Annotated in this window: 106 protein-coding genes and 3 pseudogenes (1 of these 109 running past the window's edge); 50 read left to right on the forward strand and 59 right to left on the reverse strand. The window is 65.4% G+C overall.

The annotated features are described in order from the left end of the window. The 5 genes from C6A82_RS08795 to C6A82_RS08815 all read right to left on the reverse strand — a co-directional run. Nucleotides 1-65, reverse strand: the 5' end (the start) of a protein-coding gene (locus tag C6A82_RS08795; RefSeq protein ID WP_105346163.1) for an SDR family oxidoreductase. It extends 787 nt beyond the left edge of the window; 65 of the gene's 852 nt are visible here — the first part of the coding sequence; the start codon lies at nt 63-65; its stop codon lies beyond the left edge, outside the window. Beyond that, nucleotides 65-1600, reverse strand: a complete 1536-nt coding sequence (locus C6A82_RS08800; RefSeq protein ID WP_105346165.1) for an NAD(P)/FAD-dependent oxidoreductase — start codon at nt 1598-1600, stop codon at nt 65-67. The genes C6A82_RS08795 and C6A82_RS08800 overlap by 1 nt, the downstream gene beginning before the upstream one ends. Nucleotides 1601-1704: 104 nt before the next feature. Continuing rightward, on the reverse strand, nt 1705-2985 hold the full coding sequence (locus C6A82_RS08805) for a cytochrome P450 (RefSeq protein ID WP_105346166.1): 1281 nt from the start codon (nt 2983-2985) through the stop codon (nt 1705-1707). Further along, nucleotides 2978-3829, reverse strand: coding sequence for a carboxymuconolactone decarboxylase family protein (locus tag C6A82_RS08810; RefSeq protein ID WP_105346168.1), 852 nt, complete (start codon nt 3827-3829; stop codon nt 2978-2980). Before C6A82_RS08810 ends, C6A82_RS08805 begins: the two co-directional genes overlap by 8 nt. A gap of 37 nt (nt 3830-3866) precedes the next feature. Continuing rightward, nucleotides 3867-4634: an SDR family oxidoreductase gene (locus C6A82_RS08815; RefSeq protein ID WP_199193814.1), complete on the reverse strand. Its 768-nt coding sequence runs from the start codon at nt 4632-4634 to the stop codon at nt 3867-3869. Between the two features lie 104 nt (nt 4635-4738). Between C6A82_RS08815 and C6A82_RS08820 the strand changes: the two genes are divergently transcribed. The 4 genes from C6A82_RS08820 (at nt 4739) to C6A82_RS08835 (ending at nt 9184) form a co-directional block, all read left to right on the forward strand. After that, nucleotides 4739-6193, forward strand: coding sequence for an aldehyde dehydrogenase (locus tag C6A82_RS08820; RefSeq protein ID WP_105346174.1), 1455 nt, complete (start codon nt 4739-4741; stop codon nt 6191-6193). Then, the gene (locus C6A82_RS08825) at nt 6190-6993 is read left to right on the forward strand and encodes an SDR family oxidoreductase (protein WP_105346171.1); all 804 of its coding nucleotides are present in this window, start codon (nt 6190-6192) and stop codon (nt 6991-6993) included. Before C6A82_RS08820 ends, C6A82_RS08825 begins: the two co-directional genes overlap by 4 nt. A 22-nt stretch (nt 6994-7015) precedes the next feature. Next, on the forward strand, nt 7016-7678 hold the full coding sequence (locus C6A82_RS08830; protein ID WP_311101751.1) for a TetR/AcrR family transcriptional regulator: 663 nt from the start codon (nt 7016-7018) through the stop codon (nt 7676-7678). An 84-nt stretch (nt 7679-7762) separates the two neighbouring features. Then, nucleotides 7763-9184 (forward strand): DUF2252 domain-containing protein, encoded by a 1422-nt coding sequence (locus C6A82_RS08835; RefSeq protein ID WP_105346058.1) that lies wholly within the window; start codon nt 7763-7765, stop codon nt 9182-9184. A gap of 34 nt (nt 9185-9218) precedes the next feature. Here C6A82_RS08835 and C6A82_RS08840 read toward each other — a convergent pair whose 3' ends face one another. Further along, nucleotides 9219-9506, reverse strand: a complete 288-nt coding sequence (locus tag C6A82_RS08840) for a hypothetical protein (protein ID WP_233216979.1) — start codon at nt 9504-9506, stop codon at nt 9219-9221. Nucleotides 9507-9554: 48 nt separating this feature from the next. Between C6A82_RS08840 and C6A82_RS08845 the strand changes: the two genes are divergently transcribed. Beyond that, nucleotides 9555-11717: a SpoIIE family protein phosphatase gene (locus C6A82_RS08845; protein WP_233216978.1), complete on the forward strand. Its 2163-nt coding sequence runs from the start codon at nt 9555-9557 to the stop codon at nt 11715-11717. A 35-nt stretch (nt 11718-11752) separates the two neighbouring features. Here C6A82_RS08845 and C6A82_RS08850 read toward each other — a convergent pair whose 3' ends face one another. After that, nucleotides 11753-12145, reverse strand: coding sequence for a DUF6319 family protein (locus tag C6A82_RS08850; RefSeq protein ID WP_105346063.1), 393 nt, complete (start codon nt 12143-12145; stop codon nt 11753-11755). Nucleotides 12146-12353: 208 nt separating this feature from the next. Then, nucleotides 12354-15206: an RND family transporter gene (locus tag C6A82_RS08855; protein WP_105346054.1), complete on the reverse strand. Its 2853-nt coding sequence runs from the start codon at nt 15204-15206 to the stop codon at nt 12354-12356. Between the two features lie 229 nt (nt 15207-15435). Between C6A82_RS08855 and C6A82_RS08860 the strand changes: the two genes are divergently transcribed. The 5 genes from C6A82_RS08860 to C6A82_RS08880 are packed head-to-tail and all read left to right on the forward strand — an operon-like array spanning nt 15436 to nt 19581. Further along, nucleotides 15436-16566, forward strand: coding sequence for a ferredoxin reductase (locus C6A82_RS08860; RefSeq protein WP_105346053.1), 1131 nt, complete (start codon nt 15436-15438; stop codon nt 16564-16566). 12 nt (nt 16567-16578) lie between these two features. Then, entirely contained in the window at nt 16579-17817 is a 1239-nt protein-coding gene (locus C6A82_RS08865) for a fatty acid desaturase (protein ID WP_105346051.1), read from the forward strand. Nucleotides 17818-17856: 39 nt separating this feature from the next. Next, entirely contained in the window at nt 17857-18234 is a 378-nt protein-coding gene (locus C6A82_RS08870) for a hypothetical protein (RefSeq protein WP_105346049.1), read from the forward strand. Continuing rightward, a complete protein-coding gene (locus tag C6A82_RS08875) occupies nt 18234-18758 on the forward strand; it encodes a hemerythrin domain-containing protein (protein WP_105346047.1) in 525 nt (174 codons plus the stop codon). The genes C6A82_RS08870 and C6A82_RS08875 overlap by 1 nt, the downstream gene beginning before the upstream one ends. 25 nt (nt 18759-18783) lie before the next feature. Further along, nucleotides 18784-19581: a crotonase/enoyl-CoA hydratase family protein gene (locus tag C6A82_RS08880; RefSeq protein WP_105346045.1), complete on the forward strand. Its 798-nt coding sequence runs from the start codon at nt 18784-18786 to the stop codon at nt 19579-19581. A gap of 63 nt (nt 19582-19644) precedes the next feature. Here the strand turns inward: C6A82_RS08880 and C6A82_RS08885 are convergent, their stop codons facing one another. From C6A82_RS08885 to C6A82_RS08895, 3 genes are read right to left on the reverse strand one after another with little or no spacing between them, the layout of a single operon-like run. Further along, a complete protein-coding gene (locus C6A82_RS08885) occupies nt 19645-20799 on the reverse strand; it encodes an FAD-binding oxidoreductase (RefSeq protein WP_105346043.1) in 1155 nt (384 codons plus the stop codon). Between the two features lie 51 nt (nt 20800-20850). Next, nucleotides 20851-21858 carry a glycoside hydrolase family 6 protein gene (locus C6A82_RS08890; RefSeq protein WP_199193810.1) on the reverse strand — a complete coding sequence of 336 codons (1008 nt, stop codon included), beginning with the start codon at nt 21856-21858 and terminating at the stop codon, nt 20851-20853. A 47-nt stretch (nt 21859-21905) separates the two neighbouring features. Beyond that, a complete protein-coding gene (locus C6A82_RS08895) occupies nt 21906-22157 on the reverse strand; it encodes a hypothetical protein (protein ID WP_105346039.1) in 252 nt (83 codons plus the stop codon). A 266-nt stretch (nt 22158-22423) separates the two neighbouring features. On the opposite strand from C6A82_RS08895, the gene C6A82_RS08900 reads away from it, so the two are divergent. Together C6A82_RS08900 and C6A82_RS08905 are read left to right on the forward strand one after the other, a co-directional pair. Then, nucleotides 22424-22588, forward strand: coding sequence for a hypothetical protein (locus C6A82_RS08900; RefSeq protein WP_199193809.1), 165 nt, complete (start codon nt 22424-22426; stop codon nt 22586-22588). Nucleotides 22589-22614: 26 nt separating this feature from the next. Further along, complete coding sequence (locus C6A82_RS08905) at nt 22615-22848, forward strand: hypothetical protein (protein WP_199193808.1); 234 nt, start codon at nt 22615-22617, stop codon at nt 22846-22848. Here C6A82_RS08905 and C6A82_RS08910 read toward each other — a convergent pair. Continuing rightward, complete coding sequence (locus C6A82_RS08910; protein ID WP_105346038.1) at nt 22839-23522, reverse strand: response regulator; 684 nt, start codon at nt 23520-23522, stop codon at nt 22839-22841. The genes C6A82_RS08905 and C6A82_RS08910 overlap by 10 nt on opposite strands. After that, nucleotides 23504-25192 (reverse strand): sensor histidine kinase, encoded by a 1689-nt coding sequence (locus C6A82_RS08915; RefSeq protein ID WP_233216977.1) that lies wholly within the window; start codon nt 25190-25192, stop codon nt 23504-23506. Before C6A82_RS08915 ends, C6A82_RS08910 begins: the two co-directional genes overlap by 19 nt. A 131-nt stretch (nt 25193-25323) precedes the next feature. Here C6A82_RS08915 and C6A82_RS08920 point away from each other — a divergent pair, with 131 nt between their 5' ends. Next, on the forward strand, nt 25324-26688 hold the full coding sequence (locus C6A82_RS08920; protein WP_105346036.1) for an APC family permease: 1365 nt from the start codon (nt 25324-25326) through the stop codon (nt 26686-26688). A 244-nt stretch (nt 26689-26932) separates the two neighbouring features. Continuing rightward, entirely contained in the window at nt 26933-27400 is a 468-nt protein-coding gene (locus C6A82_RS08925) for a hypothetical protein (protein WP_142405978.1), read from the forward strand. 261 nt (nt 27401-27661) lie between these two features. Here the strand turns inward: C6A82_RS08925 and C6A82_RS08930 are convergent, their stop codons facing one another. From C6A82_RS08930 to C6A82_RS08945, 4 genes are all read right to left on the reverse strand, one after another. Then, a complete protein-coding gene (locus C6A82_RS08930; protein ID WP_105346033.1) occupies nt 27662-29062 on the reverse strand; it encodes an MFS transporter in 1401 nt (466 codons plus the stop codon). Beyond that, entirely contained in the window at nt 29059-29895 is an 837-nt protein-coding gene (locus C6A82_RS08935) for a hypothetical protein (RefSeq protein ID WP_142405977.1), read from the reverse strand. The genes C6A82_RS08930 and C6A82_RS08935 overlap by 4 nt, the downstream gene beginning before the upstream one ends. A 180-nt stretch (nt 29896-30075) precedes the next feature. Further along, nucleotides 30076-30984, reverse strand: coding sequence for an integrase core domain-containing protein (locus C6A82_RS08940; RefSeq protein ID WP_311101752.1), 909 nt, complete (start codon nt 30982-30984; stop codon nt 30076-30078). A 38-nt stretch (nt 30985-31022) separates the two neighbouring features. After that, on the reverse strand, nt 31023-31436 hold the full coding sequence (locus C6A82_RS08945; RefSeq protein WP_311101753.1) for a helix-turn-helix domain-containing protein: 414 nt from the start codon (nt 31434-31436) through the stop codon (nt 31023-31025). A 92-nt stretch (nt 31437-31528) separates the two neighbouring features. On the opposite strand from C6A82_RS08945, the pseudogene C6A82_RS08955 reads away from it, so the two are divergent. Further along, a pseudogene (locus C6A82_RS08955) lies at nt 31529-32883 on the forward strand (HNH endonuclease signature motif containing protein). Between the two features lie 14 nt (nt 32884-32897). On the opposite strand, the gene C6A82_RS08960 reads toward C6A82_RS08955, so the two are convergent. The 13 genes from C6A82_RS08960 to C6A82_RS09020 all read right to left on the reverse strand — a co-directional run bounded on the left by C6A82_RS08960 (nt 32898) and on the right by C6A82_RS09020 (nt 46587). Further along, a complete protein-coding gene (locus C6A82_RS08960) occupies nt 32898-34109 on the reverse strand; it encodes an NAD(P)/FAD-dependent oxidoreductase (RefSeq protein WP_233216758.1) in 1212 nt (403 codons plus the stop codon). A 4-nt stretch (nt 34110-34113) separates the two neighbouring features. Continuing rightward, nucleotides 34114-34848: an SDR family oxidoreductase gene (locus C6A82_RS08965; protein ID WP_105342290.1), complete on the reverse strand. Its 735-nt coding sequence runs from the start codon at nt 34846-34848 to the stop codon at nt 34114-34116. Next, complete coding sequence (locus C6A82_RS08970) at nt 34845-35786, reverse strand: ketoacyl-ACP synthase III (RefSeq protein WP_105342288.1); 942 nt, start codon at nt 35784-35786, stop codon at nt 34845-34847. The genes C6A82_RS08965 and C6A82_RS08970 overlap by 4 nt, the downstream gene beginning before the upstream one ends. Continuing rightward, the gene (locus tag C6A82_RS08975; protein WP_105342286.1) at nt 35783-36031 is read right to left on the reverse strand and encodes an acyl carrier protein; all 249 of its coding nucleotides are present in this window, start codon (nt 36029-36031) and stop codon (nt 35783-35785) included. Before C6A82_RS08975 ends, C6A82_RS08970 begins: the two co-directional genes overlap by 4 nt. A 16-nt stretch (nt 36032-36047) precedes the next feature. Further along, nucleotides 36048-36293 carry a biotin/lipoyl-containing protein gene (locus tag C6A82_RS08980; RefSeq protein WP_199193612.1) on the reverse strand — a complete coding sequence of 82 codons (246 nt, stop codon included), beginning with the start codon at nt 36291-36293 and terminating at the stop codon, nt 36048-36050. Continuing rightward, complete coding sequence (locus tag C6A82_RS08985; protein WP_233216757.1) at nt 36290-37270, reverse strand: alpha-ketoacid dehydrogenase subunit beta; 981 nt, start codon at nt 37268-37270, stop codon at nt 36290-36292. The genes C6A82_RS08980 and C6A82_RS08985 overlap by 4 nt, the downstream gene beginning before the upstream one ends. Then, complete coding sequence (locus tag C6A82_RS08990) at nt 37267-38196, reverse strand: thiamine pyrophosphate-dependent dehydrogenase E1 component subunit alpha (protein WP_199193611.1); 930 nt, start codon at nt 38194-38196, stop codon at nt 37267-37269. Before C6A82_RS08990 ends, C6A82_RS08985 begins: the two co-directional genes overlap by 4 nt. Before the next feature lie 57 nt (nt 38197-38253). Then, nucleotides 38254-39150: a DMT family transporter gene (locus tag C6A82_RS08995; protein ID WP_311101754.1), complete on the reverse strand. Its 897-nt coding sequence runs from the start codon at nt 39148-39150 to the stop codon at nt 38254-38256. Between the two features lie 86 nt (nt 39151-39236). After that, the gene (locus C6A82_RS09000) at nt 39237-40373 is read right to left on the reverse strand and encodes an acyl-CoA dehydrogenase family protein (protein WP_105343468.1); all 1137 of its coding nucleotides are present in this window, start codon (nt 40371-40373) and stop codon (nt 39237-39239) included. Further along, the gene (locus tag C6A82_RS09005) at nt 40374-41606 is read right to left on the reverse strand and encodes an acyl-CoA dehydrogenase family protein (protein WP_105343470.1); all 1233 of its coding nucleotides are present in this window, start codon (nt 41604-41606) and stop codon (nt 40374-40376) included. Nucleotides 41607-41841: 235 nt separating this feature from the next. Then, nucleotides 41842-43641 carry an EAL domain-containing protein gene (locus C6A82_RS09010; protein ID WP_304597978.1) on the reverse strand — a complete coding sequence of 600 codons (1800 nt, stop codon included), beginning with the start codon at nt 43639-43641 and terminating at the stop codon, nt 41842-41844. A gap of 37 nt (nt 43642-43678) precedes the next feature. Beyond that, the gene (locus tag C6A82_RS09015) at nt 43679-45841 is read right to left on the reverse strand and encodes an Rv1355c family protein (RefSeq protein ID WP_105343473.1); all 2163 of its coding nucleotides are present in this window, start codon (nt 45839-45841) and stop codon (nt 43679-43681) included. Then, a complete protein-coding gene (locus tag C6A82_RS09020) occupies nt 45838-46587 on the reverse strand; it encodes a hypothetical protein (protein WP_105343474.1) in 750 nt (249 codons plus the stop codon). The genes C6A82_RS09015 and C6A82_RS09020 overlap by 4 nt, the downstream gene beginning before the upstream one ends. A 482-nt stretch (nt 46588-47069) precedes the next feature. Here C6A82_RS09020 and purU point away from each other — a divergent pair, with 482 nt between their 5' ends. Then, a complete protein-coding gene (gene purU / locus C6A82_RS09025) occupies nt 47070-47933 on the forward strand; it encodes a formyltetrahydrofolate deformylase (protein WP_105343476.1) in 864 nt (287 codons plus the stop codon). Here the strand turns inward: purU and C6A82_RS09030 are convergent. Next, nucleotides 47930-48756 (reverse strand): annotated as a pseudogene (locus C6A82_RS09030) (mycofactocin-coupled SDR family oxidoreductase). The gene purU and the pseudogene C6A82_RS09030 overlap by 4 nt on opposite strands. Continuing rightward, nucleotides 48753-49928: an acyl-CoA dehydrogenase family protein gene (locus tag C6A82_RS09035; RefSeq protein WP_105343478.1), complete on the reverse strand. Its 1176-nt coding sequence runs from the start codon at nt 49926-49928 to the stop codon at nt 48753-48755. The pseudogene C6A82_RS09030 and the gene C6A82_RS09035 overlap by 4 nt, the downstream one beginning before the upstream one ends. 45 nt (nt 49929-49973) lie before the next feature. On the opposite strand from C6A82_RS09035, the gene fabG reads away from it, so the two are divergent. From fabG to C6A82_RS09055, 4 genes are read left to right on the forward strand one after another with little or no spacing between them, the layout of a single operon-like run. Next, entirely contained in the window at nt 49974-50723 is a 750-nt protein-coding gene (gene fabG / locus C6A82_RS09040) for a 3-oxoacyl-ACP reductase FabG (protein ID WP_311101755.1), read from the forward strand. After that, nucleotides 50723-51943, forward strand: coding sequence for an acetyl-CoA C-acetyltransferase (locus tag C6A82_RS09045; protein ID WP_199193632.1), 1221 nt, complete (start codon nt 50723-50725; stop codon nt 51941-51943). Before fabG ends, C6A82_RS09045 begins: the two co-directional genes overlap by 1 nt. Next, the gene (locus tag C6A82_RS09050; protein ID WP_105342711.1) at nt 51940-53133 is read left to right on the forward strand and encodes an acyl-CoA dehydrogenase family protein; all 1194 of its coding nucleotides are present in this window, start codon (nt 51940-51942) and stop codon (nt 53131-53133) included. Before C6A82_RS09045 ends, C6A82_RS09050 begins: the two co-directional genes overlap by 4 nt. A gap of 2 nt (nt 53134-53135) precedes the next feature. Continuing rightward, complete coding sequence (locus C6A82_RS09055; protein ID WP_105342709.1) at nt 53136-53804, forward strand: GntR family transcriptional regulator; 669 nt, start codon at nt 53136-53138, stop codon at nt 53802-53804. Nucleotides 53805-53884: 80 nt separating this feature from the next. Here the strand turns inward: C6A82_RS09055 and C6A82_RS09060 are convergent, their stop codons facing one another. Genes C6A82_RS09060 through C6A82_RS09085 form a run of 6 tightly spaced genes read right to left on the reverse strand, consistent with a single transcriptional unit; the run spans nt 53885 to nt 60795 of the window. Then, on the reverse strand, nt 53885-55417 hold the full coding sequence (locus C6A82_RS09060; protein ID WP_105342708.1) for a class I adenylate-forming enzyme family protein: 1533 nt from the start codon (nt 55415-55417) through the stop codon (nt 53885-53887). Continuing rightward, on the reverse strand, nt 55410-56891 hold the full coding sequence (locus C6A82_RS09065; RefSeq protein ID WP_105342706.1) for a class I adenylate-forming enzyme family protein: 1482 nt from the start codon (nt 56889-56891) through the stop codon (nt 55410-55412). The genes C6A82_RS09060 and C6A82_RS09065 overlap by 8 nt, the downstream gene beginning before the upstream one ends. Beyond that, the gene (locus tag C6A82_RS09070) at nt 56881-58323 is read right to left on the reverse strand and encodes a class I adenylate-forming enzyme family protein (RefSeq protein ID WP_105342704.1); all 1443 of its coding nucleotides are present in this window, start codon (nt 58321-58323) and stop codon (nt 56881-56883) included. The genes C6A82_RS09065 and C6A82_RS09070 overlap by 11 nt, the downstream gene beginning before the upstream one ends. Next, on the reverse strand, nt 58323-59111 hold the full coding sequence (locus tag C6A82_RS09075) for an enoyl-CoA hydratase/isomerase family protein (protein WP_105342702.1): 789 nt from the start codon (nt 59109-59111) through the stop codon (nt 58323-58325). The genes C6A82_RS09070 and C6A82_RS09075 overlap by 1 nt, the downstream gene beginning before the upstream one ends. Then, entirely contained in the window at nt 59108-59920 is an 813-nt protein-coding gene (locus C6A82_RS09080) for an enoyl-CoA hydratase-related protein (protein WP_311101756.1), read from the reverse strand. Before C6A82_RS09080 ends, C6A82_RS09075 begins: the two co-directional genes overlap by 4 nt. Before the next feature lie 29 nt (nt 59921-59949). Next, complete coding sequence (locus tag C6A82_RS09085; protein WP_199193669.1) at nt 59950-60795, reverse strand: enoyl-CoA hydratase-related protein; 846 nt, start codon at nt 60793-60795, stop codon at nt 59950-59952. Between the two features lie 53 nt (nt 60796-60848). On the opposite strand from C6A82_RS09085, the gene C6A82_RS09090 reads away from it, so the two are divergent. The 4 genes from C6A82_RS09090 to C6A82_RS09105 all read left to right on the forward strand — a co-directional run bounded on the left by C6A82_RS09090 (nt 60849) and on the right by C6A82_RS09105 (nt 64377). Continuing rightward, nucleotides 60849-61496 (forward strand): PaaI family thioesterase, encoded by a 648-nt coding sequence (locus tag C6A82_RS09090; RefSeq protein ID WP_105343526.1) that lies wholly within the window; start codon nt 60849-60851, stop codon nt 61494-61496. Nucleotides 61497-61500: 4 nt separating this feature from the next. Continuing rightward, nucleotides 61501-62250, forward strand: coding sequence for a FadR/GntR family transcriptional regulator (locus C6A82_RS09095; RefSeq protein ID WP_105343527.1), 750 nt, complete (start codon nt 61501-61503; stop codon nt 62248-62250). Beyond that, nucleotides 62250-63122, forward strand: coding sequence for an enoyl-CoA hydratase/isomerase family protein (locus C6A82_RS09100; protein ID WP_105343529.1), 873 nt, complete (start codon nt 62250-62252; stop codon nt 63120-63122). Before C6A82_RS09095 ends, C6A82_RS09100 begins: the two co-directional genes overlap by 1 nt. A 79-nt stretch (nt 63123-63201) precedes the next feature. Further along, nucleotides 63202-64377 (forward strand): thiolase family protein, encoded by a 1176-nt coding sequence (locus tag C6A82_RS09105; RefSeq protein ID WP_105343531.1) that lies wholly within the window; start codon nt 63202-63204, stop codon nt 64375-64377. 48 nt (nt 64378-64425) lie between these two features. Here C6A82_RS09105 and C6A82_RS09110 read toward each other — a convergent pair whose 3' ends face one another. After that, entirely contained in the window at nt 64426-65136 is a 711-nt protein-coding gene (locus tag C6A82_RS09110; RefSeq protein ID WP_105343533.1) for a TetR/AcrR family transcriptional regulator, read from the reverse strand. 134 nt (nt 65137-65270) lie between these two features. Here C6A82_RS09110 and C6A82_RS09115 point away from each other — a divergent pair, with 134 nt between their 5' ends. The 9 genes from C6A82_RS09115 to C6A82_RS09155 are packed head-to-tail and all read left to right on the forward strand — an operon-like array spanning nt 65271 to nt 74898. Continuing rightward, on the forward strand, nt 65271-66068 hold the full coding sequence (locus tag C6A82_RS09115) for an SDR family NAD(P)-dependent oxidoreductase (RefSeq protein ID WP_105343534.1): 798 nt from the start codon (nt 65271-65273) through the stop codon (nt 66066-66068). Between the two features lie 9 nt (nt 66069-66077). Then, complete coding sequence (locus C6A82_RS09120; protein ID WP_105343536.1) at nt 66078-67085, forward strand: dihydrodipicolinate synthase family protein; 1008 nt, start codon at nt 66078-66080, stop codon at nt 67083-67085. Nucleotides 67086-67136: 51 nt separating this feature from the next. Next, nucleotides 67137-67961 (forward strand): enoyl-CoA hydratase, encoded by an 825-nt coding sequence (locus tag C6A82_RS09125; protein WP_396836786.1) that lies wholly within the window; start codon nt 67137-67139, stop codon nt 67959-67961. After that, complete coding sequence (locus C6A82_RS09130; RefSeq protein ID WP_105343540.1) at nt 67958-69160, forward strand: amidohydrolase family protein; 1203 nt, start codon at nt 67958-67960, stop codon at nt 69158-69160. The genes C6A82_RS09125 and C6A82_RS09130 overlap by 4 nt, the downstream gene beginning before the upstream one ends. A 26-nt stretch (nt 69161-69186) precedes the next feature. Beyond that, on the forward strand, nt 69187-70806 hold the full coding sequence (locus C6A82_RS09135) for an acyl-CoA synthetase (protein ID WP_105343541.1): 1620 nt from the start codon (nt 69187-69189) through the stop codon (nt 70804-70806). Continuing rightward, nucleotides 70803-71627, forward strand: a complete 825-nt coding sequence (locus C6A82_RS09140) for an amidohydrolase family protein (RefSeq protein WP_311101757.1) — start codon at nt 70803-70805, stop codon at nt 71625-71627. Before C6A82_RS09135 ends, C6A82_RS09140 begins: the two co-directional genes overlap by 4 nt. 11 nt (nt 71628-71638) lie before the next feature. After that, complete coding sequence (locus tag C6A82_RS09145) at nt 71639-72688, forward strand: acyl-CoA dehydrogenase family protein (protein WP_105343712.1); 1050 nt, start codon at nt 71639-71641, stop codon at nt 72686-72688. Further along, nucleotides 72689-73885 (forward strand): acyl-CoA dehydrogenase family protein, encoded by a 1197-nt coding sequence (locus C6A82_RS09150; RefSeq protein WP_105343710.1) that lies wholly within the window; start codon nt 72689-72691, stop codon nt 73883-73885. A gap of 35 nt (nt 73886-73920) precedes the next feature. After that, nucleotides 73921-74898, forward strand: coding sequence for an NAD-dependent epimerase/dehydratase family protein (locus C6A82_RS09155; protein ID WP_105343718.1), 978 nt, complete (start codon nt 73921-73923; stop codon nt 74896-74898). On the opposite strand, the gene C6A82_RS09160 is transcribed toward C6A82_RS09155, so the two are convergent. Next, on the reverse strand, nt 74895-76040 hold the full coding sequence (locus C6A82_RS09160) for a thiolase family protein (RefSeq protein WP_105343708.1): 1146 nt from the start codon (nt 76038-76040) through the stop codon (nt 74895-74897). The two genes, C6A82_RS09155 and C6A82_RS09160, sit on opposite strands and share 4 nt — an antisense overlap. A 46-nt stretch (nt 76041-76086) precedes the next feature. Here C6A82_RS09160 and C6A82_RS09165 point away from each other — a divergent pair, with 46 nt between their 5' ends. Beyond that, a complete protein-coding gene (locus C6A82_RS09165) occupies nt 76087-78264 on the forward strand; it encodes a molybdopterin-dependent oxidoreductase (protein WP_105343706.1) in 2178 nt (725 codons plus the stop codon). A 112-nt stretch (nt 78265-78376) separates the two neighbouring features. Beyond that, the gene (locus C6A82_RS09170) at nt 78377-79231 is read left to right on the forward strand and encodes a hypothetical protein (RefSeq protein WP_105343716.1); all 855 of its coding nucleotides are present in this window, start codon (nt 78377-78379) and stop codon (nt 79229-79231) included. Between the two features lie 93 nt (nt 79232-79324). Here the strand turns inward: C6A82_RS09170 and C6A82_RS09175 are convergent, their stop codons facing one another. The 5 genes from C6A82_RS09175 to C6A82_RS09195 all read right to left on the reverse strand — a co-directional run bounded on the left by C6A82_RS09175 (nt 79325) and on the right by C6A82_RS09195 (nt 85240). Further along, nucleotides 79325-80551, reverse strand: a complete 1227-nt coding sequence (locus tag C6A82_RS09175) for a CaiB/BaiF CoA-transferase family protein (RefSeq protein ID WP_105343704.1) — start codon at nt 80549-80551, stop codon at nt 79325-79327. Beyond that, nucleotides 80548-81753 carry a cytochrome P450 gene (locus C6A82_RS09180; protein WP_105343702.1) on the reverse strand — a complete coding sequence of 402 codons (1206 nt, stop codon included), beginning with the start codon at nt 81751-81753 and terminating at the stop codon, nt 80548-80550. The genes C6A82_RS09175 and C6A82_RS09180 overlap by 4 nt, the downstream gene beginning before the upstream one ends. Nucleotides 81754-81835: 82 nt before the next feature. Next, nucleotides 81836-83494, reverse strand: a complete 1659-nt coding sequence (locus tag C6A82_RS09185; protein WP_311101758.1) for an acyl-CoA synthetase — start codon at nt 83492-83494, stop codon at nt 81836-81838. Nucleotides 83495-83606: 112 nt separating this feature from the next. Further along, on the reverse strand, nt 83607-84221 hold the full coding sequence (locus C6A82_RS09190) for a cysteine hydrolase (protein WP_105345548.1): 615 nt from the start codon (nt 84219-84221) through the stop codon (nt 83607-83609). Continuing rightward, complete coding sequence (locus C6A82_RS09195) at nt 84218-85240, reverse strand: aromatic ring-hydroxylating dioxygenase subunit alpha (protein ID WP_105345546.1); 1023 nt, start codon at nt 85238-85240, stop codon at nt 84218-84220. Before C6A82_RS09195 ends, C6A82_RS09190 begins: the two co-directional genes overlap by 4 nt. A gap of 96 nt (nt 85241-85336) precedes the next feature. On the opposite strand from C6A82_RS09195, the gene C6A82_RS09200 reads away from it, so the two are divergent. Together C6A82_RS09200 and C6A82_RS09205 are read left to right on the forward strand one after the other, a co-directional pair. Beyond that, nucleotides 85337-86953, forward strand: a complete 1617-nt coding sequence (locus C6A82_RS09200; RefSeq protein ID WP_105345551.1) for an NAD(P)/FAD-dependent oxidoreductase — start codon at nt 85337-85339, stop codon at nt 86951-86953. Between the two features lie 3 nt (nt 86954-86956). After that, complete coding sequence (locus tag C6A82_RS09205) at nt 86957-88075, forward strand: alpha/beta fold hydrolase (RefSeq protein ID WP_105345544.1); 1119 nt, start codon at nt 86957-86959, stop codon at nt 88073-88075. Here C6A82_RS09205 and C6A82_RS09210 read toward each other — a convergent pair. Further along, nucleotides 88050-89069 (reverse strand): D-glycerate dehydrogenase, encoded by a 1020-nt coding sequence (locus C6A82_RS09210; RefSeq protein ID WP_105345543.1) that lies wholly within the window; start codon nt 89067-89069, stop codon nt 88050-88052. The two genes, C6A82_RS09205 and C6A82_RS09210, sit on opposite strands and share 26 nt — an antisense overlap. Nucleotides 89070-89096: 27 nt before the next feature. Next, nucleotides 89097-89720: a TetR/AcrR family transcriptional regulator gene (locus tag C6A82_RS09215; RefSeq protein WP_105345541.1), complete on the reverse strand. Its 624-nt coding sequence runs from the start codon at nt 89718-89720 to the stop codon at nt 89097-89099. Nucleotides 89721-89757: 37 nt separating this feature from the next. Between C6A82_RS09215 and C6A82_RS09220 the strand changes: the two genes are divergently transcribed. The 3 genes from C6A82_RS09220 to C6A82_RS09230 are packed head-to-tail and all read left to right on the forward strand — an operon-like array spanning nt 89758 to nt 92206. Then, the gene (locus tag C6A82_RS09220) at nt 89758-90804 is read left to right on the forward strand and encodes a phosphotransferase (RefSeq protein WP_105345539.1); all 1047 of its coding nucleotides are present in this window, start codon (nt 89758-89760) and stop codon (nt 90802-90804) included. After that, nucleotides 90801-91175, forward strand: a complete 375-nt coding sequence (locus C6A82_RS09225) for a nuclear transport factor 2 family protein (RefSeq protein WP_105345537.1) — start codon at nt 90801-90803, stop codon at nt 91173-91175. The genes C6A82_RS09220 and C6A82_RS09225 overlap by 4 nt, the downstream gene beginning before the upstream one ends. Next, entirely contained in the window at nt 91172-92206 is a 1035-nt protein-coding gene (locus tag C6A82_RS09230) for a TIGR03857 family LLM class F420-dependent oxidoreductase (RefSeq protein WP_105345550.1), read from the forward strand. The genes C6A82_RS09225 and C6A82_RS09230 overlap by 4 nt, the downstream gene beginning before the upstream one ends. Before the next feature lie 55 nt (nt 92207-92261). On the opposite strand, the gene C6A82_RS09235 is transcribed toward C6A82_RS09230, so the two are convergent. After that, nucleotides 92262-93758, reverse strand: a complete 1497-nt coding sequence (locus C6A82_RS09235; RefSeq protein WP_105345536.1) for an acyl-CoA carboxylase subunit beta — start codon at nt 93756-93758, stop codon at nt 92262-92264. Between the two features lie 86 nt (nt 93759-93844). Between C6A82_RS09235 and C6A82_RS09240 the strand changes: the two genes are divergently transcribed. Both C6A82_RS09240 and C6A82_RS09245 read left to right on the forward strand, forming a co-directional pair. Continuing rightward, complete coding sequence (locus C6A82_RS09240) at nt 93845-94873, forward strand: LLM class F420-dependent oxidoreductase (RefSeq protein WP_105345534.1); 1029 nt, start codon at nt 93845-93847, stop codon at nt 94871-94873. Nucleotides 94874-94884: 11 nt separating this feature from the next. Then, the gene (locus C6A82_RS09245; protein WP_199193786.1) at nt 94885-96105 is read left to right on the forward strand and encodes a cytochrome P450; all 1221 of its coding nucleotides are present in this window, start codon (nt 94885-94887) and stop codon (nt 96103-96105) included. 52 nt (nt 96106-96157) lie between these two features. On the opposite strand, the gene C6A82_RS09250 is transcribed toward C6A82_RS09245, so the two are convergent. The 6 genes from C6A82_RS09250 to C6A82_RS09275 all read right to left on the reverse strand — a co-directional run bounded on the left by C6A82_RS09250 (nt 96158) and on the right by C6A82_RS09275 (nt 102837). Continuing rightward, nucleotides 96158-96517, reverse strand: a complete 360-nt coding sequence (locus tag C6A82_RS09250; RefSeq protein WP_396836787.1) for a hypothetical protein — start codon at nt 96515-96517, stop codon at nt 96158-96160. 238 nt (nt 96518-96755) lie between these two features. Continuing rightward, nucleotides 96756-96893: a YbdD/YjiX family protein gene (locus C6A82_RS09255; RefSeq protein ID WP_233216939.1), complete on the reverse strand. Its 138-nt coding sequence runs from the start codon at nt 96891-96893 to the stop codon at nt 96756-96758. After that, on the reverse strand, nt 96893-99184 hold the full coding sequence (locus tag C6A82_RS09260; protein ID WP_105345530.1) for a carbon starvation CstA family protein: 2292 nt from the start codon (nt 99182-99184) through the stop codon (nt 96893-96895). Before C6A82_RS09260 ends, C6A82_RS09255 begins: the two co-directional genes overlap by 1 nt. Nucleotides 99185-99285: 101 nt before the next feature. Next, nucleotides 99286-100857, reverse strand: coding sequence for an ATP-dependent DNA ligase (locus C6A82_RS09265; RefSeq protein ID WP_105345528.1), 1572 nt, complete (start codon nt 100855-100857; stop codon nt 99286-99288). A gap of 21 nt (nt 100858-100878) precedes the next feature. Then, a complete protein-coding gene (locus tag C6A82_RS09270) occupies nt 100879-101250 on the reverse strand; it encodes a GatB/YqeY domain-containing protein (protein ID WP_105345526.1) in 372 nt (123 codons plus the stop codon). Nucleotides 101251-101301: 51 nt separating this feature from the next. Further along, nucleotides 101302-102837: a molybdopterin-dependent oxidoreductase gene (locus tag C6A82_RS09275; RefSeq protein WP_105345525.1), complete on the reverse strand. Its 1536-nt coding sequence runs from the start codon at nt 102835-102837 to the stop codon at nt 101302-101304. Between the two features lie 99 nt (nt 102838-102936). On the opposite strand from C6A82_RS09275, the gene C6A82_RS09280 reads away from it, so the two are divergent. The 4 genes and pseudogenes from C6A82_RS09280 to C6A82_RS09295 all read left to right on the forward strand — a co-directional run bounded on the left by C6A82_RS09280 (nt 102937) and on the right by C6A82_RS09295 (nt 106068). After that, entirely contained in the window at nt 102937-103704 is a 768-nt protein-coding gene (locus C6A82_RS09280) for an SDR family NAD(P)-dependent oxidoreductase (protein WP_311101759.1), read from the forward strand. A 70-nt stretch (nt 103705-103774) separates the two neighbouring features. Then, nucleotides 103775-104004 (forward strand): annotated as a pseudogene (locus C6A82_RS09285) (thiamine pyrophosphate-binding protein); the annotation flags it as partial. A gap of 159 nt (nt 104005-104163) precedes the next feature. After that, the gene (locus tag C6A82_RS09290; protein ID WP_105345722.1) at nt 104164-104988 is read left to right on the forward strand and encodes a class I SAM-dependent methyltransferase; all 825 of its coding nucleotides are present in this window, start codon (nt 104164-104166) and stop codon (nt 104986-104988) included. A 12-nt stretch (nt 104989-105000) separates the two neighbouring features. Continuing rightward, nucleotides 105001-106068 (forward strand): phosphotransferase family protein, encoded by a 1068-nt coding sequence (locus C6A82_RS09295; RefSeq protein WP_105345724.1) that lies wholly within the window; start codon nt 105001-105003, stop codon nt 106066-106068. A 188-nt stretch (nt 106069-106256) separates the two neighbouring features. On the opposite strand, the gene C6A82_RS09300 is transcribed toward C6A82_RS09295, so the two are convergent. After that, nucleotides 106257-107027, reverse strand: a complete 771-nt coding sequence (locus C6A82_RS09300; RefSeq protein WP_311101760.1) for a PAS and ANTAR domain-containing protein — start codon at nt 107025-107027, stop codon at nt 106257-106259. 170 nt (nt 107028-107197) lie between these two features. On the opposite strand from C6A82_RS09300, the gene C6A82_RS09305 reads away from it, so the two are divergent. Then, nucleotides 107198-107701 (forward strand): homocitrate synthase, encoded by a 504-nt coding sequence (locus C6A82_RS09305; protein WP_105345726.1) that lies wholly within the window; start codon nt 107198-107200, stop codon nt 107699-107701. A 21-nt stretch (nt 107702-107722) separates the two neighbouring features. On the opposite strand, the gene C6A82_RS09310 is transcribed toward C6A82_RS09305, so the two are convergent. Further along, on the reverse strand, nt 107723-109207 hold the full coding sequence (locus tag C6A82_RS09310; RefSeq protein WP_105345728.1) for a cytochrome P450: 1485 nt from the start codon (nt 109205-109207) through the stop codon (nt 107723-107725). Nucleotides 109208-109326: 119 nt separating this feature from the next. Here C6A82_RS09310 and C6A82_RS09315 point away from each other — a divergent pair, with 119 nt between their 5' ends. Together C6A82_RS09315 and C6A82_RS09320 are read left to right on the forward strand one after the other, a co-directional pair. Then, a complete protein-coding gene (locus C6A82_RS09315) occupies nt 109327-109962 on the forward strand; it encodes a TetR/AcrR family transcriptional regulator (protein WP_105345753.1) in 636 nt (211 codons plus the stop codon). A gap of 18 nt (nt 109963-109980) precedes the next feature. After that, on the forward strand, nt 109981-110835 hold the full coding sequence (locus tag C6A82_RS09320; RefSeq protein WP_105345729.1) for an SDR family oxidoreductase: 855 nt from the start codon (nt 109981-109983) through the stop codon (nt 110833-110835). A 6-nt stretch (nt 110836-110841) separates the two neighbouring features. On the opposite strand, the gene C6A82_RS09325 is transcribed toward C6A82_RS09320, so the two are convergent. From C6A82_RS09325 to C6A82_RS09335, 3 genes are read right to left on the reverse strand one after another with little or no spacing between them, the layout of a single operon-like run. Continuing rightward, nucleotides 110842-112029: an AAA family ATPase gene (locus C6A82_RS09325; protein ID WP_105345731.1), complete on the reverse strand. Its 1188-nt coding sequence runs from the start codon at nt 112027-112029 to the stop codon at nt 110842-110844. 27 nt (nt 112030-112056) lie between these two features. Then, on the reverse strand, nt 112057-113124 hold the full coding sequence (locus C6A82_RS09330) for a DNA polymerase IV (protein WP_233216953.1): 1068 nt from the start codon (nt 113122-113124) through the stop codon (nt 112057-112059). After that, entirely contained in the window at nt 113121-113702 is a 582-nt protein-coding gene (locus tag C6A82_RS09335; RefSeq protein ID WP_105345735.1) for a TetR/AcrR family transcriptional regulator, read from the reverse strand. Before C6A82_RS09335 ends, C6A82_RS09330 begins: the two co-directional genes overlap by 4 nt. Before the next feature lie 120 nt (nt 113703-113822). Between C6A82_RS09335 and C6A82_RS09340 the strand changes: the two genes are divergently transcribed. Continuing rightward, nucleotides 113823-114365: an NADPH-dependent FMN reductase gene (locus tag C6A82_RS09340; protein WP_105345737.1), complete on the forward strand. Its 543-nt coding sequence runs from the start codon at nt 113823-113825 to the stop codon at nt 114363-114365. Nucleotides 114366-114845 lie beyond the last annotated feature (480 nt).

Below are 114845 nucleotides of genomic sequence, written 5' to 3' on the forward strand. Positions count from 1 at the left end.
AGTTCTCGGCCGATGCCCGAACCGGCCCCCGTGACGACTGCGACCCTGCCGTCGAACGAACTCATCAGCCGTTGCCCTTGCGACTCACCGAATTTCGTACTGACGCGGTCTCGTACGCGTCGATGTCGAAGCGCTTGGTCTGCCGGCGGAAGCGGAATGTGAAGTCGGGCCACAGGGTGGTGTTGTTGCCGTGGGCATCCAGATACCAGCTGGCACAGCCCCCGGTCATCCACACGGATCCACTGAGTTTGCGTTGCAGTTGGTCGTTGTACGCGTCCTGCGCGTCTCGTCGCACGTCGACGCGTTGGAGGCCGTGACGTTTCATCGTGGTGAGGGCGTCGACGACGTAATTGATCTGGGATTCGATCATGTACACCATCGAGGTGTGACCAAGGCCGACATTCGGTCCGACGAGCACAAACATGTTCGGAAACCCCGCGATGGTCGTGCCTTTGAAAGCCTGCATGCCCTTGTCTGCGAACGTTTGGCTGAGGCTTCGTCCGTCCTTGCCGCATACGACATCGAACATCGGGGAGTCGGTGACGTGGAAACCCGTCGCGACGATGATGGCGTCCACCTCGCGTGCGGTGCCGTCTTCAGTGATGACTCGACGCCCATCGACCTCGCGAATGCCGTCAGTGACCAGTTCAACATGCTCGCGGTCCAGAGTGGGATACCAATCGTTGGCGATGAGCATCCGCTTGCACCCGATGCGGAAATTCGGTGTCACCTTGCGCCGTAACTCTGGGTCCTTGATCTCGGTGCGAATCTTGGCGCGCGAAATCAGCTCGAATGGCTTCATCATGCGTGGGTTCTTGGCCAGGCCGACGACCTGACTCTCACGCGCAGCGTAGATGCCTGCGCGGGCCAGCCGCAGCGTCGCAGGGATGTTGCGAAACGCCCACCGCTCGACGCGGCTGAATGCGCGATCGAAGCGCGGCAGCAGCCAGGGGGCGGTGCGCTGGTACACGTCGATGTGCGCCACGGTGTCCGCGATGGCTGGAACCAGCTGAATCGCAGACGCGCCCGTGCCGATGACGGCGACGCGCTTGCCGGCGAGGTCTGCGCCGTGGTTCCACTGGGCCGAGTGGAACAGTTCGCCATCGAAATCGTCGATGCCGGGGATGCCCGGAAGCGACGGCTCAGCCAAAGCCCCGAAAGCACCGATCAAGACGTCGGCGGTCATCGGCCCGTGCGAGGTCGAAAGCTCCCACCGGTTGTGCTGCTGTTGCCAGGCCGCTCTCGTCACTTCGCAACCGAACACGTGACGATCCAGGACGCCCGAGCGGCGCGCGACGCCGCGGATGTATGCCTCGATCTCGGGTTGGGTTGAAAACGATCGGGTCCAGTCGGGGTTGAGCGCGAAGGAGTACGAGTAGAGATGCGACGGCACATCGCAGGCCGCGCCAGGGTATGTGTTATCGCGCCACGTGCCGCCGACATCTTGACCGCGTTCCAATACGATGAAGTCGTGGTGGCCGGCCTCGTCGAGCTTGATGGCGGCACCCACACCGGAGAATCCACTCCCGACGATCGCGACTCGAACGTGGTCGGGTAATCGCTCCGCAGCTGCAGAATCGAGCTTCGAAGAGCGAGTCATCAATTCCCCCGTGGCCGTGTCCTCCCGCCGGGAGGGCGCTTCAGTCCAGTAGGTTACCGCTGTAGTCGGCGGAACCAGAACACGGTACGCCGGATGGGCGCCACTCAGCGAGTGGGAGTGAACTCGATGTGCAGCTCAGTGAGTCCGCGCAGCAGGAAGGTCGGCTCGTAGCGGTAACGGCGTTGACCGGATGGTCCGTGCTCGGCTTCGCTGATCTGAATATCTGCCATTCGGTCGAGCATGCGGTTGATCGTCACGCGGCCCTCGACCCGGGCCAGCGGGGCTCCCGCACAGGTGTGGATACCGCGCCCGAAGGCGATGTGCTCGCGGACGTTTTTGCGATCGAGTCGAAACTCGTTCGGGTCGTCGAACTTTCGCAGATCACGGTTCGCTGCGCCCAGGCACAGCATGATGACGGTTCCGGCCTTCAGCGGCACGCCACCGAGCGTGGTGGACTTGCGGACGAGTCGGAAGTCGACCTTGGTGGGGCTTTCCAGTCGCAGTGCCTCTTCGATGAATGGCCCGATCAGGGTGCGGTCCTCGCGCAGCTGGTCCTGCAGCTCGGGCCGGTCGCCGAGGACCTGAACCGCGGAGCTGAGCAATTTGGTGACGGTCTCCTGGCCCGCCCCGAAGAGGAACGTCGCCGGCCGGACGACCTCCAGTAGCGGTGGAACCGAGCCGTCGGGATAGGTCGCCGTGGCCAGACCGGTCAGTACGTCTTCGCGCGGTGTGATGCGGCGGTCGGCAATGTAGCCGCTGAACAGGTCGTCGAGATACTGCAGCGGGTTACTGCCGACAGGTTGGTGGTGAAGCGAGCCGGGGCGGCCACCCGGCGCACCGCCTGCCCCGAGGTTGCGACGGACCTTAGGGCGATCTTCATGCGGGACACCAAGCAGGTCCGCAATGGCCAGTGTCGCAAACGGTTTGGCGTACTCGCTGAGGAACTCGCATCGCCCGTTGGCAATGAACTCGTCGAACTGGCTGTCCGCAAGGCCCCATATGTAATCCTCGTTCTCCGACAAGCGGCGTGGTGTCAACAGGCGGCTCAGCAGCGATCGAGCCTTTTCGTGCTCCGGGGGATCCATGACGACCATGTGCTCGAAGATGGGGAACTCATGGCGGTGTCGGTCGATGAGTTCACTGATGTCGTCACCCTCGGGTGTGAAGGGCAGGGGTGGAAACGGTCCGCCGATGGCATTGACCGCGGAGAACACTTCGAAGTCTTTGAACGCCGCCTGGACCTCCTGGTAGCCGGTCACCGCGACGACTCCGTAGTGGGGTTCGGGCACTACCGGTCCCTCGCTGCGCAAGTACTCCCAGTAGGCGTAGGGATCCTGGGCGATATCGGAGTTGGTGAAGTAGTCCAGGTCCGCCAGGTCAGACATTCCTTGTGTGCCTTCCATTGGGCATCGAATCATTGCGAACTGGTGGGCCCGAAGGACTTGCGCCAACCTCTTCGGCTACGCGAACGAGCAGGTCGTCGAGGCGGCGCGCGAGGTTCCAACCCAGGTAGACGGCGAAGTGAACGACGAGTTCCTCGAGTTCTTGGCGAGTCATGTCCCCGAGCGCGAGGGCGGCCCGCAGGTGCTCTGTGACCTCTTCGTCGACCGTGGCCGACGCCGCGCTGCAGATGGTCACGATGCGCCGGTCGCGACGGGTGAGATGTGCTTGCCTGCTCCAGATCTCGCCGTACAGGTAGTCGAGTCGGGCGCAACCCTGATACGCGGTCGACGCTTCTGTCGCCGTGGCGCCGTGGATCTGCTCGTACGTCGCGGCGCCGCGTTGCCGGCGGGAAGTGGCCTCCGTCGGCTCCGCCCAGAGCTCGAAGTCGTGAGGTTCGAGTTCCTCGCCGCGCTCCTCGGCGATCTTGAACTTGGCCGCCATGCCGTACATCTGCATCACCGCCGCCTTGGGCCAGCCGGCCTGCGTGGCGAAGTGCAGGACGAATTCGTCGAAGTCGGAGTAGGCGATGTCCCCGCTATTGAGAGCGGCGTAGACGTGGGTTTCGATCGGGGTGACCGAGCCGGCGGCGCCGACACAAGTGAGAGTGATCAACCGCCGGTCTCTGGGCGTGAGAATGCCGCGGCGCCACATCTCACCGAAGACGTATCCGATCACCCCGGATTCGATGTACGCGCCGCTGGGATCTGGGCTGGCCGTTGTCATGATGTGCTCGTACTCGGCCCTTGCGGCCGCTTGCCGTTGTGCGCGAGTCATCCACTCGGTCATGCGGGTCCTTTCTTTCGGAGGCGGCGGGTAGCGCCGGTCAGAGCCGCATGATCCAGCCGCCGTCGACCGAGATGGTCTGGCCGTTGATCCACTCGCCCGCCGGTGAGCACAGCAGAAGCAACGTGCCGATCAAGTCCTGCGGGGGACCTGATGTCTTGCCGGGGATCTGCGCGCCGAGGATCTCGCGGAACGGTGAGTCCTTCGGCAGGCTCACATAGCCGCTTTCATTGTCGACAAGGCCCGGCGCGATCCCATTGACGTTGATGCCGCGAGAGCCGAGCTCAGCGGCAAGGTTGCACGTCAAGCCGTGCAGCGCGTACTTCGACACACCGTAGATGCCGCCGGGCATGAAACCACCGGCGGAAAGGCCGTTGACGATTCGTCCGCCGCCGCGGTCGGTCATCGACTCGACGACCGCCTGAGTGCACAGCAGCGGACCTCGCAGATTCACGTTGAGGACGCGATCCCAGTCCGGTACCGGCATGTTCGACAGCCCGTACGGCGGCAGGTCGGTCATGACGGCTGCGTTGTTGATCAGGATGTCGATCCCGCCGAACGCGTCTGTCGCCGCCGACGCCATCCGAGTGACCGACTCGGCGGAGGTGACGTCGAGCTCTACCGCGACGGCGGAAGACCCCTCGCCGGTCAGCTCATCTGCGAAGCGTTGCGCCGCTTCGAGATTGATGTCGGCGATCACGACCGAAGCGCCGGCTTCGCACAGCGCCTTCGCATACACCTCACCGATACCGCCCGCTCCGCCCGTCACCACGGCGACCTTGCCGGTCAGGTCGAAAAGTTCCTTCACATTCACTCCTGCATTACGCACATACTTGACCATTGAAGTCAAGTGCCTTAGGAATAAGTAATGTATCTTAAAAGCTGGGCACGATGAAGCCGGAGGACCATATGATGAGCGTTGACCTGAGCGTGCCCGTGGTGCACCTGCACATCGGAGGCGAGGCGCGAACGAGCGGTTCGGGCGGTGAGCACCAGCACGTCTACCCGGCAACCGGGGAGATCCATGGGCCGGTGCCGTTGGCCGGGACCGACGACGTAGAAGCGGCAGTGCGGGCTGCGCATGCCGCATATCCCGAATGGCGCGCCTGGCGGCCGGCCGAGCGCGCACGTGTCCTTCGCCGACTCGGTGAGTTGATGGAACGAGACACCGCCGAAATCGCCCGCTTGTCGGTCCTCGACAACGGGATGTCGGCGGGTATGAGCCAGCCACTCGTCAGCATCATGGCGAGTTGGACGTCCTATTACGCCGGCTGGGCCGACAAGGTCGAAGGGCGGGTGACGTCGTTCCCGGCGAACCAGCGTGAACTGGCCTACTCGATGCCCGAGCCGTACGGAGTCGTGGGAATAATCCTCACCTGGAACGGCCCTGTCGTCTCGGTCGGCATGAAACTGATCCCGGCCCTGGCGGCGGGAAATACGGTCGTCGTGAAGCCATCTGAGTTGACCCCGTATGCAACCGAGCACGTGATGCGTCTCGTCAAAGAGGCGGGATTGCCCGACGGAGTCGTCAACCTCGTGCTCGGAGGGCCGGAGACGGGTGACGCGCTGGTGCGCCACCCTCTCGTCGAAAAAGTCAGCTTCACCGGCGGACCGGCAACCGGGAGGAAAATCCTCACCGCGTGCGCCGAGTCCCTCAAGCCTGCAGTGCTCGAATTAGGGGGCAAGTCCGCGAACGTCCTTTTCCCCGATGCCGACTTGGACATGGCGGTCGCGATCAACGCCTTCAGCGTCCTCGGCACACTGGCGGGGCAAGGTTGCGCGATCCCGTCGCGCATGATCGTCCACAACGACATCTACGACGACGTTGTCGAACGTGTCCTCGCTGTCGTCGCCGGTATGCAATGCGGTGACCCGTTCGACCCCGCGACCGTCATCAGCCCGGTCGTCAGCCGCGAAGCCCAACAACGGATCCTTGCCATGATCGAGCGAGCCCAGGACGACGGGGCGAAGCTCCTGGCCGGCGGCCGCGTTCCCGGCCATCTGCCGAACGGGTTCTTCATCGAACCGACCGTGCTGGGCGACGTCGACCCCGGCTCCGAACTGGGTCAGACCGAGGTGTTCGGCCCGGTGCTCTCCTTGATGCGCTTCGAGACGGAAGAACAAGCGATCGAGATGGCGAACTCGACCCAATACGGGCTTGCCTCCTACCTGTTCACCAAGGACATCGACCGAGTGAACCGCATGGTGAGCGCCCTGCGAGCGGGCGGGGTCTATGTCAATGGGGCGAGCCCGGTCGTCGGCTGCGAGCTCGCGTTCGGCGGCGTCGGCATCTCGGGCTTTGGCCGTGAGGGCGGTCAGGAAGGTCTGTTCGAGTTCCTCCGTACCAAGGCGGTCGGCGTCGGATGAGCAAGGGGCTCAACCTCAAAGGCGCGGTTACCGTCCTGACGGGCGCAGGAAGCGGGATCGGTCGCGCCACCGCCGTTGCGTTCGCCGAGCGCGGAGCCAACGTCGTCGTGAGCGACGTGTCGGAAGCCAGGGTCGCCGAAGTCGTCGACCAGATCACCGGCCTCGGCCATCCGGCGATCGGGCTGACCGCCGACGTGACGGTCGAAGCCGATCTGTTGAAGCTCAGGGACGCTGCGCTCGAGCGGTTCGATCGAATCGACGTGGTGATGAACAACGTAGGGGTGATCGCGATGGGTGCGCCCGAGGCCCTCCCCGACGAGGCGTGGACCCGCACGCTCGACACCAATCTGCTCAGCATTGCCCGCAGCAACCGGGTGTTCCTCCCTCGCCTCATCGCGCAAGGCAGCGGACACGTGATCAACACGGCATCGGCGTCAGGTCTGCTCACGTACGGCTTCGACCGGCTTCCGTATGTCGCGTCCAAGCATGCAGTCGTCGGTCTGTCAGAGGCCTTGGCCACCTACCTGGGCTCGAATGGAATCGGGGTGACATGCCTGTGCCCGTCCGGAGTCATCACGAACATCCTGGAAGGGATCACCGTTTACGGCGAGGCGACCTCGACACCGCGCGCCCCGGCTCACCCACTGGTGAGCGCAGAAGAGGTCGGGCGGTTGACCGCCGACGCCGTCGAAGCGGGGCGATTTCTCGTGGTGACCGCATCCGAGGTGCACGATTCGTTGCTGGAACGCGCAAAGGACATCGAGTCGTACATCCAGGCGAGCATCGCGGCGCAATCATGACCGGATAAGCGATGATCCGATGGTGAACACGCAAATCGGACCTCCTCCGGCGACTGCGCTGCAGCTGCTACTGGCCGCTGAACGGCTATTCGCCGAGCACGGGCTCACCGGCGTATCGCTGCGCCAGATCTCACTCGAGGCGGGCTCGTCGAACAACTCGGCGATCCGATATCACTTCGGTTCGAAAGAAGATCTTCTGCGCGCGATCTTCGCCTACCGCCTCGGGGATCTGACACAGCGCCGCGCTCTCCTCAGTGCCCGCGCGAATCCCGATGATCTTCGCTCGCAGCTCGAAGCGCACATCCTCCCGCTGATCGAGTTGGCGGAATCTCCCGACAGCTCTTACGTTTCGTTCATCGAACAACTGCAGCGTGCTGGTGCGGTCGATGTCTTTGTGCATCAGCCGGATGCTCTGAAATCTCAAGAGAACTTCATCACCCAGATGCAGCGGCTCTTGCCGCACATCCCAGAACCCGGGCGGTCAATGCGAATTCAGCAGGCCCAAGACCTCGCGGTCCACCTTGCCGCGGAGCGGGAGCGTGCGATTCGCCGCAACGACGCAGCTGTCCCATTCGCGCTGTACGTCAGTGGCGTAGTCGACGGGCTGGCGGGCTTCCTCGAAGCTCCCGCTTCCGCAGAGACCGAACAGCTGATTGCACGCGGAATCTCGTCCTCTCGACGGTGACCCATGAAACCTTGAACGGCCACTGTCGAGTCACTTACCGGCCGGACTCTGGACTATTTCAGCGGAACGGAGTATCCAGCGGATATGGACGGCGTTGCAGGTGCCAGCGCGCACACGGTTCTCGCCGAGGCCGACGGCACTGCCTACCGGTCGTTGCGGCAGCGGCCGGTCACCCGAGCTGAGCGCTACGCCCTCGGCAAGGGCCTGCGTAAGCGGGTGCCGCGCAAGTCACTGGCCGAATGGGCGCCGCCGCCTGATCGCCCCGATCCAGTGGACCTCATCAATGTCAGCCACCAGGGGAGGGTCGACCGGCTGATTCCGATCCGGGTGGGTCGCATGGTCGCGTCGCCGTACGGCTTCCTGCGTGGAACCGCGGTGGTGATGGCCGAGGACGTCGCGCGTCTGCCTGCAACCGGAATCACGCCGGTGGTGTGCGGCGACTCGCACCTGGGCAACTTCGGGTTCTACGCGTCTCCCGAGCGGGATCTGGTCATCGATCTGAACGACTTCGACGAGGCCCACCCAGGCGGCTGGGAGTGGGACTTGAGACGGTTGGCCGCGAGCATCTGGGTGGCGGGGCGACACAACGGAACTTCGGAAGATCACTGCGGCGGTGCAGTACGGTCCTGTGTCGCCTCCTACCGCACCGAGTTGCGGCGGCTCGCCGACTTGCCCTTGTTCACAAGATCTTTCGTGCGGCTTGATGTAGACAGGCTGGCCGCCGAGACGGCGGGTCCGCTCAGCGAACAGGTGGAGCGGTCGGCGAAGCGGGCGCGTCACCGGACCGGCGACCGGGCGCTGCCGCGCTTCACCCATGAGGTGGATGGCGAGCGGAGGATCATCGAGGAACAGCCTTTGATCACGCGGCTGCCGCCGCGTGAAGCGGAGTCACTGGCGGAGGCACTGGACGAGTATCTCGACACTCTGCCCTCGTATTGGCGGCGCGTCCTCGGTGGCTACACGTTGATTGATGTCGCGCACAAGGTCGTCGGCGTGGGCAGTGTCGGCTTGCGCGCCTACGTGGCGCTGCTGGAGGGGTCATCGGAATCCGACGTCGTCTTCCTTCAGCTCAAACAGGCCCGCCGTTCGGTATTGGCGCGGTACGTGCACGGCGAATCGGCATGGCACGCGCACCAGGGGCAGCGCGTCGTCGAGTACCAGCAATCGCTGCAGACGGTCAGTGACCCGCTCTTGGGCTGGACCACCATGGACGGGCTCCAATACTACGTACGTCAGTTCCGAAACATGAAGGGGCGCATTCCCTTAGACGCGATGGATGCGGCGGCGCTGGCTGACTACGCCGGGGTGGTGGGTCAGCTTCTCGCCAAGGGGCACGCCAGGACCAGTGGCGCGTCGATGATCGCCGGGTACATGGGGAGATCCGACCGCGTCGACAAGGCGCTGTGCACGTTCGCGCAGCGCTACGCCGACCAAACCGAAGCCGACCACGCCGCCCTCGTTGCCGCCGTCGACCGCGGACTGCTTCCTGTCGAGCGCGGGGTGTAGGCCGCGTTCAACGGGCCAGCGCCGACGCGAACTCTCAGATGCGGGAAATCTGGCCGTTCGACTCCACGTGCACCGTCCCCGCCTCATGGGCTCCAGGCGAATCCGGCATCTCATGGCGACCACGGGCCTGCCTGCGCCGCACGAACCACACAACACCGCCGGCTGACAGCAACCCGGCGGCGACCACTGTCGGCCACGCCAGTATCTGAGCCAGCCAGACTCGTCGCTGAACTCTGACGATTCGCTCTTGCGCGTGCCGAAGCCGGGTGAGCTTGTCCATGCGCATCGGAATGCCCACGATCGGCCGGGCGAAAACGGTCAAACTGCGGTAACTCGCCGTAATGACAGCGGTGTCGATAACCTCATGAAGGTGTCTTGGCCACTGACGACGCCGAGCGAGTCGGGCGACAGCGCACGCCCGAACTGGCGGTCGGTTGGCGCGCTCTTCGGGGCGGTGGCGCTGGCCTACTCGGTGGGCGCGGCGTTGGCTTGGCAATCGTTCGGGGCCGAAGGGGGGACGCCGGCATTCTTCCCACCCGCAGGCGTGACGGTGGCCTTGATGCTGCTGACACCACGCTCCCGGTGGGCAGTCATCGTCGCCGCGATCGTTGCTTGCGAGCTCGCCGTCGATCTCTACTACGGCGTCGGCGCCCGGGGTGCGCTGGGCTATGCCGTGGCCAACTCGGTGGAGCCTGTCGTCGGTGCGTCGGTGGTGCTGGCGTTGTGCAACGGGACACCCGATCTTCGAAAACGCCGTGATCTGGCGAAATTCTTGGCTGGGGCCTGTCTGGTGGGCCCGCTCGTGGGCGGCTTGATCGGCGGCACCCTCAGCGCCGTCTCTTACGACCTCGGCTGGACCACTGCAGTAGTGCACTGGTGGGCAGGCGATGGGATCGGTGCTTTGGTGGTGGGCGCACCGATTCTCCTGTGGTCCACGCAGCACCACATATTGCGGGCTCGATCGGTCGAGACTGCCCTCGTACTCGTCGTCACCGTGCTGCTGTCGTTGGCGGCGCTCTGGTTGCAGGCGCCACCGTCACTGCTCCTGCTGCCGGTGATGGCATGGGCGGCTTTCCGGCTGGACGTGCTCGGGGCTGCACTGGCAGGCGCGGTGCTGGCCACCACCGTCAACTACATGACCCATTCAGGACACGGCCCGTTCACGGAACTGACTGTTGCCGCGCCGGCGCGGCTCGCGTTGACGCAGGTGTTCATCGCGGTGATCGTGTTGATGGCCATGCTGATCGCGCAGGAAGCCGCCGGACGCGTCGCGGCGGTCAGAGCACAGGAAGCCGAACGGCGAGAACGCGACCGGCTACAGGTCCTGGCACATCTGGCACAGCTCCTCTCGGCTGCACTGACACCCAGCCAGATCGGGGACGCTGTCGTCAACCAGTTGTACAAGGGGGCGGGCGCACAGGCGGTGGCGCTCGGCCTGGTGACACCTGACGGGCAGCGGCTGGAGTGGGTGAAGGCAGCCGGCTACCCGCAGCTTGTGCGCGACAAGTTCGCAACCGGAATCCCGCTCGATGACCCCACCGCTGCGACCGAAGCGGTGCATACCGGCCGGCCGGTGATGATCGGCAGTGCGGCGGAATACCACCGGAGGTACTTCAAGAACGCAGATCTGATGAAGCTGACCGGGGCGGAGGCCTTGGTCAACTGGCCGCTGACCTCCGGCGCCGCGCCGATTGGTGTGCTCGGCCTGATGTGGACGACGCCGCAACCGTTGGATGCCGCCCAAATGGCATACATCTCCGCGGTCGCCACCATGGTCGGACAAGGATTGGTGCGCGCTCAGGTGTATGCCGACGAGCACGCGAGGGCCGCGGTGCTGCAAGCCGCGGTGCTGCCCGCCGAGCCGGCCGACGTCGCCGACCTCGATGTGGCGGTCACGTATGAACCGGCCGACGGCGAGCACGGGCTCGGCGGTGACTGGTATGACGTGATGGCCCTGCCGAAGCAGCGGACCTACCTGGCGGTGGGCGACGTGGTGGGGCACGGACTGCCCGCCGTCGAGGACATGGCGCAGTTGCGCAGCGCCGGACGCGCCATGGCGTTGCAGGGTCTCCCACCCGCCCAACTGCTGGCCGAGTTGAACACCTTCACCGCCCACGCCAGTCATGGAAGGTTCGCAACCATGTACGTGGCCGTGTTCGATCCGGGAACCGGCACCTTGTCGTACGGTTCGGCCGGTCACCCGCCGGCATTGTTGCGTCGCTCGCGCGACGGAAACGTCGTGCGACTTGTCGACGGTCACGGCCCGGTGCTCGGACCCATTCGCGACGCCACCTACAGCGAGGGCCACGTGCGGCTCGAGCCGGGCGACATCCTGGTCATGTACACCGACGGCCTGATCGAGGGAACCGGCCGGGACATCGAGACGGGAATCTCCAAAGCGCAGCGGCTGATAGCAGGCTGGGAGTCGGACACCGCGTTGGCAAAGGGGTGTCGGCAACTCACAGAAACGCTTGCCATGCGACCTCGCCGAGATGACGTCTGCGTTGTCGTCGTGCAATTACGCCGCGATTGAGGCCGACCGTCGCACGCCGCCGAAGCGCCGCAGATTCAGTCGAGATCCGCGAGAACCTTGCGGGCGGCTTCGAGTTCGGCTTCGAGGGCGGCGACTCTGGCGGCCTGCTGGGAGCGCGCCTCCTCGATCAGCCCGTCGATCGGGGTGCAGAGGTCCTCGTGGAGCTCCTTGGCGGCGCGGGAGACCGCGGCGGCCGCGACCGCGAGGTTGCGTGCCAGATAGGTGGATCCTTGCTTGAGCTCGGCGCGCCACTCGCCGTCGGCGTTGCCGGTGACGGTGAGAGTCAGCTCGAGAGTCTTGGTCTTCTTGGCGGTCACCCTCTTGGCCTGAGTTTTCTTCGGCTTCTGCCCGGTGGAAGCGACGGAGGCCGGTGCGTCGGGCGCCGGTGAAGTCCCCGTAGGGGCGTCTTCGACGACGGCTCGCGAAATGGTGGGTGTGTCGGAGTCGGCCTCCAGCGCGTTGGCTGGCAGAGTGTCCACGGTCATCGTCACGGTGAGCTCCTTCTGATCATCGCCGGCATCGAGCGAGCTTCGGCAGTCATCCCCATTAGAACATAGGTTCGATTCGAACGCGAGCCCGGGGCTCGCCTCCACGAGCGCGACATGACGAAATAGCCTCGCCGCAAACGACTTTCGATTACGAAGTGCTCGGCCATCTCGCGCGTACGGGCCGCGGACGCACGAGTTGCGGCCACCAGAACCATCGGCCAAGCAGTGCCGCGATCGACGGCGTCATGAACGCACGGATCACCATGGTGTCGAACAGCAGACCCATCCCTATGGTCGTGCCCATCTGGGCGACCACGACCATGGCGCTCACCGACATCGACATCATGGTGAACGCGAACACCAAGCCCGCCGCGGTCACGACGGATCCACTGCCACCCATGGCGCGGATGATTCCGGTATTGATTCCCGCCGGAATCTCCTCTTTGATCCGGGCGACCAACAGCAGGTTGTAGTCCGCGCCGACCGCCAACAGGATGATCACCGCCATCGCCATCACCATGAACTCCAGGTCCAATCCAATGAGGTGCTGCCAGAACAGAACTGACAACCCGAAGGATGCACCGAGCGACAGCACAACGGTGCCTACGATGACGCCCGCCGCGACCACACTGCGCGTGATGATCAGCATGACGATGAAGATCAGCGTCAGCGCGGCGACGCCGGCGATCAGCAGGTCATATGCGTTTCCGTCGCGCATATCCTTGAAGGTGGACGCGGTGCCGCCGAGGTAGACCCGCGATCCCTCCAACGGCGTGCCCTTGATGGCTTCGAAGGCAGCGTTCTTGATGGCGTCGATCCGCTGGATGCCGTCGGCGCCGAGCGGATCGTTCTCGTGGGAGATGATGAAACGGACAGCGTGGCCGTCGGGGGAGATGAAGTTCTTCATACCGCGCTTGAAGTCTTTGTTGTCGAAGATCTCCGGTGGCAGGTAAAACGTGTCGTCGTTGTGGGATTCGTTGAACGCATCGCCCATCGCGGATTGGTTCTCGCTCGCCGCATATTGCTGTTCCTGCTGGCTCGACTGAGTCGAGTGCATCGTCAGCATCATGTCCCGCATCGTCTTCATCGTCTCGATCTGCTGCGGCATCATCGCCTGCAACTGCGGCATCAGGGAGTCGAGTCGCTCCAGATCCGGAATCAGGGCTTGGATGTCGTCGGTCAACATGTCGACGCCGTCGAGGGTGTCGAAGATCGCGCGCAACGCATGGCAGACCGGAATGTCGTAACAGTGCGGCTCCCAGTACAGGTAATTGCGCACCGGACGGAAGAAATCGTCGAAATCGGCGATGTAGTCTCGCAATTCGGCGGTATCGACCGTCGTTTCCCGCACCTTGGCCACCATGGTATGTGTGACGGCGGTCATCTCTCCCATCAGCGAGTTCATCGTCGTCATCGCGTCGATGGTGGTCTGCATCTCGTTGGCCTGAACCAACATGTCGTCCATGGTTCTTTCGCTGTACGAGCGATTGAGTTGCTGAAGTGTGCCGCTCATGCTCATCTGGGCCGGAATCGTGCTGAACTTCAGGGGCTTACCCTCTGGCCGCGTGATCGACTGCACCCGTCCGATGCCCGGCACCTTCGTCACGGCCTTTGTGATCCGCTCGATCACGAGGAAGTCGGCCGAGTTGCGCAGGTCCTTGTCAGATTCGACGAGCAGCATTTCGGGGTTCATGCGGGACACCGGGAAATGGCGCTCGGCGGCTGCGAATCCCTGTTGCGAGGGCAGATCGGCGGGTAGGTACTCCCGGTCGTTGTAGCTGGGCCGGTACCCCGGCAGGGTCAGCAGACCGATCAGGGCCAGGAGGATGGTCGCCGTCAGGATCCAACCCGGCCACCGCACGATCGCGGCGCCGATGCGTCGCCAGAATCGAATCCGCATCGCGCGCTTGGGTTCCAGCAGTCCGAAGCGGCTGGCGACGGTGATGATCGCGGGCCCGAGAGTCAGCGCCACGACCACGGCGACGACCATCCCGATGAAGAGCGGGATCCCCAGCGTCTGGAAGTAGGGCAGCCGGGTGAAGGAAAGGCAGAAGGTAGCGCCTGCGATCGTCATTCCCGAGCCGAGCACGACGTGGGCTGTGCCGTGAAACATGACGTAGTACGCGGACTCCCCATCCTCCCCGATCGATCTGGCTTCCTGGTACCGCCCGATCAGGAAGATCGCGTAGTCGGTCGTCGCCGCGATCGCGAGAGTCACCAGGAGCTGAGTCGCGAACGTCGACAGTCCGATGAGGTCGTTGTAGCCGAGGAACGCCACCACCCCGCGCGTCACCGACAGGCTCAGCACCATGATCGTCAACACGAGCAGGACGGTGACGATCGAGCGGTAGAAGAACAACAGCATGAAGACGATGACGCCGACCGTCACGATCTCGATGGTTCTGATGCTCGCGTTGCCTGCGTTTTCCTGGTCGGCCTGAAGTGCGGGGCCGCCGGTGACGTAGACCTTGACTCCGGGCGGCGGTGTCAATCCGTTGACCAGTTTTTGGGCTGCAATGACCGACTCGTTGCCGAGCGCTTCACCCATGTTGCCCGCGAGATACACCTGCACGTACGCGGCTTTGCCGTCCTCGCTCTGCGCCCCGACTCTCGTCAGCGGATCGCCCCAGAAGTCCTGGATGTGCTGGACGTGCTTGGTGTCGGCGCGAAGCTTGGCGATCATGTCGTCGTAGAACCGGTGGGAGTCCTCGCCAAGCGGCTTGTCGCCCTCGAGCACGATCATGGCCGAGCTGTCGGAGTCGAACTCCTCGAAGACCTTGCCGATGCGCATCATCGCGGCGACCGCAGGCGCGTCTTTGGGCGACATCGAGACGGCCTGCATCTTGCCGACCTCTTCGAGCTGCGGCACGGAGACGTTCAGCACCGCGATGAGAGCGATCCAGCCGATGATGATGGGGACCGCCAGCCGCCGGATCCAGCGGGCCAGACCCGATCTCCGCTGCTCTTCGGCGCGGGCGACGTCGATCGCCGGAGCGCTCACCAGGGCGTCATTCCCTCAACGCAGCAGTCGGACACCACAAACGGGGACGTGTCCCGTGGCGTTGCATTCGGCACAGCCATATCAAAACTCATCGATATTGCGGAGACTGGCTAAACGCTGACATCCGCACTGACCATGACTGACCCCGCAGCACTTCGACCCTAAGTGTGAATTCGTTCTCGGCAGGGTAAGCGAGTCGCATGATGGTGTGTGCACTGGCGGTTTACTGATGGTCCCGACACTGCGCAGCGTCGCGCGATGGAGTGTCAAACCTGCTAAGAACGTCGAGACGGCGATAAGCCCCAAGGTGAATGTCTTGCGCGGTTTGGCTGCTCGCGCGACGACTCCGCTGCTTCCTGACGACTACCTGAAGATGCTCAACCCGCTGTGGACCGCACGCGAGCTCCGCGGGGAGGTCATCGGTGTGCAGAAGGAAACCGAGGACTCGGCAACGGTGACGATCAAGCCGGGCTGGGGCTTCTCGGCCGATTACCGGCCCGGGCAGTACGTCGGCATCGGGCTGCGAGTCAACGGCCGCTGGCACTGGCGCTCGTACTCGCTCACCTCGGTTCCACAGCGGGACGAGAAGCACATCACGATCACCGTGAAGGCGACTCCAGAAGGCTTTCTGTCCTCACATTTGGTGAACGGTGTAGAAGCAGGGACGATCGTGCGCCTCGCCACCCCGAAAGGGGACTTCGCACTGCCTGATCCGCCGCCCCCGAAGATTCTCTTCATCAGCGCAGGCAGTGGCATCACGCCGCTCATGGCGATGCTGCGGTCACTCACCGCCCGCGAGCAGAACCCCGACATCGTGCATCTGCACTCCGCGCCGTCGAAAGATGGTGTGATCTTCCACGACGAACTGCGTGCGCTGGAGAACAGCGACCACAGCTACCGGCTGCACCTTCAGCTGACCGAGACGGACGGCCACCTCGACTTCCAGCAGCTCGACGACCTGATACCGGATTGGCGGGACAGACCGACGTGGGCGTGCGGGCCAACGCCGATGCTGGATGACATCGAGGGCGTCTTCGACGAGGCCGATCTCAGCGACCGTCTGCACATCGAACGGTTCACGATCGATCGAACCGACAAGGGCGGTGAGGGCGGCACCGTGACATTCGCCATCTCCGACAAGACGATCGAGATCGACGGGGCCACATCACTTCTGGAAGCCGGCGAGCAGGTCGGCATCCAGATGCCTTTCGGCTGCCGGATGGGCATCTGCCAAACCTGCGTGCTGCCCTTGGAGGACGGGCATATCCGTGATTTCCGCTCCGGCAATGAGCACGGTCCAGGTGATCGCATCAACACCTGCATATCCACCGCTTCTGGCGACTGCACTCTGAAGATTTAGGAACACGCACTCATGGCCATCACTGACATCAAGGCGTATGCCCATCTCACCCCGGAGGATGTCGAGAGCCTCGCCCACGAGCTGGATTCCATTCGCACCGACATCGAGGAATCGCGAGGCGAACGCGACGCCCGCTACATTCGCAGGACGATCCAGCTGCAGCGCGGCCTGGCCGTCGGTGGACGCGCCGCCCTGTTCTTCAGTCACAACCGGATCGCACGGCTAGCCGGAATTGCGATGCTGGGAACGGCCAAGATCATCGAGAACATGGAACTCGGGCACAACATAACCCACGGCCAGTGGGACTGGATGAACGACCCGGAGATTCACTCGACCGAATGGGAGTGGGACACCACCTCACCGAGCGTGCACTGGAAAAAGTCCCACAACTTCATTCACCACAAGTACACGAACGTTGTCGGTCTGGACGATGACATCGGGTACGGCATTTTGCGCCTCACTCGGGACCAGCGCTGGGAACGGTGGATGATCTTCAACCCCGTCATAAACCTCACGTTGGGAACACTCTTCGAATGGGGCGTCGCCGCGCACGGTCTGGAGACGACCAAGTTCCGCAAGGGCGAGAAGTCGAAGGACGAGGTGCTCAAGGATCTGCGCATCATCGGTAAGAAGGTCGGTAAGCAGGTCGGCAAGGACTACGTCGTGTTTCCCGCACTGGCCGGGAAGAACTGGAAGTCCACCATGAAGGCCAACGCGATCGCGAACCTGATCCGCAACTACTGGTCCTACATGGTGATTTTCTGCGGGCATTTCCCCGACGGCGCGGAGAAGTTCACCAAGCAAGAGTTCGAGAACGAGACCCAGGGTGAGTGGTATCTCCGGCAGATGCTGGGGTCTGCGAATTTTGATGCCGGGCCGGTGATGGCCTTCATGAGCGGCAACCTGTGCCATCAGATCGAGCATCACCTGTTCCCTGATCTGCCGAGCAACCGGTACGCCGAGATCGGTGAGCGTGTGCGCGCGTTGTGCGAAAAGTACGACCTACCATATACAACAGGTTCGCTTCCACGGCAGTACATGCAGTCGTTCTGGACGATCCTGAAATTGGCTTTGCCTGACAAGCTTCTCAAGGCCACGTCGGACGACGCGCCCGAGACCAACTCGGAATTGAAGTTCCGCATCCGGGGCGGCATGCGGGAAAGCTTCGGTGTCGACCCGGCCACTGGTAAGCGTCGCGGCCTCAGGACGGCGCTGCGCGAACTAGAGACCGGGGCGATGGCGACGGCCTGACACGCAGGACCGGATGTCTGGAAAAGGGAGGAATCACAAATGGCGGAAAAAGAGGGTGGCCAGTGGGACGTCGGCGTCAAGGACAACGTCATCTTCGTCGCGCGCCTCAACGATGACGGCGAGCGGTTGTTCGAAGATCAGTTGGCGCCAGAGGAAGCGCGTCACCTCGCGGAATTGTTGAGGAAGTACGCAGGCAAGGTCGACGAGTCGAAGCCGGACGATCGGTCTACCGGTAAGGACGAGGACGACGATAAGGACGACGACAAGGACGACAAGGACGATCGCGACAAGAAGCAGCGCGACAAGAAGGAGCGCGACGGCAAAGACGACGACAAGGACGATAAGGACGATCGCGACAAGAAGGAGCGCGACGACAGGAACGACGATGACGACGACGATGAGGACGACAAGAAGTAGTGGCTGACATCATCGATCTCGTCTACGCCGACCACGATTGGCTGCGACGTCAGTTCTTCCGACTCGACGACGCCAAATCTCCGGACGAACTCGCGGCGATATGGGATGTTCTGCGCATGCGTCTCGACGCGCATGCCGACGCCGAGGAGAGGGTCTTCTATCCGGCGCTGCTCAAGCACGGTGGTCGCGATGACCCCGGCAATCCCGCAGGCGACCCGGAGGATGAAACCGAGGACGCGATCACCGACCACAACGCGATACGGGAGGCGGTGCGCGCGGCGCGCCGGCACGAGCCAGGCACCGACAAGTGGTTCGAGGCCGTGATTGAAGCCCGCAAGCAAAACGGTGAGCATCTCGAGGAGGAAGAGCGCGAAGCCATGCCGGACTTCATCAAGAGCGCGTCTCTCGAGCTGCGTCACGACTTGGGCATGCGATGGCTGAAGTTCTATGCCGAACACGAGTCAAGCCAGGGCATCGACAACCGCGACAAGGACGCCGACGTCTACATCGAACAGAACTCCTGACCACCCACTGCCGTAGATTGCCAGCGTGAGCCAAGAGAGAGTTCGGGTGCAGACGGGGTCCGGCGGTGTTGCGACGGTGACGATGATCCGAGCCGACAAGCACAACGCGCTTGACCAGGCCATGTTCGAGGCTTTGCAGGAAGCCGCCGGGCGGCTGACCGCTGACACGTCGGTCCGCGCGGTCGTGCTGCACGGCGAGGGCAAGAGCTTCTGCTCGGGTCTTGACGTCGCCAGCTTCATGGACGCCCGCGGCGGCACGAACGTGCTACTGGCCCGAGAGCACGGTCACCTGGCCAACTTCGCGCAGCGGGTGACCTACGACTGGTCGATGGTGCCTGCGCCGGTCATCGCCGCGATCCACGGCAATTGCTTCGGCGGTGGCCTTCAGATCGCGCTGGGCGCCGACATCCGGATCGCCGCGCCGGATGCGAAGCTGTCGATCATGGAGATCAAGTGGGGTCTCGTGCCCGACATGGGTATCACGCAGACCCTGCCGCGATTGCTGCCTATCGATGTCGCGAAAGAGCTGACGTTCAGCGGGCGCATCGTGTCCGGGACCGATGCCGTGACGCTCGGCTTGTGCACTCGCAGCGCCGACGATCCGCTCGCCTCGGCGCTCGCGCTGGCGGATGAGATCGCGAACAAATCTCCGGATGCCATCCGCGCCGCCAAGCGCCTCTACAACGAAACCTGGATGAGCAGCGACCCGGCGACGGCTCTCGCTCGCGAGTCCGAGCTGCAAGCCGGCCTGATCGGCAAGCCCAACCAGGTTGCGGCAGTCGTGGCGGGGATGTCGGGCGAGCAGCCGACCTTCGTCGACTGAGTTCGCGTCAGTCAAGCCCGAACAGCCTCGGCGTTTCGCTGCCGGTCGACGTTGCCGGTTGCCTCAGATGATGTTGAGTTCAGTGCGTTTGTACTCACCCGCGAACCGTCTGACGTCGAAGGCGGCGACATCGACGGCGGGCTTGGCATGCAGATAAAGGTCGCGGACCGCCTCTCCCACCGCGGGCCCCTGCAGGAAGCCGTGCCCCGAGAATCCGGCCGCGTACAGGAATCGAAACCCGGCCGTGTCCGCTTCGCCGATGAGGGCGTTGCAGTCCGGCGTCATCTCATACAGCCCGGCCCAGCCGGAGGTGAACTGCACGTCGGTCAACGTCGGGGCGAACTGCGCGAGCGCAGCGCGAAGCAGGCCATGCCAGTCGGTGGTCGCTGACGTGTCGAATCCCACCGCTTGTTGTTTGTCGGCGATACCGACCAGAAGCCCCGATCCGTCGTCGTCGCAGTGGAAGTAGGCGGTCGTGCTGTAGTCGATGGTGAACGGCATACGCGGTGGCCGTGGGGAAAGCGGTGCGGTGAAGGCGATTTGGCGACGAAGCGGCTCGATCGGGAGATCCACGTCGACCATCGCGCCGATCTGCCTCGACCAGGCACCACACGTGCAGATCACGGTCGGAGTCGAATACCTGCGCCCATCGCGGGTGAGCACGGCCACCCTGCCGTCCTGCGCTTCCTCGATCCCGACGACAGGGGAGGCGGTGCAGATCTCGGCGCCGAGCCGGGCGGCAGCAGCAGCGTAGGCGTTTACCACGACGCCCGGGCGCGCGAAGCCGTCGGTGGGGGACCACGCCGCGGCGACAACGGTGCCTGCGTCGACGTACGGCGAGAGTTCGGCGGCCGCGGATGCGGAGATCATTGCGCTGTCCACGCCGAGAGAGTTCTGCAGCTCGATGCTCACCTGATAGCGGGCGACGTCGGCAGCGTCGCGGAACAGGAACAGGTAGCCGACCCGCTGGTAGCCGATATCCACGCCGAATTCCTCGGTGAAGCGTTCGAACGCCATTAAGCTGCGTGCACCGAGCTCGATGTTGGCTGCATCCGAGAATTGCGCCCGGACGCCGCCGAGAGGCTTGCCCGATGATCCTGAGGCCAGCTCGTTGGCCTCCAACAGCACGATGCCGGAGACACCGGCGCGAGCGAGGTGGTACGCGGTGCTGGTGCCCATGACCCCGCCGCCGATGATCACAACCGTCGCATCCCGCATATGACCCCTTCTACTCCTGCTGCTTGAGAGTGGCGAGGAGAGTTAGGGCCGCTACTGACCCGCGTTGCGTGCCAACTCGATGGCGTAAGAATTCACGAACCGCCCCGCGCCGGGCCCGCCATTGCACGACCCGTCGGACTCGCCGGGACGCTTTACCCACAGGAAGGCGTCGACGTTCCCGTTCCCGGTATCCGTCGTCGGTGCGGCCCCGAGCGCGCGGCCGCTCGGATTGCACCAGTACATGTCGCCGTCCGCCGGGCCTGCGCCGTTGCGCGACGTGTCGATGACATAGGGCTTCCCGCCGGTCATCTGAGAAATCGCGTCGCCGTAACCCATCGACTCTTCGGTGGTGAAGAAGTTCGCGGTGTTGAGGCTGAAACCCCGCGCCTTGGCGACGCCGACCTGGTTGAGCCGGTTGGCCATGTCGTCGGCGGCGACCCACCGAGAATGGCCGGCGTCGACGTACACAGCCGTCGCCGGATTGCCTGTGAGTCTGTCGACGGCATAGCTCATCAAGTCGAAGCGCTCCTGGCGCTGGTCACCCGACAGGCAGTCGGCCATGGCGAGCGCATCGGGTTCGAGGATTACCGCCGCCGGTCCTGAACCGATGGCGCCGGCCACGCCGTCGATCCAGCCCCGGTAGGCGTCGCCCGAACCGAAGCCGCCTGCGGCGAAGCTCCCGCAGTCGCGATGCGGAATCCCGTATAGCGCGAGCACGGGAATGGTGCCCGCAGCCTGCGCGTCGGCGATGTACTTCGCGTCCACTGATGGGGTGGACAAGTTGTCCATCCAGTACGCCGTCGGAGTGTTGGCGACGGAATCCAGTTCGGGACTACGCGGGTCGACTCCGTCGGCAGCGGTCCTGGCCTTGGACTTGGGATTGACGTAGAACGGCGATCCGGCCAACGGGTTCGCGTCGGCGGCCAGGCGGACCGCCGGAGCAGGGCCGACCTGCGCCGGCTCGACGAAAACACCGATGCCGAAAACGGCGGCAACTATAAGGAAGAAGGCGATGCACCGCGCGATGCGCCTGTCGCTGAGGCCATAATCGGAAAAGATAGTGGCAGGCCGCGACGAAGCGCCAATCGTCCCCGACGGCGACGCGGTCAGTCGATCGACACGACGTCGCCGTCGTCGACGAACACCAGGCTGCCGTCAGAGAGCCTGACAGCCCACCGACGAGCCGCATCCACAATGTGGTGCTCGCCGATGTCGACCGCCTCACCCGACATATCGCCGAAATCCTCGACGACGAACCCGTAAACCTCCTGCGGAGTGCCCGGATAGACGCGAACCGCGGCGTCGACCTTGACCTGTCCTGATCCGCCGCCGCCTGAATCGTCACGCGATTGCGTCATCGGTGCCCACTTCCTCCCAGAGCGTTTACCTGCGCGTCAACTATTGCATCTTTGTCGAGGTCAGGTTGCTGTCTGTTACCCATTCCGTCGGTCTGCCACACCTCTGCGCAATGCGCAGAACATCAGAAATCGCAGATTGCGCCGCTTGTGCGCACAAGCGAGCCGCCGGGCCCAGCGGTCCGTAACTTTCAAGCTCGACGAGATGACGGAAACCTCCCGACCTCGACACCGAGCAAGGAGCCCGCCAGGAGAGCTGGAATCTGCGGGTGAGCCGCCTGCGGCGTCGGTACGGCACCAGGATCCGCATCGTCACGTACGACCACCGCGGTCACGGCGGTTCGAGCGCCGCGCCCATGCCGACCTATCTCATCGAGCAACTCGCCGCAGACCTCGCGACGGTTCTCACCGGCTACTCATCACGGGACCGTTGACACTGGCGGGCCATTCCATGGGAGGCATGGCGGCGCTCGCCTATCTCGGTCGTCCAGCCGCGACGCGTCCGGGGCACCCCCGTGGCCTTGTCCCGGTCGGAACCGCGGCGAGTGGAGTCGCTGAGCGGGGCATCGGCCGGCTGCTGGCGTCGCCCGCGACAGGGACGCTGTTCGGACTCGTTCACCGGATGCCGCGCAAGGTGACGGACAAGGCTGTCGAAAAGTTCTCGCAGGCGTCACCGAAAGGCCGTCACCGCTGAGGCCTTGGTGGCGGTTTGTCGACAGCCAAGAACTCCTGCTCGGGCCGCCCTGTCGTGCCGTATCTGAGCTGGATCTTGATCTCACCCGAGTTGGCAAGCGTCGACAGATATCGCTGCGCGGTCGCCCGTGAGACACCGATCTCAGCCGACACCTCTGCTGACGACATCGGCTGCCCCGATGCGCGAAGCGCCTGCAGCACAAGGTCCTTCGTCGGCGACGCCACGGCGGTGGGGGACTGGGCCTGCGCGATCTTCGGGCGCAGAGCGTCCAGCGCCGTGTCCACCTCCTTGCCGCCAAGGTTGGTGCCGGACAGGATCTTGCGGTAGCGCGCGTATCCGCCCAGTCGGGCGGCGAGATCTGCAGGCGCGAACGGTTTGACGACGTAGCTCAAAGCCCCCGCCGCCATCGCCGCCCGAATGGTGGGTGCGTCGGTTGCGGCGCTCAAAACCATGCTGTCGCAGCGCAACTCGCGGACGAAATCGATACCCGAGCCGTCGGGCAGATAGACGTCCACGAGCGCCAGGTCGACAGGGTCCGCCTTCCGTGCGGCGGCGATTGTCGTCGCGGTCGTCGTCACCGTGAAGCCCGGCAGCGCGTTGACGATGCCCGCGTGCATGTTGGCGACGCGGAAGTCGTCGTCGACCACGAGCACCTTCAGTTCTGAGCCGCCCATTGGGCCTCCTCCTCTACCATCACGCCCGGCAGGCGGGCGATGAACTCTGCGCCACACAATTCGGCGTCGGGGTTGCCGCGGCTCGACAATCGGATGTCGCCATCGAGCGCTCGGGTGATCTGGCGGGACAGCGCCATGCCGATACCGCGTCCCCCGGGTATGCCGGAGTCCGGCTTCGTCGACCTACCTTCGGTGAACACGTGCTCGACGAAATCGGGCGGCACACCGTCGCCGGAGTCGGCGACGGTGATGTGCAGCGTCGAATCATCCTGTAACAATTCGACTTCAACGATCTTGCTCTCGCCGGCACCGGTGCGCGCCGCATAGATCGCGTTGTCGAGCAGATTGCCGAGCACGGTCGTCACATCAACCGGCAGCCCGAGTCGGCCAGGCACCCAGGTGTTCTCGCCGATCGTCAGCGTCACGCCCGCTTCGCGAGCGGCGGCCGCCTTGGCCGCAAGGAACGCCTGCAGAAACGCATCGCGGATGGCGTCGATACCCGGAATCGCCGACCCCAGCGGGCCCGAGCCCAACAGCTCCTCCACGTATTGACTCGCCTCGTCGACGTGGCCGCTCTGCAGAAGGCCGTTGAGCAGGTGCAGGCGATTGGCGAACTCGTGGCGCTGTGCTCGAAGGACGGTGCTCATCAACTGCACGGCGTCGAGCTGTCGGGTCAGGGATTCGAGGTCGGTGCGATCACGCACCACAAGAACGGTTCCAAGGGCTCGTCCCTCCCGCTCCACGTGTCGCGCCGACACCACGACGATCCGCTCGCCGACGGTGGCAATCGCGGGGGTCGGCTCGGCAGCGCGGAAGACGTCGAGCACACGCGGCGTGAGACCGATGTCGTCGACGAGCCTGCCCGTCTCGCCGTCGATCTCGAGCATCCGGCATGCGAGGTCGTTGACGAAAGTGACCTTCCACTGGGTGTCGACGGCAACCACGCCCTCGTCGATGCCGTGCAACACCGCCGCCTGGCCGCGGATCAATTCGGCCATCTCCGACGGCTGCAGGCCCAGCGTCAGGCCACGCCACCGTCGCGCCAGAAGCACAGAGCCCACGATGCCGATGATCAACGCCAGACCCACCAGGATCGCTGCCCTGCGCACATCCGACCACAGCTGATGGTGCACCGTCTCAGTGGAGATGCCGACGCTGACCTCGCCGACCACCCGGCCCGAGTTCGGCGCGTACACAGGAACTTTCGCCCGAACGGATCGGCCGAGACTGCCCTTCTCGCGGTCCACCACCTCCCGGCCTGCCAACGCCTCCGACGGATCGGTGCTTACGTGCTTGCCGAGTTCACTGGGGACAGGGTGGGACAACCGAATGCCCTGATTGTTGGTGATGACCACGAACAGCAGGTGGGTGTGTGTCTGGATTTCGGTGGCCAGCGTCTGCAGCGGCCCGTTGGCCAACTCCTCGGTGAGCTGGGGACTCGGAGTGAGTGGGGTGGCGTCGTAGCGCTCGACGTCGGCGCGGACGGCTGGTGCGTAGGCGACGGCGCGCGCCACGTCCAACGACTGCGTCTCATATTGGGAGGCGAGGCGGTCGTGGCTGAAGAATGCGAGCATGCCGCCCGCCAGCCCCAGCGTCAGCGTCACCACCGCGACCTGAAGCACCAGCACCTGGGTGGCGAGGCGTAGATCCACGCGCCGCATCCGGACCATGGACGAAGCGTACGTGCTGCGCTGAGCACAATGCGCAAAACCTCGAAATCGCCGGTTGCGCGGCTAGTGCACACAAGCGAGCCACCACGTCGATAGCTTTGTAACTTCGGTCGAAACCGAAGGAGACCGCAATGTTGATGCAGGCCGATACCGACGCCGCGCGGTTGCGCGAACTCGGCTACGAGCCAGAACTCGCGCGCACTCTGTCGGTGCGCGATCTGGTGATACACGGACTGATCTACATGGTTCCGCTGGCACCGATCGGCGTCTTCGGAATCCTCTACAACATGTCGGCCGGGGCGGTCGCCGCGGTCTACGTCGTCGCTGCCGTCGCAATGCTGTTCAGCGCCATCAGCTATAAGGAGATGGCCCAGGTGTTTCCCGTCTCGGGATCGACCTACAGCTACGTCAGCCTCGGGACGAACCGCTTCCTCGGATTCGTTTCCGGCTGGGCGATCCTGCTGGACTACCTGTTGCTGCCTGCGCTGCTGTGCGTGCTCTCGGCGAGCGCGATGACCACCATCGTCCCGTCGATTCCCGCCTGGGTTTGGGTGGTGTTCTTCGTGGCGGTCACGGCGGTGACCAACCTGCTCGGGATGAACGTCACCGCGAAGATGAACAAGTACTCGCTCTACATCCAGCTCGGCATTCTCGCCGTGTTCCTCACCTGGGCAGCGGTTTTGGTCATGCAGGGGCAGGCACATCTGACACTCGACCCGTTTCACCCGCACGGCGGCGCGTCGTGGTCGGTGGTGGCGGGCGCCATCCCGGTGGCTGCGTTCAGCTTCCTCGGGTTCGACGCGGTGTCGACCCTCAACGAGGAGGCCAAGGGCGGAGGCAAGGCGGTGTCCAAAGCGACCATGCTGGTCATGTACATCTCGACGTTGTTGTTCGTCGTGCAGGTCTATTTCGCGTGCATCCTGGTGCCGAACGGAACCCACTATGCCGACGGGACCGCGGCCAACAACGCGTTCTACGACCTCGTCGGCGACGTCATGGACAACAAGTTCAAGTTGTTCATCGTGCTGAACTCGGCCCTGTTCGCGGCGCTGGGCAACATGGCCGCAGCCAACGCCACCGCGTCACGGCTGGTGTTCAGCATGGCGCGCGACGGTCACCTGCCCAAGCTGTTCGCCAAGGTGAGCGGCAAGCACAAGGTGCCGGTGAACGCGATGGTCATGATCTGCGCGCTGGCATTGGCGATCGGCATCTTCGGGGTCAGGCAGGCGAGCCTGCTCACCACGCTGGTCACCTTCGGAGCGCTGCTTTCATACATCCTGATGCACTTCAGCGTGATCGTTCACTTCTTCAAGCGCAATGGAAGCAGGCGGTGGTTCACCCATGTGATTTCCCCGCTGCTCGGTGCGGCGATCCTGCTCGTCGCGCTGTGGGACGCCGACATCAACGCCAAGATCGTCGGGATCATCTGGCTCGCCATCGGTCTCGGCGTCGCCACCTACCTTCGGGTGTCCGGTCGCGACCTCAGAACGCCCTAGGCGTGAACCAGCGGCCGCGGTAGCCGCGCCTTCGGTGAGGCCGCCGACCTTCTTGGCGGCCTCTCCGCGTCGTCGATACCACTGCAGGCCGAATCGGACCGCTGCTGCGATGCCGCCTACAAGCGCGGTGAGCTGAACCCAGTAGTTCTTCACGGACTCGAGCAGGCCCGAAAGCCGGCTGCCGACACCCGGAGCCGACTTCGCCATAGGGTGCACGGGAATTCGCAGCGGCACAGTTTCGGTCGTGACGCACCCATCCACTCCCGGGCAGGAGATCACGGCCTGCAGTTCGAGGTCGCCCGACACGTGCGGCTGCACCTGCCAGCTGAAGAGGATGCTGACGTCTTCGCCGATGGACTTGTCGATGGTGTCCAGTGGCGTGACGGTCGCGTCGGAGGAGATCACGGACAGCTTCGCGCGCACGATCGTCCCCACGGTGACATTGACCGGCAGCGGAGCCCGTGGAACGTCGGTCGGCACGGTGGCGTCGATCAATTCCCTGAGGCGCTGCGCATCGCCGATGCTCAACGCGATGGTGTCGGTCTGGCCCTCCGCCAAGAAGGCCGGTGCGTGCCACTCGGCGTTGCGCGTGATCAAGCCGCAACGTATCCCGTGGTTCGGGCGGTGCTGGGGCAGGTGGTGCGGCGGTGAACGCCCTCGATGCGGTCGGCGCTGGAGGCTGTGGGCGCTGCGAGGTGATCGTCATCGGTGAGCTGGGTGAGGTCGTTCGTGCGCCCTGCTGAGACGAACCCCAAGCCGACAGCAGCAGCGCGGCAAGCGCCGCCACGAGTAGGGGTATGGCTCTGATGTGGCGCATGGCGAGCAGCTCCCATCGGCATTGTCGGTCACTCGACAAGGTAAGGCGGTTGCGAGGTAGGCCGAACGAGTAGTCGACTACCTGTTGTCCGCTCGCCGGCTCACACGACAACGTGCCGGCCTTCCGTTGGGGAGACCGGCACATTGTCGTTCGTGATCACACCGGGTTGATCTCGTCCAGACTCTTGCCGGTGGTGCGCGGACCGAAGGGCACGAGCACGGCGACCGCGCCTGCCAGCGCGACGAGCACGACGGTGAACATCGCAGCGGCGCCATAATGATTCAGGACAGGGATGAGGATGAACGGAAGTGCCGCGCTCGAGAGCCGCGAAACCGAGTACGTCCATCCGACCGCTGTTGCCCGAACATCACTCGGGAAGATCTCGGCCTGGTAGACGTGATAGATGTTCGAGAAAACGTTGCTCGCCGCGGTGGTCAGCAGTCCGCACACAATGATCATCGCCGGGGTGGTCACCGTCGCGAACAACACGCCGCACACCGCCATGATGCCCACTGTGACCATGATCAGGTACTTGCGTTCGAACCTCTTCAGCAGCGGAATGGACGCCAGCGACCCCAATGGGTAGCCGATGAACGACACCGCGGTGAAGAGCAGCGATGATGTCACGTCATAGCCGCGGCTGACCAAGACCAGAGCCGCCAGTGTGCCGAACCCGTAGTAGCCGAAGGGCTGTAACAGGTGGAAAACAGCCATCACGGTCAGACGCTGCCGGTACGGCGAAAGCCGCAGCCGCGTCAGCGCAGCCGAAGCGGTCATCGGCTTCGCGTCGGTATCGTCCTCGTCTTCGTCGTCAATGTCAGTGGTGCTCTCCGGTGCGGGCGCCGAACCCGCTTCGAAGACTCGCACTGCCGCTTCTGCCTCATCGGTCCGGCCGACACTAGCCAGCCACCGCGGCGACTCGGGGAGGCCACGGCGCAACACGATCACGAACAGCGCACCGATTGCGCCGAGCACCAACAGGACTCGCCATCCGTCGAAGCCGAAGATGCTGCGACCGTTCATCGAAAGGGACAGGAATCCGAGCACCGGCACGGCGAGGAACGAGCAGGTGTAGGTCCATGCCGCCAGGCGGCCTCGATGGGCCTTGGGGAGCACGTCCGACAGGTATGAGTCGGCCACCGGGTACTCCGCGCCAACACCTATTCCCGCCATGAATCGTGCACCGACGAGCATCCAAGGATTCGGTGCGATGGCGCCGATGATGCTCCACACCGAGAACCACACCAGGTTGACGAGGAACGCGTTCCTGCGCCCGATGCGATCGGCGATGCGGCCGAATGCCGCTGCGCCGACGAACATTCCGACGAACGACGACGCCATCAACAGCTCCAACGCGGTGCCGCCGAACCCGTACTCCGCCTTCAGCGCGGTGGCGATGGTGCTGGACAGGAAGATCTCGTAGACCTCGAAGAAAAGGCCGAGCCCGATCGCGACGACGATCTTGCGGTGAACGCGCCCGACGGGCAGATTGTCAAGGCGGCGGCCGATGGCGTGCAGCCCGACCTTGCGGTCGGGCTGCACCAGTGTTGCTGTCATTTCGAGTCTCCGCTTCCGTGTGAATCGCTCGAATTGCTGTTGTTGTTGTTCTGGTCGTTCGAGGAACTGCTGTTGCCGTTGTCGTGGTCGTGTGACGAGCTGCTGTCGCTGTCGCTGTCGCTGTCGTGGTCACCCGACGAACGGCTGCTGTCGCTGTCGTGGCTCCAGCGATCGTCGTGGTCGCGGCTCCAGAAGTTCGATCGGCCGTCGTGGTCACCGGAGTAGTTCCACCGGTAGTTGCCACCGTTGTTCCACTGCGAGGGATCCGACTGCCCCGAGTGATCCGGCTGCACCTGAGGGGCAGGCGGAGCCGCAGGCGCCTGCTGGGGCGCTTGATGACTGGCCGGCCTGGAGTAGCTGCCGCTCGACGTCGACGAGTGGTAGCTCGGCGCGGACGGCGCGGCGGTGGGCGCGGGAGCCGGGGCTGGGGCCGGAGCCGGAGCCGCTGCGGGCGCCGGTGCGCTATGGGTGGCCATGTGCACCGGGGTGCTGCTCGACGAGCCGTGCAGTGCACCGAAGAGGCCGGCCGCCGCCGCGGCGACGAACCCTGCGCTTGCGAAAGCCACCACGCGGGGGCGTGCGTACCAGGGCTGCTGCGCGGGATAACCCGCGGGCGCCGAGTTGAACTCGGGCTGCTCTGCCGACCACGCGTAGGCGGGTGCGTACTGCGGGCCGTACGCCGGGCCGTACGCGGGAGGCTGCGGGACCGGAGCGGTGGGACGCGCTGACGTCGGCGGGTAGTGGGCCGACATGGTCGGGACATCGGCAGGCGTGGTCCGCCATGAGGCGGCCTGCGTCTTGGTCCACTCCTGGTTCGAGGGATAGGTCGTCATTTCGTGCTCCTTGTTCGTGTGTCCGGTGCATCTGCTGCGCCGCTGTAACCGAAGTTAAGGAGCCGAGCGCGTCAAAGCCCGCTTGTGCGCACAAGGGGCGCTAACAGGCGATCTGCACCTTCTGCGCGTTCTGCTCACGCGCTCCGATGCTTGTCGGAAGTTTGTGATTTGTGTCTTGAGTCAAGAAGTTGGCAGGCTTTTATGGGGTTGGTCGGCGAGGTAGGCGGCTTGGGGTGTGCGGTCGTCGAGTGCTTGGTGGGGTCGGATGGTGTTGTAGATGATGCGGAAGCGGTGGGCTTCCATGTCGAGAGCGTCGCCGTCGCCGATGTAGCCGCGGAACAGGTGCTCGTATTTGAGTGTCTCGAAGAACCGCTCGATGACGCCGTTGGTTTGGGGTGATTTGATCCGTGTGCGGATGTGGCGCAGGAGTGGATCGTGGCCTGTGAACAGTGTGTGGAAGTCTTTTCCGCGGTAGCAGGGGCCGTTGTCGGACACGATGGCGATGGGTGCCGGCGCTCGCCCGATGACGTTGTCTTCGTGGTCGAGGACATCCATTTCGCCGCGGTCGAGTCGCAGGTCGGTCAGGTTGAGAACGCGGGTGGCTTCCTCGACGGCCAGCCGTATGCAGTGCGCCGCGTCGCGGCCGCGACTGGTGGGGGTGACAGTGACCGCGAAACAATATTTGGTGACGTAGTCGATGACAGCGCTGATCCGCCAGATCCCACCGTGGGCGGTTTCAAACTCTGAGAAGTCTGTCTGCCACACCCTGTTGCGTTGTGTCGGGGGGTCGTGAAATACCCGGCGGCGCAGAGCAGCCCAGGACTTTCGGTCAGCTCGGAATCCTTGAGGGAGCAGCAGACCACGCCGCCGCAGCGCCCGTTGCACCGAAGAGTTGGTTACCTCGTGACCATCGGCGCGCATCAGCGCGGCGATCTTGCGGTAGCCCCACGCTGGCCACTCTTGAGCATATTTGGCCGCTGTCGCTTCGATTCGGTCGACCACCGGCGCAGGCCACGGACCTTTGTCGGGGTTACCGGCGCGCAGGCGGGCCAGCCGGCGTCGATAGGTCCGCTCCGGAATGCCGGCCAATACAGCAAACCTCGAAACCGGCAGACCTGCTGCTTCTCTTAGGGTTTCGAGGTCCGCGAAGGGACCTGGTCGGCCAAGGCAGCTCCGCGCTGCCAGATCCGCAACTGGACCGTGGCTTCAGCCAAGGCCAGTTTGAGTTCCTCGTTCTCCCGGCGCAAACGCCGCTGCTCGGGAAGGCCCGCACGTCCAGGCGCGCCGCTGGGTACTTCGTGCATTCGTTGGGCGCCGGCCTCAAGGAACTGATGCTTCCACTTGGTCACCTGGGTAGGCGACACCCCGCACCGACGGGCTGCCTCGGCACCAGTCATTTCCCCGGCCAGCACCGCCAACACCAGTCGGGTTTTCTCCTCGGCAGGAATCTTCGTTCGTCGCGATCTGACCATGACCCACTCAACCTCCTCAACAGTGGCCGCGTTGTGAATAACGCAGCCCTGCCAGAAAGTTTGAGTCATTGGATTTGAGTACCATCGAACATGTGTTCGAAGAAATGAGCGATGCAGAGCTGATCGACGCGATGGTTCAGGCCACTCGCAACGAGTCAGCGATGATCGCCCAGCGACTGGCTGCTGTCGGGGAGTTGGACGCTCGGCGTGCGGTGGAGTTGGCCGAACGCAATTTGTGGACCCTCGACCCGTTCCAGGAGGTGGCAGCTGAGGTTTCGGCTGCGCAGAACATCAGCCGGGGTCGAGCGGGCAACCAGATCCACCTCGCGCGTGCGCTGCGCGACGATCTGCCCTGTGTGGCGAAAGTGTTCGCGACCGGAGCAATCGACTATCGGATGGTCGCCATGATCATCGAACGCACCGAGAACGTCGACCCCAGTCGTGCGCAGGAGCTGGATGCAGCGATCGCCCGGCACTGTGTGAAGTGGATGCGGTTGTCGAAGCCCAAGCTGCGTGATCGCATCGATCGGTGGGTGACCAAGTTCGACCCGTTGGCCAAACGGGTGCCACCGACGATCGATAACGGTCGCAATATCGAGGTGGGGAGACCTCTGCGGGGATGGCAGGCATCTGGGGAAACGTCCACGCCGCTGACGGCGCCCAATTCGACGCGAGACTCGATGCGCTGGCCTCCTCGGTGTGCGACGAGGATCCGCGAACCCACGAGCAACGCCGCGCGGATGCGGTCGGGCCGCTGTCACGGTATGAGGCGACGCTGGCGTGCCGGTGCGGGCGAGCGGAGTGTCCGGCTCCGGCTGAGCGGAAAGCGCCGACGGGCGTGTTGATCCATGTGCTTGCCGAGCAGGCCACCCTGGACGGGACCAGTGATGATCCGGGGTATCTGCCAGGGTTTGGGATCCTGCCCGCTGAGTCGGTGCGCGACCTCGCCGCGGCAGGGGCTCAGTGCAAGCCGCTGACCATGCCGGGTGCCGAGTCGGCGCCTGGGTATCGGCTGACCGCGGCGCAGAAGACGTTCGTGAAGTGGCGTGATCTGACGTGTCGCTTCCCCGGCTGCGACAAGCGTGCGCAGGTCTGCGACACCGACCACACCAAGCCCTACCCCTGCGGCCCGACGCACCCGTCGAACACCAAGCTGTACTGCCGTACCGATCATCTGCTGAAAACGTTCTACAGCGGTTTCGGCTGGACTGACCGTCAACTACCCGACGGCACCATCGCTTTCACGGCGCCCACCGGCCACACCTACAGCACGGAAGCCCATGGCGGAGCGCTGTTTCCCGTGCTCGCTCAACCCACCACGAATCTCGGCGATATCACCGTCCCCGAGGAGTCACCGCACCGCGGCGTGATGACGCCGACGCGCAGACAGACCCGCGAACAAGATCGTCGAGACCGCATCACCAGAGAACGTCGCGAACGCGAACAGATCAACGGGCAGGAGGAACGGCAACGCCAAGCATGGCTCGCCGCCAACTATGAACCGCCGCCGTTCTGACTCAGGGTTTGATTTCACTGCCCGTATGCGGGTGGAGCCTGAAGGTTCGGAGCCGCCGCGGCGAGCAGTGCGGCGCGGTCACCAGTACGGGGCGGATAGATGCGGTCGCCGTTGATGATCCGCTTGGTCGCCTTGGCCTCGTCGCCGCGACTGACGACCTTGCGGCCCCAGCCCTCGGTGTAGACCGCACCGGCCGACCCGAGATCGAGCACGGTGACGTACCAGGGGATCCGTAGCGACAGCATGGGAACACCTAGCAGGTCGCTGACAACGTTGTAGCCGGCGTAGCGGCCCATCGGCCTGCCGTGCTGACACGACATCACCGACAGGTGCTCGTCGTCCATCCTCGCTGCTGCCACATCGCCCGCGGCGAACACGCCGTCGACACCCTCGACTCTCAAGTAATCGTCGACGGACAACCGCCCGAGCCGGTCGAGGGGCACCCCGAATTCGGCCGTCAGCGGATTGGCTCGCATCCCGGCGCACCACACCAACGTCGCCGCAGGAATGACCTGCCCGTCCGACAGGGTCACGCTTCGCCGGTCGACGGCCACGACGCCGACGCCCGTCATGGTCTCGACATTGTTGGCTGCCAATGCCTCTTCGATCACTGGGCGCGCCGAATCGCCCATATCCGAACCGACGTGCGGATTGTGGTCGACGAGGACCACTCGGGGCGTGGCGCCTTCACCAAGCGCAGCCGACAGCATCGCCGGAAGCTCACACGATGTCTCGATTCCGGTCAGGCCCGCTCCGACGACGATCGCGGTCGCCGCCGCGGGATCTCCGGCGTCGAGGCTGCGAAGGTGCGCCTGCAGCTTCATTGCACTGTCGTAGGTGTCGACGTCAAAGCCGAACTCGGCCAACCCCGGCAGATCCGGTTTGGCCACCCGACTGCCCACCGCGAGCACCAAGCGGTCATACCGATGTGTCGCACCGTCGGCCGTACTCACGGTCGCCGCAGCGGCGTCGATCGAGCTCACATCGGCGGCGGCATGCTTGATGCCCGCCGGTTCGAGTAAGTCTTGCAACGGGATTCGGCACGCGCTGAGGTCGGCTTCGTAATTGCGCACCCGGATGTCGTGGTAGGGCTGCGAGCTGACGACAGTGATGTCGACTTCTTCCTCGGCGCCGAGTTCGTCGAGCCGCCTGGCCGCGCCGAGCGCCGCCCACAGACCGGCGAAGCCCGAGCCGAGGATCAGCACACGCTTGGCAGTCGTGGACACGGCATCACTCCTGGTCCAGATAGTCGTAGCCGCCGACGTAGATCGTGTCTCCGTTACGGTGGGGCTCGTAGGTCGCCCGCACGATCGCGCTCGCGAACTCCGCCTCCGTCGGCAAGCCTCCGTTCGCAACTCGACGCGCAGCCACTGCATCGGCGTCGCGCCGCTCGAACAAGCGCACCATGGTGCTTCCCTCGACCATGTCACCCGACACCGCCACGAACGTCAATCCTGCCGCGTCGAACGCCGGTAGTTCGGCGCGCAACGCCGCCTCGCCTGCCTGCTTGCTTACCGCGATCGGCAAGTAGTCGGTCGGCACGGTCTTACGGCCGTGAAAGTGCGCGAGGTGGCTTGTCACGAACACTATTCGGCCTCCCGCCCGCATCAACGGAAGCGCCAGCCGGGCCAGCGCTACCTGCGCATCACAGTTGAGTTGCCTCGCATACCCGGGGGCGGCGCCGGGTTCCAGGCCTCCGGAGGCGTTCAGTATCAATGCATCCAGCCCGCCCAACCGCTCGCGGATGTCGTCCAGCATCGTCGCCGTCGCCGCCGCGTCGCTGACGTCGGCCTGAACCGCAGACGCTTCGCCGCCCGCCGCCCTAACCGCCTCGACCACGGCGTCTGCGCGCCTGGACTTTTCGCGGTAGTTGACGACGACATGCCGTTGCGGGTCCGCCAGCTGCGTCGCGATCTGCGCTCCCACACCGCGTGAAGCGCCGGTGACGAGAACGACGTCGGTCACGAGAGGCCGCGGGCCATCGCGTCGGCGAGGTCATAGTCAAGCGATACGCCGCCCCACGCCTCGCCTGCGCCGTACGCCACCAACGTCATCCGCCCCGACGCCGGAATGGACCGCTGTGCGACACACGTGCCCAACGCCAAGGGGATCGACGCCGCTGACGTGTTCCCGAATTGTTCGACGCTGTCGACGAAGACAGCGGCCCCTGCGTCGACCTGTTCGCTTATCTTCTGCAGGATCCGCGAGTTCGCCTGGTGCCCCACGATCACGTCAGGCGCAGAACCTCGAGTGTGCAACCGGTCGAGCGTGTCCGTCATCATCTTCACCGCGCGGTCGTAGACCGCCATTCCGTCCAGCTGTATGCCGCCGCCGATCTCACCCGTCATGAGGCCGACCCGATCGCCGTCACTGCCTGCGTGCCAGTAGAAGTCCCGAAACGACGGGCGCTCCTCTACGAGCACTGCGCCGACACCGTCCCCGAACAGCGGGCCGGTGCTGCGATCCGATTTGTCGATGAGGCGCGACATCGCCTCGGCGGCACACACGATCACCGCCTGCCCCGGCTTGCACAGCGACAGCCCCGAGATGAGGCCGTACACAAAGCCGCTGCAGGCGGCGTTCACGTCGAATGCCAAGACGTCGGTCGGCAGGCCTGACTGTTTGGCGACCCGTTGGGCGATAGCGGGCACCTTCCCCCCGGTCGAGCAGCTGGCGACGATGAGCGCTGCGATGTCCATCTGGTCGCGGTGACGCTCGACGAGCGGGGCGCACACCCGCGAAGCGGCGTCTTCGAGTGGTTCGTCGGGATCCATCCACCAGCGTGCGGAGACTCCGGTCCGTCGCCGGATCCACTCGTCGGTCAGTCCGATATCGTCGAAATGACTGTTGTCGACATGCTTTCCGGGCGTCGCCGTGGCGATGTCGACGATGCCCGCCGTCATGGCGATCCGATCAGTTCTCGGAAGTAGTGACCGATCTCGGCAGGAGTCAGACAGTCGGCGACACGCTCGAGGTCGGCTTCTACGCCGAACTCCTTCTCCAAGGCCTGGCTGAGGTCGACCACATCGAGCGAGTCCATGTCGAGGTCGTAGATCTGCTTGTCGAAGTCGGCGACGTCCGCGGACGGCGTCCGCCGCCGGATGATCGACAACATCACCGAGTTCATGCGCTCATCATCGGCCGGCATCACATCTCGCCTTTCATCATCGCTCGTCGAGCTTGTACAGGACAGCACCCGAGGTGGTGATCGATCGCGCGGCAACGACGATCTCGGCGACGGTGCCTGTCTTCTCCGCCAGCAGGTCCACACTGCTCTTGTCGGTCTCCAGCACGGCGATCACGTCACCGCGTTGGACGTGGTCTCCCACCGATACCACCCATTCGACGACGAGCGCATCGGTCAGCCCGTGCCCGAACTCCGGTACGAGGATGTCCACGCTACCGCTCAACCGCACATCTCCTCGATAGCGCCGACGACGTCGGGTACACCTATCAGGTAGTGCTTTTCGTAGTCCGCGGGCGGGTACAGCCGCCGCGGCGCAGCCAACCGTCGCATCGGTGACCTCAGGAGCTCGCTGCCGCGCTCGGCCACCGTGGCCACCAGTTCGGCGCCCACACCCGCGAAGCCCACCGCCTCGTGCACCACCAGCAGGCGGCCGGTGCTCGCCACCGACCTCACCACGGTATCGGTGTCCATCGGTGCGATCCACCGCAGATCCACCACTTCGACGTCGATCGTCGGGGCGACCATCTCGGCCGCCTGCAGTACCTCTTCGAGCACCGCGCCCCAACCGACGACGGTGACATCGGACCCGCGGCGCACCACGCGTGCACTCAGCGGCGACTCCGGCTCGGCAGGGTCGCGCGGCTGCTGCCTTCGCTTCCAGTACAGCCGTTTCGGCTCGTAGAAGATCACCGGTGAGCCGAGTGAGGCGGAGTACGTGAGCATCGCAGCGGCGTCGGTGGGACACGACGGGAAAGCGACAAACAAGCCGGGCGCGTGCGCGAAGTATGCCTCGTTCGACTCGCTGTGGTGTTCGACGGCGCGGATGCCGCCACCGACCGGCACCCTGATCACCAGATTCAGCGCGATCTCGTCGTTCCAGCGTGCCGTGATTCGCGCCGCCTGGGTGATGATCTGGTTCATCCCGGGATAGATGAAACCCTCGAACTGGATTTCGCAGACGGGCTTGAGCCCGCTCAGCGACATCCCGATCGCCTGTCCCACGATGGACGACTCGGCCAGGATCGCGTCGCGGACACGGTGAGGTCCGAACCGCTCCTGCAGGCCCTTCGTCACCCGGAACACGCCGCCGAGGCGCCCGATGTCCTGACCGACGAGCACCACCGACTCGTCCATGTCCATCAGCTCGGTCAGAGCACCGTTGAGGGATTCGGCCAGGCAACTCGGCGTCGTATCGATCACCTCGCGAACGCTTTCAACAGTTCCTGCCGTGCGGTGACGACATCTGCGTCGGCCGACGTCAGCCATTCGTCGTCGACGACGCCCTCGTCGATCAGCGCCCTGCGGTACTGCTCGACGGGGTCGTTGGCGACCGCGGCGGCCAGCTCGTCGGCTTCGCGGTACTTGGTGTGCGGGTCGGCAGTGGTGTGCCCACCGATGCGGGTGGTTCTGAGCTCGATCAGGGCGGGAGACAGCGACGTCTCGACGTATTGTCTGGCTTCGACGCAACTGAGGTAGGTGCTGTCGGGGTCGTCGGCCGAGACCGACCACGACCGCACGCCGAATCCGATGGCGCGATCGGCGATGGAGGTCAGCATCTGTTCGTGACTCGGCTTGGAGATCGCCCACCCGTTGTTCTGACAGATGAAGAGAACCTGCGCGGACTCGACCGCTGCCAGGTTGAGCGCCTCAGACATGTCGCCTTCACTTGTCGCCCCGTCACCGACGTAGACCACAACGGTTTCGGCCATGTTCTGCAACCGCTGCCCGATCGCGTATCCGACGCCGTGCAGAGTCTGCGCCGCCAGCACCAGGGTGTAGGGAAAAAACCCGTGCTCGTGTGGATTCCAGCCGCAGAACGTGCGCCCGGCCCACTGCGCCACCAACGGGACCGCATCGATGCCACGCACGACGGCGACCGCGTGCTCGCGATAGCTCGGGAAGATCACCGCTTCGTCGCCGACGGCCATCGCCGAACCGACCTGTGCCGCCTCCTGGCCCCGGCACGACAGCCACAGGTCGAGCGCGCCCTGGTTCTCCAGAAGGCTCGCCTCTTCGTCGATACCCCGCGCCATCAGCATGTGCCGCAACATCGCGCGCCGCGTCTGCGAATCGACGTCCGCGCGGCCGTCGACCCGACCAGCGCGGGCGGGCCCGGTGATCTCCACACAACCAAGTTAATGCCATCGGGGTATTTCCACCGATATGGGTGCTGGTGAGGCGGGCTACCTCGCGACCGGCTCCTCGGCAGGCGAGGGCGGCGACGGTTCGTCGTGCCGGTGTGTTGCCAGTACGCACCCGGCCAGAATCAACGTCAACGCACCGACGTTCCACGCGGTGAGCGGCTCGCTCAGCACGACCACACCTGCCAGTAGCGCCACCGCGGGATTGACGTACGTGAAGACCAGTGCGCGCGTGGCACCGACTTCCCGGATGAGCGCGAAGAACACGATGAAGGCCAGAGCGGTGCAGATGACCGCCAATCCCGCCAGCGCCAACAACACTCGCGTCGACGGCATCTCGCTCGGCCATGTCGCCGCGGCCGGCGCGGCATAGACCAACGCGGCGAATCCCAGACACGTGGCGGTCATCGGCAGGGCGGGCACATCCGAGAGATGCCGGGCGGCGATCAGCGGAGCGATCGCATAGCAGGTGGCCACCATCAGCACCTCGACGATGGGCCACGCGGTGCCGCCCGTCAGGTGCGGACCGGCGAGCACCGCGACCCCCGCGAGTCCGACGCCGAGGCCCACGACTCGCCGGAGGCCGAGTCGCTGCTCGCCGCCGGTGAAGCGGTCCAGAACCGCGGCGATGATCGGTGAGGCGGCGATGAGCAGACCGGTCATTGAACTGGTCAGATGGCGTTCGGCATCCGAGAGCAGGTACCAGGCCGCGACGATCTCGAAGAACGAGAAACCGAGCAGTGCCTTCCAGTGCCTGCGGATCATCGCGGGAATACCGCTGGAGAGGGCGAGCGGTAGCAGTACTGCCGCGCCGACCGCAGTCCTCGCGAACACCAGCACCGGAACCGAGACGCCTTCGACGGCAACCTTGATCATCAAGTAGGGGACACCCCAGATGACGCTCATCGCGATGAACAGCAGCCACCCCCGCGAACTCACTTCGAACACACTACGAGTCACGTCCGACGGACCTGGCCGGGGCGGCGACAATGACTCCCCCGTGAAGCCAAGCACCGAAGGTGTTGTCAAGCAGGTGCGTCGAGCCGCGACAGTGCCGCGTACCGCCCGATGTGGTGATCGGTGGTGCCGAACTCGAATTGCATCGCCGTCAGCCGCTTGAAGTAGTGGCCGATGGCCAGCTCCTCGGTCATTCCCATTCCGCCGTGCAGCTGCACGGCCTGCTGACCGACGAAACGTGCCGCCCGGCCGACGGTCGCCTTGGCTGCCGACACCGAACGCGCACGCAGGGCAGGCTCGTCCTCGAGGTGCAGGACGGCGAGCAGAACCGCGGCGAACGCCTGCTCCACCTCGATGTGCATGTCGACCATCCGGTGCTGCAGCACCTGGAAGCTGCCGATCGGCACCCCGAACTGCTGGCGTTGCTTGCAGTACTCGACGGTGTCGGCCAACACCTTCCGCATGCACCCGACGGCTTCCGAACAGACGGCGGCTGCGCCTTCGTCGCGCGCTTGCTCCAGTGACGGCCACGCCTGCCCCTCTTTTCCGAGCAGTGCGTCCGCGGGCAGAAGCAGGCCTTCGAGAACAAGGTCGGCAGCGCGCCGGTCGTCGACGGTCCGATAGCCGGCGAGCGACAAACCTGCCGTCACCGATTTCAGATCGACGAGGAACAGCGAGAGACCTTCGGGTGTGGTGGCGGTGACCAGTAGATGTGTGGCCAGCGGCGCTGTCATCGCCATTGTCTTGCCGCCGTTGAGGACCCAGCCATCGCCATCGCGCTCCGCGGTGGTAGCGGCGTCCTGCCACCGGTCGCCTGACTCGGCCTCGCCCGCGGCCAGCGCGACGATCGCGGTTCCGGCCACGACCTCCTCGAGCAACGACGTGGCCCTCTGGCCTCCCGCTCGTTGCAGAAGGCCGCCGCAGACGACAACCACGTCGACGTAGGGCTCGACCACGAGAGCGTGGCCCAGCGCCTCGGTGATGACCATGAGTTCGACTGGGCCGCCGCCTATTCCGCCGACGTCCTCACCGAAGGTGGCGCCGAGGATCCCGAGTTCGTCGGCGAATGACCGCCAGATCTCGGGCTGCCAGCCTGCGCCCGTCTTGGCCGCTGAGCGGCTCTTCTCGAGGTCGTAACGGGTGGACAGAAACTTCGTCAGCCCGTCCCGGAGTAGTTCCTGTTCCTTGCTCAGGTTGAAGTCCATCTACAGCCCCAATGCTGCCTTGGCGAGGATATTGCGCTGAATCTCGTTGCTGCCGGCGTAGATCGAGCCGGCACGGTCGTTGAAGTAACGCAGCGGCGCGACCGCCTGCCACGGTTCGCCGCTGACGTAACCGTCCGGTGGCGGCTCATACTCCGTGACCGGTCCACCCGGCCGGGTGGCGTGTGGCTGGTACGCACGCCCGCGCGGTCCGGCCGCCTCCATCGCCATCTCGGTCAGCGTCTGGCTCAGCTCGGTCGCCACCACCTTGAGCATGGAGGACGCGCTGCCGGGATTCTTTCCCTCCGACACCGCGGCGAGTACCCGGTATTCGAGGATCTCGAGCACCTCGGTGCGAATCTGCGCATCGGCGAGCTTGCGTGCGAACGCCGGATCGTCGATCAGGCGACCGCCGTCGGGGCCCGGCATCTCGGCGGCGACGGTCGAGATCTCCTCCGCCATGACCTGCAGCGCGGGCGAAGACGCGCCGCCGCCACGCTCGAACTCCAGCAGGTACTTCGCGACGGTCCAGCCGTCGTCGATGGCGCCGAGCACATTGGCCTTGGGCACGCGGACCTCGTCGAAGAAGACCTGGTTCTGCACTTCCTCGCCCGACGTCATCACCAGGGGCCGGATCTGGATACCCGGCGAAGCCATGTCGATGAGCACGAACGTGATGCCCTGCTGCTTCTTCGCCCCACGGGACGTGCGCACCAGTGCGAACATCCAATTGGCCTCGCGGGCATGCGTCGTCCAGATCTTGCTGCCGGTGCACACCAGGTCGTCGCCGTCGTCTACCGCGGCCATGGTCAGCGACGCGAGGTCCGACCCCGATTCGGGCTCGGAGTAGCCCTGGCAGAAGAAGACCTCGCCGGTGAGGATGCGAGGGAGGAAGAATCCCTTCTGGGCGTCGGTGCCGAACGCGATGATCGCGTGCGCGACCATCCGTATTCCCATGGGGGACAGGGGCGGAGCGCCTGCCAGAGTGGATTCCCTGCTGAAAATGTAGTGCTGCGTCAGGCTCCAGTCGCAGCCGCCGTGCTCTACCGGCCATGCAGGGGCGGCCCAACCCCGCTCGTGCAGGATCTGCTGCCATTCCATGCTCGCATCGTGGTCGGCGTAGACGCTGGTCATCAGCCGTCCCGCCGTGCGCAGCTCAGGTGTCAGCTTCTCGTCGAGGAAGCTGCGTACCTCGTCTCGAAATGCGGTGTCCGCGTCCGACCACTGCAGGTCCATGATGTCCCCTCCGCTTGGTGAGCACATAGTAAACCTAGTTACTCAACTGAGGTAATCTTCATTCGCGCCCAGCGATGCTCGCGCCAATATCCGCCATTGGTGAATGGCTATTTCAGCCATTGTTGCCGCGCTGGCAATAGCAATTAGTGTGCCGAAAAATCTGCGCGGATGAACACGATGTATTCATCTTTATGCTGATTTGGCAATTCCATGGTGCATTGCTAACGGGGATTGGTCAGCGAACCGGCGCTGCGGAGAACTGCACCGGAATCCGCCGCTGGGCGAGTAAAGACTCCATTGCATCGCCCGCCACCGGCCTCGACAGCAGGAAGCCCTGCGCGCGATGGCAGCCGTGTCGGAGCAGCGTCAGGGCGGCCTCCTCGGTTTCGACGCCTTCGGCGACGAGTTCCAGCCCGAATGACTCGGCCAGCGCGATGACGGCGCGCACGATCGCCAGGTCGCCGGGGTTCGTACCGAGCTCGCGAACGAAGCTCTTGTCGATCTTGAGCGTGTCCACAGGTAGCGACTTCAGGTGTGACAGCACGCTGTAGCCGGTGCCGAAGTCGTCGATGGCGATCTGAACGCCGACCTCCTTGAGGCCGGCCAGCGTGATCCGCGTCGTCTCGATGTCCTGCATGACGACGCTCTCGGTGATCTCGAGGCACACCGAGCCGCCGTCGAGGCCGAACTCGTCGATGATGCCTGCGACGGTCTCGACGAAACCCTCAGTGACCAGCTGGACCGGCGAGACGTTGAGGCGCAGTACCGCGTCTTCGCCGATTCCCTTCAACCGCCACTTGCGGAACTCGGAGCAGGCCGCACGCATCACCCAACGCCCCAGTTCGCCTGCGAAGTTGATCGACTCGGCCACGCCGATGAACGCGTTCGGTGAGAGCAGCCCCCGCGTCGGGTGCTGCCAGCGCACGAGCGCCTCGAAAGCCAGGATCTCGCCTGTGCGCATGTCGACCTCGGGCAGGTAGTGCAGTATCAGCGCGCCGTTCTCGATCGCGCTCTGCAGATGCAGCTCGATGTCGTTGCGGAACTCGCCCTTCAGCGACATGTCGTCGGAGAACACCGCGATCTTGTTTCCCCCGCCGCTCTTCGCGGCGAGCAGCGCCTGGTCGGCGCGGCGCAGCAGGTCCGATGTGGTGTCGCGGCCCGGCACCCCGAGCGCGACACCGATGCTGACCGTGCGGGTGAGCATCTCGCCATCGATGGACACCCGCTCGCGAAGCGTGTCCTGCAGCCGGTTGGCCAGAGCCTCGGCCTCGGTGGCCGACATCGGCACTTCCGGGACGACGACGAACTCGTCACCGCCGAGGCGGGCGATCAGGTTAGGGCTCTCGGCGCCGTCCTCGAGCCGTTTGGCGAAGACCCGGATGAACCAGTCGCCTGCGGTGTGCCCCAGATAGTCGTTGATGGCCTTGAGCCGGTCCAGGTCGAGGAACAGGGCCGAAACCGGCCCAGCCCGGCCTGGCGCCAATCGGTCGTCGAGGTGGGCGAGGAGTGCGCGTCGGTTGTGGAGCCCGGTCAGGTCATCGTGCTCGGCTAGGAATCGCAGCTGGTCCTCGGCCGCGATCCGGGCCTGTAGCTGCGCGAACAGCGAAGCGATCGCCTTCAGCGCGTTGAGTTCCTCTGGCGTCCACTCGCGGTCGCCGATCTTGACGAACCCCAGGCATCCGGTGGTGACGTCGCCGGACAGCATCGGGACGACCGCCATCGACGTGGTGGGGATGCCGGTCCCTTCCTCGATCTTCTTCTGGTACTCGTCGGTCGCAGGTTCCGGGCGGAAGACCGAGATCTCCTTCGCGGTCTCCGCGGCGGCGAAGACAGGGTCGGCGTCGGCGAAGTACACGACTCCGATCGGGTCAGGATCAGGTATTTCGGGCCGGACCGGCCACTCCGCGATCAGCTTCGTGGCGCGGATGTCGTGGTCGTTGTGCCGCAGGAAGCTGAAGTCGACGCCGAAGTGTCCGACGAGTTGCCCCAGCACACGCTGACTCACCGCCGCCGAGGTCGCCGCGTTGACCGCCATCAGTTCGGTCGCGACGGCGGTGACGACTTCGTCCAGGCTACGAGCCACGTTTGCTCCTGGGTCTGCTGTTATGCGAAAGACTACTGGTATCGATGGCTCGACGCTGGCTCCTCACAGACGTGGCGGGCGCGTCAGCGAGCCTGAGCACCAGCGCCACCGATTCGTCGGCCTCGATAGCTGATAGTGCGCGGAACTGCGTCTGAAGCCGCTTCAGCGTCGGCGCATAGGCCGGCGACAGCGTCTCCAGGTCCGTGTCGTCGTGGGCGTAGAGGAAGACCGGCGACACCGGCTGCACCGCGAGGCCGTGCTTCTGAGCGACCACCCAGACCGCTTCGACGGCGCCCCCCGCACGTGCGTAGTCGGTTAGCGCCGCGCCGGTCGTCGACACCACCGCAAGGCACGCACTGGCCAGGACGCGGTCCCGGGTGTCGAAGCCCAGCGCCGCGCCAAGGCCCCACTCGCCGAGGCGGGCCATCACATCGGAGCGTCGCAGCACGTCCAGCTTGACCAGGTCGGCGGGGGGCAACTCGAGGCTGGCGACGTCGATTCCGGAGTCCTGGCCAGGGTCTCCGGGGAAGCGCACCTCCGAGATCATCTCGGTGTGTAGTCGCGGGGTCAGATACCGGACGCGATCGGATTCGGACAGAAGGTCCGCCGCCTCGGCCACTTCATCGGAGGCGGTCAGCAGACGCAGGCGGGCGCCCTGGCGTTGCGCGGCGCCATGGAGGGTTTCGACGACGTCGTCGGGTAACGAGACCTGCTTGCCGTGGTGGCGGTTCGTTTCTCTGGCCAGCATCGCGTCATACAGCACGGCCAGGTCGGGATCGGAGTCTCCGCCGAGCCGCAGTACCGCCCGCAGCGGGCACGACCCGTCCCCGGGTTCGATCGTCACCGGTCCGAGGATCCCGTCCGCGGCAGCGGAGACCCGGGTGTTGAAGGTCGCAGCGCCGACCGCGACAGCACTCGCGCGGTGTCCGACGTCCATCGTCGATGTGCACTCCGGCGAGAGCGCGATGGTGATGGCCTCATCGGTCGCCGAAATACGCCAGGGCTGGGCGTTTCCGCCTGACGGTGCACGCGCTGCGGCCGCGACCGCGCGTGCGACCGAATCGACCGGTGCCAAGTCGTCGAGGCAGTCCGCGGCGGCGTCGAGGGCCTGATCGGGTTTTCCCGGCTCACTGATCGTGTCGAGGCGGCCGTTGATGTCGACGCGCACCCGTCCCGATCTCAACTCCTCGCCCAGACCAATCCGCCGGACGCCCTCGGCTATCAGGGCAGCGCTCTGGGTGACCTCGGCCGCCCGTTGAGGCCAAGTCGCCAGGCTGGTTCCGACCTCGATGAGGGACGCGGCCATCCGTGGCGACAGCTGCGCGCCGTCCATCATCCGCAGCGCGTAGGGCACCTTGTCCTCGCTCGGCAGGCCGGTGAGATCGGCGAAGTCCAGGTCGCCGAGCAGGCCGTGCAGAATCTGCCGGTCCGGCTCTTGGTCGAACCGTTCGACGTCAAGCGTGCCGCGGTCGCCGGTGGCCATCAGCACCGGGATGCCCTGGGTGCGTGCGACCTGCCGAACAAGCACCTTGGTGTCGAGTGAATCGCATTCCTCCACGAGGACGTCGACACCGTCGAGGAACCGGTCGACCGATCCGGTCATGATGCCCCGGTCGAACACTTCGACCGGGAGATACGGATCGACCTCCGCGATCCGTCGTGCTGCCACGATCGCCTTGTTCGTGCCGAGGTCGAACACTGTCGCGGGCACGCGGTTGAGATTCGACAACTCCAGCTCATCGAAGTCGGCGAGGCGCAGTCCCCCGCACAAGCCCTCCTGTGCCAGGAGGTGGGCGATGGCGTGGCCCACGCTGAGCCCGACGACGCCTACCCGCAGCCTGCCGAGTTCTGCCTGCTCGTCGGCGGTGATCAGATTGCGATTGCGGTTGAGTCGCACCTCGCGGAAGCCGAGCGGTCCGAGGATGCTCGTGACGGTTCGCCGCCACGGGTAATAGGCCCAGGCTTTGGGTTCTGCAAGCATCGCAGACGCCGCCGGAGGGCGCAGCGCGCGCAGTTCATTGCGCTGCTCATCCCATCTGTCGATGAGTTCGATGCCGGAGTCTGTCTGCAACTCCGCCAGCAGTTGATGATCGCGCGGATCGGTCTCAACAAGGACCGTTGCGGTGAAGGGGGCGCCGCCGCCTGGGGTCACAGGCCGCTTCCGAGCGCCCGAGCACCGACATGGTCGAGCTGACGCGCAAGGATGGCCATTTCGTTGAAGATCTTCGAAACCTGCTCAGGCGCCGCGTCGTTGGTGAAGGTGCTGCGATCCCACCACATCATCTTCGTACGGTAACGGTCGTCGGGATATGGCGTCGCAGGAACCTTCGTCGCCACTACACCGCCCGACGTGCGCCAGCGGTTGAGTACGTGCGAGCCCGCCGTCGCGACGACGAACTGCGCGGCCAGCAGCGCCATGGTGACGAACGGCATACGCGCCAGCGTGCTGCCGAGCGCACGGCTTCGGCTCTGATCGTCGGTCATCCAGGCGGTCTTCATCTCCACGACTCCGAACGGCAGCCGGTCGGACAGCATCTTGTACACGGTGGACAGCCCCGGCCGGTCGGCCCATTCCACAACTGCGTGAGATTCCTCGGGCGAACCGAGTGGGCCCTTGGCGCGAATGCCACCCATGACTTCGCCCGCGTCGTTGACGACCGCGTGGAACAATTGGGTATTCGTCTCGTCGAGCAGCGAGTCCATGTCGAGCGCCGGTTCGATTCCGTGCTTGTGGTAGCTGCGTGCAGCACCTTCGATGAACTCGGCCCATAGTCCAGCGTCGGCCGAAGGTGTGGAGACGACCACCGTGCAGCTTGTGTCGGAATCGAACCATCTGATTCCCTCGTCGAGCCGAACGGTGAATTCCGGGCGGTTCTCGCGCAGCAGAGGAACGGTCATTCTTGTCCCATCGGTCGGGCAATGGCGATCAAATCGTGGAGAAGTCGCGGTTGTCGGGGAGGTATTCACATGCGGTCTATATGAATACCCAGGCTTTGAGTATTGCTCTTACCAAGACCGTTATTCCAGCTAGCGAGGCGATCTTGTCCGGCAAATATTTACTCGATCGGCTATGTTGTTTGCGGAAATTGACGCGCGAAATAGCTAAGCTACTGTCGCATTGGTCAATAACCGCAGATAAACCAGGAGTGTCCGCTGTGTTCTGCGAACTCCTTCCCGAAACTGACGTCGATGCATTACGTTGCCGTAAATCAAGGCCATGTCTGGGCCCGGTTGACCCGATGACGCGGCAGCGAGCGCTCCCGGAGGACGGCGCCATCGCGCAGCGGGCCTTTCCGCCGCAGTCGGCCGCCCGAAGATCGCCGGAATGAGACCCTGAAGCAGTCCGGATGTGATGAACCCGACTAGGGAGGATTGAGGGGATGTCCACCCGAACGGATCTCGGCCGGCTCCTCCTTCGGTGTGCGGACCGCCCCGGATTGGTAGCCGCGGTGAGCAGCTTTCTGGCCAGGGCAGGCGCCAATATCGTTTCGCTCGACCAACATGCGACAGAACAGTCCGGCGGCACTTTCATGCAGAGGACGATTTTTCATCTGCCAGGTCTCACGGCAGCGCGCGACGGGCTGGAACGCGATTTCGCGCAGGACGTCGCCAGCCGGTTCGACATGGATTTCCGGCTGACGGAGGCGGCCAAGCCGAAACGTGTCGCGATCCTGGCTTCCAAAGAGGACCACTGCCTTCTCGATCTGCTATGGCGCAACCGGCGCGGGGAGCTGGACATGTCGGTGTCGATGGTGGTCTCCAACCACCCCGATCTTGCCGAACAGGTCCGGCCTTTCGGCGTGCCGTTCATTCACGTCCCGGCGACGAAAGACAACCGCGCGGACGCCGAGCAACGTCACCTGGACCTGCTGCGCGGCAACGCCGATCTGGTGGTGTTGGCACGCTACATGCAGATCCTCACGCACGACTTCTTGTCGAACGTTGGCTGCCCCCTGATCAACATCCACCACTCGTTTCTGCCCGCGTTCATCGGAGCGGCGCCGTACCGGCGGGCCAAGGAGCGGGGGGTGAAACTGGTGGGGGCGACCGCGCACTACGTCACCGAAGAACTCGACGACGGGCCGATCATCGAACAGGACGTGGTGCGCGTCGACCACCGGCATTCCGTCGAAGACCTGACCCGGCTCGGCGCGGATGTGGAGCGGGTGGTGCTTTCACGGGCGGTCCTGTGGCACTGCCAGGACCGCATCATCCGGTACGGCAACCAGACGGTCGTGTTCTAGTACCGCGTCGACCCCTGATCCACCGATATCTCCTGTGCGGTGACCAGTTTCGAGTCCTCGGAGGACAGCCAGGCTACCGCGGCTGCGATGTCCTCCGGCTGTGCCACCCAGCTCGGCAGAAACGGAGTCAGCATGTTCATCAGCGACTGGTTGCCGTGGGACTCGGCGGCCTTCGCGATCGCCGCGACCACCCCTCGGAACCCATCTCGGTGACCACGGGCCCCGGGTGGACGCTGTTCACCCGAATCGAATACTTCCCCAGCTCGGCGGCGAACGCCCGTGCCATGCCGGTGACGGCATGCTTGCTGGCGGTGTAGTGAATCATGAACGGCTGCAGCTTCACTCCGGCAGCGGAGCCGATGAGGACGATCGAACCACCCCGGCCGCCGTCGATGATGGTCTGAGCACCGGCCATCACCGTGTTCCACGTGCCGGTCACGTTGATGTCCATCACGTCGCGAAACGCCTCCGGCGTGATCGCATTCCACGCGGCTGGGGCGGAGATGCCGGCGTTGGCGACGATGACGTCGAGTCGGCCGAATTCGGCGACACCGGTGTTTACGGCTTTGCACATGCCGTCAAGGTCGCGGGTGTCGACGGCGGAGGTGACGATGCGACGCCCCGTGCCTTCGACGAGCCGGGCCGTCTCGTCCAGATCCTCCCGTGTCGCAGAGGGATACGGAGCACACGCCGGCAGTTTGTCCGCGAGATCGATCGCGATGATGTCGGCGCCGTCGGAAGCCAGCCGGACGGCGTGGGCGCGACCCTGACCCCTCGCGGCGCCGGTGATGAAGGCGACCTTGCCCTCCAGTCTGCCGGTCACGATTGTGCGCCCTTGACCAGATTGCCCCCGATGATGAGCCGCTGGATCTCGCTAGTGCCCTCGTAGAGCCGCAACAGCCGGACATCGCGGTAGATCCGCTCCACCGGGACGTCGCGCATATAGCCGCTGCCGCCGTGCACCTGAACCGCGAGATCGGCCACCTTTCCAGCCATTTCGGTGCAGAACAACTTCGCCGCCGACGGCGCGATCCTGCGGTCTTCACCGGTGAGCCACAGCCGCGCGGTGTCGCGGACGAGCGCGCGTCCGGCCAGCACGCCGGTCTGCTGGTCGGCGAGCATCGCCTGCACCAGCTGGAAGCTGCCGATCGGCTTCCCGCCCTGCGTGGCGGTGGCGGCGTAGCCGACCGATTCATCGAGCGCGCGCTGGGCGATGCCGACCGCCAGCGCGGCGATGTGAACGCGGCCGCGGGCGAGTGACGTCATCGCCGCCCGGTAGCCGATGTCCTCACTGCCGCCGATGAGTGCGCCCGCGGGGACCCTGACATCGGTGAAGGCGACGTCAGCAGTCCACGCACCCTCCTGGCCCATCTTGGCGTCCTTCACGCCGACCTGGACGCCTGGCGTGTCCGCGGGCACGAGAAAGACCGCGATGCCGGGTCCGTTGTCATCGGCCGGCCTGCTGCGCGCGAAGACGACAAAGAGGTCCGCGATCGGTGCGTTCGTGATGAAACGCTTGTCGCCGTTGATGATCCAGCCCGCGTCGTCATGTGAACCGTCACGAACCGCCTTCGTGCGCAGACCCGACGGATTCGATCCGGCGCCGGGCTCGGTCAATGCGAACGACGCCACTTCGCCGGTGGCCAACCGCTCGAGCCAGTCGGCCTTTTGCTGCTCGGTACCGAATCCCACGAGCACCTGACCGGCGATGCCGTTGTTGGTGCCGAACATCGACCGCAGCGCGAGCGATGTGTACCCGAGCTCCATCGCCAGCTCGACATCCTGGGCCAGGTTGAGGCCGAGGCCGCCCCACTCCTGCGGAATCGCGTAGCCGAACAGGCCCATTTTGGCGGCCTGCTCACGAAGGTCGTCGGGGACCCGGTCGCCTGCGAGGATTTCCTGCTCGCGCGGCACTACTGCGCTACGGACGAAGTGGCGGGTCTGGGCCAGGATCTCCTGGAAGTCCTCATCGCTGACTTGGGCGGTGGCGGTCATGAGGCGGAATCATATATGAAATATGATGTCGCCAATTAACCGAGGATGGGTGATCAGGTGTCATTGCTGACAGATCAGACGGCGGTCGTCACCGGCGGTGCGCAGGGCTTGGGATATGCGATCGCCGAGCGCTTCGTCGCCGAAGGCGCACAGGTGGTGCTCGGCGACCTCGACCTCGCCGCGACGGAGGCCGCAGCCGAACGCCTCGGCAACGACGCCACGCTGGCGGTGCGGTGCGACGTCACGAAGGCCGACGAGGTCGACGCGCTTGTCGCCGCGGCGGTCGAACACTTCGGCGGACTCGACATCATGGTGAACAACGCGGGCATCACCCGTGACGCGACGCTGCGCAAGATGACCGAGCAGCAGTTCGACGAAGTGATCGCCGTGCACCTGAAGGGCACGTGGAACGGCACCAAGGCGGCCGCCGCGATCATGCGTGAGAACCAGCGCGGAGCAATCGTGAACATGTCCTCGATCTCCGGCAAGGTCGGCCTGGTCGGCCAGACGAACTACTCGGCAGCCAAGGCGGGCATCGTCGGCATGACCAAGGCCGCCGCGAAGGAACTCGCCCATCTCGGGGTGCGGGTGAACGCAATCCAACCCGGCCTGATCCGGTCAGCGATGACAGAGGCCATGCCGCCACACATTTGGGACCAGAAGCTGGCGGAGGTGCCGATGGGCCGGGCAGGCGAACCCGCCGAGGTGGCGAAGGTGGCCCTGTTCCTGGCCAGCGATCTGTCGTCGTACATGACCGGCACCGTTCTCGAGGTCACCGGTGGGAGGCATATCTGATGCGCGCACGCGAGGTGGTGATCTGCGAACCGGTGCGCACACCGATCGGTCGCTACGGCGGCATGTTCGCGTCGCTGACCGCCGTCGACCTCGGGGTGACGGCACTCAAGGGACTGCTCGCGCGAACCGGAGTCCCACCCGAGGCGGTGCAGGACGTGATCCTCGGCCACTGCTACCCGAACAGCGAGGCGCCGGCCATCGGCCGCGTGGTCGCCCTGGACGCAGGCCTGCCCGTCACCGTGCCCGGTATGCAGGTCGACCGCCGCTGCGGATCGGGCCTACAGGCCGTGATCCAGGCGTGCCTTCAGGTGAGCAGCGGCGACAACGACCTCGTCATCGCAGGCGGCGCGGAGAGCATGACCAACGTCGCCTTCTACTCCACCGATATGCGTTGGGGCGGGGGCCGAACCGGCGTCACGGTGCACGACGCGCTCGCGCGTGGCCGCACGACCGCGGGCGGACAGCACTATCCGGTCCCCGGCGGCATGTTGGAAACCGCCGAGAATCTGCGCCGCCAGTACGGCATCTCACGGCAGGAGCAGGACGAACTCGCGGTTGCCTCGCATCAGCGAGCCGTCACCGCGCAGAAGGACGGCATCCTCGCCGAGGAGATCATTCCCGTATCAGTACGCACACGGCAGGGTGAGCAGATCATCGACACCGACGAGCATCCCCGTGCCGACACCTCCGTCGAGTCGCTGGCGATGTTGAAACCCGTTCTGGGAAAGAGCGATCCGGAGGCAACGGTCACTGCGGGCAATGCCAGCGGACAGAACGACGCCGCCTCCATGTGCATCGTGACGACGCCGGAGACGGCGGCCGAACTCGGTCTGGACCCGTTGGTCCGTCTCGTCTCGTGGGGTTCTGCCGGGGTGGCGCCGAACATCATGGGCATCGGTCCGGTTCCGTCGACCGAGGTCGCGCTCGGCAAGGCGGGTCTGCAGCTCAGCGACATCGACCTGATCGAGTTGAACGAGGCGTTCGCGGCGCAGGCACTGGCCGTGATGCGGGAGTGGGGTTTCTCCGACGCCGACCGTGAACGCACGAACGTGCACGGCTCCGGGATCTCGCTCGGCCACCCGGTCGGCGCGACCGGCGGCCGGATGCTCGCGACGCTGGCGAGGGAGCTGAACCGGCGCGAGGCGCGCTACGGCTTGGAAACGATGTGTATCGGCGGCGGGCAGGGCCTGGCGGCGGTGTTCGAGAGGGTTGGGGCATGAGCAGAATCGCGCAGACGCTCGGGCTGACGGAGTTTCAGACCGAGATCCTCGCCAACGTGCGGCGATTTGTCGACAAGGAGGTCATCCCCAACGCGCAGGAGCTCGAGCACGCCGATACCTATCCGCAGGACATCGTCGACCAGATGCGCGAAATGGGTCTGTTCGGCTTGATGATTCCCGAGGAGTACGGCGGGCTTGGCGAGTCGCTGCTGACCTACGCGCTCTGCGTCGAGGAACTCGCCCGCGGCTGGATGAGCGTTTCCGGCGTGATCAACACCCACTTCATCGTTGCCTACATGTTGCGCCAGCACGGCACCGACGAGCAGAAAAAGCGCTTCCTGCCGCGGATGGCCACCGGTGAGACGCGGGGCGCGTTCTCGATGTCGGAACCTGAACTCGGTTCTGACGTGGCCGCGATACGCACGCGGGCCAAGCGCAACGACGATGGCACCTACACCATCGACGGCCAGAAGATGTGGCTCACCAACGGTGGAAGCTCCACCCTGGTGGCGGTATTGGTGCGCACGGACGAAGGTGCGGAGAAGCCACACCGCAATCTGACCGCCTTCCTCGTCGAGAAGCCGACCGGCTTCGGCGAGGTCGCACCCGGGCTGGTGATCCCCGGCAAGATCGACAAGCTCGGATACAAGGGCATCGACACCACCGAGATGATTTTCGACGGCTACGTCGCTAACGGCGACGACATCCTCGGCGAGTCACCGGGGCAGGGTTTCTTCCAGATGATGGACGGCATCGAGGTCGGCCGGGTGAACGTGTCGGCGAGGGCGTGCGGCGTCGGCATCCGCGCGTTCGAGCTCGCAGTCCGGTACGCGCAGCAGCGCCAGACCTTCGGCAAGCCGATCGCCGAGCATCAGGCGATCGCGTTCCAGCTGGCCGAGATGGCGACGAAAGTGGAAGCCGCGCACCTGATGATGGTGAACGCGGCCCGCCTCAAGGACTCCGGTGAACGCAACGATGTCGCGGCGGGGATGGCCAAGTACCTGGCAAGCGAGTTCTGCTCCGAGGTCACCCAGCAGAGCTTCCGCATTCACGGCGGCTACGGCTACTCCAAGGAGTACGAGATCGAACGGCTGATGCGCGATGCCCCGTTCCTGTTGATCGGCGAGGGCACCAGCGAGATCCAGAAGAACATCATCAGCAAGCGACTGCTCGCCGACTATCGGATCTGACCGTGGCCGTTCCGGAGTTCGCCACCCGCCCACAGCTTTCCGAAGCGGTGGCACGGTTCGTGCGCAACCGGATCTTCGACGGTGCCTACGCGGCGGGCTCCTTCGTACGGCTCGACCAGTTGGCGGCGGAGCTGGGCATCAGCGTCACACCCGTTCGTGAGGCGCTCTTTCAGTTGCGCGCCGAGGGCCTGCTGGACCAGAAGCTGCACCGCGGGTTCGTGGTGCTGCCGGTGACCCGGCGCGATATCACCGACGTATCGGATGTGCAGGCGCACATCGGGGGAGAGCTGGCCGCGAGGGCGGCCGCGAACATCACCGACGAGCAGGTGTGTGAGCTCGAGTCGATCCAGTTGCAGCTGGAGGGCGCCTACGCCGGCGACGATCATGAGCGGGCGGTGCGGCTCAACCATGACTTCCATCGTGCGATCAACGTCGCCGCCGATTCGCCGAAGTTGGCTCAGCTGATGTCCCAAATAACCCGCTACGCGCCGGAATCGGTGTTCCCGACCGTCGAAGGGTGGCCGAAGCGGTCGATGCGCGACCACCGCAGGGTGGTCGCGGCGCTCGCCAAGCGTGATGCAGAGCAGGCGCGGGCCGCGATGTCAGAGCATCTCTCGGCGGGTGCGAAACCGTTGATCGATCACCTCGAGCAGCGGGGGGTTGTCACCTAACCCCGCGAGAAGACGCAAAAGTACCCGAAACCGTGGCGTTAGGGGTCCTTTTGCGTCTGCTCGCGCAGAGGAAGCGACCCTCAGCGGTCGGCCTCTGGTGACCGCGCCTGTTGAGTGGCCAGCATCTGTCTGAGCGCCGCGACGTCGACCTTTCCAGTTGCGCCGCGGGGTATCACGTCATCGGAGTCGACGAGCAGCCAGATCGTCGGTACTTTGAACGAGCTCAACAGCTTTCGCACCGACGTTCGAAGTCGATCGATGGGACCATCGCCGACCACCGCGGCGCCCACCTGCCCGGTCACATCGGTGACGAAGGCGTTTCGGACACCGTCGATGCTGCGGAGCGCATGCTCGACTTCGGTGGGATAGACGGTGGCACCGCTCACCTTGAACATGTCGTCGGTTCTGCCGTGGTAGAACATGAAGCCGTCCTCGTCGAGGTGGCCGAGATCGCCTGTGGGATACCAGCCATCGGCGGTGAACACCTCTTCACGGCTGCGGCGGCAGATGCCGCGCAGTGTGTTCGGTCCGCGGATCGCGATCATGCCGATCGTTTCAGCGGGCAGGGGTGAGCCGTCGTCGGTGTCGACGATGCGTACCTCGGTGCCGTCGAACGGCTTACCGCAGGATCCCCATGCCGATTTCGGCATATCGGTGTCGGCACGGTAGCCGCAGTAGGGCCCGAACGCCTCGGTCATGCCGAACAGCTTGGCCCGCGCGCCGGGCGCCGCCCGCCGGTCTGGTGGCAGCAGCGCCTCCAGACTGCCCGGTCGCAGTGCAGAGAGGTCGGCGCCGATCGACTCCGCCTGCCTGGCAAGCGCTTCGGCCTGATCCGGCCAACCGCGGAACAACGAGACCCGCTCGCGCTCCAGCAGGCGCAACGTGGTCTCGGGTCGGGGGATCTCCTCGGTGACCAGCGTCGCACCTGCGAGCAGCGCCGACAGGATGCCGCTGCCGAAACCGCCGACCCAGAAGAACGGCATCGGCAGGTACAGGCGCGTCTCGGCGTTGATGCACCTGGCCGCAAGGCCGGACTGGACGGCGCTCAGCGCATTGCCGTGCGAGTGGATGACGCCCTTCGGTGGTCCGCTGCTGCCCGAGGTGAACATGATGACCAACGTGTCTGCCGCCGTCACGGTCGCGCTGACGGCGTCGATGGAGTCGGTGACGGTGGCCTGCGGCAATTCGTCAGGTGTCGAAACAGCGCGCAGTGCAGGCAGATCCGTCGGTAATCGGCATGCTGTCCTCAGCTCGTCGATGTAGCGGTGACCGCGGAACTCGTCGACGGCAACCAGGTACTGCACAGAGGCGACCCGAAGCTGGGCGACCAGCTCGCGCGGTGCCAGCAGCGTGCTCAGCGGTACCAGCACGGCGCCGATGCGGCTGAGCGCCAGCGCTGTCTGCACCCAGCGGGCACCGTTGGGCATGATCAGTCCGACCCTGGTGCCCTTGGTGACGCCTGCTTCCAGGAACGAGGCCGCCACGGTGCGCGTCGAGGCGTCGAGTGCGGCGAAGGTCAGGCGGTCGGTCTGGTCGATGACCATCGGCTTGTCCGGGTGCTCGATGGCGCGGTGCCGGAGTAGTTCGTCGATCGTCGTCGGTGCCTCAGCCATCGAACATCGCCGCAAGCCTTTTCATATCGACCTTGCCGCTGGACAGTGCGGGAATCTGTGCGGGAGGAACCGCGACGATCCGCTTCGGGATCTTGTAGGCGGAGAGTTCTCGCTTCAGCGCGTTTTGCAGCGAGGCCTCGTCGATGGGGTCGTCGGTGGCGATCACCGCGACGACAGCCTCTCCGCGATCGGAGTCGGGTATCCCGAACGCGTACGCCGTCGCGCCGCCGCTGATCCGGACGAGCGCTTTCTCCACCTCAGCGGGTGCGACGTTGGCGCCCGCGGTCTTGATCATCGATCCGCGTCTACCTACGAAGTAATAGAAGCCGTCGGCGTCGACGCGCACGAGATCACCTGTGTCAAACCAGCCGTCGGCGTCGAAGCATTCCTCGCGGCTGCGCTTGTGGTAGCGCTGCATCACGTACGGCCCCCGGATGCACAGCTCGCCGTGCTCGTCGATCTGTGTCTCGAACCCCGGCGCGGGCTTGCCGAACGATCCTCGGCGGTGTTCGGGCTGGTCGGATTCGTCTCCGCTGATCAGCACGACACCGCCCGCCTCGGTCAGCCCCAGCATGTTGTGCCGTAGTTCGGGATCGCGGGGGCGCACCTCGGGTGCCATGACGGGATAGAGATTGCCGCGCCGCATCGACGACAGGTCACGCATCTCGAGGTGGGGATCGCGGGCCAGATGGGCGATGCCCGCGACGAATCCGTTCGTCATGGTCGGCCGTTGCGCCTCGAGGAGATCGAGTGTCCTGTATGCCTCGGTGGCGTTCGAGCACACCAGCGTCGATCCGGCTACCAGGGTGGCGAGCAGGCCGAAGGCGAGCCCGCCGATCCAGAAGAAGGGCGAGTTGCAGAACAGGATGTCGTGTGCGGTCAGGCCGCGAATGGTGTTCAGATTGCGCTGATGTTCGAGCAGCGCACCCTGGGTGTGCAGCACGCCCTTGGGGGCGGCGGTCGAACCCGACGTGTAGACGATCGCCAGCGGGTCGGATCCGTCGACGTCCGCCTCCAGCGCTGTCAGGAGCGTCTCGTCGATCCCCGGCGGCGGAAGCGTATCGAACAGCGCATGGCGTAGCAGCGGGGCAGACTCGCGGATATCAGACAGCCGCTGCGCGAAGTCGTTTCCGCGGTATGACGAGGTGGCGAGCAGAATCGTGACATCGCTGTGAACCAGTTGCTCCCGCAGCTCCGGGGCAGTTGCGAACGTGGTGAAGGGAACCACCACCGCCCCGATCCTGGCGATCGCCAACAACCCGACCACGAAGTCCGACCCGTTCGGGTGCAGCAGGCCGACGTGTGTGCCCTTGCCCGCACCGAGGGCGACCAGCCCTCGGGCGAGGTCGGTCGAGCGGCGCTGCGCCTCCGCATAGCTGAGCCGGTCGTCGTCGCAGACGAGCAGCGGATGGGAACCCCGCGCTTCTGCTTGCCGCCGCACAAGCCCGGCGATGGTCTCGGTTTCAGCGGGCACGGATGGCGCTCAGATCGGGCTTGCCGGACGGCGTGCGGGGGATCGTGTCCACGATCGTGATCTCGGTGGGAATCTCATAGCGCGCCAGCCGGTTCCTCAGGTACTCCGCCAGCTCGGCGGGTTTGGCTGAGGTGCCGTTCCTCAGCTCGACCACCGCGACCGGTGTCTCGCCGAGCCGTTCGTCGGGTCTGCCCACCACGGCGGCGCCCTGCACCGCGGGGTGGCTTTCCAGCGCCGCGCGCACCTCGTCGGGTATCACTTTGAAGCCGCCGCGGATGATGGCCTGATCGGCGCGCCCGAGGATCCACAGGAAACCGTCTTCGTCGATGCGCGCCAAGTCGGTCGTTCGGATCCACTCCGCCGACGGACCCAGCTGGCCCGGTTTGACCTCGAGCAGCCCGGGTTGATCGGGGCCAAGCGGGTTGCCGGCATCGTCGACCACCCGCAGCTGTGCGCCCGGGTTTGCGCGTCCGACGCTGCCCCGTTTGGCCTGCCAGTGCTTCTGGTGATCGGCCAGCGTCCAGCCGGCGACGCCGCCACCGAACTCCGTTGCAGCATAGGACGTCAGCACGGGGATCCCGAACTTCTCCTGAAAGGCATCGGCGTCGTCGGCTGACAACGGCGCGGTGCCCGAGGTGACGGCGCGGATGCTGTCGAGGTCTTCGCGTCGCAACGCGGAGTGCAACACCGTTCGCAGTGCGGCGGGCACAAGGGATACCGCCCTGGGGCGATGCCTGCGCACAGCGTCGACCCACGTGTCGAGGTCGAACCGGTCGAGCAGCGCGAACGGCCGTGCCTCAGCGACGCATTGCAGGACCCGGAACACGCCGCCGATGTGCACCAGCGGTGCGTTGACGATCGCGACGCCGGAGCGGACCTCTGCGGGCGCCTTCGAGCTGGCCGGCTTCGGGCCCAGCACGCTGTGCGCCAGCATGTCGTAGGTGAGGTCGATGCGTTTCGGCGGTCCGGTCGTTCCGCTGGTCAACATGCGCACCGCGACACCGGGGCGGACGGCGTCGTGGCCCCTGCCGGCCTCCATCTCCTGCGGCTCGGCGGCGAGCGTCGAGATCGAGACGACGGTCGACCCGGATCCGCTGCCCACCAACGTAAGAAGATCATCGGCGGCGCCGATCAACACCGGTAGGTCCAGCGCGGCGATGTCGGCCTTCGTGCGGTCGTCGCCGCGGGACGGGTTGATGACGACCACCGATCCGCCGGCCAGCAGCACGCCGAGGAGTGCGGCGATATGCGCCGGCCGGTTGCGCAGCAGCATGCCGACCTGGCCACGGCCGTCGACCACCGCTGCGATCCGTCGAGCGAGGGTCGCGAGGTCCCCGTAGCTGGACCAGTGACCGTCGTACTCGACGGCGGACGCGCCGGGCGCAAGGGCGAGCACGGCCGTGATTCGTTGGCTCAACGGGTGGCCGGTCATCACCGGATCCTCGGCTCGGCCTTCACCGGCCCGCCCTGCTGCGCGAGCTCGGCGGTGCCGATCGGGTTGCCGAGCCTGGTATAGATGAGGTTCTGCTCCATTGCCGCGCGGTACGGCTTGTCCAGCGACTCCCAGATCGCCTTCACGGTGCCCTGTGTCGCCGACGGCGGTTTGGTGGCGATCGTTGCCGCGATGGCGTGCGCGCGCCCCCACAGCCGGCTGCGCGCTACGACCTCGGTTACCAGCCCGATGCGCAACGCCGTGTCGGCGGCGACTCTCTCGTCGTTGCCCATCAACGCGATTCGCAGGGCTTCGGCAAGACCGATTCGTCGCATCATGCCGATCGGTTCGAGCGCGCATACCAGGCCTGCGGAAACGTGCGAGTCGAAGAACGTAGCGTCGTCCGAACAGATGACCACATCGGCTTCGTTGACGAAGTAGAAAGCACCGGCGGTGCAGATGCCGTTGACGGCGCAGACGACCGGCTTCCACATCTTTTGCCACTTGGGGCTGAGCGCCTCGCCGGGATCCTCGTGGTTCCAGACGTTGTCGGGTTGGCCGTAGGACGATTTCACGTCGAGGCCCGCGCTGAAGGCCCGATCACCCGCTGCGCGCAGCACCACTGCGTTGACCGACTCGTCGTGTTTCACGATCCGCCATGCGCGCGCCATCTCCTCGCACATCGTCCGGTTGAACGCGTTGAGTACGTCGGGCCGGTTCAATGTGATGGTCGCGACGCGATCGTCGGCGTCGACATCGAGAAGGATGGTCTCGAAGGCTTCGCTCATCGGCACTGCCAGTTCGGCGCGCGCTTTTCGACGAAGGCCCGCGGTCCTTCGAGGGAATCCTCGGTATGCAGATTGCGCTCCCTGAAGGCCTCCGCGAGGATCTCGCCGTCGTGCAGCGGCAGGTCGAGCGTTTTGTGGATGGCCAGCCGGGTGCCTCGAACCGCAAGTGGCGCATTGCTGTTCACCATGTCGGCGATCTCGTGTGCGCGTTCGAGCAGGCGCGCGTCCTCGACTACCTCGCTCACCATGCCCAGTTCGTACGCGCGCCGGGCGTCCATTCGCTCGTGCTTACCGGCGAGCGCCATCCGCAGCGCGACGTTTCGGGGCAGTACACGTGCCAGCCGCACCATCTCGCGTCCGGCGACCAGACCGATGCTGACGTGCGGATCGAAGAAGGTGGCCTTGTCGGACGCGATGACGATGTCACCGGTGGTGACCCAGTCGAGCCCGGCGCCACAGCAGATGCCGTTGATCGCCGCAAGCACCGGCTTGGCCATCCGGCGAAACGGCGGCGTGCCCTCCTGCGGCGCCTCCCACTGGTCGTAGGTCGACAGGTAGGCCTTCTCGTTGATGACCTTGCCGTCCTCGGGGATCTGCTTGGCGTCGGCACCCGTGCAGAACGCCCGCCCGGTTCCGGTGACGATGAGAAGCCAGACGTTGTCGTCGGTCTCTGCCTCGTCATAGGCGGCACGCAGTTCGCTGATCATGAACGGGCTGAGCGCGTTGAGGGCCTCCGGGCGATTCAGCGTGATGGTGGCCTTGTGCCCGTCGACGTCATAGTTGATGGTGTCGTACGCCTGCACGGCCATCGGTGGTCCCTTCGTCGCATGGTTGTCGGTCATCGGCCGTGGAACTCCGGCGTGCGCCGCTCGCGGAACGCCGAAAGGCCCTCTTTGAAATCTCCTGTCCGGCAGGAGAGTTCCAGGTTGAACAGCTCCTGGTTCATCGCCTGTGGGAGGGTGGCGTGCTGGCTGTAGTGAATCGCCTGTTTGGCCAGGCCGATCGCGACGGTCGGGCCCTCGACCAGCCGGCTGAGCAGCGTCCCGGCGGCGGCGTCGAGGACGGACGCATCGACGGCGTCGTGGATGAGGCCCCACTGCGCGGCGTCCGATGCCGTCACCTTCTCGCCGAGCAATAGCATGCGCTTGGCCCGCGCCAATCCCACGAGTCTCGGAAGCAGCCACGTGGAGCCGGAGTCAGGGCTGAAGCCTCGTGTCACGAACGGCTCCCAGAACACCGCGTCGCTGGAGGCCACCGTGAAGTCCGCGGCCAGCGCCACGTTGCAGCCGAGGCCGACCGCCCAGCCGCGCACCGTGCACACCACAGGCAGGTGAATGGTCCCGACGAGTTCGACGAGTCGATGCGACGTGTGGGGTATGCGGCGGACAAGATCACCGGTGCGCGGCCGCTTTCCGTCGGCGTTGCCGGCCACCCAGTCGGCGCCCGAGCAGAAGTCGTCGCCCTCGCCGCGAATGTGGATGGCGCGCAACGTGTCGTCGGCTGCCGCTTCGGTCAGCGCGCCGACGAGGGTGTCGACCATCGGATGGCTCAGTGAGTTACGTCGAGCCGGACGGTCGAGCGTGAGCCGGAGGATCGCGCCGTCCAGGTGCACACGGACCGCGCCGTCCGAGCCGACCTCTTGACTCACTGCCGGGTCCCTTCTCGAGCCTATACGGATACCCATACAGTAGGCTAAACCATTTCTATCCTGTACAAGATAGACAAGAAAGGCCTGCGATGGCAGACGCTGACACCCCTCGGTTCGGTGAGCAACCGCTTGCCCAGACCGTGGCCGTCGCCGGTGCACTGCGGCGGCTGGCGGGCCAACTGCTGTCGCTGGAGCAGCCGCACCCGGCGGTGGACGCCATGCTCGAGGCGCTCGGCAAATGGGAGAAGGAGCTGGCCGGCGCCGTCTCGCCCGACCCGGCCCCGCGGATCGGCAAGGGAGCGGACACCCAACGGGTCTACCTGTCCCACGCTTTCGACATCGGCGCGTTCAACCCGTGCTTTCCCACCTATGAGTTCGAGCGCATCGACGCCGAGACGGCGGAGGGCCGGGTCACTTTCCCGGTCGTTTACGAGGGCCCGCCTGGCCTGGTGCACGGGGGCTTCTTGGCTGTGTTCTTCGACTGCGTGATCCAGCACCAGAACTGTGCGACCGAGCTGTCGGGCAAGACCCGCTCACTGAACGTGAAGTTCCGCAGGCCCACGCCCATCCTCACCGAGCTGCACTTTTACATCGAGCGCGCACAGGTCGAGCGGGGCGTCACATCGACGGTGCGGTTGTCGCTCGGCGACGAGGTGTTGTGCATCGGGGAAGCCACGACGCTCGCTCTCTCCCCGGACAAGCTCACCGGATTCGACTTCGGCAAGCGACGGGCCTGATCTCGTGGAACTACGGGGGATTCGCCAACCGCGCGTCGCTGAGATCGTTGCTGCGCGGCTGCGCGACGAGATCCTCGCCGGCCGGCTCAAGGAGCTACCGTCCCAGGAGAGCCTATTGGGACAGTTCTCGGTGAGTCCGCCTGCGTTGCGCGAGGCGATCCACATCCTGGAAACCGACGGCCTGATCTCGGTGCGGCGCGGCAACGTCGGGGGTGCGGTGGTTCACCTACCCTCGGCGGCGCGCACCGCGCACATGATCAGCATGGTGCTGCAGACCCGCGACTCCACGCCCGCCGACGTCAGCGAGGCGCTGCTGCACCTGGAGCCGATCTGCGCGGGCATGTGTGCGTCCCGGGAGGACCGGATGGACGAGGTCGTCCCGTATCTGCAGGCCGAAATCGATCGTCAGGCAGAACAGTTCGACGACGTTTCGGCGTATGTGCCCAACGCTCGTCGGTTCCATGAAGCGCTGGTGTCGCGCTGCGGCAACGAACCGATGATCCTGTTGATCGGTTCGCTCGAGTTGATCTGGTCGGCGCACGAGTCCTCGGTGTGGAGCGACGACGACGTGAACCACAAGACCATGCGGGCCGCCTTACGCGACCATCAGAGGCTGCTGGACGCCATCCGCGACGGAAACGCGGCACGTGCGGTTCGACTGGCCCAGGACCACCTTGCCGCGGCCCGGCGCAACACGCTGGCCGCAGGGGCGGACAAAACCATTGAGGCGAAACTGATTTCGAGGAGCCACTGATGACTGCTTCCACCGACGAGCGCGTGCTTTTCGAACTCGAGCCAAACAAGCGGATCGCGACGATCACGTTCAACAACGCCAAACAGCGCAACTCCTACGACGCGGCCATGCGTGAGGCCTTCGCCCGGTGCCTGGATCACGTTGCCGAGGACGACGACATCACCGTTGTGCTGTTGCGCGGGGCCGACGGCGTGTTCAGCACCGGCGCGGATATGAACAACGCCTACGGCTGGTACGGGAAGGATGAACCCGAGCGCAAGAGCCGACCCAGCCAGCGCCGTCGGCTGACGGTGGATCGCAAGACATTCGGCTTCTATCACAACCTGATGGGCTTTCCGAAGGTCACGGTCGGCGAAATCAGCGGCTACGCGCTTGGCGGCGGCTTCGAGATGGCCCTGATGACCGATATCTCGGTCATCGGCCGCGACACGAAGATCGGGATGCCCGCCACCCGCTTCCTCGGGCCCGCGCTGGGCAGCCTGCACATGTTCTTTCATCGCCTCGGCCCGGTATTGGCCCGCCGGCTGCTGCTGACCGGCGACATCATCACCGCCGGTGCAATCGAGCACCTCGGCGTGTTCACCGATACGTGCGAGCCCGCGAAGGTGGCCGCCAGGGCGAGATACTGGGCGGAGAAGGCGGCGAAGATGCCGGCCGACGGCGTCGTCATCGCCAAGGAGGCATTCCGTCTCGTCGAACAGAGCCAGGCTTACCAGGGTGAGGAAGTGGCGAGTTACCTGTTTCACGCGTACGGGACGAACCTGCAGTTCGCGCCGGGTGAGTTCAACTTCGTCAAGACGCGGGCGGCGCACGGGACGAAGGAAGCGTTCCGCCTGCGTGACGAGCATTTTCACGTGCCTGAGCCGGAGTGAGGCCGGTCACGTACTGATGCAATACATTATCTGCTACTTTTGTAACGTCGTTAACGCCAAAAGCTGAGGTCAAACAAACATGGGCACACCTGTCATCGTCGCCGCCGCCAGGACGGCGATCGGCCGGTCCTTCAAGGGCACGCTGGTCAACACCCCGCCGGAAACCCTGATCACCACGGTGCTTCCCGAGGTCGTTCGCCGGTCCGGCGTCGACCCGGCCGCGTTCGACGACATCATCGTCGCCGAATCGCACTACGGCGGCGGCGATCTCGCCCGCTACGCCGCGACCGCAACGGGAATGGACAGCGTTCCGGGTCAGTCGGTGAACCGGCACTGCGCCGGCAGCCTGACGGCCATCGGCAATGCTGCCGCGCAGATCGGCTCGGGAATGGAGCGTGCGCTGGTCGCGGGCGGGGTGCAGTCACTGTCGATGACCCCGCTGACGAACTGGCGCATCCCCGGACCCGAGCTGAAGTTCGAGGAGCGCTGGATGCCGCCGACGCATGTCGAGACGCCCGATGCGCCTGCCAAGGACATGTCGATCACGGTCGGCTGGAACACCGCGCAGTCGGTCGGCATCACCCGCGAGGAGATGGACGCGTGGGCCGCGCGGTCGCATCAGCGCGCGATCGCCGCGATCGACGCGGGCAAGTTCCTCGACGAGATCATCCCGATGAAGATCCAGCAGTTCGACGGGTCCGTCGTCGACTTCAGCGTCGACGAGCATCCGCGCCGCGATACCACCGTCGAGAAGCTGGCCGGGCTCAAGGTCCTGCATCCCGAGATCGAGGGCTTCTCCATCACCGCGGGCAACAGCAGCGGAACGAACGACGCCGCGGCAGCGGTGGCACTGGTGGACAGCGACTATGCCGCCGCGGAGAAGCTGACGACGATGGCGACGGTCAGGGCCTGGGCCTCGGCCGGTGTCGCACCGCGTGACTGCGGGCTCGGTGCCGTGAAGGTGATCGGAAAGGTGCTCGACCGTGCCGGCCTCAAGCCGTCGGACGTCGCGCTGTGGGAGATCAACGAGGCGTTCGCCTCGGTGCCCATCGCGGCGTGCAGGGAATACGGCCTCGACGAGGAGCTGGTGAACTTCTCGGGAAGTGGTTGCAGCCTCGGTCATCCCATCGCCGCTTCGGGTGCACGGATGGTCACGACACTGGTCTACGAATTGCAGCGGCGCGGTGGAGGCATCGGCGTCGCCGCGATGTGCGCGGGCGGTGGCCAGGGCGGCGCTGTCGTCATCGAGGTGTAGCGATTTGGGCGCGCTGGGTCATCGTGAGCGTGACTGAGCGCGCCGAAATCACTTCTTCTTGGACGTCTCGATCAGCCGTTCGGCGCGGTCGAGGACGCACTCGAGGCCGTAGTCGAAGTTGAAATCGTCTGCGGCACCGATGCGGTGGCCCTCCCGACGGACCTGCGCCAGCAGCGGGGTGGTCTCGGGGTCGATGACCATCGTCTCCTCGAAATCGCCCGGCCTGCCGTCGTTGGCCCGGTTCTTGTCGTAGAGGCGTTGCAGCACAACGGATCCACGCACATGCACGGACACCGCCGAGTATGTGTCGAATGCGTCCTCGGGGGACAGGCCCGCCTCGACGAGGTTTTCGATGGCCTTCTCGACCGCGACGACTCCCAGCTTGGCCGCCCGTGGGCTCAGGGCCGACCGGATCAGGATCAGATCGGTCAGTATCGGGTTGCCCAGGAAAGCCTTTCGCATCGTTCGCGCGTGATTGCGCAGCGTCTCGCGCCAGTCCTTCGCCTCGACATACGGCGTCTCGAAGACATACTGCTTCAGTGCGCGGTCGGTCATCGCGTTGAGCAGGTCGTCCTTCTTGCGGAAGTACCAGTAGATGCTCGTCACGCCGACACCGAGATGCTTGCCCAAAAGCGGCATGCTCAGGTTGTCGATGCCCACGTCCTCGGCGAGCTCGAAGGCGCCCTTGATGATGTCGTCGGGATTGATCGACCCACGTTCGCGCCGCTGACGCTTTTCGGTGGTTGCCTGCTTGGCCACTGAAGGGCACCTCCGTCGAATCAATGGTCGAACCGAATGTACCCGCGAGGGGTAGCACGGTGTCGCCCTCCTACTGTAAGGCCTATAGTAAGCTTTTCCAGCAGATTCGGCTTGACCTGAGGGGTGGTGGCGCCGTGGATCTCGGGCTGGAAAACGCCACCGCGGTGATCGTCGGCGGCGGCCGCGGAATGGGACTGGCGACCGCGCGCTGCCTTGCCGACGACAATGCGCGCATCGCTATCGTCGGCCGAACCCGGTCGGTTCTCGACGAGGCGGCGCGGGAGCTGTCGAGCCGCGGCAGCCCCGATGCGCTTGGGTTGGTAGCCGATGTCACCGATGCCGAAGCGGCCCAACGCGTTTTCGACGAGGTCGGTCACAGGTGGGGAGGCGAGCTCAACATCCTCGTCAACGTGGCGGGTCCCGGTGCCGTCGGGACCTTCACCGATCTCGGCGACGATGACTGGCGGCGGGCCGTCGACGAAGGCGTGATGGGCATGGTGCACTGCGTCCGCTCCGCGCTTCCGCTGCTACGCAAGGCCGAGTGGGCCCGGATCGTGAACTTCTCCGCGCATTCGACGCAGCGCCAGAGCGTGATCCTGCCCGCCTACACGGCCGCAAAGGCGATGGTCACCAGCATTTCCAAGAACCTGTCACTGTCGCTGGCGCCCGACGAGATCATGGTGAACGTCGTGTCGCCGGGCAGCATCCTGTCCGAGTCGCTCGCAGGTTGGGCCGACTCCGTCGGAATCGACGGAAGCGATCCCTATGCCGTGATGGCCGGTATCGAAAAGCATTTCGGGCACCCCGCGCACCTGCCGCGCGCCGGTCTACCCGAGGAGATCGGCCCCGTCGTCGCGTTCCTCGTCTCTCGCGCCAACTCCTACATGACCGGCGCCAACATCAATGTCGACGGCGGAAGCGACTTCACCTAAGGAGGCGACATGGCGAATGCACGCGAAGCCAGGGACTGGGCGCGCACCTCGCTGCGCGGAATCGGCAACAGCCTCTACACGCCGTTTCGCGGCACCGATGGCGACGACATCGACTGGGACGCCTACCGCACCCTGGTGCGCTACTGCGTCGGCGAACTCGAACACCCCATGCTCTGGTGCACCAGCGGCATCGCGGAGTTCTGGGCACTGACCATCGCCGAGCGAAAGCAGTTGTTGGAGATAGCCATCGACGAAGGCCGCCGGGCGAATCCCGATGCCGTCGTGCAAGCCTGCACCGCCGCGACAGCCGCGAAGGACTGCCTGGAACTGACGCGGCACGCGCAGGAGGCCGGCGCCGACATCGCCTACATCCAGACGCCGATGATGGAGGCCCACGGCGGGGAAGGGGTGCTGAACTTCTTCCGCTACATCGCCGATCGCACCGACATCGCCCTCGGCATGTTCAACTCGCCGTCGTCGGGCTACGTGCTGACGCCGGCCGAGAGTGCACGGATCTATGCCGAGATCCCCGCCGTGTGCGCGACGAAGGAGGGCGCGTTCCGGCCGGCCAGCAGCCGGATGCTGCACGAACTCGCCCCCGACCTGACCATCTGGGAGTGCGACCTGACGGTGTATCGCGCGGGCTGGCTGCGCGCGGGCATCGTCGGTCCTGCCCAGTTGGGCACGGCCGGGTATCTGTACGAAACACCGCAGCAGCCCGTCATCTCCGAGTACTGGGAGCTGGTGTGGAACGACAATCTGGTGGAGGCGATGGACTACGCCGAGAAGTCCGGCCTGGACCGGTTCGGCATCGACATGGCGTCGTGGTTCACGTGTTATCCCGGTCGACCGGACTATTTCACGCACTGGGGCGGGGCGTTCAAGTACGCGGCATCGGTGCTCGGTCTACCCATCGGTGACTACCCGCACTCGCGCCCGCCCCAGGCGGTGTTCCCCGCCGAGGGCAGAGCGCAGATCGATGCTGCGTATCGCCGGTACGGGCTGCTCTCCTGCTGAGCCGCCCGGCCGTTGCGGAAAGCACTACCGAAAGGTGTACAGTAAGTGCCTGTGAGTGCTGACGACCCGGTCCTCTACGAGCTTCGTGACACCGGCGTTGCCCTGCTGACCCTCAACCGGCCCGAACGGATGAACGGGTGGGGCGGCGGCCTGGCCGCGAAGTTCTACACGCTGCTCGAGGGAGCCGAGGCCGACCCGAACGTGCGGGCGATCGTCGTCACCGGTGCGGGCCGGGCCTTCTGCGTCGGCGCCGACATGGGAGACCTGTCATCGATGGAGAAGGCCAACACCAACGGCGAAACCGATGTCAGCACATTGGTCGGCGAACGTCACCCGCACTTCGTTGCGACGCTGCGCAAGCCGGTCATCGCCGCGATCAACGGCGCCTGCGCGGGCATCGGGCTGACCCAGGCGCTGATGTGCGACATCCGCTTCGCGGCAGCGGGAGCGAAGTTCACCACGTCGTTCGCGCGTCGCGGCCTGATCGCCGAATACGGCATCAGCTGGATACTTCCGCGCATCGTCGGCTGGGGTGTGGCGATGGACCTGCTGCTGTCCGGCCGCGTCTTCCTCGCCGAGGAGGCCGCCGCACTCGGGCTCGTCAACCATGTGGTGGCGCCAGCAGAGCTGCTGCCGCGGGCGATCGCCTATGCGGAGGACATCGCCGCCAACTGCGCGCCCAGTTCTCTGGCGGTCATCAAGCAACAGGTGTACGCGGACACCATGCGTGACGTATTCAATGCCAGCGACCGCGCCGAAAAGCTGATGCACGAGTCCATGCAACGGCCCGACTTCATCGAGGGCATCACCGCCTTCTTCGAGAAGCGCACGCCAAACTTCCCGCCGGGCAAGCCAATGGAGGAGGTCACCCCATGACGCTCGACTATCGGGCGATCGACGTCGACAACCATTACTACGAGCCGATCGATTCCTTCACCCGCCATCTTCCCAAGGAATTCAAACGTCGAGGCGTGCAGATGCTCACCGAGGGCAAGCGCACGTTCGCCGTCATGGGTGGCGTCGTCAACCACTTCATCCCGAACCCGACGTTCGACCCGATCATCGAGCCGGGTTGTTTGGATTTGCTCTTCCGAGGGGAGATCCCCGAGGGTGTCGACCCGGCATCGCTGATGAAGGTCGACCGGCTCGCGGACCACCCCGAATACCAGAATCGCGACGCCAGGGCGAAGGTCCTAGACAAGCAGAACCTCGAAACCGCGTTCATGCTCCCGACATTCGCGTGCGGGGTCGAAGAGGCGCTCAAGCGCGACATCGAGGCGACGATGGCGTCGGTACACGCGTTCAACCTGTGGCTCGACGAGGACTGGGGCTTCGACCGTCCCGACCACCGCTTCCTCTCGGCGCCGATCATCTCGCTGGCGGACCCGGACAAGGCTGTCGAGGAAGTGGAGTTCGTGCTGGCCCGCGGCGCCAAGATCGTGTGCGTGCGGCCCGCGCCCGTGCCGGGCACGGTCAAGCCGCGCTCGCTGGGTGATCCGGTGCACGATCCGGTGTGGGCCAGGCTCGCCGAGGCGGGCGTTCCTGTGGTGTTCCACCTGTCCGACAGCGGCTACCTGGCGATCGCGGCACTATGGGGCGGCCAGGCGACGTTCGAGGGGTTCGGCAAGAAGGACCCGCTGGACCAGGTGCTGCTCGACGACCGCGCTATCCACGACTCGATGGCGTCGATGATCGTCCACCAGGTCTTCACCCGGCATCCGAAGCTGAAGGTGGCCAGCATCGAGAACGGCTCGTACTTCGTGTACCGCCTGATCAAGCGGCTGAAGAAGTCCGCAAACACCGCGCCGTATCACTACAAGGAGGATCCGGTAGAGCAGCTGCGCAACAACGTCTGGATCGCGCCGTACTACGAGGACGACGTCAAACTGCTCGCCGAGACCATCGGCGTGGACAAGATCCTGTTCGGCTCGGACTGGCCGCACGGCGAGGGGCTCGCCGATCCGATGGCGTTCACCGCCGATATTCCGCAATTCCCAGAATTCAGTGCGGAGGACACCCGGAAGGTGATGCGGGACAACGCACTCGAGTTGCTCGGTGTGAACGTTGCGGCATGAGACCGCGGATGTGAGGAGCGCCCAGGGTGCCTGAGTGGACCATCGGCGACGTCGTCGACGCGATCGCCGACGTCATCGGAGATCGCACCATGACGGTGTGCGGTGACCGCCGCACCACCTACGGCGAAATGGCCCGACGTACCCGTCGGCTGGCGAACTTCCTCGCGGACAAAGGATTCGGCGCACACCGGGATCGCGATCGGCTCGACAACTGGGACTGCGGGCAGGACCGGGTTGCGTTGATCATGTTCAACGATCGCTATCCGGAGATGGTGATCGGTTGTCTGAAGGCCCGCACGGTCCCGGTGAACGTCAACCACCACTACACGCCGCGCGAGGTCGCCGACCTCCTCGACTACGTGAAGCCGCGCGCCGTGATCTACCACCTGGCTCACGGCGCGAAGTTCGCCGACGTGCTGGAGTCGCTGGGCGCCGATCTGCTCATCGCCGTCGACGACGGCAGTGACGCGCCCGATATCCCGGGCGCCGTGCGATTGGATGACGCTGTGGCGCAGGGAGATCCGCAACACAGGATCTCCGGTTCGCCTGATGACCTGATCATGTACTGTACGGGCGGGACGACCGGCAGGCCAAAGGGTGTGCTGTGGCGGCAGAGCGACACCTACGTGTGCTCGATGGTCGGTGCCGACCACCAGTCGGCCACCGAGATACACGACAAGGTCAGGCGCAATGAAGGGCCGGCCTGGTTCGCGGTATCCCCGTTGATGCATGCGGCGGGCCTGTGGACGGCCTTCTCCGGCACGCTCGCCGGGCTGCCGGTGGTGCTCTACGACGATCGCACCAAGTTCGACCCCGCGTTGGTGTTGCGCACGGCCGAACGCGAGAAGGTGGGCATGATGACGATGGTCGGGGACGCCTACGTGGCGCCGCTGGTCGAGGAGCTCAACCGTGCCAGCTACGACTTGTCGTCGCTGTACGCCATCGGAACAGGCGGGGCCACAACCAATCCCAAGCATGTCGCTGCGCTCCTGGAGAAGCTGCCTGCGCTGACGATCATCAACGGCTACGGCTCGTCGGAGACCGGAAACATGGGGTTCGGCCACAATCGGCGGGGCTCCCATCGCGAGACCTTCGATCTGCGGGAAGGCGGCACCGTGGTGTCTGACGACCTGACCCGGTTCGTCGCGGCGGGCGAACCCGAGGTCGGCTGGGTGGTTCGCACCGGCCGGATTCCGCTGGGATACTTCGACGACCCCGACGCGACCCGCAGCACCTTTCCCGTGGTGGCGGGCCGGCGTGTCGTGGTGTCGGGTGACCGCGCATCGTTGGAAGCCGACGGCACCCTGCGGCTGTACGGCCGCGACTCACTTGTGGTCAACACCGGTGGAGAGAAGGTCTTCGTCGAGGAGGTCGAGGCGGTGCTGCGCGCATATCCAGGGGTGGTGGACGCGTTGGTCGTCGGCCGCGACAGCGAGCGCTGGGGGCAGGAGATCGTCGCGCTCGTCCAGACTCGGCCGGATGCGACCGTCGACGTCGAATCACTGCACGCCACGTGCGTCGAGCATCTCGCCCGCTTCAAGGCGCCGAAGGAGATCGTCTTCGTGGACACGGTTCGCAGGCTCGGTAACGGCAAGGCCGACTACCGGTGGGCGAAAAGCCAAGCGACGCAACGGGCGATGACATGACGAACAAAGCCATTGATTGCCTCGTCAACGTCCACTTCGGGGAGACCGAACAGCAGCCGAACTGGATGCTGAAGGTGCGCGACGACTACTTCAAGGGACCGGAGTCGATGTTCGCCCCCGTCGATCTGGCCGAGCTGCTCGACGAAATGGACGAGCAGGGGGTGGCCAAGGCCATCCTGATGGACAACCTCACGAAGCCGTCGGTTACCGCGCGCAAATTCGTCGAGTCGCGGCCCGACCGGTTCAAGCTGGCGATGGGCGGGGTCAACCTCCTGAAGCCGATGCCATCGCTCCGCGAATTGAGCGCAGTCGCCAGCGATCTTCCCGTCGCGTATGCCGTTGTGGGTCCCAGCTTCTGGGGCGATGGGCAGTACCCGCCCAGCGACGCCGTCTACTATCCGCTGTACACCAAGTGCGCCGAGATGGAGCTGCCGCTGTGCATCAACACCGGCCTGCCGGGACCGCCGATTCCCGGTGAGGTGCAGAACCCGATTCACCTCGACCGGGTGTGCGTGCGCTTCCCCGAGTTGAAGCTCTGCATGATCCACGGCGCAGACCCGTGGTGGGATGTCGCGATCCGGCTGATGATCAAGTACCAGAACCTGCGGCTGATGACGTCGGCGTGGTCGCCCAAGCGACTGCCGGAGAGCCTGTTGCACTTCATGCGCACCCGCGGCAAGGACAAGGTGATCTACGCGTCGGACTGGCCCGTGCTGCGGATGCGCCGCGTGGTGCCGGAGGCGACCGCCCTTGACCTGCCCGCCGACGTGCTGGACAACTACCTGTACAACAACGCTCAGGAATTCTTCTTCGGAGAATAGGAACACCCGCGATGGACCGATACGAGCTGCGCAGGCTGGACTACAGCCTGTCGGAGGATCACCAGGCGATCCAGGAGGCGTACAAACAGTTCTTCAGGACGCATTGCCCGATCGAGAATGTGCGCGCCGCGGAGGGGACCGGCTTCGACAAGAGCCTGTGGGAGCGGCTGTGCGCGATGGGCGCAACCACGATGGCGCTGCCCGAGTCGGCGGGCGGGGACGGGGCGACACTCGTCGACCTGACGCTGGTCGCCGAGGAGATCGGCCGGTCGCTGGCGCCGATCCCGTGGATCGACCATGTCGTCGCGTCGCGCCTGCTGGCGCGACTCGGTGCCACGCTGGACGCCGACCTGGTCAGCGGCAAACAACTGGCTGCCCTCGACCCGCAGCACGACAGCGTCTCAGGGCGGCGGCTGATCCCCGCAGGCTCGATCGCCGATCAGATTCTCGTGCGCGACGGCGCCGACGTTGTGGCGCTGACCTTCGGGACGCGCCCTGTCAAGGTCGACAACATCGGAAAGCTCCCGATGGCATGGGTGGATCCGGCGGCGGCCGATGGCAGGACTGTGATCGCAATTGGCGCCGAGGCGCTCGCCGAATATCAACGCGCGCTGGATGAATGGCGGGTGCTGACCGGGGCCGCGCTGGTCGGCCTCGTCGAGGAGACGATGACGATCGCGGCCGAATTCGCGAAGAATCGCTACACGCTCGGGGTGCCGATCTCCACGCTGCAAGCCATCTCGCATCCGCTGGCCAACATCGCCATCACCGTCGCGGGTGGTCGCAATCTGGCGCGCCGCGCGGCCTGGTTCCTCGACAACGAACCCGACGAACGCCCGGAGTTGGCGCCGTCGGCGTTTGTGTTCATGGCCGAGGAGGCGTCGAAGGCCGCCACCATGTGCGTACAGGTGCAGGGCGGCCTCGGGGTGAGCGCGGAAGCGGCTGCGAGCGCGTACCTGGTTCGGGCGCGCGGCTGGGCGCTGGCAGGCGGCGATCCCGGCGCAAGCGCGAAATACATCGCCGAGATCGTCGCGGCGCGCGAAAGCGGAGGAGTGAAGTAAGTGGACTTCTCACGCGTTCAGCTGTCCGACGAGGACGAGGCTTTCCTCCACGAGTCACGCGCGTTCCTGCGTGAGCTCGTCACCGAGGACGTCATCCGGCGCGACCGCGAGACCGGCGACAACTTCGACGAGGGTGTACATCTGGCGCTCGGCGAGGCCGGATACCTCACCAAGGAATGGAAGCCGGAATCCGACGGCGGATTCAACCGGGTTCGAAACCGCATCTGGCAGCTGGAGAAGCGGCGCGCGCATGTGCCGTGGGTGACGTTCGGCACAACCGCGATGATCGCCCGCTCGGTGGAGAAGTTCGGCTCCCCCGAACTCAAGGCCGAGGTGATGCCGAGGGTTTTCAACGGCCGGGTGCGGCTGTGTCTGGGCTACACCGAGCCCGAGGGCGGCTCCGACGTCGCGACCTGCAAGACCCGCGCGGTTCGCGACGGCGATTCCTGGGTCATCAACGGCTCCAAGATGTTCACCACCGGCGCTCACAACTGCCAGTACGTCTTCCTCATCACCAACACCGACCCCGGTGCGCCGAAGCACAAGAGCCTTACCATGTTTCTGGTACCGCTCGACTCGCCGGGCATCGAGGTCCAAGGGATCCGCACCGTCGACGGCGACCGGACGAACATCGTGTACTACAGCGACGTTCGCGTCGATGACAAGTACCGCCTCGGCGAGGTGAACGACGGCTGGACTGTGGTGCGCGAGCCGCTCAACGTCGAGCACGGCGCGGTGGAGGCCGCCGCCGACGGGCTGGCCGACGTATCGATCATGATGCACCAGGCGAGCTTCATGGCCACCGCGGCCGACACGGCCGCCGCCAAGGTCGCCGAAAAACGCCAGGACGGTCGCAGACTCATCGACGACGGGTCGGTGGCTTATCGCCTGGGCCGCAGCATCGCCCGGATGGAGGCGTCGCTGTCGGCGACCAGTATCTTCGGACGGGTGGCGCTCGCCCAGACGATGCGCGACATCTCGCCGGACCTGATGGATATCCTCGGTACGGCGGCGTCGCTGCCCATCGGAACCGACGGTGCCGCCGATGACGGTGCGGCCGAGTATGTTTACCGCTTCGCACCGCTTGTCGGTATCTACGGCGGAACGCTCGAGGTGTTCCGGAACATGATCGCCCAGTACGTGCTCGAGCTGGGCAAGCCCAATTACTCGGCACCGGTGGGGAAGAAGGCTTCGTGACACCGGAGCCGGCACAACGCCGCAAGGTTCTCGTGATGGGCGCGAGCGGTTTCGTCGGCTCGCACGTCACCCGCAAGCTCGTCGAGCGCGGCGACGACGTTCGGGTGTACCTGCGGAAGTCCAGCAACACGGTGGCGATCGACGACCTCGACGTCGAACGGAGCTACGGGGATCTCCGCGACGTGGAGGCGATGCGCGCGGCGATGGCCGACCGCGACGTGGTGTTCTACTGCGTGGTGGACACGCGCTTCTACCTCCGCGATCCGTCGCCGCTGTTCGACACGAACGTCGAGAGCCTGCGCCCCGTCCTCGACGTCGCTTCGCAAGCCGATCTGTTCCGGTTCGTGTTCTGTAGCACGATCGGTACCATCGCCATCGCCGAGCGGGGCGAATCCGCAACGGAGGACATGCCGTTCAACTGGGAGGGCGTCGGCGGCCCCTACATCGAGTCACGTCGGCAAGCCGAAGACATGGTGCTCGACTACGCCAAGAACCGCGACCTGCCCGCCGTCGCCATGTGCGTATCCAATCCCTACGGCCCGCTGGACTGGCAGCCCAGCCAGGGGCAGATGATCAAAGCCGCGGCGCTTGGCAAGATGCCGGCATACGTCAAAGGCGTCTGCACCGAAGTCGTCGGGATCGAAGACGTGGCCGAAGCATTCCTGCTCGCCGGCGAGCGCGGACGCGTCGGCGAGCGGTACATCATCTCCGAATCATTCATGCCGATGCGGGAGATGCTGTCGACGGCGGCGACGGCCGTCGGGGCGAAGCCACCGCGGTTCGGCGTGCCGCTTGCGTTGCTGTACGCCGTCGGTTGGCTCATGGGTACGGCAGGCCGGGTGCTGCGCCGCGACCTTCCGATGAACGTCACCGGTGTCCGGCTCCTGCACATCATGTCTGCCGCCGACCACAGCAAGGCGACACGCGAACTGGGCTGGCAGCCTCGTCCGACCGCAGAGTCGATACGACGGGCGGCCCGCTTCTACGTCGAGCAGGCCGGCCTGCGCAGCTAGCGCGTCACGATCGTCGCGGCCGCGGTCCCCGGCGCACCGTACAGCTGGGCGAAACCCACTTTCGGCTCACCGGCGACCTGGCGGTCGCCTGCCTCACCGCGCAATTGCCTTACCAGCTCGTGGATCTGGCGCAGGCCCGAGGCGCCGATCGGCTCGCCGTTGGCGATCAGACCGCCGTCGGTATTGACCGGCATCGTTCCGTGGATCTCGGTTGCGCCGTCGGCGAGCAGCTTCTCCTGGTCGCCGTGATCGCAGAAGCCGCATTCGGCCATGTGGATGATCTCGGCGCCTGCGTCGGTGTCTTGCAGCTGGATAACGTCGACGTCATCAGGTGCGACACCGGCCTTGTCGAAGGCCGCCTCGGCGGCGTAGACCGTCGGCGCCGGAACTTCGTCGACCGGAGCGAATGTGGTGTTCACTTCGTAGGCGCCGTAGGTCCGGGTACGGACCTCGACGGCGCGCAGGTACACCGGCTTGCTGGTGTAGCGGTGTGCGATGTCGGCGCGGCACATCACCACAGCGGCGGCACCCTCGTCGGGCGCACAGAACATGTACTGGGTCAGGGGATAGTTGAGCATCGTCGAGTTGAGGATCTCCTCCTCCGCGATCGGCTTGCGGCGGAACGCGTTCGGATTCAGGACCCCGTTGCGGAAGTTCTTGGCGGCCACCTTGGCCAGTGTCGCCTGCGAGATCCCGTGGTCGTGCAGATAGCGGTTGGCTTTCATCCCGAAAAACTGCGTGGTCAGGTATTGACCGTTCTCGGCGTACCAGCTGGGCATGCCGACAAGCGCGGGATCCTCGGTGAAGGCGCCGCGCGGGTGCTTGTCGAGCCCGACGGCGACACCGATGTCGTAGTCGCCGAGCCGGATGCCGTCCGCGCACGCCTTGGCCGCGCTCGCCGCGGTGGCGCACGCGTTGAAGACGTTGGTGAAGGGGATGCCCGAGAGCCCGACCATGCCGACGATGGCGTCCGGGTTGGCCACGGTCCAGCTGCCACCGGCGGCGAACTGGACGTCGCGCCACTCGACTCCTGCGTCCGCGACGGCGGCGAAGATGGCGTCGACGCCCATCTCCATCGCTGACTTGCCCTCGAACCGGCCGAACGCATGCAGCCCCACGCCGATGATGGCCACGTCATTCATGCGGCGAGTGTATCGCAACTGTAACTCTTACAGTATCGTAGTTCAGATGGCCTCCGTGACCGAGCACACGACCTTTTGCCGGATCTGCGAGCCGTTGTGCGGCATGGTCGCGACCGTCGAGGACGGCAGACTGGTAGCGCTACGCCCGGACAAGGACCACCCGCTGTCCTCGGGCTTCGCGTGCCAGAAGGGAATCGCGTTCACCGAGGTGCACAACGATCCCGACCGTGTCACCACCCCACTTCGCCGGACGCCGACCGGTTTCGAGCCTGTCACGTGGGAGGCGGCACTGTCCGATATCGCCGCAAGGCTTGGCGCGATCGTGCGGACCGAGGGCTCGGGCGCGGTGGGCTGGTACATGGGCAACCCCGCCGCGTTCAGCTATGCGCACACGTTCGCAGCGCTGATGTTCACCAAGGGCATCGGCCGCGACTCGCACTACTTCACCGCCTCGTCGCAGGACACCAACAGCAGGCTGATCGCCAGCCAACTGCTCTACGGTGTGCCGACGTCGACGCCGATCCCTGACCTGACCCGAACCGACCTGCTGGTGATGATGGGTGCCAACCCGGTTGTCTCGCACGGAAGCTTCCTCACCGCCCCGCGGATCAAGGACCGTATGCACGACATCGTCAAGCGGGGCGGGCGGGTCGTTGTGGTCGATCCCCGCCGCACAGAGACCGCGGCGGCGTTCGAATGGCTGGGCATCGTCCCGGACACCGACGCCTTTCTGCTGCTGTCGGTGCTGCAGGTGATGTTCGGCGACGGACTCGTGGATCACGCGCTCGTCGGCAGGCAGGCCGACGGGCTCGAATGGCTTGGCGCGCTGTGCGCGCCCTTCACACCGGAGAGGACCGCCGAACACACCGGGGTCGGCGCCGACAGCGTCCGCCGCCTGGCCCACGATCTGGCGAGCACGCCACGCGCGGCCGTCTACGGCAGGCTGGGCACCTGCGTCGGCCGGTACGGCACCCTGACCGCGTACCTCATCGACGCCGTCAACCTGGTCGCCGGAAACCTCGATGTGCCAGGCGGTTCCGTGTTCGGCCTTATGCACACCACGGGCCAGCGGTGGCAGAACACCGCGATGGGTGTCGCGCTGCGGCGCTCGTATCGGCGTCGGTCGCGTATCGGGGGAATTCCCAACGCCATCACCTCCGAGCCTGCCGCGCTGATGGCGAAGGAGATCACCACGCCCGGAGCCCGCCAGATCAAGGCGATGTTCGTCTCGGCGGGTAACCCGATCCTTTCGGTGCCCAACGGCGATGAGCTCGAGGCCGCGTTCGAGACGTTGGACCTGTCGGTGGCGCTCGACTTCTATGTCACCGAGACGACGAGCCGCTGCGACTACATCCTGCCGGTCACGACGATGTACGAACGCGACGACTTCCCGTTCACCTTCCAGGCCTTCCAGGCGACGCCGTTCCGGCAGGCAACAAAGGCCGTCGTCGCGCCTGCGGGTCAGGCGCGCACCGAATGGGACATCGTCGACGACCTGACCCGTCGCCTGGCCCGCGACGTGCCGGTGTTCCGCGTACTCGGGCTTGTGCGAAAAGTATTGCGTTTTATTGGTATTGGCTTGACGCCGCGACTCATGATGGACGCCCTTGTCCGGATGTCGCAGGGCGGTGACCGGTTCGGCCTGCGTCGTGGTGGGTTGTCGCTGCGCCGCCTGATCGAAGACTATCCGCACGGAGTGGTCGTCGCGCCACACATCCGCACCGGTGTGCTGCGCGACGCGGTGGCCTATCTGTCGCGCCGGGTGAAGCTGGTGCATCCCGCTATCGCCGACGAGGTCGACAAGCTGACGCGCGGCTCACATCCCGACGGTTATCCGCTGCGAATGATCGGCATGCGCGAGGCACGCTCGGAGAACTCGTGGATGCACAACGCTCCGCTGTTGATGCGCGGTGAGCGGGTGCAGCGCGCACTCATCCACGTCGACGATGCAGCCGATCTGCAGATCTCCGACGGAGACGCGGTGCGGGTTTCCTCGCCGTACGGCGACATCACCATCGAAGTGACCGCGACCAAGGACCTGATGGCCGGCGTGATCGCGGTGCCGCACGGCTGGGGCCACAAGGGCACCGGGACGTGGCAGCTGGCCAACAAGGCGGGTGGCGCCAACGTCAACCGGCTGACGTCCAGCGAGCCCGACGACGTCGAGCAGCTGTCGGGGATGGCCTGGCTGACCGGTGTGCCGGTGCGCGTCGAACGGCTCTGACTAGCTCTCGCGAAACGATATTCCAGCAGGTGCTCACTCGAAATTTTTCTGCTGGAATGGCGTTTCGCGGCGAATGGAGCGGAGAGCTGGCGCCCGACGTCTATACGTGGACATGGGAGAGATCTTCGTCGGCAGTGAAGCAGTGGCGAACGGCGTCGTTACCAGGCACGAGCTTGCGCGCTGGTATCGCCCGTTCTTCCCGAATGTTCACGCGCTTCGTGGCCACGAGCTCACGCTGCGTGATCGCGCTGTCGGAGCCTGGCTGTGGTCTAAACGGCGGGCAATCGTCACCGGCGTCGCGGCCTCGGCGATCCATGGCGCGGACTGGGTGGATGCCGCTACGACGATCGAGCTCATTTACAAGCACACGCACGCCTACCCGCCCGCTGGGATCGTCACGCGCAGTGAACGCATCGCTGACGATGAGATGTGCTGGGTCGACGGGATTCCCGTCACGACAATTGCGCGCACGGCTCTCGACATCGGCCGTTACCAGCCGCGCGATCGAGCCATCGCACACCTCGACGCGTTGATGCGGGCCGCGCCGTTCTCGATCGAGGAGGTGTTGGTTTTAGCAAAGCGGTATCGGGGTGCGCGTGGCGTCAAGAAGCTGAGGGACGCGATGCCGCTCGTCGATGGCGGAGCGGCGTCGCCCCGGGAAACGTGGCTGCGGCTGATCTACATCGATGCGGGATTACCCAAGCCAAGAACCCAGATACCGATATTCGCTACCGACGGCACGTTGTTGCGAACTGTCGATATGGGCTGGGAGGAATTCAAGGTTGTCTCCGAATACGACGGCGATCAGCACCGGACGGATCGGCCGCAGTACGTCAAGGATTTGCGGGTGATTCCCAAGATCGAGCGCCTCGGTTTCATCGTCGACCGCGTCATAAAAGAGGACAGACCTGTCGCCATCGCGCGTCGCGCGCGGGACGCGATGGTCTCGCGTGGCTGGCGTCCCTAGATCTTTCCGCGAAACGGAGTTCCAGCAGAGCCGTATTCGCACTTTCTCTGCTGGAATATCGTTTCACGGGGACTTTTCGCGGGGAGTTGAGGGTCAGGCGATGGCGCCGGAGTCCTTGAGTTCCTCGATGCGGTCCCACTCCATGCCGAGCTCCATCAGGACGATCTCGGTGTGCTCGGAGGCCTGCGGGGCGCGGGTCGTCTCCAGCGGCTCGTGGTTGAACTGCACCGGGCCTCGGACCACCTTGAACGGTTCGCCGCCATCCGCGGCTTCCACCTCGACGATCATGTCGTTGGCGATCGCCTGCTCGTCGGTGGCAAGGTCGAGGAAGCTCTGGAACGGCGCCCACTGACCCTTCATCGTCTTGAGGTGCTCACGCCAGTAGTCGAACGGCTTGCTGCGGATCGACTCGGCGATGAGTTCCGCTGCGGCCGCAGCATTCTCGATGAGGGGCAGCACGTCGTTGAACCGCGGATCGTCGGCCAACTCGGGCAGGCCGAGGTGGGTGAACGCATCGCGGATGTAGCCGGTCGGGCTGACGATGCAGAGGTTGATCGTGCCGCCGTCGGACGTCAGGTAATTGCCGAGGAACGGGTTGACTGTCGGGCCGACGGAATCGGGCATCTGCGAGCGCATGGTCTCGCCGACCTCCATGCCCTGGGTCATGCTGGCACCCGCAGACCACCATGCCGTGCTGAGAAGCGACACGTCGAGTTCGACGGCCTCGCCCGTGCGCTCGCGGTGAAAAAGCGCGGCCGATATTCCGCCCGCGATGTTCATCCCGCCGATCGAGTCACCGAACGCCGGAATACCTTGCGACAGAGCGCCACCGATTTCTTCGGGAGTCAGGGCGTGGCCGACACCGCTGCGGGTCCAGAACGCGGTGCCGTCGAACCCACCGACGTCTCGCTCCGGCCCCTTGTCCCCGTACGCACTGCCGCGCGCGTAGATGATGTTCGGGTTGGCCGCGCGGATGTGCTCGACGTCGAACTTGTTCTTCTGACGTTGTGCGGGCATGTAGTTGGTCAGGAAGACATCGGAGCTCTTGGCGATCTCGTACAGGACTTCCTGCCCGCCCGGTGTCGAGACGTCGATACCGACGCTGCGCTTGCCCCTGTTCGGATGCTCCATCAGAGGGTGGCGGTCGGCCTGCAGCTGGATACCGCCCATGTAGAGGAAACCACGCTGCGTGTCGCCGCGTACCGGGTGCTCCACCTTGATGACATCGGCGCCCCAATCGGCGAGTATCGCTCCCGCCGCGGGGACGAACGTGAACTGTGCCACCTCGAGGACGCGGACGCCCTCCATCACCTTGATCATGCGTTGAACGTAACCGGAAGCGCCGTCGGGGAGCGGAAGGGCTGCCCGTAGATGTGCGGTTCGTCCTCGGTGCGCAGTTCGATGTCGGTCAACCGGTCCAGCAGGCATTCGAGTGCCACCCGCGTCTCCATGCGAGCCAGATGCAGGCCGATACAGGTGTGTTCACCGGCCGCAAAGGAGATGTGCGGCAACCGTTTGCGCCCGATATCAAATTCCTCCGAGCGCTCCCAGCGGCCTTCGTCGCGGTTCGCCGAGCCGATGCAGACGTCGATCACCGCTCCCTGCGGGAGCGTTACCCCTCCGAGTTCGGTTTCTTCGGACGCGTAGCGCTGGACCGTCGTCAACGGCGTCTCGAAGCGCAGGCCCTCCTCGATGGCGGGACCGATGAGCTCACGGTCGTCCTGGATCGCCCGGAACTGGTCGGGATGCGTGAGCAACAAATAGATCAGATTGCCCGACGAGCGGTACGTGGTCTCGAGGCCCGCCGGCAGCAGCAGTCGCAGGAACGAGTAGATCGCTTCGTCGGTGAGTTTCTCGCCGGCGATCTCCGCTGCCACCAGGTCGCCGATGATGTCATCGGTCGGCTTCGACCGGCGCTTGGCGATCTGTTCGCTGAAATACTCCTTCAGTGCATCCGACGCCTCGAACGCCCGCTTGTACTTGACGTTGTAGCTGATCAACTCGACCGCGCGCTTGCGGAACCACGGCAGGTCTTCCTCGGGGAGGCCCAGCAGTTTTGAGATCACCCTGGTGGGAAATTCCAGGGTGAAGTCGCGCACCAGATCTGCTTCGCCGGCGTCGACGAACTCGTCGATCAACGCGTTGACCACCGGCCGGACGATTTCGGGCTCCCACCGCTGTAGTGAGCGCGTCTTGAACGCTGCGGACACCAGATTGCGGTGGTCCCAGTGCTTCTTGCCCTCCATTGCCAGGATGGTCGGTCCGATGAAAAGGCCGATGGTGGAGTCGTAGATGTGTGAGTTGAAGACCTTGCTGTCGCGGAAAACCCGGTTCACCGCGTCGAAGGACACCGCAGCGTAGAGATCCTTGGGCCGGAACTCCTCGGGAGCGTGGCTCCAGTCCATGACGCTGCCACGAAACACGCCGTTGGTGTCGTGCCGCCTGCGCTCGAAGATGGCGTACGGGTCTCGAAGAAGAATGGTCGCTTCATCGGGCGTGACATCCAGCACTGGCGTATCCACGTCTGATCTCCACCATTCCGATAAAGACTGCAATAGGTACTGTAAAGATTACAGTAGCGATCTCAATGCTGGTAGAGACGGGTCAGGTGCCTTCGCTGACCGCCTGCTCGCGGGCCCATCGATAGTCGGCCTTGCCCGCGGGGCTGCGCTCGATGGCAGGCCGGAACACCACGGCCTTCGGCAGCTTGTAGCGGGCGATCACACCGGCCGCGTGGTCGATGAGTTCCTGTGCGTCGGCGGTCGTGCCATCGACGAGCGCGACGATCGCGACGACCTCCTGGCCCCACCGCTCGCTGGGCCGACCGGAGACCACCACGTCGCCCACCGCGGGGTGCGACAACAGCGCGCTTTCCACCTCCTCGGCGAAGATCTTCTCGCCGCCGGAGTTGATCGTCACCGAGTCGCGGCCGAGCAGTTCGATGCCGCCCTCGGCGAGGTGACGCGCGCGGTCGCCCGGGATCGAGTACCGCACGCCGTCGATCACGGGAAAAGTTTTGGCGGTCTTGGCCGCATCGCCCTTGTAGCCGAGCGGCACGAAGCCCCGCTGCGCGAGCCAGCCCATACCCTCGTGACCGGGTTCCAGGATCGAGCCGAGATCCTCGGACGCGACACTGGTGTCGGGCCCAGCGTCGAACTTTCCGGTCGACACCGCTCCGGGCATGGACATGTGGCTCATCTGAATGCCGGTCTCCGACGAGCCGACGCCGTCCATCACGATCAGGCCGGGTTTCACGTCGATCAGACGCTGCTTGGCCGTCGGCGTCAGAAGGGCGCCGCCGTTGGCGACCACCGCGAGCGACGACACGTCGGCGGTGCCCCGTCCGATGGCGTCCGCGATGGGACGGGCCATGGCGTCACCGACGACCTGAATCGTGAGAATCTTCTCCCGCTCGACCGTCGCGACCACCTCGTCGGCGTCAAACCGGCCTTGTGTCGGGGGAAAGACCACCGTCTGACCGGTGGTGAGCGCCGTCATGACCGCCCACTGCGCCGCGCCGTGCATGAGTGGGGGAAGGGTGAAGATCTTGGTGCCGGGATTCTCCGCGACCCGTCTGGCGATCTCGTCGTAGGAACCTGCCGTCTCGCCCGTGTACATGTTCCTGCCGCCGAAGGACGTCATGAAGATGTCGTGCTGACGCCATAGCACGCCCTTCGGCATCCCGGTCGTGCCGCCGGTGTAGAGCACGTACAGGTCGTCTGGTGACGGTTCCACCGGTGGCGGCGAAACGGCACCCGACGAGACGATCGATTCGTAGTCGACGGCGCCGTGCACGAGGTCGTTGCCGGAGTCGTCGGCGACCTGGATCAGCACCCGCAGGTGCGGCAGGTGGGGGAGCACCTCGTTGACGCGCGGCGCGAAACTGGCGTGATAGAGCAGCGCGGTCGCGCCGGAGTCCGCGAGCAGATACTCCAGCTCGTTCTTCACATAGCGGTAGTTGACGTTGAACGGTGCGACCCGTGCCCGCCATGCGCCGAGCATCCCCTCGACGTACTCAGGTCCGTTGTAGGCGTACAGCCCGAGCAGGTCTTGGCCGACCTCGTGGCCGGCCAGCTCCGAGCGTTCGGTGTGGCAGCCAAGCCCGCGTGAATGCAAGTAGGCCGCGAGCCGGTTCGACCGCTCGACGATCTGCGCATAGGTGTAGCGGCGGTCGCCCTGGATGATGAACTCCCGGTCGCCGATGGCGGAGGCGACGGCCTCCGCGGCGGCGGGGACGGTGAATTGCTTTGTGGCGGCGGTCATCGAATGTCGTCGAACCTCTCAGGGTTGGTGCGGCAGCAGCCTGATCATCAGGCCGTTCGCTTCGGATAGTACGGTGCCGTCGCGAGCCCACGGGTTTCGTGCCGGGTGTCGGTCACGTCCACGCTGCAATCAGAGCGGACGTGGTGGTGACCGTCGCCAACAGCGAAATGGTGTTGTCGATGATCGCCTCGGCGTAGTCCGCGGGGATACCGGCGACGGCGTCGCGCGGGAGGACGACGCGGTAGCCGGCGTTCACCGCGTCCATGACGAGGTTGGTGATCGCGATGTTCACCGATACGCCGACGGCGACAATCGTTGTCACCCCGAGATTGCGAAGGACGGCATCGAGGTCGGTACCGCCCATCGGCCCGACGCCGTGCCACCTGTGCAACACCACATCGGCTGGCGCGGGGCCGAATTGGGGGAGCAGCGTGGCACCCTCGCTGCCGGGGCCGATGTCGACCCGCTTGCTACCCATCGCGAAGATCGGCGCGTTGTGATTGGCGCCGACTCCGTCAGGCCTGCGCTGAACGAGGCAGTGCACGATCCGTACCTCGGCGTCGCGCGCGACGGGAAGCAGTCGTTCGATGTTGGGCAGCGCCTGGCGTTGCGCGGCCTTGGCAAGGGCGCCGAGACCCGCGTGGGGTCCGACGACCGCGCCCTGCAGTTCCTGCGTCACGATCGCGGTATGTGCAGGCGCCGCGATCTCGGTGAGGTCCATGGTCATACCGATGCAGGAATCTCGCCCGGTGGGGTGGCGGGAACTTCATAGAACTGGGTGGCCCATCTACGCAGCGCCATGTACGGTTTCGCGTCCACCTTCGACAGTGCGGGGCTTTCGACGTACTCCTGGTAGCGCCAGATGTTCAAGTCGTCCCAGACCGTGCCCATGAACTGCCGCTCGACCTGCTCGCGCACGGCATCGGGTGGAACGTCGGAGGTGTCGCCGGGTAGCCGAGGCCACCAGATCGAATAGAACATGTCGCTGTACCCGTCCTCGACGGGCGTGCAGGCGAAGATCAGCCGGTGGTTCGACGAGCCCTCGAACGCGCTGATGGCGAAGCCGAGCCCGGAGAAGTGACTGTGGATGTAGAGCGCCATCTTCTCCGGGTCGTCACTGCGGGCATCGGGCCAGCCGGTGAGGAATCGCCACTCCTCGTCGACGGCCTCCCAGTCGAGACACACAGGCGTGACGGTTGCACCGTGCACGTAGTGGAAGTGCGCGCTGTCGGGACCGTTCTCCGCGACGATCTGAGGATGCACGGGTTCTCGCTCGGCGCGGCTCGAGAACTCCGGGTAAGGACGGTAATACGCGTCTTCGGCAGTCGGGAATTGCGGGAACTTACCGAACAGGTCGGGCAGTTCCCACTGCGGCTCCTTGCCGTCGGGTTGGTGCCAGGCGAACACGCAGCCGTACTGCTCGCGCACCGGGTAGACCCGTAACCGCAGCGCCCTGTTGGGGCGTTCGGGTTGATACGGGATGTAGCGGTTGGTGCCGTCGGGCCCCCACCGCCACCCGTGAAAAGGGCATTCGACGCAGTCGCCGACGACCTTGCCGCCGTGTCCGATGTGCGCTCCAAGGTGGCGGCAGTGTCCCGACATCATGTGGAGTACGCCCGCCTCGTCGCGGTACGCGACCAGATCCTCGCCGAAGTAGCGCAGCGGCTTCACCTCACCCAGGCGGAACTCGGCCGACCAGCCGACCATGAACCACCCGGTGACCTTCCAGGTGAAGGGGACTTTCACACGGGCCTCCTGCAACGCCGAGCCAGCCAACGGAAGATATTACAGTATAGTTTTCGGCAGTAGGGGGTGGATAGGCAGCGCAAGGAGGCTGTAGCGATGTCAGGTGGTCGCTTCGACGCGATCGTCGTCGGTGCCGGGTTCTCCGGTCTCTACGCGCTGCATCGGCTGCGAGAACTTGGACTGCGCGCCGTCGTGCTCGAGCGGGCCGACGAAGTGGGCGGCACCTGGTTGTTCAACCGGTATCCCGGCGCGCGCTGCGACATCGAAAGCATCGAGTACTCCTACAGCTTCTCCGACGAGATCCAGCAGGAGTGGGTGTGGACGGAGACGATGCCCGCTCAGCCGGAGATCGAGGCGTACCTCAACTTCGTCGCCGACCGGCTGGACCTACGCCGCGACATCGTCTTCACCACCAACGTCGTCGCGATGGCGTTCGACGAGGACGCCGCGTCATGGACGGTCAAAACCGAAGCGGGACTGGAATTCACGGCGCCATTCGTGGTGGCTGCCGCGGGGATCCTCTCGGCGCCGCTGGAACCCGACATCGCAGGAATGGACACGTTCGAAGGGACCTCGCTCTACACGAGCCGCTGGCCGAGGCACGACGTCGAGCTCAGCGGTCAGCGCGTCGGAGTCGTCGGCACCGGCTCGACGGGTGTGCAGCTGATCCCGGTCGTCGCCGAGCAGGCGAAGCACCTCACCGTCTTCCAGCGCTCGCCCGCCTACACGCTGCCGTGGAAGGTGCGCGAATTCAAGCCTGGTGAGCTGGACGAGATGAAGGCGCGCTACGGCGAAATCCGTAGGCTGCAACGCGAACACATGATCGGGGCCGCCCGGCTGTCGGCGTTCTCGGTGATGTTCGAGATGATGGCCAACCCACCGTTGAAGACGGCGTCGCGGGAAGACCAGCTGCGCGCGATCGAGGAAAACGGTGTCATGGGCGCGCTCAGTTGGGGCGATGTGTTCTTCGACATCGAGTCCAGCCGGCTGGCGGCGAAACTGTACGGTGAGGCGGTGGGACGGATCGTCGCCGACCCCGGAACCGCGGCGTCGCTCACGCCCACCCATCCCTTCGGCTGTAAACGGCCGATCATCGACCAGGGCTACTACCAGACGTTCAACCGCGACAACGTCACTCTGGTCGACCTGCGCAAGACGCCGCTGCGTGCGGTGACGCCGACGGGCATCGACACCGAGGGGGGTTCGTATGACCTCGACGTCATCGTCTACGCCACCGGCTTCGACGCGATGACCGGTGCGCTCAGCCGAATCGACATCCGTGGACGCGACGGAGTCTCACTGAAGCAGTTCTGGGCCGACGAGGGCCCGTTCACCTACCTGGGACTCGCCGTCGCGGGCTTCCCCAACCTCTTCATCATCCAGGCACCCGGAAGCCCGGCGCCGGCAAGCAATTTCGTCGCGGCGCTCGAGCAGCACGTGGAGTGGATCGGCGATTGCATCGACCATCTGCGCACAGGTGGCTATCGGACGATCGAAGCGCAGCCCGAGGCGCAGCAGGACTGGTTCGAACACATCACGTCGCTGGTGGCACCCACAGTGCTCGTCCACTCGAGCTGCAACTCCTGGTACAACGGGGGAAACGTGCCGGGAAAGAAGCAGATATACATGGGCTACACCGGCGGCATACCCGAGTACCGGAAACGGTGCGACGAGGTCGCCGAGGCCGGCTACACCGGATTCAAACTCGCGTAGCCGATGAAGACCTCAGAACGGGCCTATCGGGTGGGCCGCGATTTCGCCGGAGTGCTTCCTCGCGCCCATGCGGCGCTGAGCAGGTCCGGCGACTGGAAGCCGTTGTCGCCGATGGGCGTACGCCAGCTCGGCGAAGTCATGCTCGACGAACTCGCACTGTCGGGGATGACTCTGACGGCGCCGCCGCCCAAACTGGAGCGCACGGTGGCGTCATGTGAGGCGGCGGCTGATGAGCTCTCGGCATTGGGGGTCGAGCGAGCGCATGCCGCCCCTGAACCCCTGAAGGTGAGATCGATTCGCCGCCGCAGGCTCGGACGGCTGACGTACGAGAGGCTGAAGTTCGAACACGAACCGGCGCTTCCGGATTCGTTGGCACGAGCCGGCCTCGGTGGGCCTGCGACGGCGGTCGCCCACCTGTGCAGAACCGAGGACGAGGCCCGGCCGTGGCTGGTGTGGGTGCATGGCGCCGGGCAGGGCCAGCCGATCGACCTGGTCTTCTCGCGGGCCCGACGCATTCGCGACGAACTCGGCTTCAACATCGCGCTGCCCGTCCAGCCGGGTCACGGGTCGCGCCGCAGTGCATGGCCGCCGTATCCGAACATGGACCCGCTGACCAACGTCGCCGGCATGATGCGCGTCGTGTCGGAGGTGCGCGCCCTTGTGCGTTGGCTGCGGCCGCAGTCAACGGTGACGGTGGTGGCGGGTGTATCCATGGGAAGTCCGGTGGCAGCGCTTGTCTCGCACTTCGAGGAGGTCGATGGCGTGGCCGTGTACACGCCGATCCTCGGGCTGAACGCGATGATCTCCCAACACCTGGGGCGTTGGGGCCCGTCGGTTGACGAGACGATCGCGCTGCTGGGGTCCGACACGGTGGCGGCGGTGGCCTCGGCTGTCGATCACACCGTCGTCGAGCCGACGGCGCCGCCGCACGCACGGCTCATCGTCGGTGCCTGGCACGACCGAATGGCGATGCGTGAGCCCGCCCAGCAGCTACACCAATTGTGGGGCGGAGAACTGTTCTGGCACAGGGGAAGCCATGTCGGCCACCTCTTCGCCAGAGGCGTCCAGGACGCCTCCGAGAAGTTCCTCGGCGCGCTCACTGCGAGCGGGCCTCCGGGTTGACGCAGTGCGGAGGGATGTGGCCGCGTGCGATGGCGACGGCGTTGTCGGCGCACAGTTCGGCCATCCGGGCCCGCACCTTCGTCGTCGCACTGCCCAGGTGGGGCAGCAACACGACATTGGACAGTTCGGCGAGGCCGGGCGTGAGCCGCGGCTCGTTCTCGTAGACATCGAGACCGGCGCCCGCGAGACGTCCGCCCGCGAGCGCGTCGACCAGCGCGACCTCGTCGACGATCGGACCGCGTGCGGTGTTTATGAGGATCGCAGTCGGCTTCATCGCCGCGAGCACGGAGGCGTCGATGAGATGTCTGGTGGATGGCGCCATCGGGAGGTGCACGGACAGGAAGTCGCTGCGTTCGACGAGGTCGTTCCATTCAACCTGGCGCACCGAAAAAGGCAGGTTGGCGAGGTCCGCATCGTCGACTGTTCGCCCTGCCGGCGGGTGCGAGCAGAACATGATGTCCATACCGAATGAGGCCGCTCGGTGCGCGGTCGCTCGTGCGATTCGCCCGAACCCGACAAGCCCGAGCGTCGCACCCGAAACATCCTGGCCAAGCAGAAGATCGGGCTTCCATCCGGTGAACTTCCCTGACCGGGTGAACCGATCGGCCTCTATCGCACGACGTGCGGTCGCGAGCATGAGGAGCATTGCCAGATCCGCAGTGGCGTCAGTGAGCACGCCCGGTGTGTTGCCGACGAGGATTCCGTTGTCGGTCGCGGCGGGAATGTCGATGTTGTCGTAGCCCACCGCATAGTTCGATATTCCGGTCAGCTTCGCCGCCGACAGCAGGGCGGGTCCGAACCGGTCGGACAGTTGAGCGACGACTACGGCGAACTCTCCGGAGCTGCACGCGTCGCGCAATTCATCGGCCGTCGGCGAAGCTGCGGGGATGTGGACCCGGCCCTCGGCGCGCAGTGCACTCAGCCCGGGTTCCGGGATGGGATAGGTGACGAGGAAGGCGGGCTCACCCTCACTGCGAACCGATCTGTTCACCATCGACGTCAGCCTAGACGCCGGCCAGGCTCAGGCCGGGGTCGAAGTGCCGTAAACCTGAACCAGCCGGGCCCGGACGTAGGCCATCTCGGTGGCCATGTCGATGGGGTAGGCCTGCATGATCCATTGATAGGCGGTGCCGAGAACGGTCGACCCGAAGTCGTTGATCGCGCGGTCGACGTCGATGTCTGATCGCACAGACCCATCGGCGATCCCATTGCGCAAGCCGGTGCCGACGGCGTCGGCAGCCCTCTTCAGCCACTTCCGGATGTAGGAATGGGATCGCGATTTCGCCTTCGCCCCTTCGAATGTCAGCACGAAAATCGCCCGGCACAGGTCCGGATCGTCAGCGTGGAGTTCGGTGATCCGATCGACGTGGGCTAGGGCTTGCTGCAGGCCTGTCGAGTTCGGATTGGCGACAGGGCTCAATTTCTTCTCGTATTCGCTCGAGAACAGCACGTCGAGGATGGCGTCCTTGCTCCCGTAGCGGGCGTGGACCATTGCCCTGCTGTAGCCGGCGCGTCGGCCGATCTCGGCAGCCGTCGTTGCCTCCCAGCCCTTTTCGGCGATCAGCGCGGCGGCCGCCTCGATCAGCCTCCTATTGGAGATCTCGACGCGTCGCGTCTGCGTCAGCCCGCGTTCGGGGGAGGGCACTATTGCATATTAGACGCTCGACAACTAACTTACTTGTTTGGTGTCAATTCTCGACGTGCCTGCTGGTATCCACGACGTGACGGCCCAGTGGCTGACCGCGGCGCTGGGCCGGCCGGTAGCAGACGTGCGCGCCGACCAGATCGCGCAGGACAGCGGATTCTCGTCTCTGCTGTATCGGCTTCATCTGACCGGCGACGGCGTGCCCGCGACTGTGATCGCCAAACTGCCCGCCCAGTCGGAAGCGCGCGGCGCAATGGAGTTGCTCGGCGGCTATCGTCGCGAGTTGGCTTTCTATCAACAGGTCGCCGGTTGCGCACCGATGGGCACGCCGCAGGTTTATGCCGCCGAGATCGTCGACTGCACAGCGGATTTCGTGCTCCTACTGGAGGATCTCGCGCATTGGGACAACGCCGATCACCTTGCCGGGTTGTCGATGCGACAGACCGAGGTGTGCATCGATGCGCTGGCCGGTCTGCACGCGTGGTCGACGGTCAATACTGCGCAACTGGATGCGTTCCCGAGCATCGACACCCCGATCGTGCGCGACCTGCTGGTACCCGCGTTCGGGCCGGGATGGCAGGTGTACCGGGACAAGTCGTCAGCACCGGTGTCGGCGGCCGTCGATGGGTTCGCCGAGCGATTCACCGAATGTGCCGTCGAGGCGTTGCCCGCGTTGACCGAGCGCTCGGTGCTCCTACACGGCGACATCAGGGCCGACAATCTGTTCTTCCTCGGCGATCGCCTGAAGGTCGTCGACTTTCAGTTCGCCTCGCTCGGCGCGGGCGCTGCTGACATCGCCTATTTGGTGAGCCAGGGGCTGCCCACGGAGGTTCGCCGCGGCCACGATGAGGCACTTGTCGGCGAATATCTCGACTGTCTGGCGGCACACGGGGTCAGCGACTACTCCTTCGATGAAGCGTGGCGGCACTACCGCTTCGCGGTCGCCTATCTGATGATGCTGCCGGTGATCACCCTCAACGGTTGGGACGACATGCCGGAGCGGTCGCGCGCGCTGTGTCTGACGCTGACCGAAAGGGCGGTGGCGACCATCGACGAGATCGACGCGCTGGAGGTCTTCGCGTGACCCGAACCGCCCGCGAAGTGGTGGAGGCCTACAACCTCGTGGTGTGGAACGAGCGCGACTTCGAACTCGCCGACGAATTGATGGGCGAAACCGTGATCCGTCACGAGGTGGGCGATGCGATCACGCTGACCCACGATCAGGCGGTTCAACGCATTGTCGACCACTGGGCGATGTTCGACACCATCCGGTTCGATCTGCGGCTCGTCGTGGCGGGCGACGACGGCGAGCATGTCGCGATCGTGTATCAGTCGCCGATGGAACTCAAGGACGGCACCAAGACCGACGTCGGCAGCATGGAGATCTTCCGTGTCGTCGACGGCAGAATCACCGAAGTCTGGAACTGCGGCTACAAACAGGGAGTGTGGGAGTGACTGAACGGGTGCTCGATGAGCTGGGTTACTACCTACTTGCCGGTGCCGGTGGAGAAGGACCGGCGACGCTGACGACCGAGGCACGCAGGGGCGAGGAGATGGGCTTCGGCACGGCGTTCATCTCCGAGCGGTGGAACGTCAAGGAGGCGTCGTCGCTTGTGGGCGCCGCGCTTGCGGTGACCGACCGAATGCAGATCGCGACCGCGGCAACCAATCACAACACCCGGCACCCGTTGATCACCGGATCGTGGGCGACGACGATGCATCGGCTGTCCGGCGGCCGGTTCACCCTCGGCCTCGGCCGCGGCGTCGCGGCGATGTACGCGGCATTCGGCATCCCGTCGGTGACCACCGCACAGATGGAGGACTTCGCTTCTGTGATGCGGAGGCTGTGGAGCGGCGAGGTCATCCTCAACCACGACGGGCCGATCGGTAAGTACCAGGTGCTGTTCCTCGATCCTGACTTTCGAGAGGACATCCGGCTGGCCATCGTCGCGTTCGGCCCGCAGACCCTGGCGCTGGGCGGCCGCGCGTTCGACGATGTCATCCTGCACACGTATTTCACCCCGGAGACGTTGCAGCGCGCGGTGAAGACCGTCAAGGACGCCGCCGAGAAGGCGGGTCGTGACCCCGGCAGTGTCCGGGTGTGGTCGTGCTTCGCGACGGTCGGCGATCACCTTCCCGAGGAGTTGCGGCTGAAGAAGACCGTAGCCAGGCTGGCCACCTATCTGCAGGGCTACGGCGACTTGCTGGTTACCACGAACGGCTGGGATCCCGCAGTGCTGCAACGTTTCCGGGAGGACTCGGTGGTCACCTCGATACCGGGCGGCATCGACCACAAGGCGACGGCCGAGCAGATCGAGCACATCGCGACGCTGATCCCCGACGAGTGGCTGGAGCCATCGGCGACCGGATCGGCGCGGCAGTGCGTCGACCGCATCCGTAAGGAGTTCGATTACGGCGCCGACGCCCTGATCATGCACGGCGCCACACCCGACGAACTCGAGCCGATCGTCGCCGAGTACCTGTGATTTCGGCGCGCGCAGTCACGCTCAGCGTGACCAACCGCGCCGAAATCGCTTAAAGCTACGGCGTGATCACGGTGCGGCTGACCGGTTCCGCCGCGGCCTGCCTGCTGTAGATCCCGCGCTGCAGCGCAGACAGCAAAGCGTCGCGGGTCTCCTCCGGATGGATGAGGTCGTCGAAGCCCAGGTGGCTCGCCGACCGGAAGGATGCCTCCACCTCTGCCTTGCGGAGCTTCGCCTCGACATCCTCAGCGGCATGCGAGGCCTTGCTGAGCGCGGCCGCGCTCATCGCGCCCATTGTGGCGCCGGGGTAGGCGAATGTCGCACTCTGATTGTCGAATCCCAACAGTGACATGACCATTGAGCCGAACCCGTAGGCCTTGCGCAGCGTGACATGAAGCTTGAGCGTCGTCGCCGCGGTCTGCGCCGCGAACATCCGCGCGCCGCTGCGCAGCACACCGCTCTTCTCCGACCGGCTGCCCGGCAGCATGCCCGGGTTGTCGGCGAGGAACACGATCGGCAGGTGGAAGGAGTCGGCGACCATGATGAAATGCGCGGCCTTGTCGGCGGCGTCGGCGTCGATCGAGCCGGCCAGCACCTTGGGCTGGTTGGCGACGACGGCGACGGGGTGGCCGCCCAGGTGAGCCAGCGCGGTGATGATCGCGGGCCCGAACTTCGGTTGCACCTCGAACCAGTCTTGCCGGTCGAAGACGATGTCGAGCACCGCTCGCATGTCGTACACGCGGCGGTTGGTGCGGGGCACGATGTCGAGCAGTTCAGGCGTCGGTCGCGGCGCACCCGCCTCCTCGTCGGTCACCTGCGGGGGATACGACCAGGCACTCGCCGGGAAGTAGGACAGGTAGCGGCGGATGTCGTCGAGCACCGATTCGTCGTCCTCGGCGAGGTTGTGAATCACGCCGCTGGCGAGCGCAACGCCGGGTCCGCCGAGGTCTTCCTTCGAAATCTCCTCGCCCGTCGACTCTTTGACGACGGGCGGGCCCGCGGTGAAGATCGCGCCCTGCCGGCTCATGATGGTGAAGTCGCAGACCGGTGCGACCAGCGCACCGTGTCCGGCCGACGGGCCGAGCAGCCCCGCGACCGTCGGGACCTTGCCGGAGCACCGCGCCTGCGCCAGCAGGTCGGTGGGGGTGCGGCCGTAATGCTCGCCGCTGGGCCGGAATCCGGCGCCTTCGAGGAGCATCACCAGCGGCACCTTGTCGCGCAGCGCCAGCTCGGCTAGCCGATAGCGTTTGGCGTTGCCGCCCGGCCCGATGCTGCCCGCGAGCGTGGTGAAGTCCTCGGCGCCGACCATCACCGGTGACCCGTCGATCAATCCGGAGCCCGCGACGATTCCGTCGGCAGCGATGTCGCCGCCGACGAGGGTCCCGAACTCGCGGAACGTGCCCTTGTCGAGCAGATGCTCCAACCGCGCGCGGGCGTCGAGCTTGCCCTTGCCGCGGTGTCTGGCCAGCCGTTCCTCGCCGCCCATGGACCGCGAGCGCTGCCGCCGCAGACCGAGGTCTTCCAGCGTTTCCTGCCAGCCCGGCTCGTTCGTCATGTGCAATTCCCGTCGTCGCAAGGCGATCGTCGCACCGGCGTGCTCACGTTGACCATACTGAATTGCTTACTGTAGCGTCCACGTGTATGGGTGACCGCGGCGGTCTCAAGGTCGACAGCGCCGTTTCGAGCCAGCTTGCAGACGCCGCAGATACCGCGACCCGCCTGGAGCGACGCGGCTACGACTGCTGCTGGACCGCCGAGATAAACCACGACCCGTTTCTGCCGTTGGCGCTGGCAGCCGAACACACAGCGACTATCGAGCTCGGCACCAGCATCGCGGTGGCATTCGCGCGCACTCCCATGACCGTCGCGAACATCGGCTGGGACCTGCAGGCGTACTCACAGGGCCGGTTCATCCTCGGTCTCGGCTCCCAGATCCAACGCCACATCGAGAACCGATTCAGCATGCCGTGGAGCCGGCCGGTCGCACGCATGCGGGAGTTCGTCGTCGCCCTGCACGAAATCTGGTCGTGCTGGCAGAACGGCACGAAACTGTCTTTCGAGGGTGACTTCTACACCCACAAGCTGATGACGCCGATGTTCACGCCCGAGCCGCTGGCGCACGATGTCCCGAAGATTTTCGTCGCCGCCGTCGGTGAGGTGATGACCGAGATGTCCGGTGAAGTCGCCGACGGCCTTCTGGCCCATGCTTTTACGACCAAGCGCTACGTCGAAGAGGTGACGACGCCTGCCCTGATGCGCGGTATGGAACGGTCCGGACGCAAGCGTGCGGATTTCCAGGTGTCCTGTCCACTGTTCGTGGTGACCGGCAACGATGACGCCGAGATCGCCGCCAACGCGGTGGGCACGCGTAAGCAGATCGCGTTCTACGCATCGACGCCCGCCTATCGAAAAGTGCTCGAATTGCACGGTTGGGGAGACCTGCAGACCGAGTTGCATCGGCTGTCTCACGCCGGTGAATGGGACCAGATGGGCTCGCTGGTAGACGATGAGATCCTCAACGAGTTCGCCGTGGTCGCATCCGTGCACGATGTCGCCAAGAAGGTTCGCGAGCGCTGCGACGGCGTGATCGACCGTGTGCTCGTTGGTTTTCCGGCATCAATAGACGACGACACGGTCACTGCCGTGGTGCAGGAGATGAGAAGCCCTTGAGTACGCCCATCATCGACGAAGCCGCGCGGGTGTTCGCGACGCCGAAGGCGTATACCGACGAGCCGAAACTGCACGGGGCACTGACGCATCTGCGAGCCCAGGCACCCGTGTCGTGGGTCGATGTACCGACCTACGAACCCTTCTGGGCGATCACCAAGCATGCCGACATCATGGACATCGAGCGAGCCAACGATGTGTTCACGAACTACCCGCGCCCGGTGCTCGTGACAGCCGAGAACGACGAGCGCCAGGCTGCGGTCGGTGTCCGCACGCTGATCCACATGGACGACCCGCAACACCGCGATGTGCGGGCGATCGGCGCCAACTGGTTCCGCCCGAAGGCAATGCGCGCACTCAAGGAACGTGCCGACGAACTCGCCAAGGTCTACGTCGACAAGATGGCCGCGATCGGCCCGGACTGCGACTTCGTCCAGGACGTCGCGGTCTATTACCCGCTCTACATGATCATGACGCTGCTCGGCGTTCCCGAGTCGGACTTCCCCTTGATGCTGCGGCTCACCCAGGAGTTGTTCGGCAGCGACGACGACGAGTTCAAGCGCGGCGTCGACGGGGACGACCAGATATCGGCGCTGCTGGAGATGTTCGAATATTTCACGGCGCTGACGGCGTCGCGGCGGGAAAACCCAACGGAGGACCTGGCTTCCGCGATTGCGAACGCGAAGGTCGACGGCGAGCCGTTATCCGATATCGACACCATCTCCTACTACGCGATCATCGCCGCCGCGGGCCACGACACCACGAGCGCGACCATTTCCGGCGGCATGCTGGCACTGATCGAGAACCCTGACCAGCGCCGACGTTTGGCGGGTGACCTGGCCTTGATGGGTCTGGCGACCGAGGAGATGATCCGCTGGGTCACCCCCGTGAAAGCGTTCATGCGCACCGCGAACGAAGACACCACGGTGCGCGGTGTGCCGATCGCGGCAGGCGACTCGCTGCTGCTGTCCTATGTTTCGGGCAACCGCGATGAGGACGTGTTCGACGACCCGTTTCGGTTCGACATCGCGCGAGACCCCAACAGGCACATCGCCTTCGGTTATGGGGTGCACTTCTGCCTCGGCGCGGCATTGGCGCGGTTGGAGGTCAACAGCTTCTTCTCCGAACTGCTGCCGCGACTGGACGCCGTCGAACTGGCCGGCGATCCGCAGCATGTCGCCACCACGTTCGTCGGCGGGCTCAAACATCTGCCGATCCGCTACACGCTGCGCTGACGTCGACGACCGCCCCGGAGCATCCGAGGCGGCCGTCTCGCCGGATCGTCTGTCAGGTGGGAAGCGGAATCCAGATCCCGAAGAACCAGAATCCCCACTGGTTGTAGCCGGGATCCCACACCGGTTGCTCCTGGTAGCCGAAGTAGTCGATGGGCGGCGGCGGTGGGCCCCACGCCGGAGGCAGCGGGCCGTTCCATCGAGGCGGAGGAGGCGCGCCCCAGCCCCATGGCGGTAGGCCGTCGCCCCATGGAGCATCGTGGAACCGGCCGCGCCCCCAGTCATCGCCGCCATGGCGGTCGAAGTCTGCAGGCGGCGGCGCACCACCGGGACCTCGGAAGTCGCCGGGCGGGACCGCCAGGTGCGCGGTCGCCAGGCGGTCCGCCGGGGCCGCGGCCGCCGGCAGGGCCACCATGACCGCCGCCGGGGTCGCCTTGGCACTGCACTCCCGGTGGGCACGGGGGAGCGGCGTTCGCGATGCCCGCCCCAACACCGACGCCCGCTGCACTGAGCGCACACCCGAGCACTGCTGTCGCAGCGATTTGATTGATTCTCATAATCAGGCCTTTCCGCGTCGAGAGACGCCCCCGACCCGATTCCGACGGTAGGAAGGCCTGTTAAGACTGAGCTATGTCGTCGATGTCAATCCCCTGTCAGCAGCAGCGAGGGTTCGGATTGCGCTCCGTCGCGTCATGGCGCATCCGCCAGTACGCGCGCTCCGAGACGACTGGCTCGCCAGGATGCGCGCGTCGCCGGTGCTCGACGTAGCGGCGGTAGTGGTTGTCACCCATCAATGAGCCCCAGTACCAACGGATTTGGCGGACGAATTCGGTAGCGCGTCCCACTGCTTCTCCACCTCCCTCTCCGCCTTCGTCGGTATGAGCCCGGAGGGAGCGAACAGTCGCGACGGAACCGGCTCGTCCTCGGTGAGTGGGCTGCCTTGGCCGCGTATCGTCCGCAGCGCCACGATCACCCCTGCTGCGAACACGATGACCACGAGCACGGCGAACAGGATCGACAGCGAACCCTGAATGAAGGTGTTGCGCACGATCTTGTCGACGTCGGCAGGAGTCTTCGCCGTCAGGCACAGCTTGCCCGCCTCCTGCGCGGCCTCACACACGCTGTGCTGCTTCCAATAACCGAGCTTCGGATCGGCAGAGAAAATCTTCTGCCAAGACGCCGTCATTGTCACGACGAGGTCCCAGAACAGCGGAAGTGCCGGAATCCAGGCCCATTTCAACAGACCGCGTTTGATGACCACGACGGTGACGACGGTCAAAGCAATGGCCGCAAGCAGCTGGTTGGCGATACCGAACAGCGGGAACAGCGTATTGATTCCACCGAGGGGGTCGGTGACGCCCATCAGCAGGATGCCGCCCCATGCGGCGACGACGATGATGCTGCAGACCCACGCGCCGACGCGCCAACTCGGGTCCTTCAGCTTGCGCATCGGGCCACCGAAATTGCTCAGACCGTCGGAGAGCATGAAACGTGCGACCCGCGTTCCCGCGTCGACGGTGGTGAGGATGAACAGCGCCTCGAACATGATCGCGAAGTGATACCAGAACGCCTTGAGAGCCGTGCCACCGAACACCTGGTGAAGCACCTCAGCGATACCTATCGCCAGCGTGGGTGCCCCTCCGGTGCGCGACACGACGGACTCCTCACCGACATCCTCGGCGGCCTGCGTCAGCTGCTCGGGCGTGATCGGTGACCCGGAGAGCCCCAGACCGTTGACGTAGTCGGCGGCCGTGGCGGCGGTCGCTCCGGTCTGGGCCGCAGGCGCGTTGATGGCGAAGTACAGGTGCTGGTTCAGGATCGCCGCGGTGATGAGCGCCATGATGCCCACGAACGACTCGGTGAGCATGCCGCCGTAGCCGATCAACCGCATCTGGCTTTCCTTCTCCAGAAGCTTCGGGGTGGTGCCCGACGAGATCAGGGAGTGGAACCCGGACAGTGCGCCGCAGGCGATCGTGATGAACAGGAAGGGGAACAGCGATCCAGCGAAAACCGGACCGGTGCCAGTGCCTGCGAATTGAGAGACCGCCGGCGCCTCCATGACCGGCCGTGCCAGGAGGATGCCGAGGGCCAACAAGGCGATGGTGCCGACCTTCATGAAGGTGGACAGGTAGTCGCGAGGGGCGAGAAGCAGCCATACCGGCAACACAGAAGCGGCGAAGCCGTAGATGATGATGCACCACGACAGCGTCACCTTCGACAGCGTGAACCAGTCGGCACCCCAGGCGGTTTCGGCAACCCAGCCGCCGGAGACCACCGCGAGCAGAAGCAGCACGACGCCGATCAGGGACACCTCGGACACGCGGCCGGGACGCAGGAACCGCAGATACAGCCCCATGAAGATGGCAATGGGGATCGTCATCGCGATCGAGAAGACGCCCCATGGGCTCTCGGCGAGCGCACCGACTACGACCAGCGCCAGCACCGCCAGCAGAATCACCATGATGACGAGCACGCCGACGATCGCAGCTATGCCACCGATGGTGCCGAGCTCGTCGCGGGCCATCTGTCCGAGGGAGCGGCCGCGCCTGCGGGTGGAGATCGCCAGGACCAGATAGTCCTGAACGCAACCGGCGAGCACGGCGCCGATGATGATCCATATCGTGCCGGGCAGAAAACCCATTTGCATGGCCAACACCGGGCCGACCAGCGGACCCGCCCCGGCGATCGCCGCGAAGTGATGGCCGAACAGCACCCGGCGATCGGTCGGCATGTAGTCGGTAGCGTTCTCGAAAAGCTCAGCGGGCGTGGCGTTGTCGTCGCGCGGTTTGACGATGTTCATCTCGATGAGCCGGGCGTAGAACCGGAACCCGATGACGTACGTACAGATCGCGGCGATGACGAACCACACCGCGTTGACCGTCTCTCCGCGGAAGAAGGCGATGACGGCCCACGCGATGGCGCCGACGACCGCGATGATCCCGAAGACGATTTTGTGACGTGTGGTGATCGGCGATCGGTCGATGATGGCGACCGGCGGCAGATCCCTGGCGGTCCGGACGTATGTGATATCGCCGTCGGTTTCTTCGAAGCGATCCGTCGACGGCGCGCTGGGTGCAGCCACAGTGTTTCCCCTCGATACGGCGGAGCTCGGGTACCTTGTCGAATCCTTTCAAAGGCCGCGCGAAGGCATAGAGGATTGCCGGAAAGACGGCGAAATTGGTGCTAGCCGCGCTCGTAGAACTCGCGAACCGTGTCGATGGTGTCTGCCTCCGCAGGGCTTTTGTCGTCGCGATAGCGCAGGACCCGCGCGAACCGCAGCGCCATGCCGCCCGGATAGCGCGATGACGTCTGCACCCCGTCGAAGGCGATCTCGACCACCTGCTCGGGCCGCACTTTCACCACCCAGCCATCGGTGGGACCGTCGGCCAGCTCGGTGAACCGTGTGGTCTGCCAGTCCAGCATCGCGTCGGTCATCCCTTTGAAAGTCTTACCCAGCATGACGAATTCACCGGTGGCGGGGTCGCGGGCGCCAAGGTGAATGTTGGACAGCTTGCCGGTGCGGCGGCCGCTGCCCCATTCGACGCCGAGAACCACCAGGTCGAGCGTGTGTACCGGTTTGACCTTCAGCCAGCCCGCCCCGCGTCGGCCCGCCTCGTACGGCGCAGATGGCGATTTCGCCATCACCCCTTCGTGGCCTGCGGCCAGCGTCACCTCAAGGAATCGCTGCGCTTCCGCCGCATCGGCGGTCTTCAGGCGGTCGACGCGCTGGTGGGTCGGAACGATGGCGTCCAAGATGGACAGCCGGTCAGCGGCCGGTTCGTCGAGTAGGTCGGCGCCGTCGAGGTGCAGGATGTCGAAGAAGAACACCGACAGCGGCTGCGCCGCACGGGCCGCGGCGATGTCGACGCTGCGGTCCTTGACACCTCGACCTCCACCTCGTCCGAAGCGCGAGGCGGTGACCTGAAACCGGTGCGGGCGGCCGTCGGCTCGAAGCGCGATCGCTTCACCGTCGGCGATCATCTCTTTCACCGGAAGCGCAAGCGTCGCTTCGACGACTTCGGGCAGGCGGGCAGTGACGTCGTCGAGGCTGCGGGTGTAGATCGAAACGTCGTCGCCCGCGCGGTGGATCTGGACCCTGGCGCCGTCGAGCTTGGCCTCGAATACCGCCTCACCGCCGAGCTTCTCCAGCGCCTCGGTCACCCCGGTGGCCGTCTGCGCCAACATGGGGCCGACAGGCCTGCCGACCCTCAGCGTGAAGTCCGACAGTGCCGTCTCGCCACCGGTCAACGCGGCCGCTGCGACAGCAGGAAGGTCGCCGCCCAGCATCGCCGCCCGTCGGACGGCGGCGGCGGGGATACCGGCCGCCTTGGCGACCGCGTCGGCCATCACGCCGGCCAGCGCACCCTGCCGAAGCTCGCCGCCGAGAAGCCGGCGCAGGAACGTCTGCTCGATGTCGGTGGCCGCCGCGAACACGTCGGCGACGAGAGCCGCCCTGCGCGCCTGCGAACCCTTGCCAGCGACAGCCCCGATTTCCGTGAACGCGGTGTCGACGGCCGCCACGGTCAGCGTCGGGTCGGACGCCGGCTCCGGCAGCGACCGCAACGCCGCCCAACCGACGCCGATCTGGCGCTGGGGCAGTTCCCCCGACAACCAGGACACGACGACGGCGACCAGCCGCGCGTCGCCGCCTTGCCCTGCAGCCGTCAGCAGGTCGGCGATGCGGGCTATCTTGGCCAGCCGCGCCGACGAGGCGGTCACGTCAGCTGATGCGGTCGCGACGTCGATCAACAGCACATGCCCAGCCTGGCACGAGAGTCAGACATCTCCCAGCAGGTCGGCCAGGATCGCCGCCTCAGCGCGAAGCGCGGCAGCGCGATCGCTGCGGCCACCCGCGGCGAAGTCTTCGGCGGCGCTGCGCCGTTCGTCGATCTCGGACTGCACGAGGCGGCGAATCTGCTCATCCGACAGCTCTCGGCGCGCCACCTCGGTGGCTCCGACTCCCGCCACGGCTCCCGCAATCGGCCCGCTCGGCTGCGCTGTGACCACCACGGTTTCGGGCGTCTCGGCGTTGTCGATCGCACCGAGCACTGAACGCAACGCCGACACGCGCGCGGTGTCCCTCTGCTTGCGCGCAGTAAGTAGCGACCTGCGCAGGAGGGCGCGCCAGACCTCGGCCGGTTGAGTCATCACGGGGCGCCAACGTACGCGCGAGCGGCAAGGAGTGCATCTGAATTTCGGTCAGGCGATGGAGAAGTTCACCGAGTGCCAGCCGGAGGCGCCGTCGGGCACCGGGTCGGCCCACTGCTCGGTCTGCACCGTTCCGGTGTTGTCGGTGGCACGTACCGTGATCGTGTGGGAGCCGGCGCCTCCGGCCTGCCACGGGAAGCTCCACAACCGCCACGCCTCGTTGGAATAGGTCGCTCCCAACTGTGCCTGCTGCCAAGGGCCTTCGTCGATGCGCACCTCGACGGACTTCACGCCGCGGTTCTGCGCCCACGCCACGCCGCCGAACGTCACCGGACCCTGGCGCACGACCTCGCCGCTGCGTGGCACGTCGACGCGGGACTCGGTCTTGATCGGTCCTCGCGCCGACCAGCCCCTCCGCGTCCAGTACGCCTCGGCCTTGTCGAACCGTGTGAGTTCGATGTCGACAACCCATTTCGTCGCCGACACGTAGCCGTACAGGCCGGGCACGACGAGTCGCGCCGGGTAGCCGTGGTCGGTCGGTAGCGGCTGCCCGTTCATCCCGACGGCGAGCAGCGAGTCCCTGTCATCAGTCAGCGCTTCGACGGGTGTCCCCGCGGTGAATCCGTCGCTGGACTTCGACAACGCCATGTCGGCGTCGGCGTGTACACCCGCTTCGGCCAGTAGGTCTTGCATCCGGTATCCGGTCCACGTGGCGTTCGAGATCAGATCGCCGCCAACGGGATTGGATACGCACGCCAATGTCACTACCTTTTCGATCGCCTCAAAACGCTCCAGATCCTCGAAGCGGTAGGTGATCTCGCGGTCGACCATGCCGTGGATCCGAAGCGCCCAGTCGGCGCGGCTGAGCTGCGGCACGCTCAGGGCGGTGTCGATACGGTAGAAGTCGTCGTTGCTGGTGATGAACGATGGCAGTGCAACACCTTTGGGCTGCACGGTCGGCGGAACCGGCGGCGCGCCGACGTCGACCTTCGGTAACGCGAACGCCTCGCGGTCGCCTGCGACAGACGACCGTGCCCGCGTCAGCACCACACCGAGCACACCGGTGAGCGCACCGCCCGCCAACAGCCCGAGCGTCAGCAGCGACAACCGGCGGCCGTGGTCGGGCACATCGGTCTCGTCGGCCTCGGCGGCGGGTTCGTCGGTCCACCGTCCCGAATTCAGCAGCCGCAGGACGGCGACGCCGCACACGGTCCCCATGACGGTGGGCACGACGTCGCCGAAGGACGCGCCGTCGCGAGACAGCACTGCCGCGCATCCGGCGACGCCCGCGAGGACGATCGCCGCGCTGCCGATCGGGACGCGGCGCCGTTCCATCGACCCGGCGACTGCGGCGATGACCGCGATGACCGCAATGACCAGTACCGAGAGCACGAGCTTGTCGGCCATGCCGAAGGTGGTGATCGCCCATTCCTTCACCGGGCCCGGTGTGAGGTCGATGACGGCCGACCCGACCGCGGTGCGGGAGTCGGCACCCTGGCCGACGAAGGCCGACAGCAGTTGGGTGATGCCTAGCGCGACCGCGGCCGCGGCGACACCCGCCATCGCCCGTGCGCTGCTTGTCGCCATGCTCGCCAAGCTACCTATCCGCCTACCCGAAAGCCTTAACGAAAAGTGACGTCGGTTAAGTTGCTTTACGAATCGAGCACTTTTTGGAAAGGGAGCCAGATGGAGATCGCGGGTAAGAAGGCCATCGTCGTCGGTGGGGCATCCGGGTTCGGCAAGGCGACGGCCGAGGCGCTGGCCAAGGGTGGCGCCGCCGTCGCGATCCTGGACCGGCCGCAGTCCAAGGGCAAGGAAGTCGCCGAGGCCATCGGCGGAACCTTCCACGAGGTGGACGTAACCGACTTCGAGGGCACCGAAAAGGTGCTGAACGAGGCCATCGAGGCGCTCGGCGGCCTGCACATCGCCGTGACCACCGCGGGCGGCGGCACGGGGGAGCGCACCATCAGCAAGGAGGGGCCGCACAGCCTCGAGTCGTTCCGCAAGGGCATCGACCTCAACCTCATCGGCACCTTCAACATCAGCAGGCTTGCCGCCTGGGCGATGAGCAAGAACGATCCGGTCGACGACGAGGCCGAAGAGCGCGGCGTCATCATCAACACCGCGTCGATCGCCGCCTTCGAAGGCCAGATCGGTCAAGTCGCCTATACGGCGTCGAAGGCGGCCATCGCGGGGATGTGCCTGACCATGGCGCGCGACCTCGGCAGCCTCGGCATCCGGGTGCTCGCCATCGCCCCCAGCCTGTTTGCGACAGGATTGACCGAAGGCATCCCCGACGACTTCGCCAAGGTGCTGACCAAGGACGCCGCATTCCCCAAGCGGCTTGGCCGCCCGGAGGAGTACGCGAAGCTGGCGGTCGCAATCGTCGAGAACGCAATGCTCAACGGGCAGTGCCTGCGACTGGACGGCGGCCAGCGCTTCGCCCCGAAGTAGTTGTGAAGTCGGCGCGCTAACTGACGCTGCCGGGCGTTGTCAGCGCGCCGAAACCGCATAGGGTGACGGCGTGTTGACCGTCGCCGATCACGTCATTTCCGCACTGGCACTCAGCGGCGTGCGCCGCATCTACGGGTGCCCGGTGACAGCCTCAACGGCTTCACCGACACGATCCGACGGGCTCCCGAAATGTCATGGGACCACGTGCGTCACGAGGAGACTGCCGCTTTCGCGGCGGCTGCCGACGAAGGCGTTGTTGGTGTCCCGCGTGGAGGGAGATGTCGAGCGCCAGGCCGCCTTCGAGCGGGTGCGCGCCTTCCGCGAAGGAGTCATCAACGGCGCCGAGGCGTGCCTGCAACACCAGGGGTAGGCCCTCGCGTTTGTCCGTACCTCCTCCCGCCGGTCTCAATCGCGGTACAGATGTAGGGCCACCGCAGGCTCTCATCGGGAGGAACGCACATGACTGGTCAACCAACGACCGTCGATCAGGCGGTGATCGCCAAACATCGCGCCATGTGGGCCACCGGCGACTACCCCAAAATGGCCATCGATCTGGTGTCTCCACTGGGCCCGGTGCTGGTCGAAGCGACACAGATCGGTCCAGGCGACCGAGTGCTGGATGTCGCGGCAGGAACCGGCAATGCAGCCATTCGTGCCGCGCAGGCCGGCGCCGACGTCGTTGCCAGCGACCTGTGCCCCGAACTCTTGGCGGCCGGCGCCGCCGCTGCCGCCGAACTTGGCGTCGAGCTGCAGTGGCGGGAAGCCGACGCCCACGCATTGCCGTTCGGCGACAACGAGTTCGACGTCGTCATGTCGTGCATCGGCGTGATGTTCGCGCCGTTTCACGAGCAGTCCGCCGGCGAGTTGGCCCGGGTGTGTAAACCGGGCGGCAGGATCGGTCTGCTCAGCTGGACACCCGAAGGACACATCGGTCAACTCTTCGGCACCATGAAGCCGTACATGCCGCCTCCGCCGCTCGGGGCCCAGCCGCCCCCGCTCTGGGGCAGCGAGGACCATGTCCGCGCCCTTTTCGGCGACCGCGTCACCGACGTGGTCACCGAGCGCCAGATGCTGGCTGTGAACCTATTCGCCGACGGCGCGGCATTTCGGGACTACTTCAAGCACGCCTACGGGCCGACGATTGCGGCCTACCGCAACATCGAGGGCGCTGCCGACCGAATTTCGGCGCTGGACAGCGACATCGCCCGCATCGGCGACGGCTTCTTCGACGGCGGGGACACCATGCAGTGGGAGTATCTGCTGTTGACCGCGCGCAAGGCCTGACACGATGTCTGCATGCCCGACGACGCGCAGCAGCTACCGACACTGAGAAGGGCCGACCGAGCCGCCCTGAAGACCTGGGTGCGACAGCAGAACCTCGGTTCGGATGTCACCGACGTGGCACCGCTGACCGGCGGCACCCAGAACATCGTGGTGCGGGTGCACATCGATGGGCGGCCGATGGTGCTGCGCCGCCCGCCGCTTCATCCGCGGCCGACGAGCGACAAGACGATGCTGCGCGAGATCGCGGCGCTGCGCACGCTGGCGGGCACCGATGTGCCGCACCCCGGCTTCATCGCGGGCTGCGAAGACCTCGACGTGCTCGGCGTCGTCTTCTACCTCATGGAGGAGATCGACGGTTTCAACCCCGGCAGTGAGGTGGCCGAGGCGTACGTCCGTGACGAGACGATGCGCCACGACGTCGGCCTCTCCTACGCCGCCAACCTCGCGCGGTTGGGCAATGCCGCGTGGGAAGGCAAGCCGCTCGCGGAACTGAAACGGCCGGGATCGTTCGTGGAACGCCAGGTTCCGCAGTTCCTCCGGCTGCTCGAAAGCTACCGCCACGACCGCTACGAGCCCGAATCGCTCGCCGTCACCGACCTCGCCGACTGGTTGCAGGCCAACCTGCCCCCCGACAGCGAGCCGGGAGTCATGCACGGCGACCCGCATCTGAGCAATGTCCTGCTCCGCCGCGACAAACCCGAGTTGGCGGCGTTCGTCGACTGGGAGATGTGCACCGTCGGTGACCCGCTTCTCGATCTCGGCTGGATGCTGATCACCTGGCCGCTGAACACTTCCACGATCACCGCCGGCGGTGCACTGGCCGCGGTTGGGGGGCTCGCCAGCAGGCGAGAACTGCTCGAGGCCTACTGGACCGCGGGCGGACGCGAGACCTCGAACCTGGATTGGTACATGGCGATGGCGTGCTTCAAGCTCGGCGTCGTCATCGAGGGAACCTGGTCGCGCTATCTGATGGGCAAGGCGAGCCGCGACGCCGGTGAAGCCCTCCACGCCAATGCTCAGCACCTGATCGACATCGGTACCCGGGTCGTCAAGGGGGACAACCCTTTCGAACTGACTTAGCGATACGCGTCGATCCCGAGCTTGACGGCCAACGCCAACCCGGGACGCTCATGATGCATACGGTCGCGAAGCTGCGCCGGCGCCTTCTCGACTTCGGGAGCATCTCGTGTGCGGAGTGGTATGCGGCATCGCGCGACAGCATGGCGACCCGCCGCAACGGCAGGGCCGATCACCGGCCGTTCGTCCCGTTATTCGTTCGCCTGCTCGGCTAGCGGTTGGCAGACCCGCTTGTGCGCGGTGAGCAGCAGATGATCGGCGCGCTCGCGAATGGCTGCGGGCATGTCCAGATGGCTGGTGAAGTCGACGATGAGCTGGCTGACAAGCTTGCGCAGCTTGGTATTCGTCTCCTGTGAGCGCCACACCAGGATGTCGAACGCGTGCTCGGCCGGAATCCCGTATACGGCCATCAGGATGCCCTTGGCCTGTTCGATCTGCGAGCGGTGCTCCGTGAAATCCGCGATCGCGGCGTCGACGTCCAAGTCCTCTCCTAAATCGCTGAGATCGACGTAGAAGCCCTGACTGCCCACCACCTGGCCGCCTGGCTCGCGAAGTTGTTCGCCGACGACGAGCACGCTGCGGGTGCGGCCCGACTTGTCGATGATTCGGTGCCTACTGCGGAACGGCTGACCATGGCCCGTCATCGCCTCGATCAGGAGCGCAACCTTCGCGGCGTCGTCCGGGTGCTTGTGTGACAGCACCAATGCCGTGGTCGGCTGCAGGGTGCCGCTCTCGTAGCCGTGCATATGCGCTACGGCGTCCGACCACTCCCAACGGTCGTCGGCGCGGTAGTAGCGAAAGGCGCCGATCCGGTCCCGTGGCCGAATGACCCGCGCTCCATCCACGTCAGCGCTGTTGCTTCTCAACGCCAGCCCACCCCTGTCCACCTGCGGCTCAAGTAGAGGAAGGATCCCACCTGCGGTGTCCGCGAGCAGCGCACGCAGCGAAAAGAACCGGGTCACGACGGTCCGAAAAACGAAGTTGCACCTGCTCGCGGAGCAGGACTACTGTCTTGGACGTGCCGAGACGACTCGTAGTAGCACTCCCCAGCGGGGTCTGATCCTGACCGACCCCTCGCTGTGGGTCGTTGCTACGTCGTCGGTCGCTCCTTCTAACAGGCAGACACCGGCACATGACATCTTCACCACAATTCGCAACCAGCGCAGCGCCGCCGTCGGCGACCGTTGCGGACTGCTTCGCCGCACCGTTGCCGCGGGGCCTGCGCAGGGAGGTCGAGGCGATGGACTGGGACATGTTCCGCAACACCTATGCCCCGATTTCGGGTCCGTTGCGGCTGGGCCAGTGGACTTGTACCGACAAAGAGTGCTCAGCGGCGCGAATGGGTCCGCAACCACGGCATTATCAGGCGACGCTGGCGATCGGTGACCGGATCAGCACCGCGACGGCTGCGGCGTCGGGTCCGGTGGCCGCGCTCACCGAGATGCTCCATGACCAAGGCATCGCACTGGAGATGACGTCGTTTCACCAACTTCCCGCCGGGGGCGAAACCGCTACCTTCATCCGGGGCACCAGCGGTACGCGCGACGAATGGGCGATGGGGCTCGCAGAGGACGCCACACAATCGGCGCTGCGGGCGGTCATCGCGTGCGCGAACCGGCTGTTGTCTGCCCCCTAGCGGCCGGCGCCGGACGCATCGTCAACGCAAGGGCCGCAACACGATCGGCATGCCGTCCATCGGGACCGGCATACCGCCGTAGTCGTAGCGCGGCTCATATCCCGGGCGGGGCAGCTCGAGGCGGTAGCGGCGCAGCAGCCGGTGCATGATCGTCTTGATCTCGAGCTGGCCGAAGACCATGCCGATGCATTTGTGCGCCCCACCGCCGAACGGAGTGAACCCGTACCGGTGTTTCTTGTGCTCGTTGCGTGGTTCGGCGAAGCGGTCCGGGTCGAACTTGTACGGGTCGGGGTAAATCTCTTCGAGCCGGTGGTTCATCCCCGGGTACGCGATCACGTTGGTGCCCTTGGGCAGATAGTGCCCGAGCAGTTCGGTGTCGCGCACGGTTTGCCGCATCGCCCACTGCACGGGTGACACCAGCCGAATGGACTCGTTCATCACCAGATCGAGCGACTCGAGCTTCTCGAGTGCGTCGATGTCGAGTGGGCCGTCACCGAGCCGGTCAGACTCATCGCGACACCGTTCCTGCCATTCGGGGTTGGCCGCCAGGTAGTAGGACATGGTCGTCGCGGTGGACGTCGATGTGTCGTGGGCGGCCATCATCAGGAAGATCATGTGGTTGACGATGTCCTCGTCGGAGAACTTATTGCCCTCTTCGTCCTCCGAATGACACAGCACCGTCAGGAGGTCGTTGCCGTCCTTGCCGCGGCGCTCCTTCACCCGCTCGGAGAAGTAATTCTCCAGGTACTCGCGGGCTTTGAGCCCCCGCCACCAAGTGAACGGCGGCACGCCTTTGCGAATGATGGCGTTGCCGGCACGCGTCGTGACGGTGAAGGCCCGGTTCACCTTGGTCACCAATTCCTTGTCGGTGCCCGGTTCGTGACCCATGAACACCATCGACGCGATGTCTAGGGTCAGTTCCTTCATCGCCGGGTACAGCAGGAAGCGCGCATCGTTGGCGACCCAGTCTTTGGCAATGACCTGCGAGACCACATGATCGACCTGTTCGGTGTAGCCGGCCAGCCGGGTGCGGACGAATGCCTCCTGCATGATCCGCCGATGGAACATGTGCTCCTCGAAGTCGAGGAGCATCAGCCCGCGGTTGAAGAACGCCCCGATCATCGGGGTCCAGCCTTGTTGCGAGTAGTCCTTGTTGCGGTTGGAGTAAATGGCCTGTGCCGCGTCGGGACCCAGCGCTGTCACATACGGAATGAACGGCGAGTCCATCAGGAAAACCGGACCGTGCTTGCGGTACAGATGCAGAAAGTAATCAGGGCCGCCGCGAAACATCTCGACCATGTGTCCGATGATCGGCAACCCGAGGTCACCCTTGACCTGCTTGAGGTCGCTGCCCGCGGGCGGCTCGGCCATCGACGTCTGTGGCCACTCGCGGGCCAGTAGACGCTTCTCCAGCAGGCCCATGCCAGGGATCGTGAGAATCGGCGACGTCGTGATACGCCGCCTGGCCTGGTCGAGAACGTAGTCACTGGTGCTGATCGTCGGCATTGCGATGCTCCTGAGGGCAAAAGACTGTGGCCGTTGTCACTCCTATCTTCATACTGAATGGCAGACTTGACGCATGTCAAGTTTTGCCATGGTGAATCGTAATGCCAAGGTTGATGGACATGACCGCTGAATCTGCACCTCAGGGGATCCGCCGCAGTCGTGGGGACCGGCAGCGCGATGCGATCGTCTCGGCGGTTCGTGAACTGCTGCACGAGCGGTCGTTCGCCGACCTTTCGGTCAGCACCATCAGCGAGCGTGCAGGCGTGGCACGATCCGGCTTCTACTTCTATTTCGACTCGAAGTACGCAGTGCTCGCGGTGATCCTGGCCGATGCAAGCGAGTTGCTCGACAGCCTGACGCATCATTTCGCCTCGCGTGAGCCGGGGGAGACGCCCGCGGCCTTCGCCAAGCGGATGGTCGGAAGCGCGGCGGCCGTGTACGCCAACGACGATCCCGTGTTGAGGGCCTGCGCGGTGGCTCGCAACACCGATGCTCAGATTCGCGAGATGATGGACGACTTCTACGACGGCATCATCGACAAGCTGATCACCTTGTTGGAGCAGGATTCCGAGGCTCGGCCCATCTCCGACGACCTGCCCGCTCTGGTCCGCACGCTGGCGGCCACAACGACGATGACACTGACAAAGGACAGCGCGTTCGTCGGCCGTGACGACGACGCCGGCCGTGCCGTCGATGCGCTCGAGCGTCTGTGGATCTCCGCCATCTGGGGTAGCGAATACCTTCTGAAGAATTAGATCAGTAAGGTCAGCGCCATGGCGCAGAACAGGTTTGACGGCAAACATTGCTTCCTGACGGGCGCCGCCAGCGGCATCGGGCGCGCAACCGCGCTGAAACTCGCGGCGCAGGGCGCCGTGCTGTACCTCACCGACCGAAATGCCGAAGGCCTCGAGACGACGGTCGCCGACGCCCGCGCGCTCGGCGCTGAGGTGGCCGCTCACCGCGCGCTCGACATCTCCGACTTCGACGAGGTCAGCCGTTTCGCGGCCGACATCCACTCCAGCCACCCCGCCATGGACGTGGTGATGAACATCGCGGGCGTTTCGGCGTGGGGCACCGTCGACCGGCTCACCCACGAGCACTGGCGCTCGATGGTCGACATCAATCTGATGGGGCCGATTCACGTGATCGAGTCGTTCCTGCCGCCGATGGTGCAGGCGCGCCGCGGAGGCCATCTGGTCAATGTGTCCTCGGCGGCGGGCTTGGTCGCACTGCCGTGGCACGCCGCCTACAGCGCCAGCAAGTACGGCCTTCGAGGGCTTTCCGAGGTGCTGCGTTTCGATTTGGCGCGCCACCGCATCGGCGTGTCGGTCGTGGTGCCCGGTGCGGTGAAAACGCCTCTGGTGCAGACGGTTCAGATCGCAGGCGTGGACCGCGACCACCCGGACGTGCAGAAGTGGACGAGCCGGTTCACCGGACATGCCGTGTCGCCGGAACATGTCGCCGACCGGATCCTGCGCGGTGTGGCCAGGAACAGGTTCCTCATCTACACCTCATCGGACATCCGCGCGCTGTACATGTTCAAGCGTGCGGCCTGGTGGCCCTACAGTGTCGCGATGCGGCAGGCCAACGCCGTGTTCAGCCGCGCGCTGCGGCCCGGACTGCAGTAGCGACCGTCAGCGTTTACCCCAATCCCACGCCGGCGCAGTGAGCATGCCGACACCCTCGATGCGCGTCTCGCCGAGGTCTTTGTAAAGCGGGAGTTCCACTGCAGGTGCATCGGCGTCGGCATCGGCGACGCTCGCGGTACCGAGGAACTTCAGCATCGCCTTCGAATGGGTGACGACCACCACCTGGGTCACGTTGGCGGCCGATGCGATCAGAGATGCCAACGGCCGCAGCAGGTCCGGGTGTAGTGACGTCTCCGGCTCGTTGAGCACCATCAGCGACGGCGGCTGCGGACTGCACAGCGCGGCGGCCCACAGAAGAAATCTCAGTGTGCCGTCCGAGAGTTCAGTGGCGCGCAGCGGACGCAGCATGCCCTTCTGCTGCAGTTGGAGGTCGAACAACCCGTCGTGCACGGCGACCGACACCGAGGCGCCGTCGAAGGCGTCGGCCACGGCGCGGGCGAAGTCGTCGAAGCCGGCCTCGAGGATCGTCTGAACCGCGGCCGCCAGGTCGCGGCCGTCGTCGGAGAGCACGGGTGTGCGGGTGCCGACCTGCGGGCGGCGTGATGGTGCCGTCGCATCGACACGGAAGCCGTCGTAGAACCGCCAGGTGCGCAGGCGGTGGCGAACGGCGGCCAACTCGGGATGGGCGCCGGGATGGGCGTACTCGGCGAGCACGCTCCGGTAGGAGGGCAGGGATCGCGACACCTCGTCGAAGCCGTTGCCTGATTCCGCGCTCGCTTCGACGTAGTCGCGGGTGCGTTTCACCAGCGTCGAACCACGGCGCATCACCGGACCTGCGAACACCACCTCGCGTTTGATTTCCGGGTCGAGGGTGAACAGCGACTTGTGTCCGGCCATCTGCGGCATGCCGAGGTCGACGAGATAGCCGAAATCGTCTGATGCGAAACCCAGTTCGAGTGCGACGGGGGCGGTGCGCGTCGTGCCTTCGATGCGCCCGGTGCGGCGCGCCCCGGCCGGCTGCTCGGGGCCCGCCCAGAGCACCGAGTCGAGGCCACCCTCGCGGGCGAGCGACCCGATCACTTCTCCGCGCCCGCAGTCGGCGAGTAACCGCAACGCCCGGTACAGCGAGGACTTGCCGGTGCCGTTGGCGCCGGTGACGACCGTTAGCCGGCGAACCGGCAGCACGATATCGCGCAGCGACCGATATCCCCTGATGGCGATCGTCTGCAGCATGTGCCGAGGATATTGCGCCGGTCTGACTCAGTAGCCGTCCGGCGGCGGCGCGAGCTCGAGCCGAACACCGAGCAGCCGGACGGGCCGGTCGAGTTCGAACTGGCCGAGCAGCTGCAACGCCGTCTGCGTGATGAGGTCGCCGTCGGTGCCCGGGGTCGCAAGCTTGCGGATCTTCGTGCGGGTGAAGAACGTCTTGGTGCGCACCGTCACGGCCACCCGGGTGACAATGCGACCGGCATCGATGATCTCGGCGAGAGTCTTGCGAGCGAGATCGACGACGGCGGCGTCGACCTCGCCACGTTCGGTCAGGTCCTCGGGGAAGGTGATGACGTGACTGCGCGATCGCGGCACCCACGGCGCTGCGCTGACGTTGGTGTCGCCGCCGCCCTTGGCCAGCAGCAGAATCCAGAGCCCGGTGGTCGGCCCGAACGTGGACGTCAGCAGCGCGGCATCGGTGGCGGCCAGGTCGGCAACGGTCGTGATACCGAGCCCGGCAAGCTTTTTAGCGGTTTTCGGGCCGACGCCCCACAGCGCGTCGACCTCGCGGTCGCCCATGACAGCCATCCAGTTGGATTCGGTGAGCGCAAAGATCCCCGGTGCTTGATCTGCTGCTCGCGCACGCGACGGCTTGCCGAAGCCGGTGGCCACCTTCGCACGTTGCTTGTTGTCGCTGATGCCCACCGAGCACGACAGACCCGTACCCGCCGCGACGGCCTCGCGGATCTGTTCGGCCAGCGCGATCGGGTCATCGACCTCGGCGCCGACATACGCCTCGTCCCAGCCCCAGACTTCGACCGGATGACCGAGATCGCGCAGCAAGCCCATCACCTCCTCGGATGCTTCGTCATAGGCGTCGGTGTCCAACGGCAGAAACACCGCGTCGGGACATTTGCGCGCCGCTGTGCGCAACGGCATTCCGGCGTGGACGCCGCAGTCGCGTGCGGGATAGGACGCGCATGTCACGACCTTCCGCGGTTCGGTGGGATCGCCGTTGCCGCCGACGATGATCGGAAGACCGGCGAGTTCGGGGTTGCGGCGCACTTCGACCGCGGCCTGGAACTGGTCGAGGTCAACGTGCAGCACCCAGGGGGTCACGTGCCACAGAGCTTGCGCGCCAAGCTCTCCCATTTGTCACCGAGGGACTTCAGTGTCTCGCCGCGATCGGTGAGTTGGTGGTGCACGTAGTCGGCGTCGAGCAGTGCCAGCAGTGCATCGGTTTGGGCGTCGAGATCACCGGTGGTGTCCGCAGTGGCCAGCAGTAGTCGGACATGGGTGTGCTGAACCATCGCGGGCGCGCTGTAGCGGGTCGCCATGTCGCGATTGGCCGCCGATAGCAAGGCCTGATGTTTGTGGGCGAAGGCCAGCCGTTCGCGCCCGAACGCCAGCAGCCGTTCCAGCGGCGGAGCATCAGGACCCAGCGGAGGCGGGCCGAAGAGAAACGCTTCCTGGCTGGCTTTCTCGTCCTCGTCGAGAAGGACCATCATCAGTCCGGCCCGGCTACCGAACCGGCGGAACACCGTGCCCTTGCCGACCCCGGCTGCCGCCGCGATGTCGTCCATCGAAACCGCGCCGGCGCCCTTCTCGGCGATGAGCTTGCGCGCGGCGTCGAGCAGCAGCGCCCGATTGCGCGCGGCGTCACCCCGCTCCTGCGGGGCGGTGACCGGAAGGCTCATTTCTGCACTTTAACGCAGCCGGAATAATTCGGACCATGGTCCGGTTGGCTCGTGCAAGGATGGACAACCGCGGTTTGTGGCGTTGGGAGATCCGACGAGAACTCATCGAAGGGAACGAGGATGACAGAAGTCAAAATTCTGGCACTGGTGGGTAGTCTTCGGGCCGCTTCGATCAACCGGCAACTGGCCGGACTGGCGGCCGAGACGGCACCAGAAGGTGTTTCGGTCACGGTCTTCAACGGGCTGGGCGAACTACCCTTCTACAACGAGGACATCGACGACGAGAACGCGCCGGCCTCCGTCGTCGCGCTGCGCACGGCCGCCGCCGAGGCCGACGCGGCCCTCGTCGTCACTCCCGAATACAACGGCAGCATTCCCGGTGTGCTGAAGAACGCGATCGACTGGTTGTCGCGCCCGTTCGGAAACAGCGCGCTGAAAGACAAACCGACGGCCGTCATCGGCGCGGCAATGGGGCGGTACGGCGGCGTATGGGCGCATGACGAGACTCGAAAGTCCTTCGGCCTCGCCGGGCCGTGCATCGTCGAGGACCTCAAGCTGTCGGTGCCGGCCAAGTCGCTGGACGGCAAGCACCCAAGGGAAAACGCGGAGGTGGCCGCCAGCCTGCGCGACATCATCGGCAAGCTCGCCGCCCAAGTCGGTTGACGGCTACAGCGGGGGAGTGGCCTCGCGCCGGACTTCACGCGCGCGTCGCTGCCGATGGCTTCGGGGACAGGCAGACGCCCGACTCGGTCGGGCGGCTTTCCTGACCCTAGGTGCTTTGCTGTTACGTCACGGTGACGATCCAGGCTCCAGTCGCTGTCGGTGCCCCCTGGTAGACCTGATGCTAGTGGGCGACACGAACAAAATGTGACGTGCGACACGCCGAGGACGGAATGGGCATCGGCCTTACGACCAGGGAATTTCATAAATGTTGTTTAGAACATGTGGTATCCCTTCTGAATGTCGGACACCAGGTGTAGTGTTTTGCACACCGACAGACCCCCACGGTTCCCAAGCTTTCACGGGTCGGCCGGAGCTCTGAACCCGGCGGAGTCGGTCTCCCGACAGGTCGGCCCAGCAGCCCGGACGGCAGGAATTTTGAGGGCCGGAGGGTCGCTGAACTTCAGCGAGGCGCGGTACCCG

This window comes from Mycobacterium sp. ITM-2016-00318, from assembly GCF_002968285.2.
In the GTDB taxonomy this organism is placed as follows: domain Bacteria; phylum Actinomycetota; class Actinomycetes; order Mycobacteriales; family Mycobacteriaceae; genus Mycobacterium.

Coding starts and splice junctions, on each gene's coding strand:
- C6A82_RS09250 (WP_396836787.1), bottom strand. CDS start 96,517: ATGGTGGCCCTGCCGGCGGCCGCGGCCCCGGCGGACCGCCTGGCGACC.
- C6A82_RS09185 (WP_311101758.1), bottom strand. CDS start 83,494: ATGACCGCCGCCACAAAGCAATTCACCGTCCCCGCCGCCGCGGAGGCC.
- C6A82_RS08800 (WP_105346165.1), bottom strand. CDS start 1,600: ATGACTCGCTCTTCGAAGCTCGATTCTGCAGCTGCGGAGCGATTACCC.
- C6A82_RS08970 (WP_105342288.1), bottom strand. CDS start 35,786: ATGACGGCGGGCATCGTCGACATCGCCACGGCGACGCCCGGAAAGCAT.
- C6A82_RS08905 (WP_199193808.1), top strand. CDS start 22,615: ATGGCGGCGCTCGCCTATCTCGGTCGTCCAGCCGCGACGCGTCCGGGG.
- C6A82_RS09120 (WP_105343536.1), top strand. CDS start 66,078: ATGGCGAATGCACGCGAAGCCAGGGACTGGGCGCGCACCTCGCTGCGC.
- C6A82_RS08975 (WP_105342286.1), bottom strand. CDS start 36,031: ATGCCGGCCGATGATGAGCGCATGAACTCGGTGATGTTGTCGATCATC.
- C6A82_RS08810 (WP_105346168.1), bottom strand. CDS start 3,829: ATGACCGAGTGGATGACTCGCGCACAACGGCAAGCGGCCGCAAGGGCC.
- C6A82_RS09130 (WP_105343540.1), top strand. CDS start 67,958: ATGACGCTCGACTATCGGGCGATCGACGTCGACAACCATTACTACGAG.
- C6A82_RS09175 (WP_105343704.1), bottom strand. CDS start 80,551: ATGATCAAGGTGATGGAGGGCGTCCGCGTCCTCGAGGTGGCACAGTTC.
- C6A82_RS09310 (WP_105345728.1), bottom strand. CDS start 109,207: ATGCCGACGATCAGCACCAGTGACTACGTTCTCGACCAGGCCAGGCGG.
- C6A82_RS09155 (WP_105343718.1), top strand. CDS start 73,921: ATGGGCGCGAGCGGTTTCGTCGGCTCGCACGTCACCCGCAAGCTCGTC.
- C6A82_RS09270 (WP_105345526.1), bottom strand. CDS start 101,250: ATGACTCAACCGGCCGAGGTCTGGCGCGCCCTCCTGCGCAGGTCGCTA.
- fabG (WP_311101755.1), top strand. CDS start 49,974: ATGGGTGATCAGGTGTCATTGCTGACAGATCAGACGGCGGTCGTCACC.
- C6A82_RS08920 (WP_105346036.1), top strand. CDS start 25,324: ATGTTGATGCAGGCCGATACCGACGCCGCGCGGTTGCGCGAACTCGGC.
- C6A82_RS09005 (WP_105343470.1), bottom strand. CDS start 41,606: ATGGACCTGCAGTGGTCGGACGCGGACACCGCATTTCGAGACGAGGTA.
- C6A82_RS09080 (WP_311101756.1), bottom strand. CDS start 59,920: ATGGCCGTGCAGGCGTACGACACCATCAACTATGACGTCGACGGGCAC.
- C6A82_RS08865 (WP_105346051.1), top strand. CDS start 16,579: ATGGCCATCACTGACATCAAGGCGTATGCCCATCTCACCCCGGAGGAT.
- C6A82_RS09325 (WP_105345731.1), bottom strand. CDS start 112,029: ATGCTGCAGACGATCGCCATCAGGGGATATCGGTCGCTGCGCGATATC.
- C6A82_RS09190 (WP_105345548.1), bottom strand. CDS start 84,221: ATGACCATGGACCTCACCGAGATCGCGGCGCCTGCACATACCGCGATC.
- C6A82_RS09075 (WP_105342702.1), bottom strand. CDS start 59,111: ATGAGCGAAGCCTTCGAGACCATCCTTCTCGATGTCGACGCCGACGAT.
- C6A82_RS09000 (WP_105343468.1), bottom strand. CDS start 40,373: ATGGACTTCAACCTGAGCAAGGAACAGGAACTACTCCGGGACGGGCTG.
- C6A82_RS09165 (WP_105343706.1), top strand. CDS start 76,087: ATGGCCTCCGTGACCGAGCACACGACCTTTTGCCGGATCTGCGAGCCG.
- C6A82_RS09210 (WP_105345543.1), bottom strand. CDS start 89,069: ATGGTGAACAGATCGGTTCGCAGTGAGGGTGAGCCCGCCTTCCTCGTC.
- C6A82_RS08935 (WP_142405977.1), bottom strand. CDS start 29,895: ATGACGACCTATCCCTCGAACCAGGAGTGGACCAAGACGCAGGCCGCC.
- C6A82_RS08805 (WP_105346166.1), bottom strand. CDS start 2,985: ATGTCTGACCTGGCGGACCTGGACTACTTCACCAACTCCGATATCGCC.
- C6A82_RS09160 (WP_105343708.1), bottom strand. CDS start 76,040: ATGAATGACGTGGCCATCATCGGCGTGGGGCTGCATGCGTTCGGCCGG.
- C6A82_RS08945 (WP_311101753.1), bottom strand. CDS start 31,436: ATGACTCAAACTTTCTGGCAGGGCTGCGTTATTCACAACGCGGCCACT.
- C6A82_RS08895 (WP_105346039.1), bottom strand. CDS start 22,157: ATGACGCAATCGCGTGACGATTCAGGCGGCGGCGGATCAGGACAGGTC.
- C6A82_RS09290 (WP_105345722.1), top strand. CDS start 104,164: ATGACTGGTCAACCAACGACCGTCGATCAGGCGGTGATCGCCAAACAT.
- C6A82_RS09035 (WP_105343478.1), bottom strand. CDS start 49,928: ATGACCGCCACCGCCCAAGTCAGCGATGAGGACTTCCAGGAGATCCTG.
- C6A82_RS09205 (WP_105345544.1), top strand. CDS start 86,957: ATGAAGACCTCAGAACGGGCCTATCGGGTGGGCCGCGATTTCGCCGGA.
- C6A82_RS09280 (WP_311101759.1), top strand. CDS start 102,937: ATGGAGATCGCGGGTAAGAAGGCCATCGTCGTCGGTGGGGCATCCGGG.
- C6A82_RS09240 (WP_105345534.1), top strand. CDS start 93,845: ATGGGTGACCGCGGCGGTCTCAAGGTCGACAGCGCCGTTTCGAGCCAG.
- purU (WP_105343476.1), top strand. CDS start 47,070: ATGTCCACCCGAACGGATCTCGGCCGGCTCCTCCTTCGGTGTGCGGAC.
- C6A82_RS09275 (WP_105345525.1), bottom strand. CDS start 102,837: ATGGCGACAAGCAGCGCACGGGCGATGGCGGGTGTCGCCGCGGCCGCG.
- C6A82_RS09050 (WP_105342711.1), top strand. CDS start 51,940: ATGAGCAGAATCGCGCAGACGCTCGGGCTGACGGAGTTTCAGACCGAG.
- C6A82_RS08870 (WP_105346049.1), top strand. CDS start 17,857: ATGGCGGAAAAAGAGGGTGGCCAGTGGGACGTCGGCGTCAAGGACAAC.
- C6A82_RS09045 (WP_199193632.1), top strand. CDS start 50,723: ATGCGCGCACGCGAGGTGGTGATCTGCGAACCGGTGCGCACACCGATC.
- C6A82_RS09335 (WP_105345735.1), bottom strand. CDS start 113,702: ATGAGCCTTCCGGTCACCGCCCCGCAGGAGCGGGGTGACGCCGCGCGC.
- C6A82_RS08885 (WP_105346043.1), bottom strand. CDS start 20,799: ATGCGGGATGCGACGGTTGTGATCATCGGCGGCGGGGTCATGGGCACC.
- C6A82_RS09170 (WP_105343716.1), top strand. CDS start 78,377: ATGGGAGAGATCTTCGTCGGCAGTGAAGCAGTGGCGAACGGCGTCGTT.
- C6A82_RS08825 (WP_105346171.1), top strand. CDS start 6,190: ATGAGCAAGGGGCTCAACCTCAAAGGCGCGGTTACCGTCCTGACGGGC.
- C6A82_RS09305 (WP_105345726.1), top strand. CDS start 107,198: ATGACATCTTCACCACAATTCGCAACCAGCGCAGCGCCGCCGTCGGCG.
- C6A82_RS09295 (WP_105345724.1), top strand. CDS start 105,001: ATGCCCGACGACGCGCAGCAGCTACCGACACTGAGAAGGGCCGACCGA.
- C6A82_RS09010 (WP_304597978.1), bottom strand. CDS start 43,641: ATGGCGGTCAACGCGGCGACCTCGGCGGCGGTGAGTCAGCGTGTGCTG.
- C6A82_RS08930 (WP_105346033.1), bottom strand. CDS start 29,062: ATGACAGCAACACTGGTGCAGCCCGACCGCAAGGTCGGGCTGCACGCC.
- C6A82_RS09145 (WP_105343712.1), top strand. CDS start 71,639: ATGGACCGATACGAGCTGCGCAGGCTGGACTACAGCCTGTCGGAGGAT.
- C6A82_RS08910 (WP_105346038.1), bottom strand. CDS start 23,522: ATGGGCGGCTCAGAACTGAAGGTGCTCGTGGTCGACGACGACTTCCGC.
- C6A82_RS09255 (WP_233216939.1), bottom strand. CDS start 96,893: ATGGGTGACAACCACTACCGCCGCTACGTCGAGCACCGGCGACGCGCG.
- C6A82_RS08820 (WP_105346174.1), top strand. CDS start 4,739: ATGAGCGTTGACCTGAGCGTGCCCGTGGTGCACCTGCACATCGGAGGC.
- C6A82_RS09105 (WP_105343531.1), top strand. CDS start 63,202: ATGGGCACACCTGTCATCGTCGCCGCCGCCAGGACGGCGATCGGCCGG.
- C6A82_RS09020 (WP_105343474.1), bottom strand. CDS start 46,587: ATGACCGTTCCTCTGCTGCGCGAGAACCGCCCGGAATTCACCGTTCGG.
- C6A82_RS09140 (WP_311101757.1), top strand. CDS start 70,803: ATGACGAACAAAGCCATTGATTGCCTCGTCAACGTCCACTTCGGGGAG.
- C6A82_RS09315 (WP_105345753.1), top strand. CDS start 109,327: ATGACCGCTGAATCTGCACCTCAGGGGATCCGCCGCAGTCGTGGGGAC.
- C6A82_RS09085 (WP_199193669.1), bottom strand. CDS start 60,795: ATGGGTATCCGTATAGGCTCGAGAAGGGACCCGGCAGTGAGTCAAGAG.
- C6A82_RS08860 (WP_105346053.1), top strand. CDS start 15,436: ATGGTCCCGACACTGCGCAGCGTCGCGCGATGGAGTGTCAAACCTGCT.
- C6A82_RS09235 (WP_105345536.1), bottom strand. CDS start 93,758: ATGACGAACGAGCCGGGCTGGCAGGAAACGCTGGAAGACCTCGGTCTG.
- C6A82_RS08835 (WP_105346058.1), top strand. CDS start 7,763: ATGGACGGCGTTGCAGGTGCCAGCGCGCACACGGTTCTCGCCGAGGCC.
- C6A82_RS09060 (WP_105342708.1), bottom strand. CDS start 55,417: ATGGCTGAGGCACCGACGACGATCGACGAACTACTCCGGCACCGCGCC.
- C6A82_RS08915 (WP_233216977.1), bottom strand. CDS start 25,192: ATGGTCCGGATGCGGCGCGTGGATCTACGCCTCGCCACCCAGGTGCTG.
- C6A82_RS09100 (WP_105343529.1), top strand. CDS start 62,250: ATGACTGCTTCCACCGACGAGCGCGTGCTTTTCGAACTCGAGCCAAAC.
- C6A82_RS09070 (WP_105342704.1), bottom strand. CDS start 58,323: ATGACCGGCCACCCGTTGAGCCAACGAATCACGGCCGTGCTCGCCCTT.
- C6A82_RS09200 (WP_105345551.1), top strand. CDS start 85,337: ATGTCAGGTGGTCGCTTCGACGCGATCGTCGTCGGTGCCGGGTTCTCC.
- C6A82_RS09320 (WP_105345729.1), top strand. CDS start 109,981: ATGGCGCAGAACAGGTTTGACGGCAAACATTGCTTCCTGACGGGCGCC.
- C6A82_RS09340 (WP_105345737.1), top strand. CDS start 113,823: ATGACAGAAGTCAAAATTCTGGCACTGGTGGGTAGTCTTCGGGCCGCT.
- C6A82_RS09090 (WP_105343526.1), top strand. CDS start 60,849: ATGGCAGACGCTGACACCCCTCGGTTCGGTGAGCAACCGCTTGCCCAG.